The sequence below is a fragment of the Brevibacillus sp. HB1.2 genome (genome assembly GCF_013332495.1).
Lineage (GTDB): Bacteria > Bacillota > Bacilli > Brevibacillales > Brevibacillaceae > Brevibacillus > Brevibacillus porteri.
In genome coordinates this window covers 1-115,343 of sequence record NZ_JABMIU010000010.1, presented here as the reverse complement: position 1 = coordinate 115,343, position 115,343 = coordinate 1, and the positions used below count along the sequence as shown (strand labels likewise).

The 115,343-nt window shown below is 46.9% G+C and carries 112 protein-coding genes, 2 pseudogenes and 1 riboswitch (1 of these 115 running past the window's edge); of the genes and pseudogenes, 89 read left to right on the top strand and 25 right to left on the bottom strand.

Translation table 11 applies throughout. From position 1 onward, the window contains the following. A protein-coding gene (locus HPY28_RS21030; protein ID WP_017252011.1) for a hypothetical protein crosses the window boundary here: on the bottom strand, positions 1–210 show its 5' portion. 432 nt of this gene lie to the left of the window's left edge; the window shows 210 of its 642 coding nt (coding positions 1–210); it begins with the start codon at positions 208–210; its stop codon lies off the left edge, out of view. A gap of 217 nt (positions 211–427) precedes the next feature. Here HPY28_RS21030 and HPY28_RS21025 point away from each other — a divergent pair. From HPY28_RS21025 to HPY28_RS20990, 8 genes and pseudogenes are all read left to right on the top strand, one after another. After that, a pseudogene (locus HPY28_RS21025) lies at positions 428–547 on the top strand (SpoVR family protein); the annotation flags it as partial. Between the two features lie 394 nt (positions 548–941). Beyond that, a complete protein-coding gene (locus HPY28_RS21020; protein ID WP_017252025.1) occupies positions 942–1,136 on the top strand; it encodes a hypothetical protein in 195 nt (64 codons plus the stop codon). A gap of 102 nt (positions 1,137–1,238) precedes the next feature. Then, a complete protein-coding gene (locus HPY28_RS21015) occupies positions 1,239–3,479 on the top strand; it encodes a hypothetical protein (RefSeq protein WP_174231325.1) in 2,241 nt (746 codons plus the stop codon). Between the two features lie 253 nt (positions 3,480–3,732). Beyond that, positions 3,733–4,899, top strand: coding sequence for a DNA cytosine methyltransferase (locus HPY28_RS21010; protein ID WP_017252023.1), 1,167 nt, complete (start codon positions 3,733–3,735; stop codon positions 4,897–4,899). A 97-nt stretch (positions 4,900–4,996) separates the two neighbouring features. Continuing rightward, complete coding sequence (locus HPY28_RS21005) at positions 4,997–6,751, top strand: McrB family protein (RefSeq protein WP_017252022.1); 1,755 nt, start codon at positions 4,997–4,999, stop codon at positions 6,749–6,751. A gap of 12 nt (positions 6,752–6,763) precedes the next feature. Further along, positions 6,764–8,056, top strand: a complete 1,293-nt coding sequence (locus tag HPY28_RS21000; RefSeq protein WP_174231324.1) for an McrC family protein — start codon at positions 6,764–6,766, stop codon at positions 8,054–8,056. A gap of 220 nt (positions 8,057–8,276) precedes the next feature. Continuing rightward, positions 8,277–13,256: a DUF4011 domain-containing protein gene (locus HPY28_RS20995; RefSeq protein WP_174231323.1), complete on the top strand. Its 4,980-nt coding sequence runs from the start codon at positions 8,277–8,279 to the stop codon at positions 13,254–13,256. Between the two features lie 98 nt (positions 13,257–13,354). Further along, on the top strand, positions 13,355–14,776 hold the full coding sequence (locus HPY28_RS20990) for a SpoVR family protein (RefSeq protein ID WP_174231322.1): 1,422 nt from the start codon (positions 13,355–13,357) through the stop codon (positions 14,774–14,776). 65 nt (positions 14,777–14,841) lie between these two features. On the opposite strand, the gene HPY28_RS20985 is transcribed toward HPY28_RS20990, so the two are convergent. Together HPY28_RS20985 and HPY28_RS20980 are read right to left on the bottom strand one after the other, a co-directional pair. Further along, a complete protein-coding gene (locus HPY28_RS20985; protein ID WP_017247298.1) occupies positions 14,842–15,609 on the bottom strand; it encodes an SDR family NAD(P)-dependent oxidoreductase in 768 nt (255 codons plus the stop codon). Positions 15,610–15,637: 28 nt separating this feature from the next. Beyond that, positions 15,638–16,339, bottom strand: a complete 702-nt coding sequence (locus tag HPY28_RS20980) for an SDR family oxidoreductase (RefSeq protein ID WP_017247299.1) — start codon at positions 16,337–16,339, stop codon at positions 15,638–15,640. A gap of 200 nt (positions 16,340–16,539) precedes the next feature. Between HPY28_RS20980 and HPY28_RS20975 the strand changes: the two genes are divergently transcribed. From HPY28_RS20975 to HPY28_RS20955, 5 genes are all read left to right on the top strand, one after another. Further along, positions 16,540–17,472, top strand: a complete 933-nt coding sequence (locus HPY28_RS20975; RefSeq protein WP_017247300.1) for a 3-hydroxyacyl-CoA dehydrogenase family protein — start codon at positions 16,540–16,542, stop codon at positions 17,470–17,472. A gap of 131 nt (positions 17,473–17,603) precedes the next feature. Beyond that, positions 17,604–19,586, top strand: a complete 1,983-nt coding sequence (locus tag HPY28_RS20970) for a methyl-accepting chemotaxis protein (protein ID WP_174231321.1) — start codon at positions 17,604–17,606, stop codon at positions 19,584–19,586. A gap of 215 nt (positions 19,587–19,801) precedes the next feature. After that, positions 19,802–21,781, top strand: a complete 1,980-nt coding sequence (locus HPY28_RS20965) for a methyl-accepting chemotaxis protein (RefSeq protein WP_174231320.1) — start codon at positions 19,802–19,804, stop codon at positions 21,779–21,781. Positions 21,782–21,899: 118 nt separating this feature from the next. Continuing rightward, positions 21,900–22,436, top strand: coding sequence for a GNAT family N-acetyltransferase (locus tag HPY28_RS20960; protein ID WP_173623204.1), 537 nt, complete (start codon positions 21,900–21,902; stop codon positions 22,434–22,436). 139 nt (positions 22,437–22,575) lie between these two features. Further along, positions 22,576–22,917 carry a GRAM domain-containing protein gene (locus HPY28_RS20955; RefSeq protein ID WP_174231319.1) on the top strand — a complete coding sequence of 114 codons (342 nt, stop codon included), beginning with the start codon at positions 22,576–22,578 and terminating at the stop codon, positions 22,915–22,917. 59 nt (positions 22,918–22,976) lie between these two features. Here the strand turns inward: HPY28_RS20955 and HPY28_RS20950 are convergent, their stop codons facing one another. Further along, positions 22,977–23,246 (bottom strand): hypothetical protein, encoded by a 270-nt coding sequence (locus HPY28_RS20950; RefSeq protein WP_007722283.1) that lies wholly within the window; start codon positions 23,244–23,246, stop codon positions 22,977–22,979. A 168-nt stretch (positions 23,247–23,414) separates the two neighbouring features. Between HPY28_RS20950 and HPY28_RS20945 the strand changes: the two genes are divergently transcribed. The 11 genes from HPY28_RS20945 to HPY28_RS20895 all read left to right on the top strand — a co-directional run bounded on the left by HPY28_RS20945 (position 23,415) and on the right by HPY28_RS20895 (position 32,699). Beyond that, positions 23,415–23,636 carry a hypothetical protein gene (locus HPY28_RS20945; RefSeq protein ID WP_017247306.1) on the top strand — a complete coding sequence of 74 codons (222 nt, stop codon included), beginning with the start codon at positions 23,415–23,417 and terminating at the stop codon, positions 23,634–23,636. A gap of 37 nt (positions 23,637–23,673) precedes the next feature. After that, the gene (locus HPY28_RS20940) at positions 23,674–23,970 is read left to right on the top strand and encodes a hypothetical protein (RefSeq protein WP_254613168.1); all 297 of its coding nucleotides are present in this window, start codon (positions 23,674–23,676) and stop codon (positions 23,968–23,970) included. 103 nt (positions 23,971–24,073) lie between these two features. Continuing rightward, positions 24,074–24,775, top strand: coding sequence for a TerC family protein (locus tag HPY28_RS20935; protein WP_017247308.1), 702 nt, complete (start codon positions 24,074–24,076; stop codon positions 24,773–24,775). Between the two features lie 2 nt (positions 24,776–24,777). Next, positions 24,778–25,650, top strand: a complete 873-nt coding sequence (locus HPY28_RS20930) for a LysR family transcriptional regulator (RefSeq protein WP_174231317.1) — start codon at positions 24,778–24,780, stop codon at positions 25,648–25,650. Positions 25,651–25,832: 182 nt separating this feature from the next. Further along, on the top strand, positions 25,833–26,900 hold the full coding sequence (locus HPY28_RS20925; RefSeq protein ID WP_017247310.1) for an AbrB family transcriptional regulator: 1,068 nt from the start codon (positions 25,833–25,835) through the stop codon (positions 26,898–26,900). 203 nt (positions 26,901–27,103) lie between these two features. Continuing rightward, positions 27,104–28,138, top strand: coding sequence for a Bug family tripartite tricarboxylate transporter substrate binding protein (locus HPY28_RS20920; RefSeq protein ID WP_174231316.1), 1,035 nt, complete (start codon positions 27,104–27,106; stop codon positions 28,136–28,138). Positions 28,139–28,219: 81 nt separating this feature from the next. Beyond that, the gene (locus HPY28_RS20915; RefSeq protein WP_017247312.1) at positions 28,220–28,681 is read left to right on the top strand and encodes a tripartite tricarboxylate transporter TctB family protein; all 462 of its coding nucleotides are present in this window, start codon (positions 28,220–28,222) and stop codon (positions 28,679–28,681) included. 12 nt (positions 28,682–28,693) lie between these two features. Then, positions 28,694–30,217 (top strand): tripartite tricarboxylate transporter permease, encoded by a 1,524-nt coding sequence (locus HPY28_RS20910; protein ID WP_174231315.1) that lies wholly within the window; start codon positions 28,694–28,696, stop codon positions 30,215–30,217. Positions 30,218–30,240: 23 nt separating this feature from the next. Beyond that, positions 30,241–31,026 (top strand): class I SAM-dependent methyltransferase, encoded by a 786-nt coding sequence (locus tag HPY28_RS20905; protein ID WP_173623199.1) that lies wholly within the window; start codon positions 30,241–30,243, stop codon positions 31,024–31,026. 235 nt (positions 31,027–31,261) lie between these two features. Continuing rightward, complete coding sequence (locus tag HPY28_RS20900) at positions 31,262–31,714, top strand: Lrp/AsnC family transcriptional regulator (protein ID WP_017247315.1); 453 nt, start codon at positions 31,262–31,264, stop codon at positions 31,712–31,714. A gap of 19 nt (positions 31,715–31,733) precedes the next feature. Continuing rightward, on the top strand, positions 31,734–32,699 hold the full coding sequence (locus HPY28_RS20895) for an EamA family transporter (RefSeq protein WP_017247316.1): 966 nt from the start codon (positions 31,734–31,736) through the stop codon (positions 32,697–32,699). A gap of 28 nt (positions 32,700–32,727) precedes the next feature. On the opposite strand, the gene HPY28_RS20890 is transcribed toward HPY28_RS20895, so the two are convergent. After that, positions 32,728–33,447: a response regulator gene (locus HPY28_RS20890; RefSeq protein ID WP_174225361.1), complete on the bottom strand. Its 720-nt coding sequence runs from the start codon at positions 33,445–33,447 to the stop codon at positions 32,728–32,730. Beyond that, positions 33,440–35,068, bottom strand: a complete 1,629-nt coding sequence (locus HPY28_RS20885) for an ATP-binding protein (protein ID WP_254476173.1) — start codon at positions 35,066–35,068, stop codon at positions 33,440–33,442. The genes HPY28_RS20890 and HPY28_RS20885 overlap by 8 nt, the downstream gene beginning before the upstream one ends. A gap of 266 nt (positions 35,069–35,334) precedes the next feature. Between HPY28_RS20885 and HPY28_RS20880 the strand changes: the two genes are divergently transcribed. The 6 genes from HPY28_RS20880 to HPY28_RS20855 all read left to right on the top strand — a co-directional run bounded on the left by HPY28_RS20880 (position 35,335) and on the right by HPY28_RS20855 (position 40,940). Then, complete coding sequence (locus HPY28_RS20880) at positions 35,335–35,547, top strand: hypothetical protein (RefSeq protein ID WP_069846390.1); 213 nt, start codon at positions 35,335–35,337, stop codon at positions 35,545–35,547. 546 nt (positions 35,548–36,093) lie between these two features. Next, positions 36,094–37,080, top strand: a complete 987-nt coding sequence (gene qoxA, locus HPY28_RS20875; RefSeq protein ID WP_017247320.1) for a cytochrome aa3 quinol oxidase subunit II — start codon at positions 36,094–36,096, stop codon at positions 37,078–37,080. A gap of 23 nt (positions 37,081–37,103) precedes the next feature. Then, positions 37,104–39,074 (top strand): cbb3-type cytochrome c oxidase subunit I, encoded by a 1,971-nt coding sequence (locus HPY28_RS20870; protein WP_017247321.1) that lies wholly within the window; start codon positions 37,104–37,106, stop codon positions 39,072–39,074. Between the two features lie 2 nt (positions 39,075–39,076). Beyond that, positions 39,077–39,685: a cytochrome o ubiquinol oxidase subunit III gene (gene cyoC, locus HPY28_RS20865; RefSeq protein ID WP_069846385.1), complete on the top strand. Its 609-nt coding sequence runs from the start codon at positions 39,077–39,079 to the stop codon at positions 39,683–39,685. Position 39,686: 1 nt separating this feature from the next. Further along, complete coding sequence (gene cyoD, locus HPY28_RS20860; protein WP_100169655.1) at positions 39,687–40,004, top strand: cytochrome o ubiquinol oxidase subunit IV; 318 nt, start codon at positions 39,687–39,689, stop codon at positions 40,002–40,004. Between the two features lie 405 nt (positions 40,005–40,409). Then, a complete protein-coding gene (locus tag HPY28_RS20855; protein WP_174231314.1) occupies positions 40,410–40,940 on the top strand; it encodes a GNAT family N-acetyltransferase in 531 nt (176 codons plus the stop codon). 58 nt (positions 40,941–40,998) lie between these two features. On the opposite strand, the gene HPY28_RS20850 is transcribed toward HPY28_RS20855, so the two are convergent. The 3 genes from HPY28_RS20850 to HPY28_RS20840 form a co-directional block, all read right to left on the bottom strand. Next, positions 40,999–41,532 (bottom strand): hypothetical protein, encoded by a 534-nt coding sequence (locus HPY28_RS20850; protein ID WP_174231313.1) that lies wholly within the window; start codon positions 41,530–41,532, stop codon positions 40,999–41,001. Positions 41,533–41,716: 184 nt separating this feature from the next. Beyond that, positions 41,717–42,247, bottom strand: a complete 531-nt coding sequence (locus tag HPY28_RS20845) for a hypothetical protein (RefSeq protein WP_173623195.1) — start codon at positions 42,245–42,247, stop codon at positions 41,717–41,719. A 50-nt stretch (positions 42,248–42,297) separates the two neighbouring features. Then, a complete protein-coding gene (locus HPY28_RS20840) occupies positions 42,298–43,176 on the bottom strand; it encodes a YpjP family protein (protein ID WP_174231312.1) in 879 nt (292 codons plus the stop codon). A 190-nt stretch (positions 43,177–43,366) separates the two neighbouring features. On the opposite strand from HPY28_RS20840, the gene HPY28_RS20835 reads away from it, so the two are divergent. The 12 genes from HPY28_RS20835 (at position 43,367) to HPY28_RS20780 (ending at position 53,711) form a co-directional block, all read left to right on the top strand. Then, positions 43,367–43,936 (top strand): FAD-dependent oxidoreductase, encoded by a 570-nt coding sequence (locus HPY28_RS20835; protein WP_007722324.1) that lies wholly within the window; start codon positions 43,367–43,369, stop codon positions 43,934–43,936. Positions 43,937–44,164: 228 nt separating this feature from the next. After that, the gene (locus HPY28_RS20830; protein WP_174231311.1) at positions 44,165–45,934 is read left to right on the top strand and encodes a BlaR1 family beta-lactam sensor/signal transducer; all 1,770 of its coding nucleotides are present in this window, start codon (positions 44,165–44,167) and stop codon (positions 45,932–45,934) included. A gap of 42 nt (positions 45,935–45,976) precedes the next feature. Then, the gene (blaI, locus tag HPY28_RS20825; protein WP_017247434.1) at positions 45,977–46,375 is read left to right on the top strand and encodes a penicillinase repressor BlaI; all 399 of its coding nucleotides are present in this window, start codon (positions 45,977–45,979) and stop codon (positions 46,373–46,375) included. Between the two features lie 240 nt (positions 46,376–46,615). Next, a complete protein-coding gene (gene blaBBI, locus HPY28_RS20820; RefSeq protein ID WP_174231310.1) occupies positions 46,616–47,530 on the top strand; it encodes a BBI family class A beta-lactamase in 915 nt (304 codons plus the stop codon). A 27-nt stretch (positions 47,531–47,557) separates the two neighbouring features. Next, a complete protein-coding gene (locus HPY28_RS20815) occupies positions 47,558–48,241 on the top strand; it encodes an FHA domain-containing protein (protein WP_174231309.1) in 684 nt (227 codons plus the stop codon). 42 nt (positions 48,242–48,283) lie between these two features. Further along, positions 48,284–49,120: a subclass B1 metallo-beta-lactamase gene (bla, locus tag HPY28_RS20810; RefSeq protein ID WP_174231308.1), complete on the top strand. Its 837-nt coding sequence runs from the start codon at positions 48,284–48,286 to the stop codon at positions 49,118–49,120. A gap of 116 nt (positions 49,121–49,236) precedes the next feature. Then, positions 49,237–49,890, top strand: coding sequence for a hypothetical protein (locus HPY28_RS20805; protein WP_174231307.1), 654 nt, complete (start codon positions 49,237–49,239; stop codon positions 49,888–49,890). A gap of 111 nt (positions 49,891–50,001) precedes the next feature. Continuing rightward, positions 50,002–51,525 carry an MDR family MFS transporter gene (locus HPY28_RS20800; RefSeq protein ID WP_174231306.1) on the top strand — a complete coding sequence of 508 codons (1,524 nt, stop codon included), beginning with the start codon at positions 50,002–50,004 and terminating at the stop codon, positions 51,523–51,525. A 12-nt stretch (positions 51,526–51,537) separates the two neighbouring features. After that, positions 51,538–52,065 carry a PadR family transcriptional regulator gene (locus HPY28_RS20795; protein WP_017247428.1) on the top strand — a complete coding sequence of 176 codons (528 nt, stop codon included), beginning with the start codon at positions 51,538–51,540 and terminating at the stop codon, positions 52,063–52,065. A 96-nt stretch (positions 52,066–52,161) separates the two neighbouring features. Continuing rightward, positions 52,162–52,452: a DUF3817 domain-containing protein gene (locus HPY28_RS20790; RefSeq protein ID WP_017247427.1), complete on the top strand. Its 291-nt coding sequence runs from the start codon at positions 52,162–52,164 to the stop codon at positions 52,450–52,452. A gap of 96 nt (positions 52,453–52,548) precedes the next feature. Next, a complete protein-coding gene (locus HPY28_RS20785) occupies positions 52,549–52,746 on the top strand; it encodes a hypothetical protein (RefSeq protein WP_238144675.1) in 198 nt (65 codons plus the stop codon). Between the two features lie 38 nt (positions 52,747–52,784). Continuing rightward, positions 52,785–53,711 carry an ADP-ribosylglycohydrolase family protein gene (locus HPY28_RS20780; RefSeq protein ID WP_174231305.1) on the top strand — a complete coding sequence of 309 codons (927 nt, stop codon included), beginning with the start codon at positions 52,785–52,787 and terminating at the stop codon, positions 53,709–53,711. Positions 53,712–53,777: 66 nt separating this feature from the next. On the opposite strand, the gene HPY28_RS20775 is transcribed toward HPY28_RS20780, so the two are convergent. After that, positions 53,778–54,296: a DUF3231 family protein gene (locus tag HPY28_RS20775; protein WP_017247424.1), complete on the bottom strand. Its 519-nt coding sequence runs from the start codon at positions 54,294–54,296 to the stop codon at positions 53,778–53,780. A 122-nt stretch (positions 54,297–54,418) separates the two neighbouring features. Then, entirely contained in the window at positions 54,419–54,775 is a 357-nt protein-coding gene (locus HPY28_RS20770; RefSeq protein ID WP_173623187.1) for a DUF2512 family protein, read from the bottom strand. 285 nt (positions 54,776–55,060) lie between these two features. Here HPY28_RS20770 and HPY28_RS20765 point away from each other — a divergent pair, with 285 nt between their 5' ends. Further along, a complete protein-coding gene (locus HPY28_RS20765) occupies positions 55,061–55,579 on the top strand; it encodes a DUF2179 domain-containing protein (protein ID WP_017247422.1) in 519 nt (172 codons plus the stop codon). 78 nt (positions 55,580–55,657) lie between these two features. Here HPY28_RS20765 and HPY28_RS20760 read toward each other — a convergent pair whose 3' ends face one another. Beyond that, complete coding sequence (locus HPY28_RS20760) at positions 55,658–56,644, bottom strand: hypothetical protein (protein WP_174231304.1); 987 nt, start codon at positions 56,642–56,644, stop codon at positions 55,658–55,660. Beyond that, positions 56,634–57,212, bottom strand: coding sequence for a sigma-70 family RNA polymerase sigma factor (locus HPY28_RS20755; RefSeq protein WP_173623185.1), 579 nt, complete (start codon positions 57,210–57,212; stop codon positions 56,634–56,636). The genes HPY28_RS20760 and HPY28_RS20755 overlap by 11 nt, the downstream gene beginning before the upstream one ends. 187 nt (positions 57,213–57,399) lie before the next feature. Here HPY28_RS20755 and HPY28_RS20750 point away from each other — a divergent pair, with 187 nt between their 5' ends. The 6 genes from HPY28_RS20750 to HPY28_RS20725 all read left to right on the top strand — a co-directional run bounded on the left by HPY28_RS20750 (position 57,400) and on the right by HPY28_RS20725 (position 62,686). After that, positions 57,400–58,128 (top strand): amino acid ABC transporter ATP-binding protein, encoded by a 729-nt coding sequence (locus HPY28_RS20750; RefSeq protein WP_017247419.1) that lies wholly within the window; start codon positions 57,400–57,402, stop codon positions 58,126–58,128. Between the two features lie 33 nt (positions 58,129–58,161). Beyond that, positions 58,162–59,004: a transporter substrate-binding domain-containing protein gene (locus HPY28_RS20745; protein ID WP_174225370.1), complete on the top strand. Its 843-nt coding sequence runs from the start codon at positions 58,162–58,164 to the stop codon at positions 59,002–59,004. A 96-nt stretch (positions 59,005–59,100) separates the two neighbouring features. Then, the gene (locus tag HPY28_RS20740; protein WP_017247417.1) at positions 59,101–59,754 is read left to right on the top strand and encodes an amino acid ABC transporter permease; all 654 of its coding nucleotides are present in this window, start codon (positions 59,101–59,103) and stop codon (positions 59,752–59,754) included. 15 nt (positions 59,755–59,769) lie between these two features. Continuing rightward, positions 59,770–60,420 carry an amino acid ABC transporter permease gene (locus HPY28_RS20735; RefSeq protein ID WP_017247416.1) on the top strand — a complete coding sequence of 217 codons (651 nt, stop codon included), beginning with the start codon at positions 59,770–59,772 and terminating at the stop codon, positions 60,418–60,420. A gap of 76 nt (positions 60,421–60,496) precedes the next feature. Further along, on the top strand, positions 60,497–61,765 hold the full coding sequence (locus HPY28_RS20730; RefSeq protein WP_174231303.1) for a sensor histidine kinase: 1,269 nt from the start codon (positions 60,497–60,499) through the stop codon (positions 61,763–61,765). A 3-nt stretch (positions 61,766–61,768) separates the two neighbouring features. After that, positions 61,769–62,686, top strand: coding sequence for a response regulator (locus HPY28_RS20725; protein ID WP_174231302.1), 918 nt, complete (start codon positions 61,769–61,771; stop codon positions 62,684–62,686). 54 nt (positions 62,687–62,740) lie between these two features. Here the strand turns inward: HPY28_RS20725 and HPY28_RS20720 are convergent, their stop codons facing one another. The 4 genes from HPY28_RS20720 to HPY28_RS20705 are packed head-to-tail and all read right to left on the bottom strand — an operon-like array spanning position 62,741 to position 66,165. Next, on the bottom strand, positions 62,741–63,466 hold the full coding sequence (locus HPY28_RS20720) for an ABC transporter ATP-binding protein (protein ID WP_017247413.1): 726 nt from the start codon (positions 63,464–63,466) through the stop codon (positions 62,741–62,743). A gap of 4 nt (positions 63,467–63,470) precedes the next feature. Next, complete coding sequence (locus HPY28_RS20715; protein WP_017247412.1) at positions 63,471–64,277, bottom strand: ABC transporter permease; 807 nt, start codon at positions 64,275–64,277, stop codon at positions 63,471–63,473. Between the two features lie 17 nt (positions 64,278–64,294). Then, the gene (locus HPY28_RS20710; protein WP_017247411.1) at positions 64,295–64,876 is read right to left on the bottom strand and encodes a nitrous oxide reductase accessory protein NosL; all 582 of its coding nucleotides are present in this window, start codon (positions 64,874–64,876) and stop codon (positions 64,295–64,297) included. After that, the gene (locus HPY28_RS20705; protein ID WP_173623253.1) at positions 64,873–66,165 is read right to left on the bottom strand and encodes a right-handed parallel beta-helix repeat-containing protein; all 1,293 of its coding nucleotides are present in this window, start codon (positions 66,163–66,165) and stop codon (positions 64,873–64,875) included. The genes HPY28_RS20710 and HPY28_RS20705 overlap by 4 nt, the downstream gene beginning before the upstream one ends. 370 nt (positions 66,166–66,535) lie before the next feature. Here HPY28_RS20705 and HPY28_RS20700 point away from each other — a divergent pair, with 370 nt between their 5' ends. Both HPY28_RS20700 and HPY28_RS20695 read left to right on the top strand, forming a co-directional pair. Further along, entirely contained in the window at positions 66,536–66,847 is a 312-nt protein-coding gene (locus tag HPY28_RS20700) for a hypothetical protein (RefSeq protein WP_017247409.1), read from the top strand. A 73-nt stretch (positions 66,848–66,920) separates the two neighbouring features. Then, on the top strand, positions 66,921–68,495 hold the full coding sequence (locus tag HPY28_RS20695; protein WP_174231301.1) for a glutamate synthase-related protein: 1,575 nt from the start codon (positions 66,921–66,923) through the stop codon (positions 68,493–68,495). A gap of 180 nt (positions 68,496–68,675) precedes the next feature. On the opposite strand, the gene HPY28_RS20690 is transcribed toward HPY28_RS20695, so the two are convergent. Further along, positions 68,676–69,206: a peroxiredoxin gene (locus HPY28_RS20690; RefSeq protein ID WP_017247407.1), complete on the bottom strand. Its 531-nt coding sequence runs from the start codon at positions 69,204–69,206 to the stop codon at positions 68,676–68,678. 75 nt (positions 69,207–69,281) lie between these two features. Then, positions 69,282–70,166, bottom strand: coding sequence for a hypothetical protein (locus HPY28_RS20685; RefSeq protein WP_174231300.1), 885 nt, complete (start codon positions 70,164–70,166; stop codon positions 69,282–69,284). 280 nt (positions 70,167–70,446) lie between these two features. On the opposite strand from HPY28_RS20685, the gene HPY28_RS20680 reads away from it, so the two are divergent. From HPY28_RS20680 to HPY28_RS20655, 6 genes are all read left to right on the top strand, one after another. Next, positions 70,447–72,537: a TerD family protein gene (locus HPY28_RS20680; protein ID WP_174231299.1), complete on the top strand. Its 2,091-nt coding sequence runs from the start codon at positions 70,447–70,449 to the stop codon at positions 72,535–72,537. Positions 72,538–72,751: 214 nt separating this feature from the next. Continuing rightward, positions 72,752–73,600 carry a HesA/MoeB/ThiF family protein gene (locus HPY28_RS20675; RefSeq protein WP_174225374.1) on the top strand — a complete coding sequence of 283 codons (849 nt, stop codon included), beginning with the start codon at positions 72,752–72,754 and terminating at the stop codon, positions 73,598–73,600. A gap of 30 nt (positions 73,601–73,630) precedes the next feature. Further along, entirely contained in the window at positions 73,631–74,491 is an 861-nt protein-coding gene (locus tag HPY28_RS20670; protein WP_174231298.1) for a HesA/MoeB/ThiF family protein, read from the top strand. Positions 74,492–74,499: 8 nt separating this feature from the next. Further along, positions 74,500–74,949 carry a DUF441 domain-containing protein gene (locus HPY28_RS20665; protein ID WP_174231297.1) on the top strand — a complete coding sequence of 150 codons (450 nt, stop codon included), beginning with the start codon at positions 74,500–74,502 and terminating at the stop codon, positions 74,947–74,949. Positions 74,950–74,985: 36 nt separating this feature from the next. Continuing rightward, complete coding sequence (locus HPY28_RS20660) at positions 74,986–76,089, top strand: alpha/beta hydrolase (protein ID WP_174231296.1); 1,104 nt, start codon at positions 74,986–74,988, stop codon at positions 76,087–76,089. Positions 76,090–76,102: 13 nt separating this feature from the next. Continuing rightward, on the top strand, positions 76,103–77,521 hold the full coding sequence (locus HPY28_RS20655) for a LeuA family protein (RefSeq protein ID WP_174231295.1): 1,419 nt from the start codon (positions 76,103–76,105) through the stop codon (positions 77,519–77,521). Between the two features lie 94 nt (positions 77,522–77,615). Here HPY28_RS20655 and HPY28_RS20650 read toward each other — a convergent pair whose 3' ends face one another. After that, the gene (locus HPY28_RS20650; protein ID WP_173623178.1) at positions 77,616–78,308 is read right to left on the bottom strand and encodes a M15 family metallopeptidase; all 693 of its coding nucleotides are present in this window, start codon (positions 78,306–78,308) and stop codon (positions 77,616–77,618) included. A 183-nt stretch (positions 78,309–78,491) separates the two neighbouring features. After that, a riboswitch (cobalamin riboswitch) is annotated at positions 78,492–78,707 on the top strand. A gap of 163 nt (positions 78,708–78,870) precedes the next feature. Between HPY28_RS20650 and cobO the strand changes: the two genes are divergently transcribed. From cobO to HPY28_RS20550, 20 genes are read left to right on the top strand one after another with little or no spacing between them, the layout of a single operon-like run. Continuing rightward, positions 78,871–79,419, top strand: coding sequence for a cob(I)yrinic acid a,c-diamide adenosyltransferase (gene cobO, locus HPY28_RS20645; protein ID WP_017247397.1), 549 nt, complete (start codon positions 78,871–78,873; stop codon positions 79,417–79,419). Further along, entirely contained in the window at positions 79,416–80,531 is a 1,116-nt protein-coding gene (cobD, locus tag HPY28_RS20640; RefSeq protein ID WP_174231294.1) for a threonine-phosphate decarboxylase CobD, read from the top strand. The genes cobO and cobD overlap by 4 nt, the downstream gene beginning before the upstream one ends. Next, positions 80,528–81,067, top strand: coding sequence for a bifunctional adenosylcobinamide kinase/adenosylcobinamide-phosphate guanylyltransferase (gene cobU, locus HPY28_RS20635; protein WP_017247395.1), 540 nt, complete (start codon positions 80,528–80,530; stop codon positions 81,065–81,067). Before cobD ends, cobU begins: the two co-directional genes overlap by 4 nt. Next, on the top strand, positions 81,064–81,804 hold the full coding sequence (gene cobS, locus HPY28_RS20630; RefSeq protein WP_017247394.1) for an adenosylcobinamide-GDP ribazoletransferase: 741 nt from the start codon (positions 81,064–81,066) through the stop codon (positions 81,802–81,804). Before cobU ends, cobS begins: the two co-directional genes overlap by 4 nt. Further along, a complete protein-coding gene (locus HPY28_RS20625; RefSeq protein WP_174231293.1) occupies positions 81,801–82,433 on the top strand; it encodes a histidine phosphatase family protein in 633 nt (210 codons plus the stop codon). Before cobS ends, HPY28_RS20625 begins: the two co-directional genes overlap by 4 nt. Continuing rightward, the gene (gene cbiB, locus HPY28_RS20620; protein ID WP_174231292.1) at positions 82,430–83,380 is read left to right on the top strand and encodes an adenosylcobinamide-phosphate synthase CbiB; all 951 of its coding nucleotides are present in this window, start codon (positions 82,430–82,432) and stop codon (positions 83,378–83,380) included. Before HPY28_RS20625 ends, cbiB begins: the two co-directional genes overlap by 4 nt. A gap of 27 nt (positions 83,381–83,407) precedes the next feature. Continuing rightward, positions 83,408–85,168, top strand: coding sequence for a precorrin-3B C(17)-methyltransferase (gene cobJ, locus HPY28_RS20615; RefSeq protein WP_174225381.1), 1,761 nt, complete (start codon positions 83,408–83,410; stop codon positions 85,166–85,168). Between the two features lie 37 nt (positions 85,169–85,205). After that, complete coding sequence (locus HPY28_RS20610; RefSeq protein ID WP_174231291.1) at positions 85,206–86,150, top strand: sirohydrochlorin chelatase; 945 nt, start codon at positions 85,206–85,208, stop codon at positions 86,148–86,150. Between the two features lie 12 nt (positions 86,151–86,162). Next, entirely contained in the window at positions 86,163–86,936 is a 774-nt protein-coding gene (gene cobK, locus HPY28_RS20605; protein WP_173623172.1) for a precorrin-6A reductase, read from the top strand. 2 nt (positions 86,937–86,938) lie between these two features. Continuing rightward, positions 86,939–87,589: a precorrin-8X methylmutase gene (locus HPY28_RS20600; RefSeq protein WP_017247388.1), complete on the top strand. Its 651-nt coding sequence runs from the start codon at positions 86,939–86,941 to the stop codon at positions 87,587–87,589. A gap of 4 nt (positions 87,590–87,593) precedes the next feature. Then, positions 87,594–88,730 (top strand): cobalt-precorrin-5B (C(1))-methyltransferase, encoded by a 1,137-nt coding sequence (locus tag HPY28_RS20595; RefSeq protein WP_173623252.1) that lies wholly within the window; start codon positions 87,594–87,596, stop codon positions 88,728–88,730. Next, entirely contained in the window at positions 88,693–89,922 is a 1,230-nt protein-coding gene (cbiE, locus tag HPY28_RS20590) for a precorrin-6y C5,15-methyltransferase (decarboxylating) subunit CbiE (protein ID WP_017247386.1), read from the top strand. The genes HPY28_RS20595 and cbiE overlap by 38 nt, the downstream gene beginning before the upstream one ends. Beyond that, complete coding sequence (gene cobI, locus HPY28_RS20585; protein WP_017247385.1) at positions 89,919–90,629, top strand: precorrin-2 C(20)-methyltransferase; 711 nt, start codon at positions 89,919–89,921, stop codon at positions 90,627–90,629. The genes cbiE and cobI overlap by 4 nt, the downstream gene beginning before the upstream one ends. Further along, positions 90,629–91,408: a precorrin-4 C(11)-methyltransferase gene (gene cobM, locus HPY28_RS20580; protein ID WP_017247384.1), complete on the top strand. Its 780-nt coding sequence runs from the start codon at positions 90,629–90,631 to the stop codon at positions 91,406–91,408. Before cobI ends, cobM begins: the two co-directional genes overlap by 1 nt. Then, entirely contained in the window at positions 91,408–92,553 is a 1,146-nt protein-coding gene (locus HPY28_RS20575; RefSeq protein WP_174231290.1) for a cobalt-precorrin 5A hydrolase, read from the top strand. The genes cobM and HPY28_RS20575 overlap by 1 nt, the downstream gene beginning before the upstream one ends. Further along, complete coding sequence (locus HPY28_RS20570; protein WP_017247382.1) at positions 92,550–93,926, top strand: cobyrinic acid a,c-diamide synthase CobB; 1,377 nt, start codon at positions 92,550–92,552, stop codon at positions 93,924–93,926. Before HPY28_RS20575 ends, HPY28_RS20570 begins: the two co-directional genes overlap by 4 nt. Further along, on the top strand, positions 93,919–95,436 hold the full coding sequence (locus HPY28_RS20565; RefSeq protein WP_017247381.1) for a cobyric acid synthase: 1,518 nt from the start codon (positions 93,919–93,921) through the stop codon (positions 95,434–95,436). Before HPY28_RS20570 ends, HPY28_RS20565 begins: the two co-directional genes overlap by 8 nt. Next, positions 95,436–96,476, top strand: coding sequence for a nicotinate-nucleotide--dimethylbenzimidazole phosphoribosyltransferase (cobT, locus tag HPY28_RS20560; protein ID WP_174231289.1), 1,041 nt, complete (start codon positions 95,436–95,438; stop codon positions 96,474–96,476). Before HPY28_RS20565 ends, cobT begins: the two co-directional genes overlap by 1 nt. Further along, positions 96,473–97,258: a uroporphyrinogen-III C-methyltransferase gene (gene cobA / locus HPY28_RS20555; protein ID WP_017247379.1), complete on the top strand. Its 786-nt coding sequence runs from the start codon at positions 96,473–96,475 to the stop codon at positions 97,256–97,258. The genes cobT and cobA overlap by 4 nt, the downstream gene beginning before the upstream one ends. A 23-nt stretch (positions 97,259–97,281) precedes the next feature. Further along, a complete protein-coding gene (locus tag HPY28_RS20550; RefSeq protein ID WP_174231288.1) occupies positions 97,282–97,923 on the top strand; it encodes a precorrin-2 dehydrogenase/sirohydrochlorin ferrochelatase family protein in 642 nt (213 codons plus the stop codon). Between the two features lie 41 nt (positions 97,924–97,964). Here the strand turns inward: HPY28_RS20550 and HPY28_RS20545 are convergent, their stop codons facing one another. Further along, a complete protein-coding gene (locus HPY28_RS20545) occupies positions 97,965–98,744 on the bottom strand; it encodes a GNAT family N-acetyltransferase (protein WP_017247377.1) in 780 nt (259 codons plus the stop codon). 90 nt (positions 98,745–98,834) lie between these two features. Between HPY28_RS20545 and HPY28_RS20540 the strand changes: the two genes are divergently transcribed. Then, the gene (locus tag HPY28_RS20540) at positions 98,835–99,530 is read left to right on the top strand and encodes a hypothetical protein (protein WP_174231287.1); all 696 of its coding nucleotides are present in this window, start codon (positions 98,835–98,837) and stop codon (positions 99,528–99,530) included. Continuing rightward, entirely contained in the window at positions 99,514–100,074 is a 561-nt protein-coding gene (locus HPY28_RS20535; RefSeq protein ID WP_017247375.1) for a peroxiredoxin family protein, read from the top strand. The genes HPY28_RS20540 and HPY28_RS20535 overlap by 17 nt, the downstream gene beginning before the upstream one ends. A gap of 48 nt (positions 100,075–100,122) precedes the next feature. On the opposite strand, the gene HPY28_RS20530 is transcribed toward HPY28_RS20535, so the two are convergent. Both HPY28_RS20530 and HPY28_RS20525 read right to left on the bottom strand, forming a co-directional pair. Further along, the gene (locus HPY28_RS20530; protein WP_017247374.1) at positions 100,123–101,355 is read right to left on the bottom strand and encodes a cation:proton antiporter; all 1,233 of its coding nucleotides are present in this window, start codon (positions 101,353–101,355) and stop codon (positions 100,123–100,125) included. A gap of 2 nt (positions 101,356–101,357) precedes the next feature. Next, a complete protein-coding gene (locus HPY28_RS20525) occupies positions 101,358–101,855 on the bottom strand; it encodes a cation:proton antiporter regulatory subunit (protein WP_017247373.1) in 498 nt (165 codons plus the stop codon). A gap of 326 nt (positions 101,856–102,181) precedes the next feature. On the opposite strand from HPY28_RS20525, the gene HPY28_RS20520 reads away from it, so the two are divergent. Beyond that, a complete protein-coding gene (locus HPY28_RS20520) occupies positions 102,182–102,436 on the top strand; it encodes a hypothetical protein (RefSeq protein ID WP_017247372.1) in 255 nt (84 codons plus the stop codon). 49 nt (positions 102,437–102,485) lie between these two features. Here HPY28_RS20520 and HPY28_RS20515 read toward each other — a convergent pair whose 3' ends face one another. After that, the gene (locus tag HPY28_RS20515; protein WP_017247371.1) at positions 102,486–103,778 is read right to left on the bottom strand and encodes a dicarboxylate/amino acid:cation symporter; all 1,293 of its coding nucleotides are present in this window, start codon (positions 103,776–103,778) and stop codon (positions 102,486–102,488) included. Between the two features lie 248 nt (positions 103,779–104,026). On the opposite strand from HPY28_RS20515, the gene HPY28_RS20510 reads away from it, so the two are divergent. From HPY28_RS20510 to HPY28_RS20500, 3 genes are all read left to right on the top strand, one after another. Beyond that, positions 104,027–104,770, top strand: coding sequence for a stalk domain-containing protein (locus tag HPY28_RS20510; protein ID WP_017247370.1), 744 nt, complete (start codon positions 104,027–104,029; stop codon positions 104,768–104,770). A gap of 212 nt (positions 104,771–104,982) precedes the next feature. Continuing rightward, positions 104,983–105,669 carry a response regulator transcription factor gene (locus HPY28_RS20505; protein WP_017247369.1) on the top strand — a complete coding sequence of 229 codons (687 nt, stop codon included), beginning with the start codon at positions 104,983–104,985 and terminating at the stop codon, positions 105,667–105,669. After that, the gene (locus HPY28_RS20500) at positions 105,638–107,092 is read left to right on the top strand and encodes a HAMP domain-containing sensor histidine kinase (protein WP_017247368.1); all 1,455 of its coding nucleotides are present in this window, start codon (positions 105,638–105,640) and stop codon (positions 107,090–107,092) included. The genes HPY28_RS20505 and HPY28_RS20500 overlap by 32 nt, the downstream gene beginning before the upstream one ends. Before the next feature lie 5 nt (positions 107,093–107,097). Here the strand turns inward: HPY28_RS20500 and HPY28_RS20495 are convergent, their stop codons facing one another. Next, positions 107,098–108,147, bottom strand: a complete 1,050-nt coding sequence (locus HPY28_RS20495) for a DctP family TRAP transporter solute-binding subunit (RefSeq protein WP_174225386.1) — start codon at positions 108,145–108,147, stop codon at positions 107,098–107,100. Between the two features lie 97 nt (positions 108,148–108,244). On the opposite strand from HPY28_RS20495, the gene HPY28_RS20490 reads away from it, so the two are divergent. From HPY28_RS20490 to HPY28_RS20465, 6 genes and pseudogenes are all read left to right on the top strand, one after another. Further along, positions 108,245–109,816: an ATP-binding protein gene (locus HPY28_RS20490; protein ID WP_017247366.1), complete on the top strand. Its 1,572-nt coding sequence runs from the start codon at positions 108,245–108,247 to the stop codon at positions 109,814–109,816. Then, positions 109,803–110,564, top strand: coding sequence for a response regulator (locus HPY28_RS20485; RefSeq protein ID WP_174225387.1), 762 nt, complete (start codon positions 109,803–109,805; stop codon positions 110,562–110,564). Before HPY28_RS20490 ends, HPY28_RS20485 begins: the two co-directional genes overlap by 14 nt. Continuing rightward, positions 110,551–111,921, top strand: coding sequence for a sigma-54 interaction domain-containing protein (locus HPY28_RS20480; protein WP_017247364.1), 1,371 nt, complete (start codon positions 110,551–110,553; stop codon positions 111,919–111,921). Before HPY28_RS20485 ends, HPY28_RS20480 begins: the two co-directional genes overlap by 14 nt. 44 nt (positions 111,922–111,965) lie before the next feature. Next, on the top strand, positions 111,966–112,895 hold the full coding sequence (locus HPY28_RS20475; RefSeq protein ID WP_174231286.1) for a S66 peptidase family protein: 930 nt from the start codon (positions 111,966–111,968) through the stop codon (positions 112,893–112,895). Positions 112,896–113,105: 210 nt separating this feature from the next. Continuing rightward, positions 113,106–113,477 carry a DUF4280 domain-containing protein gene (locus tag HPY28_RS20470; protein WP_069846252.1) on the top strand — a complete coding sequence of 124 codons (372 nt, stop codon included), beginning with the start codon at positions 113,106–113,108 and terminating at the stop codon, positions 113,475–113,477. Positions 113,478–113,515: 38 nt separating this feature from the next. Continuing rightward, positions 113,516–115,343: pseudogene (locus HPY28_RS20465) on the top strand (phage late control D family protein); the annotation flags it as partial.

The following is a 115,343-nucleotide window of genomic DNA, read 5'->3' as shown; positions in this document are numbered from 1 at the left end:
GACTTTAGATATGGATTCAGGTGATGTTTCGACTAACTTTAAATTACCATCTACAATTTTAAAGTCAATATTGTTTTTCTGTAAGATACTGATAACTCTTTCATTGGCTATAGGTGATACTTTTTCATTGACTTCTGCCGCAGAAGCAAGAGGAACACTGAAAACTACCATTAAACAAATGGCAAGAAATAGAGTATACAACCGTTTCATTATAGGACCTCCACTCATAATGTGTTTACAATTTTGATTATATATGGAAAAATTAGTAAATGAAAGAGGTCTCTGAAAATATTTTTGGCAATGATAGGGGGATAGTTGATTATTTTGTTTGAATTAAAAGCAATATCTATTCTAAATGTTGGCGTCTTTTAACCCGGTGCCCATATGCATAAAGTAGACCGACCGCAAAAGGGGGAGGCGAAACAATTTGACCAACGACAAGCGAAAAGAACTGGAGCGATCCATTGACGAAATTACCGAGATCGCCAAAGGGTTCAATCTCGATTTTTACCCGATGCGATACGAGATATGCCCGTCTGACATCATCTAAACATAATGGGGCTGTCCCAAAAGCCGTGAAAACGGCTGAGGAAAGCCCTTTTTTCGTGGAGATTATAAAGACTTTTCTCGTGCCCTAGCTGCAGTATCATATGACTTTTTGGCAAGACAGTAATGGTAATGACCATCTCCAGACTTCGCTTGTGACCAATGTCTGTCCCCTTTTTTCAAACCTTTCAGCTAGTTTTGCATACGTTTCCTTGCTTTTACTCATGATTAGTACCTCCCTTACAGTTTCACAAGCTGATGTACTCATGGCACCATTATTACCAAGTTAATGTACAATAAACTGAGCTCTGATTTGTCGAAAAAGCACGCATTGTCTAATTTTTTGTGAAAGGGTAAAATTATATTGTGAGTTTCATATTAGGAGGGATCATCAAATGAGAGATCGTAATATAGACGGAAGGTACAGGCAAAAAAGAGGAGATACTCATGTCGGTACCATTGAAGAAAAATATGGTTTGGATTTTGGTGTACGAAGAGACATGCATCTTGAGACCCTCCGCAAACGAGAGGGAGGAAAATCCCTCACACAAATCATAAAAGAGTACAGCGACAATGATGATGAACAATAGGCTTGTTGAAAATAACTTACTTCATGAGAAGTGAAAGGGCATCTAGGAATAAGAAATCCGAGATGCCCTTTCATTATATTATTACCCGGACGGAGGGAATACATGGCGAGGAGAATTAAACAAACGGGAAAATTGTTACATGTACCTAATAAAGCGATTCGATCGTTGTTGTTTTCAAAAGTGGAGAGTACAGCATTAGTAAGACGTTATCTTCAGGTGACGAAAGGAACCGCTGTAAAGAGCATAGGGGACGCTCTGATGAGATCCACTAAAGAAACGCTAATCAAAATCGTAAACGCTTGTCCCGAAATCGATCAGAAAGCTATCGAGGATTGTTTTGAAGACAACCGCTATAGTGCTCGTCCTAGTTTTCAGCTATACATGTTAATCCCAATCGATCCGAAGCTTATGCATAAGGATTTTATGAAAAATTGGGGAAAGAACAAAGGCCTGGCCGCGTTAAATCAAATACTTATTGATGAAGTTCATTCGAAGGGAAAATGGAAGAACATCGAGATTATAGACCAAAGCGAAGTTGATCCTTCTACCCTTGAATTTTCGTTTTCATATCATGAACGATATGAGTACATCGAGCCTGAAACGGAAGATAGTAAACATGTTTATGAGTTGAAGTACGGGTTCTTTTGGATGAACATTGATGAGCGGTTTGTGAGCATTAGTGTGCCAACTGATAGTATCTCCACAGTGTTAGCACTTGCCATCCAACAGGTATTTAAAATTTATACAACATCGGTCAATATTTCAGATAACGTCATGAAACGTATGTTTAAGGTTGATGATTTGAAAAGCTCATCGCTTTATCATCCCAAACCACCCGAAGGTATGCCACAACGCTTTACCGTGGCAGATCCGCATATGGGTTCGATAATGGAGAAAATGAAGGGATACGAGGAATACGGCTCTGCACGTTCCACCTATCAGGAAGAAGTCGAGGAAGATACGTTTTCTTCGCTTGGAATCAACTTAAATAAAGGGAAAATTTATCTGACTCGACAACTAAAAGCTTCGACTCTTCGTCGCTGGGGACTTCAACGGATTAAACAGTTGACGGGTTATATGAAGGGTATCTATGAAAAGGGAACGTTAGATGAGCAATTTGAAGTCCTTGGATTGAACGACGACGAAACGTTAAAAGATTTTACTCATACAAATGAAGAGAGAGCTGTCATTCTGTCCATATTAAAAACAATCATGAGATGTAAGCAAAATGAGGAACGAAGCATGTCAGTGATTGAGTATAACGTGGAGAACCTGTATAAAGTCTTACGAAAACATACCACTGCCATATTTAAACCATTTTGTGGAGAATGCCAGCATTATAATGAAATCGTATGTCCATCCTGTGGGAAAGCGGAAGTGGTTACCATTCAAAAAAAGGGCGAATTAGAGGGAAGTTGCGGATACTGCCATGAATCTGTTGCTCTCTCCCTTTTGACTTGTACGGAAGGTCACAGAGTGAAAGTAACTTCCTATTACGATGGAATGCAGATGATTCCGCAGATGAACCTAAATGAATTGTTGAACCAATTAGCAGAAAAGTATTTTAGGATACGTCTCCAACTAGGAGAAAAAACTAACTTCTATCTGATTGGCAACACGGTGTATGTTACTAAAACAACTACTTCGAGCAAAGTAATGTACCATATTTCCGATATTCGGAGTCTCAAGCCTGTGTGGGATCGAACACTGACTGATGAGAAGAAAGCAGAAGTGACAGAAATCCTGCAACTTTTGAAAGAGAAATGTAGCAACCACAGTGTGGAAGGCTGTCGCAAATGCCAAAGCGAAAAGAGCTTACTTTGCATCATGAAGCCGTTTGCGACGTTTACGGACCATAAGCTTCATCCTCATCATGGACAAGAATTCGGTGACGTTAGTTTTACGATGGAACTCGAGAATTTGGGAATTTCCGATGCGGTTTTTGTGGGAATGGCAAAGAGCTACGAAGAAGGGACGATAACCCAAAGTCATCGTTTGGGAAGAGAAATGATTCAACAATTTATCGCGAAATGCATTGATGATCGGGTTCATGTTTTGGGGCTTATTATCGCTGCGGATGTTGATCAAGGATTGATTGCTATGTGCAGACACCTAGCAGAAAAACACAACAAGAAAGTGATGATGTGGTGCTTTGATGAGCTAGTTCTTGCTGTGGATTTTGCTCTAGAAAAACTAGGATTGAATCCTGTTGATGTAAAGAAAGCTATCGTATCAGATACCCATAAAAGAACTACGGGTAAGGGAACTGGGAAAGCAAAGGGCAATAAAACAGCCAGTACGAAGGCAAGAAGTAAACCTATAAGAAAGAAAGCTGCAAATTAATAAACCCCAGGCACACAAGAAATTCTTTTCGTGTGCTTGGGTTTTTCTATGAATAGTTTGATTTAGTGGAAAGAGCAAAGTTAGGCGTTATTGAAAAAAGAGAGCCATATTTCGCTCAAGAGAACGTTTTTTAAAGATGTGTATTGTGTAAATTGTGGATGACACGCTCTGTTCGCTATAAAAATGTCGCTTTAGAAGTTATAATAAGTGGTATGACACTTGAAGGCTTCATCGAAATAGGAGGTTAAGTAGTTTGGAACCTTTTGATAAAAAACCCACAGTATTAAGTATGTTTTGTGGCTGTGGAGGACTAGACTTGGGATTCCACGAGAGTGGGTATGACGTAGTGTGGGCAAACGATATTAATGAAGATGCTTGTCTTACGTATGAACACAATCTTGGACAAGTTGTTAGAGGAAATATTGAAGACTTAGAGATCCCTGTTATAAAGGATCTGGACATTCTTTTATCGGGTTTCCCTTGCCAATCATTTTCAAATGCTGGTAATCGTAAAGGAATCTACGAAAAAAGGGGAAACTTATATAAGTTTACTTTGAAATACATCGAAGTCCTTCGTCCAAAAGTAGTAATGATGGAAAATGTGCGAGGTTTACTATCCACGAAAACGGAAACTGGATATTTACTTCCAGAGATCTTCCAAAGCCTAACCAAAATGAACTATGAGGTGCATTTCAAACTGGTAAATGCTGCTCATTTTGGGGTACCACAAAATAGATTAAGGGTAATTATTGTTGCGTTAAAAAAAGACGCGGCATTAGGTAAGTTTTATTTTCCAGAACCTATTACTGGACTAGACTTGTCTATTCAAAATACCATCTTTGATATCCCGGCAGATACACCAAATCAAGATGAAATGCTGAAATTAAATCCCCAAGCACTATATTTAGGGGACTTTGTTCCAGAGGGAGGTTCATGGAAGGATATCCCGACAGAAGTGCTACCTGATCGATTGAAGAAAATTAGAGATAATATGGAAAAGTACAGATGGCCCAACTTCTATCGAAGATTCCACAGAGATGAGATTGCTGGAACGATTACAGCTGCATTTAAGCCCGAAAATGCTGGTGTATGGCACCCTGTTGAAAAAAGAGTGTTTACAACAAGAGAAATTGCCAGAATACAGTCTTTTCCCGATGACTTTGAATTTAAAGGACGCACCATTAAAGCAAATTATGAAATGATCGGGAATGCAGTGCCACCGAAACTTTCCTATGCTTTTGCTAGAGAACTTAGAAAAGTTTTAGTTGGTGAAGACATCCCAAAAAGAGGGGAAGTCAGACTGTTTTCTCAGATAGGCTTCGGGTCAGTTCCAATTCGTGTTAACGATCCTGAAGTTATTTATGATTACTATGAACCTATTCAAGAACAGTTGAGTTTTATTAAAGCACTCGGACAATAATTATTAAGTGGGGGTCTTTATAAGATCCCCTCTTGTTTTATGATCTACTGTCCAGACTTTGAAACGAATGCTGATAAATACTTTTGGAGTTGAGAAAATGTACTTTTCGTCAAGTGTGTTTATAGATAATTTCGAAAGATTGAGATTAACTGTTAACGATGGGAAGAAAGGGATAGAGCAAACTACAGGCTTAGCCACCTTTTTAGCTGTAGATATGGCACAGAAAGAAACTGGACAAGAAATTTTAAATTTACACCCAGAAAACAGACAGCATCGTGAACGGGTGACAAGCAATTTTGTAAACGTCCTTTGTGTAGGTAGAAGAGATGGGATTGAACTCCAAGTAAACAATTTGGGGATGATCGAATTTGAACAGAGGAAACTGGATAAAAAGTTTAGCTCGAACGTTTTAACTACACCAGTAAAAAGAGCATCCGAAACTGTTGGAACAAGGAATTACCCGAGTCGACCGGCACCTTTGCTTACATTGGGACTTGAACTTGTATCAGGTAATAAGTGGGGTGTGAAGAAGTTAGACAATTGGACAGAGACTTTTATGACTTTTTTCAACGATAGATTATGCGGCCAAGATACTTTTCCGTTAATTGTGTATCTTTTACGGGATCATTCTTTTGGTTCTATTCCTGATCCTTCCAAGGCTTTAATCGATGCTTTACAACTCAAGTTTACGAGTGAATTAAGTGACTATCTGGTGACCCACGCAAGGATACCTGATAATTGGGATACTGGAAGCTTTTTTTCAGAAATACCCATTTCAATAGAAGAACTTGAAGACATTGCAGCAGAGAGTGAGGAGCCTGAAATGGTTACAGGTAATCTTCAGGAGGGAGAAATAGATAACAGTTTACCTAAAAACTTAATTTTATTTGGACCTCCTGGAACAGGAAAGACATTTCGTACTGCAGAGTTAGCACTGCGGATGTGTGGGAATTGGTTAGCGGAATTTGGCTCAGCTGAAAAAAGATCCGAGGTCATGCAAACCTTTAAGCAGCTTCAAGACTTAGGGATGATCGAATTTGTTACCTTCCATCAATCAATCGCTTATGAGGAGTTTGTTGAGGGCATTAATGCCAAAGTTGAAGATGGAGCTGTACATTACATAATCAAAGACGGCATATTTAAAGAGATTTGTAGTAGGGCTGAACAGTCAGGAAAGAATCATATCCTAATTATTGATGAAATTAACAGGGCTAATATCTCAAAAGTATTTGGTGAGTTGATTACGCTAATCGAGGAAGATAAAAGGGCGGGCGAGTTAAATGAGATCAGAGTTCGCTTACCTTATTCTCAACAACTATTTTCTGTTCCCAGCAATTTATACATAATTGGAACGATGAATACAGTTGATCGCTCAATCGCACTTATGGACGTGGCACTAAGAAGAAGGTTTGAGTTTGAGGAAATCATGCCACAGACTGATTTACTTGGAGTAATAAAGGTAGACGATGAGGAAATCAACCTGTCGCAACTAGTAGAAACAATAAACAAAAGAATAACTATTTTGCTCGATAGAAATCATACATTGGGGCAAGCCATTTTTATGCGGGTATCTAGTTTAGAGGGGTTAATATCGGTTATGAAATACAAATTGTTGCCATTGTTACAGGAATATTTTTATGGTCAGTGGGATAAAATTGGTGTTGTTTTGGGTGATAACTTGAAAGAAGACAAGGATCTTAAGTTGATAGTGGAAGATAAAGAGTATGACACAGAAAAACTATTGGGAAAATCACATTACATGGATCAGTATGATCCGATTTATACAGTAAACCCTAAATTTGGTACAGATGAAAAACACGATATTAAAATAATCAAGAGTATTTACGAATAGTGGGATGGTTCCATGATACCAGTCATTAGTGTAAAGGAATATGAAGCGATACTAATAGGTAATCGGTTCTCGCTTGAAAAAAAGATGATAACTAGGTCACAAGCCTCTTTGCTAGAGAAATTGGAACGAGAACAGGGCAAGTCCATTTTTAAATGGGGTAATAATCAGATCATCCCCCAACAATGGATAGGAGTAGCAAGTGTCGCAAATCTACAAGTGGAAATTTTACCGAAGTTGTCCGTGGATGATTTTCAAAATATCAGAAGAAATCTCCTTTACATGTTGACAGTCGCAAGAGAAGTTCCTTTTAGGGTTCAAGACCTTGGAAGATATGATACTCAAAAACACACGTTTTTGGAATGCTTTATTAAAGTTTTTATAGACAAATTGACCTTTGCCATTAAAGCTGGTGTGATCCATCAATACAACCGGGTCGAAGAAAATGTTCCCTTTCTCAAGGGGAAACTAATAGTGCCCGAGCATTTACGAAAGAATTTTTATAACCGAAGTAAGTTTTATGTTGGCTATGACGAATATTCCATACAGAATATACCAAATAGGATATTGAAAGCAACTATAGGTAAGCTCACCAACATTTCGAAACTTTCAACTAATAAGAAAGAACTTCAGTTACTCAATGCCTTATTCTCGGAGGTAGATGAAAGGGAGTTTAGCATTAGTGATTTCAATTTGTTAAGCTTGCCAAGGACCGTACATCAGTCTTATAAGGAAATATTTGGAATGTGTAAGGTATTTTGGGAAGATGAATCACCAAATTTAAGTAGTGGTTCTTCACAAAGTTTTAGCCTGCTTTTTGATATGAATGTTATCTATGAGAAATTTATCCAAAACCTTTTAGTGCAGTATAAAGACAAAGTAATGGACGAAAAAAGCAATGTTTTGACAAAACGTGATGGGACATCAAGGTTTTTGCTTAAAAATCTACAAAATCGCGGGGCATTTAGGTTAATGCCAGATAATTGTATTTATAACCAAGATGAAGGAAAAATAGTAAAAATAATTGATACTAAATGGAAAGTCCTAGACAATAGAAAATTGAACTTTGGAGTTAGTCAGCAAGATATGTATCAAATGTATGCATATGCAAGAGAGTTTGAGTGTAGTAAGATTGTTTTACTATATCCAAACAGTCAAATACTACCTATGGAACTACCGAAATATTATAACGAAACTTTTCATGACAGGAAAATTGAGATATCAGTAAAGACTGTTAATCTTAATTACAGGCTTCCGGAAGAGATTGATCGTTTGATTATGGAATTAAAGGAAATTGTACAAATTTAGTGGGTTAATTATAATTCATTTCTTAGACAGTTAACTGTTGAAAATTAGTACTAAGCTGCTTTACTCCTTCACTTGATGAAGGAGTTTATTTTTTTGCGGGCAATTTACTTTTTTGCACTAAAATACTACCATCGAATTATTAGTATAAATTACTCATATTTTATATCGAGGGTGCAGTAAAAACATACAGGAAATCATGCATGAAAGGGATTGGGTAAAATTGGCGATCAAATACGAACAAATTCTTGAATCAAAATTGAATAAATGGAAATCAAACCTTATTGATCTTTCCAAACGAAATCGCTTACTTAACTTTGCTGAAAACAGTTCTTCAGTCCTGCGTTTTAAGATGGAAATGGAGGATTTGTTCAGTGGATTACTTGAAGATTACCAATATAAAGTAAACAGCATTGTTGATATGCAAGCGTATGTTTTGAAAGAGAAAAGACGGAAGAAACGTAGTAAAGACATTACGGTTAGTGAAGCAGACCAACAAGTTAAATTATGGGGAGAGATTGCAGATAAGGATGAAGATGAAATTGAAAATGCATATGGAAAATTAGAAAAACAGCTCAATAGTATTCGTTTGAAAGCTAAAACCTTCAGTGATGAAAAAGGGATCAACACGCTTTTCATTGGCTTTGGTTTTTTAAAGTGGAAAGAATCAGATGACAGCAATATTTATATTAAATCGCCAATTGTACTGCTCCCCGTAATCTTAAAAAGAGAGAATGTAAATGAACCGTATTGTATCGAAAAATATTCTGATGAGGTAACAATTAATCCTACCTTACTTCAAAAACTAAAAGTTGATTTTGGATTAAATTTTTCCTTTAACCAAGAAGAAGGCGACCTCACATTAGCGGATATCATTACTCAATTTGAATCCCAAATCAGAAATCAAAAGGATTGGGAAGTAGTAAAGGACTCTTATCTAGGATTGTTCTCATTTAGTAAACTCGTAATGTTCAAAGATTTTGAGCAGTATGCTGATTTGTTAAAGAAACACGAGCTAGTTCAAAAATTGGCAGGCGTTTCTGATCAAACGACTTATTCTGAAAGGGATTCCTATGAAGATATTCGAGAACACGACAGAAAAACTCGGTCAGCTGAATCCTTTCAAATTTTAGATGCAGATTCAAGTCAGCAAGAAGCTATATTGGCAGTTCAAAAAGGAAAAAGTTTTATAATCAGTGGTCCACCTGGAACCGGTAAGAGTCAAACTATCACGAATATTATTGCTGAATCTCTTGCGAAAGGAAAACAAGTGCTATTCGTCAGCGAGAAAAAGGCAGCCCTAAATGTGGTTAAAAAACGTTTGGATGATCAATTCCTCGGTGACTTTTGTCTTGAGTTACATAGCAATAATGTCAGCAAAAGGTATGTATTAGAGGAGTTAAATCGAACTTCTGGGTTACTTTATTCGCCGAATCGATCCCCAGTAAATTTTGATTCTTTTGATCGAATGAAGGCAAGATTGAATGAGTATGTGGATGCTTTACACACAAAAATTGAACCCTTGCAATTAACTCCACAGTATGTCCATGGCCTTTTAGCGAAGATGCATGATGTTGATGAATTAGCCTATACCATTGAAGACATACAATCCGTCAATCGTTCACGATTAGAGGATATTAATGAACTCTTGCAAAAAATGGAGACTTATTCTGATGTGATAAAAAACCATGAACAACATGTATGGAGAGGGGCTTTACCGACACGTTTCTCGCTTGAATTGCAAGGCAACATCTCCGCCAATTTTCGTAAGTTAGCTAATGGACTCGAAAGCGTGGAAGATAAAATTAGGAACATGCCTTCTTTTATCTGGGCGTATTGGGGCACGACTCCAGAAACAGTAGAGCGAATTCAAAATCTAAGTAACTCGTTGAATCAAATTCCCAAAATTCCTAGGTATTGGCTTAGTGATGATAAATCGTATGATACTAGCAAAGAAGTTTATGATCAAATGAAGGAAACGTTTCTACGATTTGCAGGGAAACAAAATCAGTTGTTCGAGTTTTATAACGAAAATGTGATTTCCTTAGATCTTGATCAAATTGAGTATACATTATCAAGAAAGTTCCAGCATGAATTGCATGGACTAATAAAGAATCCAGATACGTTTCTTGATGACATTGTAGCTTGTAAACAAGAACTTCTGAATGCCGTCCAAAAGACAGAGAAAGAACTAGCGATTTTGTTAAGTACGCAAGCTTTTTCAAATGAAATATTTGGAGTACAGTTTCCGAATGTATCTATAAACAATATTCAAGCATTTTTGACCATTGGGAAGTACATTTTAATAAATCCAACCCCAACCCCTGTATGGTTTGAACGAGCTAAACATCAGCAACTAATTGAGGAAGTCAGAGAGACGAAAAGCAAGTTTGAAGAGTACACAAGTGAGCGTATGGCATTTGAACAAAGGTATGATCTTGATTTACTGAACGAGATAGATGTGAAAGATGTTTTTCAAAGATTTATGAACGAATATGCGGGTTTCTTTCGTATCTTTAAGAGAAGATTTTGGGATGACAAGAAAAAGCTGAAATTATTTCAGAAAGAGAAAACAAACCTATCATACGAAGAGCTTAGTAAGGACCTCAGGCAGGCAGTAAAATTGGTGGAAAAGAAAGCCTGGATAACTGAAGCGGATCCTGAATTGAAGAGGCGTTTTGGTAAGACTTATCAAGGTGAACGAACCGATTGGGAACAACTGTGTCAGAATATGATCAATGTATATGAACTTTGTTCTTTCTTGGAAGCTGCCGAGCTTCCGAAATCAGGTATTGAAAAACTAATGCTTGACTTGAATAGTTATCAGTTGGAACGAGTGAAAACAAAGTTCCACGAAATAACGGAGGCACTCTCTCGGTTTAATAACCAGATGGGAATATTATTCGACCAGGTACACATCGCAAATGTATTGGAACAAAAAGACGAAGATCTTTTATTTGTTGAAGGTAATTTGCAAAGAATCCATGAAATATCTGAAGAATTACAGACAGGTGTAAACGAATTAACCCAGTTCTCAAATAAAAATAGGTGGAAAAACAGCAAAGAATTTATAGCAGATATCCATGAAATAAAAGAGTACATGGAAATGAAGCAAAACATTGAAAATGTGATGAATGATTATCAGTATCTCTATGGTCCACTGTTTCATAGATATGAAACCGATTGGAATGAAGTATTTTCGGCAATTCAATGGACTCAAAAGTTATTGGATATTTGGGATGGCAAGGTTCCTGAATCAATGATTGAGTTAATCTTTGATGAATCTCGCATCCAATATGCTCAATTCATGCAGCATGTTAGAGAAATAGCGATAGCTTGGAATAACACGGTAAGAGAGAGGGACTTCTTTTTTACGGTTTTCCCAAGGGATGCCAAATTATTTGGACAAAATACTTTCCAGCAAGCGGATTTACGTAACATCATTCAACATCTGGATGTTTGGGTTGAGGAATCCTACAAATTAGAAGAATGGAATGCTTTTCAAAATGTATTGCAGGAATCTTCCGAATATGGAATTGCGGAATTTGTTTATGAAATCATGAATCCAGATGACCATCAAGGGAATACCCGTGACTTATTCCTTAAACGGTTTTATAAACTATGGTTAGATTATGCGTATTCTCTGCTCCCAAGTCTATCCCTGTTTTATTTTGATCAGCATCAACGACTTCTGGATGAATTTAAGAATACGGATCAAGCTCAAATAAAGCAAAATGGAGCACGGCTTCATCATATTTTGATGAATAATAAAGAAATGTTTCTTAATTCATTTACAGGTATACAACATACTGAAGCTTCTATTCTAAGTAGAGAAGTTCAAAAGCAAAAACGACATAAAGCTATTCGTCGATTATTTTCTGAGATACCTAATCTGCTTACAGCATTAAAGCCTTGTATGATGATGAGTCCCATGTCTGTTAGCCAATTCATCGATCCGAATATCATCAAGTTTGATGTAGTTATTTTTGATGAAGCATCCCAAATATGTTCAGAGGATGCCATCGGTTCTATCATGAGAGGCAAACAAATCATTATTGCCGGTGACAATAAACAGTTACCACCAACACGCTTTTTTGGGACTACAGCGGAAGAAGACGAGGAGTTTATTGATGAAGAGGATTCAACAAATGAAATTTATGAGAGTGTCCTTGACGAAGCAGCTGTATTTATGCCAACCGTACCACTAAAATGGCACTACAGGAGTAAACATGAGTCACTCATCGCTTTTTCGAACCGTGAAATCTATAACAATGATCTTTACACGTTCCCAAGTTCAAGTTCAGCCGATAACGATGGGGTGTCACTTGTTTACGTTTCAGAGGGAGTTTATGATCGTGGAGGAAGTAAGAAAAACCGGATTGAAGCAATGGCAGTAGCGAAGCTGATCTTTGAGCATTTCCTTAATTCACGCCGAAGCTTGGGAGTAATTGCATTCAGTGAAGCACAGCAAGAAGCGATACGTGATTATGTAGATGAGATACGAAAGAAACGACCAGAGTTCGAGAAATTTTTTACTGAGGATACTGCTGAACCATTTTTCATTAAAAATCTCGAGAATGTACAAGGAGACGAACGGGATACGATTATTTTTAGCGTAGGATACGGAAAAGATGGGAACGGGAAATTGCATTATAACTTTGGGCCACTTAACAAACCCGGTGGTGAACGTCGTTTAAATGTAGCTATTACTCGTGCAAAATACGAAGTCAAAATCGTTTCTAGCATACTCCATACGGATTTAGATGATGAAAAGCTGAACAAACTAGGCCCTCAACTTCTAAAAAGTTATTTGTATTATGCCAGCACCAGAGGAAAATTTAATCCGAATAGTAGTACCAATTCAGATGTTGGGTTTGATTCCCCATTAGAAGAAGATGTTTATGATGCATTAACGGCTCGAGGACTCATCTTACACAAACAGGTGGGATGTTCCTCATATCGAATTGATCTTGCGGTTGTAGACCCTAATCATCCAGGGAGGTATTTACTCGGTATTGAGTGCGATGGAGCTACTTATCATTCTTCCAAAACGGCACGAGATCGGGATAGGCTGAGACAACAAGTTCTTGAGTCGCTCGGATGGAAAATACACCGCATTTGGTCACAAGATTGGTTTAAACGGAAGAGACATGAAATTGAAAAAATCGTAAGTTTGGTAAACGAAATCAATTGTAAAAATTAGTACAGAACGTAATTGATTTTAATAAGTAGGATGTTTCTTTTAGCTGTTTCCCCCATATACATAAAGTAGACCGACTGCAAAAGGGGGAGGCGAAACGATTGACCAACGACGAGCGAAAAGAACTGGAGCGATCCATTGACGAAATTACCGAGATCGCCAAAGGGTTCAATCTCGATTTTTACCCGATGCGATACGAGATATGCCCGTCTGACATCATCTATACATTTGGCGCGTATGGAATGCCGACACGATTTTCGCATTGGAGTTTTGGAAAGTCCTTCTACCGGATGAAATTGCAATATGACCTGAATCTGAGCAAAATCTACGAGCTCGTCATCAACTCCAATCCTTGTTACGCGTTTCTTTTGGACGGCAATTCCTTGATCCAAAACAAGCTCATTGTGGCTCACGTGCTTGCTCACTGCGACTTTTTCAAAAACAATGTGCGCTTCTCCAATACCAATCGGGATATGGTCGAAAGCATGGCGGCCAGTGGAGAGCGGATTCGTCAGTATGAGATCGAGTACGGTAAGGATGCTGTCGAGAATTTGCTCGATGCGAGCTTGGCGATTCAGGAGCATATCGATCCGAGCTTGCTGCGCCCGAAGCTGCGTTGGAAACGAGATCCAGAGGAGTCGAACAAAAAGACGAGGAACGAACGGCAATCTCCTTATGACGATCTCTGGGGATTGGACCGCAAAGCAAAAGAGGAAGCCGAGCCAGTAAAAGCACCACGCAAATTCCCGCCAGAACCGGAAAAAGACCTATTGCTATTCATTATGGAATACAGCAATATCCTAGACGATTGGCAACGGGATGTGCTTACGATCATTCGAGATGAGATGCTGTATTTCTGGCCGCAGATGGAAACGAAGATCATGAACGAAGGCTGGGCCACCTACTGGCATATGCGCATCCTGCGGGAAATGGAGCTGACGGAAGCGGAGACGATCGAGTTTGCCAAGCTGCATTCCTCCGTCATTCAGCCTTCGACGACGAGTATTAATCCGTATCATTTGGGTCTGAAAATTTTGGAGGACATTGAAAAACGCTGGGATAATCCGACGAAGGAAGAGCAGGAGCGCTTCGGACGCAAGCCAGGAGAGGGACGCGCGAAAATTTTCGAGGTGCGTGAGCTGGAGTCCGACATCAGCTTCATTCGCAACTTCCTGACCAAGGACCTCGTCAGTGATCTGGATTTGTATATGTTCGGCAAGCAGGGCAACGATTGGGTTGTCGCGGAAAAACAGTGGGAGCAGGTACGCGATGGTCTTGCGGGCACACGGGTTAATGGGGGATTCCCTTATGTACTCGTGCACGATGGGGATTACTTACGCTCCGGCGAGCTGTACTTGAAGCATCATTTCGAGGGGCTGGAGCTGGATGTCAAATACGTAGAAAAAACATTGCCTTACATCTATACCATGTGGGGAAAATCCGTCCACCTGGAATCGATGGTGGAGGATCGACAAGTGTTGTTTACGTACGACGGCAAGAAAGTGCACCGTCGCTTTTTATAGGGGGAAAAAAGGCCGCATGCCCGGTGGAAGCTGACCGAGCGTGCGGCTTTTTCTACGTGTCCGAACTAGGACAACTGATCCGTAATTCCGATATGACTGCTGATCCCGCCGTCCATGGTGATGCTCGCTCCGTTGATGTACCCGCTATGCGGTCCGACGAGATGATAAATCATCTGGGCGATTTCCAACGGCTGAGCTACGCGTTTCACCGGGCTTTTGACGATGACTCGATTCATGTAATCCGAAATATCCTCCGGACGTACGCCCATCGCGGTATCCACATATCCCGGACAGATGGCATTGCAAGTAATCCCATGCTCTCCCCATTCCGCCGCAATTGTTTTTGTATAGCCGATCATGCCGTGTTTGGAAGCGACGTAGGTGGATGAATGTGCAGAGCCTAGCAAGCCCTGAATAGAAGCGATGTTTACGATCCGCCCGAAGTTCCTTTCTTTCATCTTGGGCAACAGGTTTCTGCAAAACAGGAATACACTCTTCAGGTTGGTATTCATGATCCAATCCCATTCTTCATCGGAGACTTCGTCCACCCGGTGGAATGGACCGCCCACTCCTGCATTGTTGACCAAGATGGTGATATCTCCGAAATGCGATTCCACAAGCTGGATGGCTTCTTCAACCTGCGCTCGTTGACCGACATCACAGCGAATGGGCAAGGCTTGACCGCCTGCCTGATTGATTTCTTCGGCGACTAACTGTGCCTTTTCTTCTTGCACATCAAGAACAGCGACATGGACCCCATGCTGAGCCAAAAGCTTTGCTGCTGCGGCCCCAATCCCATTGCCTGCTCCTGTGATTATTGCTACTTGTTGCATTTGTAAACTCTCCTTATTAATCTGTCATCTAGAGAATGCCTTTAGGAGGAAGGATTTTGACTTCATCGATTCGAACGTGTAGGGGACGGGAGGCGATATCTAACACGGTATCTGCCACATCTTTTGGTACGAGCATCGCACTCGGATCAAAAAAATGCCGGTCCTCCGTCATGTTTGTATGAACGGCGCCGGGAAAAATGGTAGAGACCCTCACATTGTCGTTTTTCCATTCTTCATTGCAAATTTGAGAAAAGCCTTGGACGGCAAATTTCGAAGCACCATAAACGCCGTTTTCCGCAATGGGAATATATCCGGAGACACTCGCGATATTGATGATTCGTCCTCCGTGAGCTTTCATTACCTTGTATCCTTCACGGCTGCAAAGAAAGAGTCCGGTTACATTGGTGCGGAAAACATTCTCCCATTCTTCTAAGCTTGTTTGTTCAACAGGCTTAAACACGCCGACTCCTGCATTGTTGACGAGGACATCTAGACGTCCGTATAACCTTTGTACTTGCGCAAATAGGGCAAGGACACTTTGCTCGTCAGTCACGTCCAGCTGTATATTCGTCACACTTCCAGGTTCAGCGTGTGCGATCTCGTTCGGATGAGGCGCGGATCGAGAGGTTGCCCAAACAATCGCTCCTTCTTTTGCCAGAACATTTGCCATTTCAAGACCCAATCCTCGACTGGCTCCTGTGATGACCACAATTTTATTCAGTAGTTTCATGTGTACCTCCATATACGAAACATCCATCCAATAATTGGATGCTTATATGTTGTTTAATGGTACAGAAATTTGACTTCCCCAGCAAGCGCCATAGGGATGAATTTCGGTAAAAGTAGTAGTAATTTGCTGAGCAGGAACTAGGTATTTGATCGTGGAAAGCTTTGTTAGTAAACCTATTTCACCCCTGGGAGGCTCGTTCTATGGAAAAGCATGCGGCTGTTATCGGATCAGGTGTTATGGGACATGGAATCGCGCAGCTATACGCATTGGCTGGATTTCGTGTTTCTCTTTACGATTTGCAGGAAGCGTTTTTGATGAAAGCAAGATCTAGCATTGAGCACAGCCTTTCTCTTCTGGTTGCAGAGGGAGTGATTGCAGACCAGTCTAGAGTAACGGCGCTCGAGCATATCGTCCTGACCACGGATTTGCGAGCGGCAGTATCTGATGCAGAAATCATCACAGAAGCGGTACCAGAAGTCATCGAGCTAAAGTGGGAGCTGTTTGAAAAGCTGGAGCAATACGCGAGGCCAGACGCGATTATTGCTTCCAATACGTCTACGTTTTCCATTGCACGATTGATCGAAAAAGCAACGACGCCACAACGCTTTATCATTACACATTTTTTCAATCCAGCTCAATTGGTTCCGTTGGTCGAGGTAGTCAGGCACGAGAGCACGGCGCAGGAAGTGGTTCACAAGACGATGCAGCTGATGGAAGAGATCGGGAAGTCCCCAGTTTTGCTGAAAAAGGATGTACCGGGCTTTATCGCCAATCGGCTGCAAACAGCTTTGATGAGAGAAGCTTTTCACTTGCTTGCAGAGGGTGTGGCAGATGCAGCCCAGATCGATACGGTGATGAAGGATGGAATTGGCTATCGTTGGGCTTTTGTCGGGCCTATTGAGACGGCGGATTTTGGTGGACTCGATACGTGGAAGCGTGTGATGGATAACCTAGCGCCAGAGCTGGATGCTTCGACAAAAGCACCCGCCATTATTGAAGAAAGAGTAGCAGAAGGCAATCTCGGTACCAAGACCGGAGCAGGTATATACTCATATATGGATACGTCTGTCTCACAAAAGCTTCGTGTACGTGACGAACAGTTCATCCGCTTGGGGAAAATGAAGCGCGGTTGAAGTGACTTACAGAAAAATACTTTATTCGTAAAAAATTCACTACATACTCATTCATTCCTAGCCGATATTAGATTGGGGTTATATCATGGAAAAAATTTCCCCAATACAACCTAGAAAGTAGTTGAGAATGAGTGAGAGTTCGCTTAATAAATTGGAGTAGAAGCTTTAAAACGAGGTTAATCGCATCCTTCCTGTTAATTCTGCTTGTTCCTACTATTGTCGTTGGAACACTGGCTTCCAATCAGGCGAAGCAGGAGATGGAAAAGGAGATCTTGAACAGCGCCAAAGAAAATGTCGGGCTGGTCAATTCGATTGTGACGAGTACGTTTAAACCCAAGCTGGATACTATTGAGTTTTTAGCAAAAACCATTAACAAAAGCATGTATCCAACCAAAGACAGTGCAGCGCTCGTTATGCCGCATCTGGATATTTACAGTGGAATGCTTCCGGACACGAATGGCGTAGGTTTGGGCACAGTGGACGGACAGTATTATCAATCCCCGAAGGTAACAGTTAAGGCTGGCTTTGATCCGCGAACGAGAGAATGGTACAAAAAAGCGATGGAAAATAAGGGGAAGGCTGTCATTACCGAGCCGTATGTTTCAGCAGCATCAGGCAAAGTCATCGTGACCATTTCTAAAACGACGGATGATGGATCAGGTGTAGTCGGCATTGTGATGGGCGTCGAGCAGATCAAAGGTCTGGCGGACATGGTCAGTATCGGAAGTGACGGGTACGTCATGATTTTGGACAGCAACAAGAAGTTCGTTGTTCATCCTGAAAAAGAGTCTGGTACTGTGGCTGAAGAGAGCTATTTTGAAAAAATGTATGAAGGTGCATCAGGTGACTTCCGTTACGACGAGCAAGGTAACGAACAAGAAGTGCACTACACGACGAATGAGTTGACTGGCTGGAAAATCGCTGGAAAGCTGGATCGTTCGGAGATACAAAACTCTGTACAGCCTATCTTTACCTTTACGTACGCGACAATCGCGATTTGCTTGATTGTAGGAGGGCTGATCGTAACCGTTGTTCTGCGTTCGCTTATCCGATCGATTCAAGCGGTCAAGGTACATGCAGTCAAAGTGAGTGAGGGCATACTGACGGAGCCTATCCAGGTTCGATCCAATGACGAGATTGGGGAGCTGGGCCGCGCGTTCAATACGATGCAAGACAACCTGCGCACGCTTATTTCAAATGTAGAGACAAGAGCAGAACAAGTGGCCGCTTCGTCTGAGCAATTAACCGCGAGTGCGCAGCAGACGAGCATCGCCACTGAGCATGTTGCCACAGCCGTGCAAGAAGTTGCTGGCAGCGTAGAGAAGCAAACGAATGGAATTGACCAAAACGTCCACTCTCTCCAAAATATATCAGACGGCGTAGCGCAAATTGTAGAGAGTGTGCATGGATTGACGGATATCGCTGAGCAAACAACTATTCACGCTGGTGAAGGCGGCGAATCGGTTCAGAAGGTGATGGGCCAGATGAACTCGATTCACGCATCTGTGGAACAGCTCAATCACATGGTCCATTCCCTTTCTGAACGCTCCAGAGACATTGTTGCCTTCTCCGAAGTGATCAGTGGAATTTCGCAGCAAACAAACCTGCTTGCACTGAATGCAGCGATCGAAGCGGCGCGGGCTGGCGAGTATGGCAAGGGGTTTGCGGTTGTAGCAACAGAGGTAAGATTGTTGGCAGAGCAATCGCAGGAATCGGCCAAGCAAATTTCCGACCTTATCGTAGAAATTCAACGCGATACGCAAGAATCCGTTGAGACTATGGAGAAAGTCAGACGCGATGTTTCGGAAGGCTTGCGGATTTCCAAAGGTACGATTGATAAATTCGAGGAAATTTTGACAAGCACGAAACAAACAAATCCTCGTATCGAGGAGGTCTCGTCGATCGCTCAACAAATCGTGGCAACTGTTGCGGAAGTGAAGGTAACAGCGAACGAGTTGGCGATGATTGCAAAAGGCAATGCTGAGACCGCAGAGGAAGTAGCCGCTTCTACAGAAGAGCAGCTCGCATCGATGCAAGAGGTATCAGCCTCTGCCCAATCTCTGTCATCGTTGGCAGAAGAGCTAAATGCGATGATTAATAAATTTCGCTACTAAATAGTCAATCAATATCGACCGTCCTGTCTATCATACATAAGCAGGGCGGTTTTTCTATGGCCTCGGGGCGGTATACTCCCCGCTTTTTTTATATCTATTACAGTTCTATATATTTTTTACTTCATTAAGTTTCCTTCGTTACCGATATAAAAAATTAGGACTTCACCAACATGAATCGTTTATCCAAATACAACTTAGAAAGAAGATGAAATGAAGTGAAAGTTAACCTTAGGAATTGGTTCAGAAGCTATCGAACCAAACTTATCATCACATTTCTCTTGATTCTGCTAGTCCCTTCCCTTGTCGTGGGAAGCTTGGCTTACCATCAAGCGAAACAAGAAATTGAAAGACAGATCATGGACAGCGCCAACGAAAACGTCGATTTGGTCAACTTCATCGTCAGCAATACGTTTGAGGGCAAGAAGAAGGATGCTGACTATTTGGCAAAAGATATCACACCTAGCGTGAAATCAGCGGATGTTCAAGAAGAAATCATGCATCATTTGGAGATGTATATGGGTATGCATGCGGAAGCGTCGAGTATCAGTCTGGGAACGGTTGACGGACAGTACTTCCGCGCTCCCAAGCAAGAAGTACAGGCAGGGTTTGATCCGCGGACGAGAGACTGGTACAAAAGAGCGATGGAAAACAAAGGGACTGTCGTCGTGACAGAGCCCTATATTTCGGCGGTATCAGGTGAGGTTTTAGTAGCGGTAGCAAGAACGACGGAGGATGGTGCAGGGGTTATCTGCATTACAGTTGGGATTGAACAGATCAAACAACTGGCAAACTCAGTCAGCATCGGTTCTGATGGAGATGTCATCGTAGTGGACAGCAATAAAAAGTATGTCGTCCATCCGGAAAATCAGGCAGGAACGCTGGCACAAGAAAGTTATTACGATAACATGTATCAAGCAGAAACAGGTAAATTCAACTACGAGGAGCAAAGCATCCCGAAACAGATTTACTATGTGACGAATCCGGCTACTGGTTGGAAAATTGCCGGGTCGATGTACCTGTCTGAGGTTGAGGATGCTGCACAGCCGATTTTCGCGCAAACGTTTTGGACGATTACGATCTGTTTGGTGCTGGGAGGACTCATTGTAGCAGCTGTACTGCGTTCCCTTCTCCAGTCCATCCAGGAAGTGAAGATACATGCGGTCAGAGTGAGCCAAGGTATTTTAACTGACCCGATTAAAGTGCGGTCAAACGACGAAATTGGTGAGCTGGGCCATGCTTTTAACACGATGCAGGATAACCTGCGCGCGCTCATTTCCGATGTCGAGGCCAGAGCGGAGCAAGTAGCAGCGTCTTCGGAGCAATTGACTGCGAGTGCGCAGCAGACGAGCATTGCAACCGAGCTTGTAACGACTGCTGTTCAGGAAGTAGCTGGCAGCGCGGAACAACAAACGAGCGGAATCGACCAAAATGTTCGCTCATTGCATGACATTTCGGAAGGGGTCACACGGATTGTTGACAGTGTCAATGTGTTGTCGGATACTGCTCAGCAAACAACGGTTCAGGCAGAAGAAGGTGGCAACTTTGTCGCTCAAGTCATGAGTCAGATGAAGTCGATTCATGAATCGGTAGAGCAGTCGGATCGCATGACCAAATCGCTCTATGATCGTTCGAAAGAAATCGGCACGATCTCGGATGTCATCAGCGGAATTGCCCAGCAGACGAATTTGCTGGCATTGAATGCTGCGATTGAAGCGGCACGGGCTGGTGAGCATGGCAAAGGCTTTGCGGTTGTTGCTACAGAAGTGCGCCTGTTGGCTGAGCAATCACAACTGTCGGCCAAGCAAATTTCTGAATTGATCACAGAGATTCAGCGGGAGACTAAGCAATCCGTCGACAACATGGAAAAAGTCAGACTGGATGTTGCAGAAGGCTTGAACGTTTCGGAGGAGACGATTCACAAGTTTGAAGGCATCATGGAAAGCACCAGACTGACCAATCCACATATCGCAGAGGTCTCCTTGATCGCGCAGCAAATCTTGGCTGCTGTTCAGGAAGTAACCGCGACAGCCAATGTGCTCGTCACCATTGCGAAAAGCAATGCCGAAACGGCCGAGGAAGTAGCAGCCTCTACCGAGGAGCAGCTCGCCTCCATGCAAGAGATCTCATCCTCCGCTCAATCCTTGTCGTCATTGGCGGAAGAGCTGAAAGTATTGATCAATAAGTTTACCTATTAATCTGTGTCCCTAAACAAACAAAGCGCCCTGTCTCTAGGCATACGAGCAGGGCGCTTCGCTGTATAGATGTGATAACATATGGGCAACACAAGCGATATGGATTTAGGAGATGGGAACGATGAACATGAGGATCAGAATAGAACAGGTAGATGATTATTCCGTTACGGAACAGGTCGTAAAAAGTGCATTCGCGAATGCGGAGTTCAGCGATCACAAAGAACATGAATTGGTGTCTCGCATCAGAAAATCTGATGCATTCATCCCTGCCTTATCTCTAGTTGCGATTGATGAAGAAAATCAAGAAATCGTTGGACATATACTTTTGTCGAAAATCTCCATTCGCAATGACAATCAGAGCATAGAGTCACTTGCACTTGCCCCAGTGTCAGTCCTGCCTGTTTATCAAAGCAAAGGAATTGGAAAGAAATTAATTCTCGAAGCCCTTCAAAAAGCAAAAGAACGGGGATACCAATCTGTTGTTGTTCTCGGGCATTCCGAATATTACCCAAAGTTTGGCTTCCAAAAAGCTTCGCACTGGGGAATAAAAGCACCTTTCGACGTACCGGATGAGGTATTTATGGCTTTGGAACTGCAAGAAAATGCATTGGCTCAAGTCTCGGGCGTTGTTGAATACTCCAGTGCTTTTTTTGAATAGGTAGGGATAGTTAATGAAAAGAAACGCAGTAGATTGGTGAAGCCATCTATTGTGTTTCTTTATTCCTAATTATGGTAATATGAAGTGCCTACCAATTCGAGAAAAAACGGAATCGTATGTCGGAGGGGAAAAGGAAGAAATGGAACTCAGGCGAAACGAATCGATCGTGCTAGAGAATATAGCAGCATACCTATTCAGAGGAATGGAAGGAGTAGGTGGGAGGTTAACGATTACGAGTGAAAGACTTTATTTTCAACCACACAGTCTCAATATTCAAGCACAACCTCTCGAAATAAACTTGAAGGATATGGCGGCAGTTGAAAAGCGGAATACGCTGTTCGTGATCCCAAACGGAATGAAAATCAAGTTGCATAACGGACAAGAGCATAAATTTGTTGTATGGAAACGAGCGGAGATCATCGGCATGATTCAGGATACAAAAATGAAGCAAAAAATGACGGTGATCATTAAGACGAGGTAAGCTATCTTCAATGAAAATCGCCTGCCACAAGCAATGCTGCGCAAGGCGATTCCCACATCTTACAAGTCCTTTGCAATGTGCGGTTTGCTATAATGACTGGTACCCCCACCGCCAACCAATACTCTTCCACCTTGTCTGAAGATGAGCAATTTCCTAGATCCATTTGAAAGCAGTACAGTGATTTTTGCCCGATTCGCTGTTGCAATATATATAACGTAACCACTTCTGGAGATTACTGTACGCCAGTTGCGATCGAATTCAGAGCGCAGAACCCGATTGGAGTACACTTGGTTTTCCACGCGTCTCGCAGTGATTCTTTTCTTTTTCATCGAGTCTCAACACCTCCTGTCAATCTATCCTATTCAGGGGGGAGAAAAAGGAATGGACAAGAGTTGTAGGCGATTTTACTATTTTCGTTGCAACAACACAGGAAGCGTTCTATGATAACACCAAGGACGGTATCCATTATAAGAGCCGTAAAAAAGGAGTGAAAGACAATGGCAAAAAGCGCAGCACGCAAGCAACGGGAAAAGCTGGCCCGTGAAGGCAAAAGAAATCCGGATCTCAACAGAAGCATTTTCGCTTTTGCTGACATGAGACAGCGGACGACGAAGACCAGAGCAGAAAAACTGAATCAACAGAAGCACAAAAGGTCGTTATCCTACCAAAGTGATGATGGCCTTTTTTATTTGCGTGCGAAGCTTGCTGCAATCGTTTAACATAAAGTCATCCCGTACCAAAGTGAGGCATGACATCATGAATAATACCATTCATCCCGAATGCGCGAGAGCCATTCAACAACTCCTCCAGCTGAAGGACCCAAAACGCGAAGACTTTTTGGCTCTGAAAACATACGGAAATGACCGCTATTCGTCAATGGGCTGGGAGGAGCTACAGACGTATATCAATGAAAAGACCGTCATCATTGTCGAGCAGTTTGAAAATGAACAAAATATTATGTCTGCCTTGCGCTGGGTAGCGAGAGGATTGCCAGTTTGGCTAGCGATTCGAAAAGTGCGAGCGGATTATTCTGTGTATGGATACAAGAAGTAGCCTGTCTTTTTAAAAAAATATATGCAAATAATAGAAATAATACTGCGCTAACGAAAAGGTAGGTCTATTATTGTCAGTATCAGCAACATTGGAGGGAGACATCATGACAGAATACTTACTTAGCTTACTACAAATCATTATGATCAACCTGGTCCTGAGCGGAGACAATGCAGTCGTTATTGCTCTTGCCTGTCGGAACCTGAATCCAGAGCTACAGAAAAAAGCTACCTTTTGGGGGAGCTTCGGTGCAATCGGATTGCGGATCATTCTTACCTTCATTGCCATCTGGCTGTTGAAAATCCCGTTTGTCCAAGTTGTCGGAGGGCTTTTGCTCATCTGGATTGCGGTCAAGCTGTTAAAGGGTGAAGATGAGGACAGTCACATTGGTGGCGGAGCTAGTTTTGTTGAGGCACTTAAAACCATTATTTTTGCCGATCTGATTATGAGTCTGGACAATGTCATTGCCGTAGCGGGAGCAGCGAACGGGAACCTGGTTTTGGTCATCATCGGTCTTACCATCAGCATTCCACTCATCATTTGGGGAAGCCAGTTGCTGATGAAGCTGATGAACCGTTATCCGATCATCGTATTATTAGGGGCGGCTTTGCTTGGATATACAGCAGGAGAAATGATTGTAGGAGACAAAGCAGTTGGCAGCTTCCTAGAAGGGGTAATGCCTTCGTTGCATATGATTTTGCCGGTAGCATTGGCACTTCTGGTGATCGTGATTGGAAACTATTTGAAACGGAAGGAGAAAAATGTGATAAATAAAGAAGTGACAAATAATCATGCGGAGACACTATAGCCATGGAATATCGCGATTGGTACATTCTCCAAACCTTGTACCAGGAACAAAACATCACAAAAACAGCAGAAAGCTTGTATTTGTCCCAGCCTACGCTGACCAAACGACTGCGGCAGATTGAAAAAGAATTTGGCGTACAGATCGTGCAACGGGGGAGTAGAGGCGTCCATTTCACTCCGCAAGGCGAGTACTTGGCCAAATGCGCGGATGAAATGCTGCTCAGACTGCGCAATATCAAAGAGCATGTCTTGAACATGGGAGACGAGGTCAATGGTACGCTCCGATTGGGGGTTTCCAACTATTTTGCACGGTACAAGCTCCCGATGATCTTGAAAAAGTTCAAGGAAGCCTATCCAAACGTCGAGTACAAGGTAATGACCGGATGGAGCAAAGACGTCTACAAGTCCGTGTATAATCAGGACGTGCACGTAGGCTTCGTCCGAGGAAGCTACAACTGGTCCGACCAAAAGTACTTGCTGTTCGAGGAATCGGTCTATGTCGTTTCCACGGAACCCCTTCATATCGACAACCTGCCCAGCCTGCCGCGAATCGACTATGAGACCGATCCGATGCTGCGGGCGTTAGTGGACGACTGGTGGACCGAACGATTTTCCCAACCACCGCTGATCGGCATGGAGGTCGACAAGGCGGATACATGCAGTGAAATGGTAGCAAACGGTTTGGGGTACGCCATCCTTCCACGAGCCGTGCTGAATGGCAAAGACGATCTGCACATGATTGAGCTGACCAGCGCAGAGGGGGAGCCGATCAAGCGAAGTACCTGGATGTTTTATCATGCCGACTCAATGGACTTGCAAATGGTCAAGGCATTTGTACGCTTCATGGAGCAGGGTGAGATATCATTCATCGATTAATCTGGGAAAAAGGAACTGCTGGGAACTCTCGACTCGGGAGCCAGCAGTTTTTTATTATTCATACAAGGAATCGCCAACGATAACCATTTTGTATTTTTGCTGCGAGCACAATTGTTTTACACTAGGTGTACCCCCACCCTAGAAGCTTCATACAACGTCGGAGAGTAGGAGAGGGAACGCTTATGCTGCTACGTATTCTGTTTACATTGCTGCTCGGATCACTGGGAGGCTGGCTGTTTGCTACCATCCACAGCCCACTTCCTTGGCTGCTCGGAGCGCTAGTCACCACCGTTATCTGTAATATGCTTGGGGTCAAAAATCTTTGGATTCCCCGTTGGTTTCGTCAAGCAGGATTGACAGTGATTGGGATCACCCTTGGTTTGCGAATGACACCTGAAATCGTCGAGACGATGACAGGGCACATCGGTTTGATGCTCATCACCACGATTTTGACCATCTTGATCAGTTTGGTGAACGCTTGGATATTTTATAAGGTCTGCCGAGTAGACGGAATAACGGCGATCTTCAGCAATATTCCCGGCGGATTATCGGAAATGGTGTCGGTGGGGCAAACGGCGGGAGGAAATCAACAAGTCATCACGATTTTCCACTCGATCCGTGCGATCAGCGTCGTGCTTTGTACCCCTTATCTTGTGACATTTCTACCTACCCATGCTGCCATACAGACGGCTACTACAGAACACACGCTGGGGATTGGGCAGACAGTCATGCTTCTTGTGGTTGGTGTCATTGGAGCATTGATTGCGTCACGCTGTTATATACCCGCTCCGTTCTTGCTAGGTGCCTTGCTCGTGACCGCTTTGATTTCGATGAATACATCGCTTGTGGGAGAGAGTCCTGCGTTGCCAAGCATCCTGGTCCAAGGGGCGCAAATATTCATCGGGGTCAGCATCGGTCTTGGCTTCAAACGAGAGGACATCGCCAAAAACCGCCGATTCTTTCTGTTCGGTCTCATGCATTCCCTGTTCTTGTTCGTTATGGTGATCGTGATTGCTATCGGCATTTCTTACGTGACTGCTACCGATATCGTGACGGCCATTTTGGCTACGGTGCCAGGTGGACTCGCCGAAATGAGCTTGACTGCCTTGGCGACAGGAGCCGATCCGCTCTTAGTAACGGCGTTTCATCTGTTTCGTGTGGTTCTTGTACTCACGTTGTTTTCCTTTGGTGCTCGTGCATGGACGAACCGCCACAGCAGGATAAAACAGCCAAAGGAGACCAGCGCCTGACGCAGTTTTTACAGTCGAATCAATGGCAAGGCCTGTACGTTCCCTAATCGGAAACGGCAGGTCTTTTTGGCGTGAAAAAAATGAAAATAATCATAAATATGGTGTTTATCCAAATTATCTGAACAAACTAGGAAGCGTTTTCATCGAATGCTATGATCTCCTTAACTTATTTGAAAACGCTATCAATCGAGGGGGTTATAAAGATGAAAAAATCAAACAAATGGACAAAATGGACCGGAGTACTCCTCACTACGGCAATGGCACTTAGCCTCGCAGCCTGTGGAGGCGGCAGTGGGCAGACGGCATCCACTGGAGGAGCTTCTACCTACCCAGAAAAACCAATCTCGGTTATCGCTCCGTCGGGGGCAGGCGGCGGCTTGGATAAAACAGCGCGTTCCCTTGCAAAGGTGATGTCAGCAACGAAGCTGGTAGACAAGACGATCTCCGTCGAAAACAAGCCAGGTGGCGGACAGGCAGTTGGCTTGGCTGATTTCGTGACGCAGGACAAGAAGAACAACTATAAGCTCCTGCTTCCCTCTACACCAATCGTCATCAACAATGTGAAAAAAGAAGGAAACAGCCCGCATTCCTACAATGATATGACTCCGTTGGCACAATTGACGAAAGATTACGGCGCGATCGTAGTAGCAGCCGATTCTCCATACAAGGATCTGAAATCGTTAATGGATGCGATCAAAGCGGATCCAACCAAAGTAACGGTTGCAGGCGGTTCTGCTCCTGGCTCGCTTGATCACTTGACCTTTTTGATGCCAGCTGTAAAAGCGGGAATTGATCCGAAATCTGTGAAATACATTTCTTACGATGGTGGCGGAGAAGCGATCGCATCTCTCTTGGGTGGCAATGCTGACGTACTGGCTACAGATGTATCGGGTTCGGGTGAATACTTGAAATCCGGCAAAGTAAGAATCTTGGGTGTTTCATCCCCTGAGCGTTTGAAAGGTATGTTCAAGGACATCCCGACGTACAAAGAATCCGGTTATGACACGGAGCTGATCAACTGGCGCGGTGTATTTGGACCAAAAGACATGACGCCAGATGCTGTTGCTTACTGGGAGCAAAAATTGAAAGCGATGACAGAGACTCCTGAGTGGAAAGCAGAGCTGGAAGCAAACGGCTGGGACGATGGCTACAAAAACGGCACAGACTTCAAGAGCTACCTGGGTGAGCAAGAAAAAATGTTCAAGGAAATCTTGGGCTTGCTCGGAATGGCGAAATAAAAAGGTTTGATGGGGGATGGAGAAGGAGCGATTCTTCTCCTCCTTCATTCTGGATTCTTGTACGAACAGGAGGGAACATACGTGAGCAAAACATTTGACCGCTTCGCCAGTCTGGCTTTTCTCGTGTTAGGCGTAGCATTTGTGGTCGGGAGTCAAAACATCTCGGCGAGCGCTTACGGCAGCAATGTCGGACCAAACATTTTTCCGATGGGACTCGGAAGTCTTCTGATCCTGCTCAGCCTGCGATTATTTTATGAAACGTTCAAATACAAGCAAGAGGGCGAGAAAGAGAAGCAAAAGCTCGATTACAAACGGTTCCTCATCATTCTTGTCGCGGCATTATTCTACGTATTGCTTTTAGAGGAAATCGGCTACGTGATCAGTACCTTCCTTTTCCTTTTGGTTGGATTCCAGACGATGCAAAAAGGAAAATGGCTCAATAGCGTGATCATTTCCGGTGCGTTTTCATTCGGTGTCTACTTGTTGTACGTGGAAGTTCTCGATGGCACGTTGCCCGGTTTACCAACATGGTTAGGCTTGTAGGAGGTGGATGAAATGGGTGCGATTGATTATTTGCTGGACGGATTTGCCACTGCCCTGCAATGGCAAAATATTATCTTTGCGTTTGTCGGCGTCTTGATCGGGACAGTAGTCGGGGTATTACCAGGGATTGGGCCAATCAGTGGCGTGGCCTTGTTGATTCCAGTGACAGCTTCGTTGACGAGTGGACTGCCGCCAGAAGCAGCGGCGACCAGCGCCATTATTTTGCTGGCAGGGGTTTACTACGGAGCGATGTACGGCGGCTCTACCACTTCGATTTTGTTGAATACACCTGGTGAGTCATCTTCTGTTGTTACTGTACTGGACGGATACCCGATGGCCAAGCAGGGAAGAGCGGGAGTTGCTCTCTCCATCGCTGCGATTGGTTCGTTTTTTGCCGGGCTTGTCTCGCTTGTCGGTCTGGTATTTTTGGCAGAGCCACTCTCTGAAGTAGCGCTCAAGCTCAGTCCAGCAGATGAGTTTTCGCTGATGATCTTGGGGTTGTGTGCACTGAGCGGGTTGGCAGGCAAGTCCGTCACGAAAGCATTGATGATGACGGTTTTCGGCTTATTGATCGCGACGATCGGGCTGGACAATGTATCTGGCGTGGCGCGTTTTACCTTTGATATGCCAGAGCTTTATTCCGGTTTGGAATTCTTGACGATTGCCGTTGGGGTATTTGCACTCGGGGAAGTGTTCAAGACGATCCTCGAACGTGATATCAATGAGGGGGAGATCGCCAAAATCTCCCGAATTTTACCGACTAAGCAAGACCTGAAGGAAAGTGCCGGACCGATTCTCCGTGGATCGCTGGTTGGATTCTTTAAAGGTATTGTTCCTGGTTCTGGTGCAACACTGGCATCCTTCCTTGCCTATTTGTTGGAAAAGAAAATCAGTAAAACGCCTGAAAAATTTGGCAAAGGGGCAATCGCTGGGGTAGCGGCTCCAGAGTCGGCGAATAATGCAGCATCTGGCGGGGCGATGATTCCACTGCTGACCTTGGGGATTCCGGGTACAGGGACGACAGCGGTATTGATGGGTGCATTGATTATGTACAACGTGCAGCCAGGTCCGCTCTTGTTTGAAGATCATCCGAGCATCGCTTGGGGCTTAATTGCCAGCATGTTCATCGGAAACGTGATGCTCTTGATCCTCAATATGCCGCTCGTAAAGGTGTTTGCGAAGCTGATTGAGACACCGCCTAAATATTTGATCCCGATGATCGTTGCCATTTCCGTGTTTGGTGTATACGCAGTCCGTGTCTCCGTATTTGATCTAGTCTTGCTGCTCCTCTGTGGACTAGTGGGTTACTTTTTGGCGAAAAACGATTTCCCAATGGCTCCACTCGTTCTTGGCTTGGTCTTGGGTCCGATGATTGAAAACAATTTGCGACGCGCGTTGACGACGTCCAATGGTGATTTTTCTATCTTTGTTCAAAAGCCAGTATCGCTGGTGTTTCTGATCATTGCGGTTCTCTGGATCACCGTTCCCTTGATCATGAAAATGAGAGGGAAGAAAGTAATCGTGAACGAAGAATAGAAGAATAGGGGAGGGCGATTCTCATGCGCGATGACAAAAAGATCAAAGAGGAAGTCAGACAGCAGTTCGGTGCGAATGCCGAAAAGTATGTGAATAGCCAGACGCATGCTACGGGAGAGGATCTCGCTCTCCTGAAGCCTTGGCTGAAACCTTCGCCTGATTGGGTATTTCTCGATGTGGCAACGGGTGGCGGTCATCTTACCAAGGCAATCGCTCCACATGTCGGTCAAGTCTTTGCGACCGATTTGACGCAGCCGATGCTCGCAGCGGCGCGAAACCATCTGAAATCTCACGCAAGCAATGTCTTTTATGTAGTTGCGGATGCGGAAGCACTTCCGTTTTTGAGTGAAACCTTTGATGCAGTCGGGTGCAGAATCGCGGCTCATCACTTCCCGAACCCAGAGGCGTTTGTAAAAGAAGTGGCCCGTGTCCTAAAGCCGGGTGGAAAATTTGTGCTGATCGACAATATCGCAGCAGAGGATGAAAAGCTCGATCAATTTGTGAATACGCTGGAAAAACTTCGAGATCACAGTCATGTACGAAGCTACTCACGGTCCGAATGGTTAGCATGGATAGAGCAAGAGGGACTGGTGGAGAGTCATTCGCGCATCCGTAAAAAGACGTTCCCGTATGCGACTTGGGTCAGACGTACGACTGAGACTGAGGAGCAGGTTGAGCAAGTAACCGCGCATATCACAAGCGCCGATGAAGAAATCCAAGCCTACTTCGCAGTTGAAAAAGAAGGAGAGCAAGTCGTTTCCATCCAAGTGGATGAGTGGATGGCGTTGTTTGAGAAGAAACCAGAATGATCAGGACGATGCTTCTAAGCTGGTCCCCGCTTACAATCAAGCGGGGGCTTGTTCTTTTTTGTATGGGTACCTAAGTAACGATTCGTAATGATAAGGGGGCTTTCAAGACGGTTTTATTGCATTATATTTTTGATATCTTGCTTCTGTATTTACTATTCGTTTGAATTCGGTCAATATAGAGTACGAATGGTCTATATGAAGGAAAATATGCTACTATAACCACAGGAGGTATGTGATGGATGAGGTTGACCTGAGAATTGTTCAATTGCTCGAGGAAAACGGAAGGATATCTCACGAGGAAATCAGCAAGCTGCTGCACATCTCGCGACCAGCTGTCCACCAACGGGTTGCCAAGCTTGAAAAGAATGGCGTTATCAAGGGATACCGTGGCATCATTGACTGGAGGAAATTAGAGCAAAGACTGAAGGTATTGATCTTCGTCAAAGCAAGATGTCAGGATTTCAAAGAAATCACAGCAAAGATTGTGAATGTTCAGGTACCAAACGTGACCATCATCGAATGCCAGCGGCTCGCGGGAGAGTGGTGTATGATGCTAAAAGTACGTGCGACGGCACCGGAAGACATCACCAATCTGATTGATGAAATGGTCCAGTATGACGAAATACTGGAAACCTCCACGACCTTCATCTTGTCGACGATCTACGAGGATGGCAGGAAAGAAATTTGAAAGCCAAGGTGGAAACACAATGACAGAAAAAAAAGATTCGAAATTATTTGTCGTTACGATTGCATTGCTAGCGGTCTACCTGTTTTGGGGAGGCACTTATCTCGGAATGAAGATCGCTATTGAATCGATGCCACCCTTTATTATGGCGGGGGCGCGATTTTTTCTGGCGGGATTGGTCCTATTCCTGATTGGGCGTTGGAAAGGAGCAGAGCTGCCAAGTGCAGCAGAATGGAGAGGGGCTGGAATAGTTGGGGCGCTGCTGCTTCTCGGTGGGAACGGTGTAGTTGCATGGGCACAACTCAAGGTACCGTCAGCAATCGCGTCCTTGTTAATCGCTACGGTTCCATTATGGATTCTCGTTTTCAACTGGATCGGTGGCAGCAAGCAAAAGCCAACTGTTGGAGTCATGGGAGGAATCCTGTTTGGCTTGGCGGGGATCGCTGTGTTGGTTGTCCATCCCGAGGGAACAGGCAATCAAGGGATCGACACGATCGGAATCGTGGCGCTTCTGTTTGCCTCGATCTGCTGGTCAGTGGGATCGCTGTATTCGCGCAATGCAAAGCTCCCAGCATCGCCTGTGATGGCGACGGCCTTGCAAATGATCGTCGGAGGAAGCTTGCTGGGGATCGCGTCGCTGTTTCTCGACGATTGGACGAAGCTGCATATAACGGAGATTTCCCTGCGTTCCTGGATTGCTTTTGGTTATTTAGTTGGATTTGGTTCTATTGTCGCCTACACGGCGTACATTTGGCTTTTGAAAAATGCAGAGCCTTCTCTGGTTTCCACGTACGCCTATGTGAACCCGATTGTCGCTGTATTTCTAGGCTGGCTGATCGCTGATGAACAATTGACAAGCCAAACCTTGATTGCTGCTGTCATGATCATCGCAGCCGTTGCCATCATCACGATGTTTCGGGAAAAGAGTCCAGGTGCGACAAAACCAGTAGCAAGAAAAGAAAAAGGGAAGCTTCAGGTTCATAAATGAAGCTTCCCCTTCTTTTTGCCATCAGGCATCATTTGGCCGTTTTTTGCGGTACCCAGCGGTATTTTCGTTCCGGACGCCCGACGGTTCCATAGAACGTCTCGACAGTCACCTCATTAATAGAGACGAGAAATTCGAGGTATCTGCGCACCGTCGAATGGCTCATGCCAGCAAGTGCAGCCAAATCATCGGCATTCATGCTTTGAGTGGTCTCCTGCATCTTGTCCCGGATCAGCTTTAACGTCAGCTTGTCGATGCCTTTCGGGAGTGTAGTGACAGTCTCAACGGTTTTGGTAGCAGGAGTGTGTGCGGCTTTTGTAAACAGCTTGTCCACTGCTGTTTGATCAATGGTTGTATGCTGCTGCAGCTGACGTCGCGTATTGGCATATTGCTCCAAGGTAGACATGAATTTATCGATCATAATCGGCTTGATGATGTAGCTGTATGCCCCGCCACGTATCGCTTCTCTCACGGTTTCCACATCGTTTGCGGCTGTGATCATGACGACATCGATCCCGCGAAAATGATTCCGTACTTCACGCAACAGGTCAATCCCGTTCATATCTGGCAAATAAATATCCAAGAGCAGAACATCCGGCGTAACGACGTGAAGCATCTCCAATGCCTGTTTTCCAGTCGTGGCCGTGGCAATAATCTGGAATCCTTCCAGTTTACTTGTGAATTGTTCATAGATTCTAGCTGCAATTTCGTCATCTTCCACGATCATGACGGTAATGGGTTTCTCAGACATGGTGGATTGCCTCCTCTCTACTTACTTCGTCCCATTTCTTGGGGACGACGACGGTGAAACGCGCTCCGCCAAGATCACTTTTTCCGAGTGAAATTTGCCCCTCTAACACCTCGATGGCGTTTTTCACAATAGCCAAACCGAGTCCTCGATTTTCACCTGATTTCGTAGTGACACCGCTTTCAAAGATGCGGGGCTCCAATTCTTTTGATACCCCATGTCCATTGTCTTCGATATCAAAAATGATATCGCCACCTAAATCAGTAAAGGATACGTGGACCATTGCGTCAGAGCCTTTGTATTCGAGGGCAGCTTCCATCGCGTTGTCGATCAAATTGCCGAGAATAGTGACCAATACCTTTGTATCCAAGCTGTCAGGTACATTTCCCAAATAGCTGTCCTGATCAATTTCGAGTAATACCTTCAGCTCTTTGGAGCGATTGATTTTCCCTAGCAAACAAGCTGCGATGAAGGGCTCTTTGACTGAACTCATAATAAAGGCGAGAATATCCTGCCGTTCCTTTACTTCATCGGTGATGAGTTCGATTGCTTTGTCGTACTCCTTTAGCTTGAGGAGACCGTAAATGGTGTTCAAACGATTTAAATATTCGTGATTTTGTGCACGCATATTGTCCGAAAAGGAACTGATTTTCGTAATTTCTTCGGTGAGTTGCTCGATTTCAGACTCTGGACGAAATGTGAAGACCACGCCTCTGATTTCATTATTGCTCAAAATAGGAGAGTAGTCGGTTATAAAAATTTCATGCCCCAGCAAAATTTTGTAGTTCATTTCTTGTGTATTTCGATTGACAGAATGAATGATGTCGCGCAATTGCGGGCTAGCGATCGATTTGCCTACGGTCAAATCTTCTTGGAGGAGGGAACGTGCGCGTTTGTTCATCGAGACGACACGCCCTTGCATATCGACTGCTACCGTAGCATCGCGAATCGATTCAAGAATAGCTGCTTTTTCCGTAAACAAAAATGAGATTTCTTCTGGCTCCAGACCAAAGATCAATCGCTTGACTCGTCGGGCAATGATAATCGCGCCAATAATTCCGATAACCAGCAGCACCAGGGATAAGGAAACGACCCTTTCCTTGTATTCTGCGACCTTTTTCTCTACATCACTCATCACATAGCCGACAGAGGAGACGCCGATTGTTTCGCCTTTCTTATTGACGATCGGTGTTTTTGCTTTGATGGCTGGACCTGAAATGCCTGTCCCCCGATAAATGACCGAGCGATTTTCTAAGAATACGGGATCATTGCTGGTTCCCATCGGTAATCCAATCTGCTTTGGGTCATAGTGAGAGTACCGAATTCCGTCCTTGTTTCCAATCACGACATAGCTGGCGCCCGTTTCCATCCGAATGGTTTCGGCTATCGGTTGAATTGTCTTGGAAGGGTCATCCGTTTCAAAAGCTGCAATAATGCGTTCGTCCATGGCAGATAGCTTGGCGACCGTCATGGCTTGCTGTCCAATATAACGATCCAAAATGTCATCTAATATGAAGGAAAATAAGGCATTTCCTATCCCCATACTGATCAGGACAACGATGGAAATGAGCAGAACCATTTGGGTTAAGAGGCTGATGCGGGCTTTTTTGGGTGTATGAACCATGGGCAAACCACCTTCGATGACAGTTCAAGATGTTAGGAATGTATGAAACCGTTTACTCCATTCATTATAACAATAACGCTTTCACATTTGTGACACAAAGTAAATTTGTAACAACACGATAGCCAATAGGTTTATGAAAAAAGTTTTGACAATTTTTTTATAAAAAAATGAACAAAATATGAACAACAAGTGAATATTGTGTTACAATAAGAGCATCAAACAAAAACGGTCACGCAAAAAATCTATGATGATAGGGGTTTTGTGTTATGAATAACGATCGAAAAGCAGCAGATGTATTAAGATGGATGGCTTGGACAGTACTATTTGTTGGTGCTGCTATTATGGCTTTCACTGCAAGCGATTTCAGATCGCAGAACTTGCCGTTGATGGTGTCGATCGGATTTTTGATCGCTGGCATGAATATCTTCATTATGAGCACGGTGTTTCGCTTAATGACACTAAAAAGAACGGACGCCTAACAAGATAAAAATAGTCCCGTTGAGAACCTCTCATTTTCTTCATTTATAAATGAGAGGTTTTTTTATTTATATGGAATTTTGCCGTCAGCCAAATGAGCTGGCGTTTTTTTGATTTTTTTATTAAAAGTGAAAAGAAAACTTGACATTCATAATTGGGCGAGATGACCAAAAATGGGTGCTGGACTTCATTAGAGGAGAATCCTAACAAGAATATGATCAACTCGTGACTGCAATGTGAACACTTTGTAACAGAAAAGCTACGAAATATTGAACGTCGTTAAAAACGAGTACAAAAGCTCGCTGACTCTGATAGTATGTATATGCGGCAAATAGTGAAGTTCACTTGTGTTAAAAAACCTCTATTGTGAGGAACTCTCGAAAAGTGTGAATGCACGTTAAAAAAGAAGGTTTTCCAAAGCCTCGTTCGAGACCTCTCCATAGAGAGTGACTGCACTATCGACATATGTGAGGCGAAGTTCACCTGAAAAGAACTGCGCTCTCAAAGTATTACATGCTTGTTGTTTGTGACTAGGAGGGATTAGGAGAATGAGCGGAGGAAAAATGCTGAGGCATATCCAGTTTTGGATCTTGGCAGTGTTGGGCACCGTTCTGCTGACAGGCTGTGGTAGCGAATACCTCGTCTTGAATCCAAAAGGACCTGTAGCAGAAACGCAGTACAATCTCATTATTATTTCCACGATATTGGTCGCTGTCATTATCGTTCCGGTTATTGTGCTTACCGCTTTCATTGTATACCGCTATCGGGATACACCGGGCAATAAAGCAAGTTATAAGCCGGAGTGGGCACACAGTACAACCCTAGAGGTAATTTGGTGGATTATTCCTATCGTTATCGTTGCATTGCTGGGTTACTTTACTGTCCGTGATATTTATTTGTTAAAAGAGAACCCGAATAAAGAAGTTGCCCCTATGACCATTCAGGTTACGGCTTTGGACTGGAAATGGATGTTTACGTATCCAGAACAAAATATCGCAACTGTTAACCATCTGGAGATTCCAGCAGGCGTACCGATTCGCTTCCAGGTATCTGCTGATGCACCGATGAACTCTTTCTGGGTTCCAGAATTGGGTGGACAGATTTATGCGATGGCGGGAATGGCTACCGAGCTGTATCTGCAAGCAGATGAACCTGGTACATTCGCTGGATTTAGCTCCAACTTCTCTGGTGAAGGCTTCGCCAAAATGCAGTTTAATGTAGTGGCAAAACCGAAAGAAGAGTTCGATAAGTGGGTTAAAGAAGTAAAAGGTACGACTCCAGCTATGACGAAGGCAGATTATGAAGAACTTCGCAAGCCTGGCGTGACAGATAAGTTTACGTATTCTGCATTCCCAGAAGGTATGTTTGAAGAGATCGTTGCGAAATATGGCCATGGTCACGATATGGACTATGTGATGGAGAAACTTCCTGCGCCTGCAGGTGACAAGTCTTCTAATGAGACTTCGCAAAATACGCAGCAAAAGACTGAATCGCACAACATGCCTGGAATGAATCATTCCAGTATGAACCACTAGGCGAGAGGGAGGAGGAATACCACGTGTGGGAGAACATTAAGGATTTTGCATCCACGTTCTTTGTAACAGGTGACCCGCTGATTTACGGTGCGGACGTATCGATTGTACTATCCATGGTTGCGATCGTATTCGTTCTGACTAAGTATAAAAAATGGGGTTGGCTATGGCGTGAATGGTTGACTACAGTTGACCATAAGCGTATTGGTATTATGTATTTGATCGCATCGCTTCTGATGCTGTTCCGCGGTGGGGTTGACGCCCTGCTGATGCGTTTGCAACTGGCATTCCCGAACGTAGAGTTCCTGAACTCGGATCACTATAATGCCATCTTTACGACTCACGGTACGATCATGATTTTGTTCATGGCGATGCCGATGATGTTTGCCTTGTTCAACATGGTAGTACCGCTTCAGCTCGGTGCTCGAGATGTAGCGTATCCGTTCTTGAACGCACTCAGCTTCTGGCTGTTTATGCTCGGTGCGATGCTGTTCAACATTTCGTTCGTAATCGGGGGCTCCCCGGACGCTGGTTGGTTGTCTTACCCGCCATTGTCACAAAATGAATTCAGCCCTGGGCCAGGTCAGAACTTCTATATATGGGGGATTCAAATCTCCGGTATCGGTAGTTTGGCGACAGGGATTAACTTTATCGTAACGATTCTCAAAATGCGTGCACCTGGCATGAAGCTTTCCAAAATGCCATTGTTTAGCTGGTCCGTATTGTCCAGCTGCATTATGATTATCTTCGCTTTCCCAATCTTGACTGTAACACTTGCACTGTTGTTCCTTGACCGTTTTGCAGGTGCTCACTTCTTCACGATGGACGGCGGCGGTAATCCGATGATGTACCTCAACCTCATCTGGATGTGGGGTCACCCTGAGGTATATATCGTAGTAGTACCAGCTTTCGGTATCTTCTCTGAAATCGTGGCTACGTTCTCACGCAAAAAGATTTTCGGCTACAAATCAATGGTTTGGGCGATGATGATCATTGCCGTTGTATCGTTCTTTACATGGGCTCACCACTTCTTCACAATGGGTACGAGCGCAAGTGTTATCGCCTTCTTTGCGATATCAACGATGGTTGTTGGTATCCCGACCGGGGTTAAGGTCTTTAACTGGCTGTTTACAATGTACCGTGGTCGGATATCCTTTAAACAACCTATGCTGTGGACCATTGCCTTTATCCCGTGCTTCGTAATTGGTGGAGCGACAGGGGTAATGCTGGCAGTAGCTCCAGCAGACTATCAGTATCACAACAGTTACTTCTTGGTTGCCCACTTCCACCAAGTATTGATCGGTGGGGTAGTATTCGGTTACTTGGCTGGTATTTACTACTGGTGGCCAAAACTGTTCGGCTTCAAGCTCGACGAGAAGCTGGGCAAATGGGGCTTCTGGTTCTGGAATATTGGTTTCTACGTGTGCTTTATGCCGCAATACGCGCTCGGTTTCATGGGTATGACTCGCCGTTACTACACGTACGGTTGGGACCGCGGCTGGGCAGATATGAACCTCGTATCCACTGTTGGGGCATTCATGATGGGTATCGGTTTCATCTTCCAAGTATGGCAAATCGCTTACAGCATCAAGAATGGTGAGCGCGACACGACAGGCGATCCATGGAATGGTCGTACGCTGGAGTGGTCGATTCCGTCACCTGCACCGTTCTACAACTTTGCTGTTGTACCACAAGTGAAAGAAATGGATGACTGGTGGGCAACAAAAGAAGCAAAAGCAAATGGCACCTATAAAGAACAACCGGCGAAACTTGAGCCGATTCATATGCCGAAGAACTCTGGAATTCCATTTATCATGGCGAACTTCTGGTTCTTGGTAGGTTTTGGTTTCACGTTTGGTTGGGTTTGGATGGCCGTCATTGGATTCATTGGAGTATTCGCATGCATGTGGGCACGCTCCTTCCAATACGACACGGATTATTACGTACCGGTGGAGGAAGTGCGTCGCACTGAGGCTTCACTGGGGAGGGTGGTGTAACGATGGCGCAGCATCATGACCATGGTCACGGCCACGACCACGACCATCATGAAGAGCATGAACAATTAAAGGTTCTTGGTTTTTGGATTTTCGTTGTAACAGACTGCGTGCTGTTCGGTACATTGTTTGCAACATATGCGGTAATGATGAATAGCTTTGCTGGCGGACCAACTGGACAGGAATTGTTCCAGCTGCCAGGTGTTATTGCTTCAACCTTTATCTTGTTGACAAGTAGCTTTACCAGCGGTCTCGCTGTTCTGGCGATGAACAAAGGCAATGTTAAGCAGCTGATTGCTTGGCTGGCTGTAACTGGTCTTTTGGGACTGTCTTTCGTAGTGTTGGAAGTCACTGAGTTTATGCACTTGATGAGCGAAGGTGCAACCATGGCGACTAGCGGCTACTGGTCCGCTTTCTACACACTGGTTGGTACGCACGGATTGCACGTAACGCTTGGTCTGTTCTGGATGACTGCGTTGATTATGCAGCTGAAGCGTCGTGGAATCTCTGCGGTTACTCGCCGCAAAATTACCAACTTTAGCTTGTACTGGCACTTCCTTGACGTTGTGTGGATCTTCCTCTTCACAGTCGTCTACTTGATGGGGGTGATGTAAGGTGGCACAACATCAAAACCATGGCGGACATCATAGTCACGGATCGATGAAAGAGTACGTAATCGGTTTTATCCTGTCGATCGTGCTCACCATTATCCCACTCGTGCTGGTCATGAACTCGATTTTGAGTAAAACGGCGACCATAATCGCGATCTTGGTAATGGCGGTCTTGCAGTTCGTAATTCAGTTGGTCTTCTTCATGCACATCCGCGAAGGAGAAAAACCGCGCTACAACGTGCAGACATTGATTCTTGGACTTGTGATTGTATTTACAATCGTTGCAGGTTCCCTCTGGATCATGTTGTTTAACAAATATTAATCAGTTAAGAGCGTGGCACAAGCGATTCGATGCTTGTGCCGCGTTTTTTTTGTTTTTTTGATAGTAGCGGTAGTGAAGGGAAGAAGCGCATTTCCAGTCTACGCTTCGGCCTACGCCCCGCAAGGGGGATTGACTGTCCGCTTCGGAAAAAATAGCGGGAGCGCTTCAAACGTTGTAGTTTCGATGAAGGATTCCATAAATGAAGCTGAAATTCCCCGCCATTTTTACCGAAGCTGAGTTGGGATCCAGAGGCGCTTGGACTGGAAATGCGCTTCTTCCTACGCGGCATTTAGTCAACCAGTGGAAGTGATTCAAGAAGTAAAAGATTGTTTGGCTAGTAAACCTCTCTTCTTGGAGATATAATAGAAAGAATTTTACGCCAAAATGTGCAAGGGGAGTGAGACGATGGCTGGGCAACTGTATGTAACGAAGCCTTGTGCAGAACTTCAAGCAGAGTATATTTCCTTCTACGAAGAGTGGAAAGAAAGTGGAGAGCCTATCGTACCGTGGGTAGTGGATCGGGAGCCCTATGATTTTCCTGCGTATCTGGAATTTCTGGAGAGTGAAAGCAACGACGAAAATCTTCAGGATGGCTATGTTCCTCATTCGACGTATTGGCTCGTGAATGAGGAGCGACGCATAGTGGGGGCGGTGAATATTCGACATCGTCTCAACGAGCGTTTACGAAAATACAGCGGGCATATCGGATACGGAATCCGGCCTTCCGAGAGACGCAAAGGATATGCGACGGAAATTTTAGCGCAAGCCCTAAACATCACGAACGAGCTGGGGATAAACGAAGTATTGGTGATTTGTGATTATGATAATGTTGGATCGGAAAAAACGATTCGGAAGAACGGGGGCGTCTTTGAGTCGGAATGTACAGACGAGGATGGATTGGTCATTCGCCGCTTCTGGATTACACGACCTTCGTAAAAGGAGAGGGCTATCTCATTGTCCGTTTACAAGACGTTTGAGATAGCCCTTTCCCTATTTATTCATCTATCTTGTATGCAATCAACTTGCGAACCCATTGCTCCATCTCGTCAAGAATATAGTCTGGGGGCGGGGTTTTTCCGTCTTTTTTAGGTAGAGTGAGCCATTGTAATGGTTTTGGGACATGGCAGATTTTCTCAAGAAGTTGTATTCCTTGATCGTCACTGATGATGTCTCGTAAAAAGATGAACATTCTCTTGTCTAACGTATGGATTAGTTTCCCTTCATATTCTGTTTCAGAGATAGTAACACTAGGATGGCCGTGCCTCTCAATGCCCCCTAATACTTCAACCCACACAAAATCGTACAACTGGGAAAGCTCAGCTTCAAGGAGGTCGGGATCTTTAATAGGGACTGGATAAGTGGAAGAGAAGGAACGATCTAAGAAAATCTCTGGGTCCATTTCCATAAAGTCTAATACTACCTTACAAGATGCATCTTGTTTGTTTTCATGGGTGTATAAAATATCCCGGACTTTGTTGCAATCAATTTTTTTGCCAATCACAAAGCCGATTCGCAGTTCGATTATCATTCACTCCTTATTGAAGAAGAGAAAATCGAAGTACCTCAATTATCTATCCATTAATCTTCTCCCCAATGTTCTAGAAATTGATTTTTTCTTGTAATTTTAATCTGGATTTACGCGAGATTGTGAAAGAAGAGGGCTATCTCAACGTTAGTTTGCATGACGTTTGAGATAGCCCTTTCCCTATTTATTAATCTACCTCATATGCAATCAACTTGCGCACCCATTTCTCCATCTCGTCAAGAATATAGTCTGGGGGTGGGGTTTTGCCGTCCTTTTTTGGTAGGACGAGCCATTGTAATGGTTTGGGGACATGGCAGATCTTCCTAAGTAGTTCTCTTCCGTGATTGTCAATAATGATATCACGTAAAAAGATTAGCACTCTATTGTCTATCGCATGGATGAGCTTACCTTCATATTCTATATCAGAGATAGTAACGGAAGGATGCCCATGTCTCTCAATACCGCCTAGTACTTCAACCCATACAAAATCATATGACTGGGAGAGTTCAGCTTCCAGGAGATCGGGATCTTTAACGAGTACCTGTTCTGTGGAAGAAAAGGGACGACTTAAAAAAATATCTGGGTCCATCTCCATATAGTCTAATACGACCTTACAAGATGCAGCTTGTTTGTTTTCATAGGTGTATAAAATCTCTTCAATTTTTTCGATATTTAATTTTTTTCCAATCACGAAGCCTATTTGCAGATCGATTGTCACTCACTCCTTCATGAAGAAGAGAAAATCGTGTTAACACGATTTCCTGTCCATTAATCCTCTCCCCAATGTTCTGGGAATTGATTACTTTTCGTAATTTTAGTTTGGCCATGATGCCACTCGAAATTATCATCCTTTTTATGCCAATGGAAGTCAATGCTTCTACCTTTGTCCACTCTTTTCATATGAAATCTCAATAAGTGTTTATTTGTCCTCTTGTGAATAATATTGAAAACCTTTTCTCCTTGGTTAATGCCATTTAACTCATTTTTATCTTCTGGGCCGTCATAATCAATATCTCCATTATATTGTTCGTGCAACGCATCAACTTCTGCCCATATCTCAGGCTCTATTCTTTCTTCAAATTCGTCATAGGCCATTCTTTTTATTTTCTTCCCCATTTTTTTCTTAACGGCTTCTTTAAGAGCCAGTCTTAGGAGAATAGGTAATATAGTAGCTTGAACTTTATCTTCGCTTTTAATGCTTGAGTTACTTTGCAACAGCAGGACTTCTGTTATTTCGGGCAATACCGAATGATTTTCAGCTATTTGGTCTTTTACATCACGTATTAAACTGTTCAGCTCTTTTTCATCATCGTGATTAGCGGAAAAATACTCCTCCAAATCTCTTTTCACATCATCTTCAAGTGTAGTCTTTTCTAAAAATGCTTCTTGAAGATCCCTATCGGATTTCATACCTTTTAGAACAAGGTCCAGGTTGTCGAAAGTATCGGTAAGTGATTTTTCAAGATCATCTTTGTTTTCAGACATGACTTCACTTGAAAATTCGTATTGAAGCATTTCATTCACGGATGCTTTGGATAATACATCAGTCTCTGCAGCAAAACTAGATGTTAGAACAGTGCTGAATAGCATCATGGAGGCAAGAGAGGTTAAAAACAACTTTTTTCCTTTTTTGATAAAATCGATCATTTTAATCCTCGCATTTCAAATATTTACCAATTAATAAGACAATATAAGCTTATGGTTATATCAATTGTTTTTTTAATAATTTGTTCGAAGCTAAAAATCACTGGATAAACTAGTTAAAAGATCTTGCTACCTTTATAATACTTAGTATATAATTATGTTGTGAAAGTTATTTTGGAAGGGAGAGATTTCTTTGTTTGATATCGTAATTATTGGAGCAGGCCCGGCAGGAGGAAGTGCAGCGTTGTTTGCTGCAAAAGCAGGTAAGAAGACGTTACTGATTGATAATGACAAAAGCATGACCAAGCGCGCGTGGATGGAAAATCACTACGGCATCATGGAAATCTCAGGCCCAGACCTCATTGAGATCGGTAAAAAGCAAGCAGCGAAATTCGGTGCGGAGCTGGTAGCCGACCAAGTAAGCAACATTACCAAAACAGAGCAAGGCTTACTCGTAGAGACAGCGGAAAAAGGCAGCTTCGAGGCTAAGCATGTGATTCTTGCAACGGGAGCGCTCGTGACTTTGGCAGAAGCGATTGGGGTAAAAACCAAAGAAGGTACAGAGCCACGGATTAAAACCGTTGTTGATGTCGATGCACAAGGAAAGACGAACATCGAAGGAATATGGGCAGCAGGTACGTGCGCGGGAGTAAGCGTACATACGATTATTACATCTGGTGATGGCGCCAAGGTTGCAATCAATGTCATCAGCGAACTGAATGGCGAGCGTTACGTCGATCACGATGTTTTGAAAACAAACTAAAGCAGGTTCGAAACACCTTTTTACCATTTGGAAGAAGGTGTTTTCTTTTTTCTTCCAATCGACGATAGCTTGTATCGTGATCTCGTTTTTGACATAATGAAGCTAATTGTGCTAATCGACGTGAAGAATCCTGTCAGGTTGAAGAGCGTTCCTGTTGCTCTGGAAAATTGATACGGATTCTATTTTTATCTAGATTGCCCTATGTAAGAAGGGAGGGAGACAGGTAGCATGTTCGTCAATCATGTGGTGATTAGCTTGTTCGTTTCTTCCTGTACGATCGCACTTATTTTCTTGATTCGAAAAGTATTTCGCTCACAGATGTCGGCTAGATGGCAGTACAATTTGTGGTTTCTCTTGCTGGTCGCTTTGACGCCAGTTTTTATCCCGAATTACTTTTTTGATTTTGGAAATGTTTTTGTTTCAGGGATGAATCAGCGCAATGAAGCTGGCAGCTCGATGCTCGCTGCGAAAGCTCCTGTGTTTGAAAATGCGAATTGGGTACAGGATTTAACGTTGTCCGTAAATCGCTATACACCCGACTCCTTTCCTACGATTCTCGTCGGCATATGGGTAGTCGGCATGATCATTTGTGCTGCTATCACGTTATCAGCCTGGTTAAAAATCCAGCAGATCAAGCGGACAGCATCTGTGATCACCAATCAAGAAATCATCGAGTTGTTTGAACAATGCAAGAAGGATGTAAAAATAACGCGGAATATCGTGTTAGCAGAATCCAAGCACGTCAAATCTCCGATGACGTTTGGCGTTTTTACGACGTATGTTGTTCTTCCCAGTCATTTTGATGAATGGCTGTCGATCAATGAAATGAAGTATATCTTTTTGCATGAGCTCATGCACAAAAAAAACAATGATATCGTCATGAACTACGTGACTGTCGTGTATCAGCTTTTGTATTGGTTCCATCCATTGGTCTGGCTGGCTTTTCGGGAAATGAGAGTAGACCGTGAAATTGCTTGTGATGTAGCTGTATTGAACTTTTTAGACAAGCGAAATTATCCGGAATATGGTCATACCATCATTAAGTTTTTGGATAAAGAAAGTCGAGCCGGAAATGTCGTTTTGGCCAATCAGTTAAACGGTTCCAAGAAAGCAGTGAAAAAGCGCATCGAGAAAATCGCATCCCACAAGGCCGAATCAATGCTGTTACAGTTGAAAAGTACAGTCATTTTTTCCATGATGGTCATCTTGGTTGCCAGTCAGGTTCTTGTTGGTTCCGCTTTAGCTGACGATCGCAGTCGCTATCATTTTCAAGATGATCGAACGATTTACGAGGATTTAGACAACTATTTCCGTGGTTATGAAGGTAGTTTTGTCTTATATGATTGGAAAGCCGACCAGTATCGGATTTACAACAAGGCAGGAAGTACACAACGAATTTCACCGAACTCCACCTACAAGATTTTTCTCACCTTGTTTGGATTGGAGACCGATGTGATTTCGAGGGAAAGCTCCCTGTTAAAATGGGATGGAATCCGTTATCCGTATGAGCAGTGGAATCACGATCAAGATCTATTTACCGCGATGCGATACTCCACGAACTGGTACTTTAAAGAGTTGGATAAGAGCATTTCTCCGGATACATTGCAAGCTTTTCTGGAACAATTGAACTACGGAAATTACAATACATCTGGTGGAATCGGCGAATATTGGATAGAATCTTCCTTGAAGATTTCTCCGGTGGAGCAGGTACAAATATTAAAAGCGTTCTATACGAACCAGTTTGGTTTTCAAGAAAACAATATCCAGACGGTGAAAGATTCCATCCGGTTATCGGAAAAGGCGGGTTCGATTCTTTCCGGGAAAACAGGTACAGGCAGCGTCAATCAAAAAAATGTGAACGGTTGGTTTGTTGGATATGTAGAGAACGAGGAAGGCACCTACTTCTTTGCTACAAATATACAAAGCGAAGATGACGCGAATGGATCTGCAGCAGCAGAAATCACCTTGTCTATTTTGAAAGCGAAAGGTCTTTTCTAGCCTTTGTTGTTTCAGTCATGAATATCGAAAGGGGGAGACTTCATGTCTACATCCATGCCAAGTATTTCAGAAGCGGAATGGCGAGTGATGAATGTGCTATGGGAAAGGTCACCGCTGACGGCCAACGAAATTATTTCCTCCTTGGAAGGTCAAACGGATTGGAACCCAAAAACAGTACGTACTCTTTTGAATCGTTTGGTTCAAAAAAATGCCGTTGGAGTCAATCAAAACCAAAGAGTCTATACGTTTTATCCGTTGTACTCACAAAATGAATGCCAGCACGCCGAGGCACAGTCCTTTCTGGAGCGGATTTACAGCGGAGCTCTAAAATCGATGTTAGTTCAGTTCATCCAGAAGGAATCCTTATCGGACGAGGAGATTCAGGAGCTGCGTTCCATATTGGATGCGAAACAAACATCGACTGATCCTCCTAAAAAATAAAGCACGCCCTTTCAAGCTGACTTGGAGAAACCATTTACGGTTATCCAGTTTTCTTGAAAGGGCGTCTTTTTTATTTTTTAGAAAGAATGGATGTAGCTCTGTTCCTTAGCAAGAAAAAGGAGATTGACACTAGTGGATTACGCGTGTAATATAATCGTGAAATCAGTTGATTACAAACGTAATACGGTATTACGAGAGTAATCTATCGTTGTTATCTTCCTAGAAAGAGGTACGTCATCCATGAAAATTCACCAATCTAAACGGATCGGATTCACAGTGAAAACGATTATTCTCACACTTCTTACGCTCACTGGTTGCTCTTCTCCAGAAGCACCTGTCGTTAAAACGGAAACGCCAGCATCTGCCATGGATCAAAAGTTCGCTGCGCTGGAAAACAAGTTTGATGTGAGACTCGGCGTATATGCGATCGACACCGAAACCGATGTGGTAGTTGCTTATCGCGAAGATGAACGATTCGCTTTTGCCTCTACGTACAAGGCTTTAGCCGCAGCTGCAGTCTTGCATCAGAAACCGTTGGAAGAGCTCGACAAAGTCATCACCTACACGAAGGACGATCTCGTTACTTATTCACCCATCACAGAAAAACACGTAGCGACCGGGATGACTCTTCGTGAAGTTGCAGACGCCGCGGTTCGCTATAGTGACAACACGGCGGGAAATCTGTTGTTCAAAGAATTGGGTGGACCGAAAGGCTTTGAATCAGCCCTTAGACAGATTGGCGATAGTGTAACGACGTCTGAGCGCTATGAGACAGAATTGAATGAGGCTAAACCAGAAGATATTCGCGATACAAGCACACCGAAAGCACTTGCAACGAGCCTGAGAGCCTATACGGTAGGGGATGTGCTGTCGTCGGACAAGCAGACGATTCTTATCGAGTGGCTGAAAGGCAACACAACGGGAGACAAGCTGATTCGGGCGGGCGTCCCTAAAGACTGGAAGGTTGGAGATAAGACGGGAGCCGCAAGCTATGGAACACGAAACGATATCGGTATCATATGGCCACCGAATAAAAAGCCCATTGTCATTGCAGTGCTGTCTAGCAGGGATAAGCAGGACGCCACTTATGATGATGCGCTCATTGCTGAAGCTACCAAGGTTGCTGTTGAAGCACTGACGGCTGTAAAACCGTAATAGATCAACAAGTGAGGTGATCACCAGATGATAGACAACGGTGCATACTTACTCGTAAAAAAAGGGGACCCCAACCTATTTACCGCACGCAAATATCTCACCAAGGATCGCTGTACAATCGGGCGGAGGGGAACTGGTTTTCAACTGGACATTACATTTTCCAGTCCGTACATTTCGAGAATGCATGCAGCCTTTCAAAGGATCGGGAATGATTACAAGATTATCGATCTGGAAAGCAAGCATGGCACAGAGGTAAACGGGACGCCCCTTCATTATTCCTCTCACATTCTGCGCCACGGGGATCAAATAAGCTTGTCAAAAGGGGTAGCAGAGCTCGTCTTTTTACGAGAGGCCAATAGACTGGATGATACAGTGGAGCTCCCTTTCACGCAGTCAAAGAACACGTCGCTTTTGCCAGGATTGGAGTTTCATTTGGAGAGAAGAGAAGTTCGTCTCGATGGGGCTAGACTGCATTTGACAGGAAAAGATATGGATTTGCTGAAGCTTCTCTACCAAAAGGCGAACAGCGCCGTTAGTTTTGAAGAAATCATGCTGACAGTATGGCCAGAGCGAATGCTGCATGAGGGCAATGTCCCGGATGTCGGACGAGTGGAAGTCAATGCGCTCGTCTATCGATTAAGGAAAAAGCTTCGGCGCTACGGGCAGCAAATCACGACGATTCCGCGATATGGATATCGCTTAGATGTTTGAAACAAGGAAAAGCAAAATCCATGCTTGAAAGGTGAGATTCATTTGAAGATTCATAAAGGATGGATAGGGAAAGCTGTATGTAGTATGTTCCTGACAGTCGCCGTTGCTCTGACATCTTTTTCTCATCAAACGATTGCCCAATCTGTAACAGCATCTCCCACTCAGATTACCAATCCAGGGAAAAGCATTGTGTTATCAAAATTAAATGACAAAGTATGGTTACATACAACCTATAATGAATGGAATGGCACAACCTATGACCACAATGGCTTAATCGTTTCTACGTCCAAAGGGATCGTCCTGATTGATACAGCATGGGGGGACACCCAAAAAACGGAAGAGCTATTACAGCTGATTAAGAAGCATTGGAAGAAAGACGTTGTGTTGGCACTGATTACACATGCACATGATGACAGCATTTCAGGTATCCGTGCGTTACTCCATCAAAAAATAGATGTACGCAGTACACGTTTGACGGCAAAATTAGCGAAAGAATATGGATATCCTTCGCCCAATCCGACACTCGATGAAAAGCCCGTAATAAAGGTAGGCGACACGATCTTAGAAGCCTATTATCCTGGGGAAGGGCATTCGAGTGATAACATTACCGTTTGGCTTCCCCAATCCAAAATATTATTTGGTGGATGCTTCGTCAAAGCATTAGATGCCAAGGATCTCGGAAATCTTTCAGATGCCAATGTAGAACAATGGGATGACTCCGTTCAGAAGGTAATCGAAAAATATCCACAGGTCGAAACCGTTGTACCTGGACATGGAAACACGGGAGGCAAAAATTTGCTTGATCACACCATTGAGCTAATCAAACAATATTCCCAGAAGCAAGCAGCTAAAACAAACTCCTTCTCAAGACCAACATGAGAAGGAGTTTATTTATGTAAGGTGTTTTCTTTTTTCTTCCAATCGTCTAAACTTTTGATATAGGCCAGAAGTCATTGCTCTATTACCACAATGATTCAGTCATAGGAGTCCTCATTATGAAAAAAATCGTAGGTATTGCCTTGATGGTCGCTTTACTAGGCTTCAACGCCTATTTGTGGCCGACCCTGATTCACGCGGTAAAAACAGATGGACGAACGGATGCGAAAACAGCATCTGTCTCGCAAAAAGCAGGTACGGCAAAGCCCGCTATGGATTTGGCGAATCAAGGTCCGCGCGCCGCAAACGTTTCTGCCTATCCGGTTGAAAAGCCTGTGGCTGTGTCAGCACCTGTACCAGCGTCAGCGCAGAAACAAAGCGAAGGAAAGCCAAAAACAAAAGCGGTAGCAGCTGCTAAAACGAACACACCGAAGAAGAAAACACAAAAGACGAAAACCGCAACAAAACCAGTCAAAAAACAGACGGCACGTCCTCCGGTACATAAGGTGCCAACGTATCCGGCCTGGGATGATAACGGCCTCTATGTCGTAGACGATGGAGGACCAGGAAGCAATTGGGTGAGGCTGTCGGATGGTTCTTTGCTGCGTAAGAGCGACGGGACACGGACATTTAACCTGCCCTATGATAAGAATCCATTCACTGGAGAGATTAAGCCGACAGTGGAGCCCATGTCAGAAGCGGCGTATAAAATGTGGAAGGGCAATCAAGCCCAGCAGCCATCGCCATTTAGCCCGTCACCGTTCGGGCGATAATGAGTCGCGAAAAATTGCTCCGAGAAAAGGAGCAGTTTTTTTCGATAAGTAGTCAAATTTGAATATAATAATGTATAGTACTTTGATTTGACCACTCAGGAGGGTGAAGCAATGATTGCAAGAGAAAGTAAAGTGAATAGGGTGTTGGCGGGGCTTCTGCTTGGTCTCCTGATGGCTTCCATGGACAATACGATTGTCGCGACGGCGATGGCTACGATTGTCGGTGAGATGGGCGGCATGGATAAGTTTGTTTGGGTGACATCAGCGTACATGGTCGCTACGATGGCGGGGATGCCGATTTTCGGTAAACTCTCCGATATGTATGGGCGAAAACGTTTTTACGTATTTGGTCTCATTGTATTTTTGTTAGGGTCCATTTTATGCGGGACGGCAAACAGCATCGTTGAGTTGAGCATTTATCGGGCGATTCAAGGGATTGGCGGCGGAGCGCTGATGCCTATTGCCTTCACGATTATTTTTGACGTATTCCCGCCGGAGAAGCGTGGAAAGATGACGGGACTTTTCGGAGCTGTATTCGGTACGTCCAGCGTATTTGGACCTTTGCTGGGGGCGTATATTACCGAATATGTCAGCTGGCATTGGATCTTTTACATCAATGTACCGATTGGTGCTGTGTCCCTCTGGTTGATCTCCATGTATTACAAGGAGTCACTGGAATATCGCAAGCAGAGCATTGACTGGTGGGGAGCGATTACGCTGGTCGGAGCTGTAGTGAGTCTGATGTTTGCACTGGAGCTGGGCGGCAATCAATACGCGTGGGATTCGATGCAGATTATTGGATTGTTCTCTTCCTTTTTCTTGTTGTTTGTGATTTTTCTATTTGTCGAGAAGCGGGCGTCTGATCCGATTATTTCGTTCTCCATGTTCAAGAAGCGGTTATTTGCCACGACAAATGCGATTGCACTGTTGTATGGAGCTGCTTTCATTATCGCTACGGTGTACCTGCCGATTTTTATCCAAGGGGTATATGGCGGGTCAGCGACGAATGCCGGATTGCTATTGACACCGATGATGCTCGGTTCGGTTGCTGGAAGCCAGCTAGGCGGATTTTTGACGACGAAGACCAGCTTCCGCAATATTATGCTTCTGTCCGCAGTCTTTTTCATACCAGGTATTTTCCTTTTGAGTACACTGACGCCTGATATTCCTCGTTCAATCGTTACACTTTATATGGTGATTGCAGGGGTTGGTGTGGGCTTTTCTTTCTCCACCTTGGGAATTTCAGCGATTCATGGCTTTGATATGCGTCAAAGAGGATCGGCCAGTTCGACGAACTCTTTTTCCCGTTCATTGGGGATGACATTGGGGATCACGGTGTTTGGTATCTTGCAACGCAACTCGTTTGAAAACGGCATGTTCTCTGCCTTCGGGGGACAAGAGATGACGAATGCCATTACGGATCCGCGAGCGATTTTGACACCAGAAGCGCGCGAATCCATTCCGGGTCCTGTTTTGGATCAAATGATCGATATTCTCGCGTCATCGATTGCGAACACGTTTACGTGGGCGCTCGTTCCTGCTGTTCTTGCTCTCGTGTGCATTTTGCTAATGGGAAATGATCGGGCGCTGGCGAAATCGCCTTCCGAACCGAAACCGAAACTGGAACGCGGGTAGAGGAGAATCGTCATGAGTCTAAAATTGCTTGTTCTGGGATTGCTGATGGAAGGGGAGAAGCATCCCTACGAGGTTCAGCAGCAGGTGAAGGCCAGGGGAATGGATTGTTACATGAAATACGCCAAAGGCTCCCTCTACTATGCCTTCGACCAACTGGAAAAGAGCGGGATGATTGAGATCAAAGAAGTCATTCGTGAGACTAACCGCCCAGATAAGACGATGTATGGGATCACGGAAAAAGGCGAAGAGCAATTTCAACAGCTTCTCTTGGAAGAACTGCAAAAACCGATGCAGCTGACCCATCCGATCTACGCCGCTCTTACTTTTGCTTCGTACGGTGATCCACAGAAAATGGATGAGGCCTTGGAAGTGAACATCCAGGAGGTAAGACGGTTAGCTGGATTATTGGAATCGATCCAGGAGGAAAAAAGAGAGAGGCTTAGCTGGGGAGCACGAACGATTCTGATCGGTGCCATTGAGCATTTGCACGCAGAGATGCGCTGGATGGAACGTATCCGGGAAGAAGCTTGGGGCCGTTGATTTTGAATATATTATGAACATTGGACTATTTTCATCATTATGATAGTTTTTCGTTTATAATAGTGTTAATTTCAATGGCAAGGATGGTACCCGCACATGATGAAATCTGCCCTCGGACGTTTCCGTCTCATCGGCCTGATCGAAGGTATCTCGTATTTGGTACTTCTCGGAATTGCTATGCCGCTTAAGTATTTTTGGGATTATCCAGCCGCAGTAAAAATTGCCGGCTCGCTTCATGGATTGTTTTTTGTCCTGTATATTTTGGCGTTGGCACATGTTACAATGACCAATAAGTGGTCCTTTTTGAAAGTGATCGGGGCATTTATTGCTTCATTACTGCCATTCGGCAACTTTGTTCTGGATGCACGCCTGAAAAAAGAGCAGTAAGTATACAAATTACACATTATGTAAGGCATTAGAAGGCGGGTCATTGTACCCGTCTTTCGTACATATTCAAAAGAGAAAAAAATGGAGGGGATCTGTGTGGAGACCAGAATTTTAGCAGGAATTCTTTTGTGGGACGAAGAGGAACAGTACGTTCTTGAAACCGTGATGGAGGACCGTTTCAAGCTGGTTCTGCCGCAGATTATCACGCTTGCAAGCACAGAAGAAAAGGTAGCGACGGATGAATTGAACGAACAATACTTCGGTCAAAATGTCATTGCCAGATGCTTTGTTTGATATGAACAGATAATTCAGAAAAAAGGGTGTGGATAGGTGTGGAACTGCGTGACCGCTATGCTGGAAGTTTGCTAGGGTTGGCCGTTGGAGATGCACTCGGCACAACTTTAGAATTTCGCAAACCGGGTACCTTCGAGCCGCTTACAGAAATGATCGGGGGAGGACCATTCGATTTAAAGGCGGGGGAATGGACGGATGATACGTCGATGGCCCTGTGCCTGGCTGAGAGCTTGATTACGAAAAATGGCTTCGATCCGGTTGATCAGATGAACCGATACGTAGCTTGGTTTCGAGAGGGTTATATGAGCTGCAAGGATCATTGCTTCGATATCGGGAATATCACCAAAGAAGCACTGTGGCGTTTTGAGCAGACGAAAAATCCATACAGCGGATCGGATCACCCGATGTCGGCAGGGAATGGCTCCATTATGAGGCTAGCACCAGTCGCACTCTATTATGCCAATCAGCCGGAGCTCGCCATCGATTACTGCGCGCAAAGTTCTCGAACTACACACGCAACGGCAAAGGCAGTAGACGGCTGTCGTTTTTTCGGGGCATTGCTCCTGGGGGCTCTACAGGGTATTTCCAAAGAGGAGTTGCTTGCTGATTCGTTCTCTCCTGTAGGCGATCTATGGGAAAAGCAACCGCTTGATCCTGATATCGCCCGTGTCGCGAATGGCTCCTACAAAGAGAAAACTAGAAAAGAGATCAAAGGATCTGGATATGTCGTCGATTCGCTTGAAGCGGCGCTTTGGGCATTTCATTCCAGTCGTTCTTTTGAAGAAGGCCTTTTCCTAGCGGTAAACCTCGGTGATGATGCAGATACGACAGGAGCTGTCTACGGTCAATTGGCAGGTGCTTATTACGGAGTAGAAGGCTTGCCTCAACGGATGCTTGCGCTGTTGGCCAAGCGGGAGTTGATGGAGGAGTTCGCGCGGAAATTGTACGAGCACGCTAACCACTAACCGACAAAATGGAAAATAGGTGAAAAACGATAAGCACTACCAATCAGGCAGTGCTTATCCTCAAGTTTAGGCATGGACAAGTTCTGGCGCTTGCATATGAAGTGGAGGCGGAACCAACCAGCCTTTTTCTTTTAAAATCCGTAGCAATCTGAGACCAAATTGAGCTTTTGCAACATGGTACTGACCAAAGAGCATTCCGATATCTTCTCGAATGGATTGAGCCATTATTTGACTGCAAGTAAGCATGCCGGCTGCAATATCTCTTGAAACACCGGTAGCGATCTCAGGGTCATTAAGACGGGCACCGGCCGGAATGCTTTCCAGATTCGCTACCGGGCGATCGGGTGGTGTAGGAGGCAGTCCAATCCCATTTACTTTGAGCAATTCCTCCAGTTGTTCCACCTCTTGTTTCATGCCTCGCGTAATGTCTTCGAGGAAGCTTTTCAGATCATGATCACCAGTTTGGTTGAGTGCTGTTTGATAAGCAGCAATCAATCCCTTTGTTGTTGCAAGATACATCCATACTCCAAAAACCTCGCCATAATGCATAGGTTCATTTTGCGGATTGCCTGATAAAATCCCCATTAACGTCCTCCCAGTACTCAGTAGAGTTTTGATATCCATTCGGGTTCTCCTAACTTTGTGATGTAACCCAAAGATAAGATTTACAAGGGGGACAGGATATATTCCCAAAGGGAAGAGGAGAATTATTTTCCGGGTTCTTTCTTGATACGATTATGATCGTATATCCCCAGAAAGCGATGGTACACAAGTTCTGCTACACCTAAAAGGGTTACCGTAATGATTAACTCGCCAAAACTGAGTGGCCAATCCAGCCATCTGGCAACTGCCCATAAGTAAATAGCAGCGATCACTGCATCTGCAATCGTAGCCGTAACATTATTGGTAGCTCGTAATATCAATTGATCGCCAATCAGATATGCTATGACGGTCAAACCGAGTGCCGTTAAAATAGCGGATGTCCAGGATGCATTTGCAAACCACCATAAACAAGCGACAACAATAATGCCGTTAACAGCAGTCTTGATTAAAAATCGATTCATTTTTTTACTCTCCTCTACTACAGTCGGAAACAAAGTGATTTTCAGCCAGCTTTCCTATAGGAAAATAAGTGTTCTCCATGCTTACTGTTTTACAAAACAACAAGGTTTATGCGGATGCTGTTTGGCCTAATCAAACACCCTTATCATAGAAAGGATGTTTGAATTTATAGGAAAAAATTCTTTGAAAGCCGAATTTTACCGCTGTTATAAAAATACCTTCAATTATATGATTATCACGATTAAAAAATCATCATAATACCCGGTCTGGGTGGGGGTAGGAGAGCAATGGGCTTGGCGTTTGTTTTGATCATCATCGGGATCAACATTTTGTACGTTTCGTTTTTTACGCTGCGACTACTGATGGTGATCAAGGGCTATCGGGTGTTGGCATCCCTGTTAGCGATGGTGGAAGTATTCGTGTATTTGAAAGGGTTGGAGATTGTTCTGGACAACCTGGACAATCCGATCAATCTCGCAGCCTACTGTATCGGTTGGGGAATGGGTGTATTCATCGGCAGCAAGATCGAGGAGTATTTGGCCTTGGGCTATGTCACGCTGCAAGTCGTTGTGGATTCCGTTGACTTGGAGGTTCCTGTGAAGCTGCGTGAACACGGCTTTGGCGTTACTTCCTGGATAGCAGAGGGACGCGACGGACATCGTCTCATGATGCAAGTGTTGACGAAGCGCAGCAACGAGAAAAAACTGTGGAATCTCATTCATGAGATTGCGCCAAAAGCATTCGTGATCTCTTTTGAGCCGAAACATTTGAAGGGCGGCTTCTGGGTGAACCGCCTACGGGGATAATCCCCTGTGACGAAAACAAAAAATCAGCCAGCCCTCTTTTGCAGATACAAAGCAAGAGAGGGCTGGCTTTTCGTATGGTTACTGCTGGCTTGCTTTAGCAGCCTGGAGCAGCATTTCTTTGGAAACTGTTGGCGAATCGGTAGCTACACGATACATAATCGGTTGCTCTCCATCTTGATCCAACCAAGACAGCTCTTGATACTGACCGGATTCACTAAACAAGAACTGATCGTTTTTTGTGTAATGCGCTTTTTTTCCGCTAACAGTTACTGCGTCGTATTTCGTTGTTTCTGGCGTGCTCAATTGTACATCTAGCTGTTCCTTCGGGAATTTCTCAACCGTGACAAAGATGCGTTCTTTTTGCTTGTTCTCATACAGGCTCGTATACGCTTCGATAGGTGAAGTCGCTTGTGGAACGACTTTCCATACGACACTTTTACCTGTTTCCTTGCTTTCTTCTTGAAGTTCATGCAGCCACTGCTGTCCTTCTTGACCCATCATGACACCGTAGGGGGTGCCTTGTTTGCCCTCAAGGAATGAAAAGCTGTCAGGAAGCTGGTATGGCAAGGCATGTGAGAGAGAGGCTTCTTCACTGAGGACGGCAGTCCATGCTTTCCAATCTTTCACGATATCTGGCTTTTCTATGCCGATCGTGGGGTTTTGTTGAAAGAGAGGGTGCTTCTCTTTTTCCAGCGCTGCGAAATAGACGAGGGCGGTTTCGCCTGTTGCCAGTTTGTTCTCTACGTTTGCCAATCCCAGCCGTATTTCTTTAGGGGTTATTTGCGTCAATGTAAAATCCTTGTGAGCTTGAACTTCCATACGGACAGAGCCTTCATCAACTTTGTACAACAAGCTGTGTGTCGCATAACCAAAACCAGTGAGCAGGGCGAACGCTGCTGCAACATGTACCAGCTTTGGACGAAAGCGCATCCCTTTGTGCAAACGCCACTTGCCAGCCAACTCCATTTTGGCTACTCGTTCGATTTTGCTGTCCAATGCAGGATCAATGTGTAGCTTCCCTGCTGCGTATTCATACTCATTTCTCACCTTTTTTTCAATGAACATGAAAAGATGCCTCCTCACGATTGATTCGATGCTCAAAATGCTCTCTCAATTTTTTCATCGCCAAGTGGTGTCTCGATTTTACCGTTCCGAGCGGGATTTGTAGAATCGCTGCAATTTCCTCCAAGGAACAGTTTTGATAGTAACGCAGTACGACGATTTCCTTGAGCTTGAAGGATAATTTCTCTACGGCGGGAATGACCTCCAGCTCATCACTGATTGCCCCCAGCTTATCCTCCATACCTGCGACAGGTGCTTCGTAGCCTTTTTCCTTAACCCGCTCCAACAGGCGGAATCTTCGCCAAATGCTTCGATTCCAGTTGCGAACCTGCCGCACAATCAATCCGTTGAACCATGGGATAAAGGGTTGCTCCACATCGTACCTGTCGATGCTTCGAATCAACTCCACGTACACTTCACTCATCATGTCGTCTACATCTTGTTTGTGCGGCGCCAGAAAATAGATCAGGTTGTAGGCGTACGTGCGAGTTGCTCGATAGACTTCTTGAAAAGCTTCTTCCTCTCCTCGGCGCATCCGGATGAGCCAAGGCTTTACGTTTTCCTCTTTCATAGGCCGGCCTCCATTCAGGTGTTACATGATATATTGGCTCCCATTCAACTGGTAGGTTCACTTAATTTTTTTATTGCTCGTTATTAGAAAATTTTAAACAAAAAAACTTTTCTTTGTCTTTTTCAGTAGTTTTGAGTAGTTCGACATTAGTATACAAAATAAGACATAGAGCAAGGGGGATTTAAGGTTGATTAGTTTTCATCAAGTAAATAAACATTACGGAAGCTTTCACGTCCTCAAGAACATCAACCTGCACATCAACCAGGGAGAAGTCGTCGTGGTCATTGGCCCGTCAGGATCGGGTAAAAGCACGATGGTTCGTTGCATCAACAGATTGGAAACGGTTACAAGCGGAGAACTGGTGGTAGACGGGGTGAAAGTGAACGATAAAAACACCGATATCAACAAGCTGCGTCGGGACATCGGTATGGTGTTCCAGCACTTCAATCTATACCCGCACAAGACCGTACTGCAAAACATTACGCTGGCACCAACCAAGGTTCTGGGCGTATCGCAGAAAGAAGCCGAAGAAACGGCTCTCTACTATTTGGAAAAGGTAGGGATTCCGGAAAAGGCGGAAATGTTCCCAACGCAACTATCTGGCGGTCAACAGCAACGCGTGGCGATCGCACGCGGACTGGCTTTGCGACCAAAAATCATGTTGTTTGACGAACCGACCTCTGCGCTTGATCCCGAGACGATCGGCGAAGTGCTCGACGTCATGAAGAAGCTGGCAAAGGAAGGCATGACGATGGTGGTCGTGACGCATGAAATGGGCTTTGCCCGCGAGGTGGCAGATCGCATCGTGTTTATGGATCAGGGCACGATTCTCGAAGATTCTACACCAGAAGAGTTTTTCGCAAGTCCGCGTGAAGAGCGTGCGCGTTTGTTCTTGAGTCGGATTTTGAATCACTAAATATATAAAACGATAGAGAAAAGGGGTATTCAGATGAAAGCAAACAAGCTGTGGAAAAAAGTAGCAGGTATGGGTCTCGTTCTGATGTTGAGCGCAACTGCGTTGGCAGGCTGTGGTGGAGGTAGTAAAACAGAAGGCGGCGCACAAGGCACACCAGCCGCAGGAACATTGGCAAAAATCAAAGAAAGAGACAAATTAGTAGTCGGAGTTAAGTACGACCTGAACCTGTTTGGCTTGAAAGACCCGGCAACCGGAAATGTAGAAGGCTTCGATATCGATATTGCAAAAGCAATTGCGAAGAAAGTACTCGGGGACGAAAACAAAATCGAGTTGAAGGAAGTAACCTCCAAAACGCGTATCCCGATGCTGAAAAACGGAGAAATTGACGCGATCATCGCAACGATGACCATTACAGAAGACCGTAAAAAAGAAGTAGACTTCTCTGACGTGTACTTCCTGGCAGGTCAATCTTTCTTGGTGAAAAAGGACAGCTCCATCAACGGTCTGAAAGACATGCAAAAAGGCATGAAAATCGTGACCGCGAAAGGCTCTACTTCTGCGAAAAACATCAGAGCGAGTGCTCCTGATGTAGAAGTACTTGAATTTGAAAACTACGCGGAAGCCTTCACAGCACTCAAAGCTGGTCAAGGTGACGCGCTGACAACTGATAACGCTCTCCTGTACGGCATGGCGAAGCAAGATCCAAACTACCGTGTAACAGAAGAGACCTTCACGGAAGAGCCATACGGTATTGCAATCAGCAAAGGTGACGCTGAATTCGTGAAAACCGTGAACGATTTGCTAAAAGAAATGAAAGAAAACGGCGAATACGACAAGATTTATGAAAAATGGATCGGAACAAAACCTAAAAAATAATGCGGTTCGACTCCATAAAGAATGAGCGGTTTACTCTGCCGCTCATTCCCTTATATTCCTAACAGAATTTTGCACACAAGGGGGATCGCATAAGAGATGATCGATTTTTCTATCTTGTTTGATCACATGGATATGTATCTCGAAGGCTTTTGGAACACCTTGCAGGCGAGCCTGCTTGCTCTCGTCGGGAGCTTTGCACTGGGGACGCTCTTTGCGATCTTTCGGATTTCTCCGATTCGACCACTCAAGTGGATCGCTACCGTTTACGTCGAGTTTGTACGTAATATCCCGCTGATTCTCGTCGTTTTCCTCTTTTTTGTGGGCTTGCCGGCAATTGGTATCGTACTGGAGCCCTTTATTGCAGGTACGCTTGGCTTGACCGTGTATACGGCAGCATTTATCGCGGAGACGATCCGCGCAGGCATTTTGGCGATTCCAAAAGGACAGACAGAAGCCGCTCGCTCCTCGGGATTGACGTACGGACAAACGATGCGCTATATCATTTTGCCGCAAGCGATCAAGGTCGTGATCCCGCCTATGGGCAACCAGTTTATCAATCTCGTTAAAAACTCCTCGGTATTAGGTGTGATTGCAGGTCTTGACCTGATGTATTTTGGAGACCTGATCGCGGCTGATACGTTTGTTACCTTTGATGTGTACATTTTTGTAGCTGTTTTCTATTTGATTCTGACCCTTCCGTTGAGCGCGTTCGTCAGTTATTTGGAGCGACGCTTGGCTGGAAGCCGCTAAGAAGGAGGGGACATCATGGACTTTATCGGAGCCTATACGCCCAGTCATTTGACCTTCCTGCTCGAAGGCTTTTGGGTCACCTTGCAGGTCGCTTTCTTGTCTATTGTCTTCAGCTTTTCCATTGCGATTGTCGTAGGGGTTTTGCGTTACGCAAAAATTCCTGGAGTTTCACAAGTTCTCGGGACAATCGTAGAGCTGATTCGCAATTTACCGCTCTTGTTGATTATTTTCTTTACGTATTTTGCTCTCCCGGAAGTGGGAATCAAGATGGACAAGTTTTGGGCCGCTGTGCTGGCGTTGGTTATTTTCGAAGCAGCAATGCTGTCGGAAATCGTGCGAAGCGGTTTAAATTCGGTCGAAAAAGGACAAATTGAAGCTGCACGTTCTTCTGGACTGAATTATGTCCAGACACTGTGGCATGTTGTCCTGCCACAGGCTCTCAGAAGAATGGTCCCGCCGATTGTGAGCCAATTTATTTCGCTCTTGAAGGATACGTCGCTGGCCGTCGTAATCGCTTTGCCAGAGCTGATGAACCATGCGCAAATCATCAACGGACGCAATGTCAATTACGTCATCCCGACCTTCCTGATGGTGGCAGTGATGTACTTTGTCGTCAACTACGCGTTGTCAGTCGTCTCCAAGCGACTGGAAAACAAGCACGCTTAATCGTTCTATCTTTGCAGATCTCCGATTCTTAGTAAAATAAGAATAGGAGATCTTTTTCCGTAGGAAAGGAGCAGCTATGCGAGAACGCCTTTTGATCCTGTTTATTATCATGCTGGCAACTGCTTTTTTTGGAGAGATGAAGGTAAACCCCGTAGGCGGGTCATTTCGTTTTTCCTTGGGCATCGCTGCTTTCTTTTTCGGGTTGCTGTGGTTTTCGTCTGTACCTGTATTGTTGACGGGATTTTTTACAGGGACGTTTATCTTCGGATTTCGCGTCGGAATGGATGTCTTTTTTGCATACCGTCCGTACATGGAGAGTGTGGCTGCCCATCTTCCCTCAGCCTTTTACTATTTCACTTTTACCGTCCTGTTTTATTTGCTCCGAGCACGTAGCTATCGTGAGTTCCCCCTGTGGCTGGGGTTGATAGGTGCATCCATTGATTTCGTCTCCAATGTGGTAGAGATCCAGGTGCGACAGTATTTCACTGATTTTCCGCCGATCACTTGGCAGAGCTTTTTGATGCTTCTCTTCTTTGGAGTCTTGCGCAGCTTTTTTGCTGTTGGCTTGTACAACAGTTTTTCGATCAGGCAGTTGCGGGCAGTGGGAGAGGTGCGTCAGCAAGAGTTGGAGCGTCTGCGGATGATTAATACGGAGCTGTATGAAGAAGCCTTTTACTTGCGCAAATCGATGACGCATTTGGAAGAAATCACGCGCGAGAGCTACCAGCTCTACAGACGTCTGCTCACCTCGGATCATGCGGAATCCCCGACAGCTTTGGCGATTGCCGAGAATGTGCATGAGGTGAAAAAAGATTCGCAGCGGATGCTGGCGGGCATTTCCAAGCTGATTAATCAGGAGGGGCTAGCACCACAGCTGCCGATCAAAGAGCTGTGTGAGTTGGTTGCCCGCGCGAATCAGAAATACGCAGAGATGTTGGGAAAAGATATACGAATTGAGTGGAGCTGTAACATCAACCTGTCGACCAGCCAAATCTATGCACTGCTCTCCGTGCTAAACAACCTGGTAGCCAATGCGGTAGAAGCGATTCCCACGTCGGGACGGATTGAGCTGAATGCGAAGCTGATTCATCGTCATCTGGTGTTCAGTGTACTTGACAGTGGTCCGGGAATTCCGCTAGAAGAGCAGGAATGGGTGTTTCAGCCCGGGTATACGACCAAATACGATGAACAGGGAAATGCATCTACCGGAATTGGTCTGACGCATGCCCGTGGAATTGTCCAAAGCCTGCAAGGAAGCTTGCGTATTTTACCGGATCAGAAGCAAATGACGCACTTACAAGTACAAATTCCGACCGACCAATTACTCGGAAAGGAGGGAGTGTAAGCCATGATACGTTTCTTTTTAATTGAAGATGATGCTGTAGTGCGCCGCATGCTTGAACGGATTATTCAAGACAGCGGGTTGGGCGAAATTGTAGGGCAAGCCAGCGATGGTAGTCACGTATCGATTGATCAACTGTATGGGGTCGATGTCATTTTGATCGACTTGCTAATGCCGGGGCTCGATGGCATCCAAACGATCAAAAAGTTGCAGGCAGATGGCTTCGCGGGCCGCTTCATCATGGTGTCACAGGTGGAAAACAAAGAAATGATCGGGGAGGCTTATTTGCAGGGGATTGATACCTTTATTCAAAAACCGATCAACCGCTTGGAAGTCATGGCTGTGCTGAAGCGGGTATCGGATTACTTGTCGCTGGAAGCATCTCTGCAAACCATCCGCAAATCATTGCAAATCCTGGATGTCAAAGCAAAAGACCCGCATACCAGCGGCTTGAAAGGTCAGTCTTCCGATCAGGACAACCTGGCACAAAAAGCGAGAAAACTGCTGTTGCAGCTAGGGATCGCGAGTGAAGCCGGGGCTCCCGATCTACTATTGATCATGGAATGGCTCGTACAGGATGAGCGACAGGGAGACAAGCTGCACGAATTGCAGCTCAAGGAACTGTATACACAAATTCTGCTGAAGGTGCATGCCAGTCTGGATGAGCAGGGGATTACAAAAGAGGTGCGTGCTATGGAGCAACGGATTCGCCGGATGGTCCTGCAAGCCTTTACGCATCTTTCCTCATTAGGGTTGACCGACTATGCCAACCCGACCTTTGAACACTTTGCACCACGACTGTTTGACTTTCAAGAAATTCGCCAGCGGATGCAAGAGCTGGAGGCGGGCGAAAAAACGACGAAGTGCCGGATTAGCGTGAAAAAGTTTTTATCTGTTTTTTATATGGAAGCAAAGACGCTATAAATAAAAAAACGCGGGAGCCGATCATAAGGATCAAATCTCTCGCGTTTTTCTTATTTATGCCTTTGCCTGATGAACAAGCTCGGAAAAGGCACCATACAAACCAATTGCTCCATACTGCTGTTGGTACTCCTCTATCGACCCATCACGCACGATTTTTCCGTTCATCAGAAAAATCGCCCGATCGGCTACCGCATCTGCCACCTGCAACTGGTGAGTCGTAAAGAGAACGGATTGACCCGCGAGCTTTACTTCCCGCACGAGATCGACGAAGGCATCCATCCAATACGGATCGAGTCCATTGGTCGGTTCATCGAGGACGACGAGTGCAGGCTTTGCCAATATCGCTTGGGCAAACAAGAGGCGCTGCTGCATACCTTTGGAGAACTGAGACACCCGTTTGTTTCTCACATCATGCAGTCCCACCATTTTCAGCAGTCGATCCGCTTCTTCTGGGGTGCGATTGCGCAGGGAAGCGTAAAATTCGAGCGTTTCTTTCGCGGAAAGTCCGGCAGAAAACGTAAAATGATCCGGCATATAACCGATTTCTTGAAGATACTCCACACGATTATCGTTCCAGTTCAACCCGTTTAGCTGAATGGTTCCCGAAGAAGGCGGGAGAATACCGACCAGCATCCGCAGGATCGTACTTTTCCCTGCACCGTTACCGCCGCATAAGGCGACGACCTGACCGGGTGCAATGTTCATACTGAATGGGTGGACGATTGTTTTTCCATTGATTTCCTTGGTGACCTGATCGATGGTAAGTCCTGACATATTCATCTCATTACCTTCTTTCCCATACCCGGATGGCTATGAACAAGGTCGCACTGATCCAGAGTAGACTTAGTGCGACAAAGATGAGATCACCAAGCGGAGAATCAGCCCAGTACACCCATTTGTAGTATTCAGGTCCAAAGATCGAGCCACCGCCTAATCTGGCAACGGAAAAGATTCGTACAAACTCCGCTGGGTTGAGAAATGTTGCGAGCTGAAGCAGAGGCTTGATCCATGTATAAGGGACGAAGCTGAGCACAGAGATGAGTAGAGTAGGCCATGCCAGAATATAGAAGAACCAGATGCTGACCCCCATTGTCAAAGCCTGCCAACGGTTTTTACTGATGGCGCCAATCAGCATGGCAATTCCCAAAAATAACAGAATGAGACAGATGGAAAAGGCAAGCAAAAACAAAAGAGTCGAAAATGCAAAGCTTTTTCCTAACAGCATGCCAGCTACACCAGACAACCCATACCCGAAGCTGACGATCGCGACTAATACGAGTGCTTGTCCCAAGTATTTCCCCACCAAGAAGGAGAAGGTTGTCATGGCGTAGGTAGAGAGGAGCTGCCAGCTACCCTCTTCTTTTTCCGCCGTCAAGGAAAAAGAGGAGAGAAGCATCGTCATTAGTGGCAGCAAATACAAAATCAGATTCAGCATGGTACCTGTCGTATACGTATAACCCTTCATGTAGGACTGCGATTGGATGATCAAGAGTCCCAAACTAAACAGGGAGAACAGAGCCATAAACGAGTAGGACCATGGATTGCGAAAGCCTACCTTCACTTCTCGTTTGGCAATCAGATTGATGTGCAAAGACTCCACTCCCTCTGTTAGTTGTGTGTGGTTGGGGTAGTACTGTTGCTTCCGTGATCAGCTGGTTTGCTTTCGTGACCACCATTGTGTTGACCTTCGGAAGACTGACCGTCTTTGTTCATGTGCTTGCTCATGCCGTTTTCCCAGCTATGATTTTTCAATTCCGCTGCACTCATGACAATGCCTTTCTTTTGCTCTTGAACAAAGCTGTCTGCAGCAGACTTTTCTTTGAAGGAATAGATGCCATACGTCATTGGCGTTTTGAAGTCTTTGTCGTAAGCGTAGGTAGCTTGCTCTGCTTTTGTCCATTCTGCTGTGTAGTAATCGCGGACAAATTGTACAGCCACGTTATCGGTTCCATTTTCTTTCGTCCAGTTGTGCAGGCAGCCGAGATCATCGAACTTCAGGGCTTTTCCGTCTTTTAAGACGATTTCAGTAGCATTGTGATCGTTAGGGACATGCATTTTGCAAAGGTCGCATTTGTCTACGCCTTCCGCGATATCTACTGGTTTTGGCTCTTCGCTTCCGCAGCCGACCATTAGCAGGCTGATACCGATAATTGCTCCGACTGTTGTGCACCATTTTTTCATTTTGTTCATGATTTTTTCACTCCTATATAAATGATAGAACAGCTTCCTATTAACAAGATAAGTCCAAGAATGCCAGCACCCCAACCGCTCGTTTCCCCGGATTCAATGAGCATGGTGTCCGAGGGTTGCATTAAAGGAGATGCGTCCTTGATTGCTGAGCCGGCTCCACTTGTAAACAAGCCTTCCAGAAACACGAATCCCGGGGCTTGGAAAAACAGCTGATAGGCAGGAACCGCATCGGTCAAACCCAGATAAAAAGGATTCATCTCGTACGGCAAATCACTGCGGGAATCTCCGTTCACATCAAGTCCTTGCAAATTGTCCCAGTAGTTTTTATTTAAGTTGTTGTTCTGACTATCCTGAGCTTGTGCTTGGATGACGTTGGAGACAAATTGGTTATCGGTTAATACGTTGTCAGAAGAGGACAAAAACTGCATGCCGATAAAGTTGAGACTGAGTAAATTGTTTTTAACCGTAATTCCGGATGATTGCTCTAAATACAGTCCAACGCGGTTCCCCTCAATCGTGTTGTTTGCAACCAGCGTATCCTGTACGGTAATGAGAAGAATTCCTTGCGAACCGGGATTTTTTTGCTGCTTCAAAAATTGATTCCCAGTAACCGTCAATTTGCGCGACTCCATAAGCTGGGAGCCCGTCACATTTTCCATTCCAATGTTGTTGATGACCGTCGTATCAGAGGTGCCCATGAAGTGATAGCCGTACCGCGAATTCGTCACCAGATTTTGTTCCAGATGGTTTCGATCGCTATTTTCGACGTAAAAGCCATCCTCGACATTCGTTACCTGATTTTTAATGAAACGGTTATGATGCGATTCACGCACGTCAATTCCGTTTCCTCGTTTCGCTTTTTCCGTTTGCTTTGGCTTTACTTCAGGCTGTGCTCCGTGATTATGTCCAGTACTGGTCGTTGGACTGCCATCGCCTTTGATTTTTCCGATGACTTGAACGTTGTGCAGCGTGTTGTAGTCTGCTTGCCGTAATTGAATACCGATCCCTTTCGTTTCAACGATGACATTCTCGAGAAAGTTTTGATCACCACGGATGACAAGAGCGGCTACGTCACTGTTGATTCGCTTGTCCACGATATGGATTCCTTGCAAGCTCACATTGTCGCTTTCAATCGTGAGCGTTGCCTCCTCCTCGGTCGGATTGATGATCTTCACTGGATCATTGGCCACCAATTGAATCGGCTTGGTAATGCGGATAGGACCTTTGTACAATCCATAAGGGATGGTAACAGTATCGTTAGGGCGTGCTTGATCAATCATCGCCTGCAAGGAGTCAGAATCTGCAGGCGTCGCCTTGGCTGTGATAGGCAGCTGTAGGGCAACGATACAAATGACGGAGACGAAAAGTAGCGGGAGAGATAATTTTCGATTGTTCCATCGCAATGACAGGGTGCATCCTCCCCTATTCCACTAGAGAGCTCTCTCGTTTATTGCCGGATAGTCGGCTGCTAGCTACATTTAGGATAACAGCCTCTTTTCATTTTCGTATGACTCAACCGGGCTATAAAACGTGTCAAAAAACGCAACGATTTTTAAAAAATAGAAGGTTGCGAGCGGCTTGCACCTGAGGTGGCATTGTGAAATCAAAGCGGTCATACTAAAGGGAAGAGAAGGAAGAGGCGAAAAGGAGAGACGATAAATGGATACAAACATAGAGAAAGCACTGCGCACGACACTGGAATATTGGGATCGGATGAAAAAGAGCCACGAGGACGACGCGGAGGATGATGCGAATCAGTTTGAGGCTTCGTTTTACCGCATGATGGAGCAAATCCGCGAGTGGTACGATCAACTGGAGACGAAGCCTGATACGATAGAGGATGCACTGCTTCTGCCGGACATGGCAGAGGTTGCGGAGCAGTTACCTGTAGAGATCATGCTGAATTTTGAAACGGAGCTGGAATTAATCGTAGATGGGCAAATACGGGAGGATGATGAGAAATACGATTAAAAACAGAGAACTTGTTGCATCCTATCCTTGACATGATTTACTAGAATATGGTGTTTGGGGAGGGTAAGCACAAGTGGTACCTACTCTGTTGTGCGTCATTATCTTCATCATTCTTTTACCACCCATTGTATTTTTCGGTTACATGTATGCCTTGTCTAAACAGCCAAAGCACTCCATTATTCGGTCCCATCCATTTTTGGGGTGGATGCGTTATTTGCTGGAAAAGCTCGGGCCAGAGCTTCGCCAGTATTGGTTTGACGATGATACAGACGGTAGACCGTTTTCCAGAGCCGACTTCGTGGGCCTCATGTATGCGTCAAAATACCGGACGGATCTGATCTCGTTCGGAAGTAAACGTGATTATGAGAAGCCCGGCTTCTATTTGTCAAATGCGATGTTCCCGAAGCTGACGAGTGAACTGCGTATTGATAATGAAAAAGTCGTCCCCGGCAGAAAATACGAGATTACCCACGAAGGGCTGTTCACGAGAAGGGAAAAATTTATCGAGGAACAAGAGGTAAAGCCGTGGTTGCTACATGATGAGGACGTCATTGTCGTGGGAGAAAACAGAAGGCAGCCTTGGCGGCTGAAAGGGATGTTTGGTGCTTCGGCTACCTCCTTTGGAGCAGTGGGAGAGAACTATATCATGTCCACAGGGTATGGGGCACGTATGGCAGGCGGCTCTTGGATCAATACAGGAGAGGGTGGCGTCGCAGAAGTTCACCTCTCGACAGGCGCGGATATCATTTCGCAAATCGGGCCGGGGATGTTCGGCTTCCGTGATGACAAGGGCAAGTTTTCGATCGAAGAATTCAAGAACAAGGCTAACATTTCTAACATCAAGGCGTTTGAGCTGAAGTTCCATCAAGGGGCCAAAATACGCGGAGGTCACCTCGAGGGCTCCAAGGTCACGGAAAAAGTCGCGGCAGCAAGGCTGGTACCAGTGGGACAAACGGTCAATTCACCGAACCGCTTCGAGTTTCTCACCAATCCTGAGGAAGCCTTGCGATTCATCGGCAGTTTGCAGGAGGCGGGGGGCAAGCCTGTCGGTGTGAAAATCGTCGTCGGCGATCCGAAGCGATTGGAGCCGTTTTTTGAGAAGATGGTGGAGCTGTCGATTTATCCGGATTTCATCACGGTAGATGGCTCTGAGGGCGGGTCGGGTGCGATGTATAAGGCAATGGCAGATGGCATGGGCTTGCCGCTTTTCGCCGCGCTTATCATTCTCGATGATACGATGAGGAAGTTCGGCGTACGGGACCGCATCAGAATTTTTGCTTCCGGCAAGCTCGTTACTCCTGACAAAGTAGCGATCGCCATGGCATTGGGAGCGGATTGCGTCAACTCCGCGCGCGGCTTCATGATTGCAACTGGCTGCATCATGGCGATGCAATGTCATACGGGTAAATGTCCCACAGGGGTCACTACGACGGATTCCAAGTACCAGGAGGCGTTGGTTCCGGCAGAAAAGCAGTGGCGTGTCATGAACTATATTTTGCAGTTGAGGGAAGGCTTGTTCTCCCTGGCGGCAGCATGTGGCTTGGAGAGTCCGACTGAGCTGAGAAGAGAGCATGTCGTGTTTACCAATGAAAGCGGGGAGACCATGCGTGTCGTTGACTTGTTTCCGTACCCGGTCGTGTCCAGATAAGTATTTACAAAGAAGATAAATAATGGTATGGTGAATCAATCAGGCTATAGTACACCTTCCTTCTAACCCAATCCGATATTAGGGGTACTGCTTTCCTGATTTTTTTATGCCTATTATTAAAATGAAAAGGCCGTATGATCCTGTGTAAGCGATCATGCGGCCTTTATTTATGTCTATCGATTAGGATATCGTGTTTTGCCCAGGCTTCCAGTCCATTGGGCACAATCCGCCTGATTGCAGAGCTTCGATCACACGGAGCGTCTCATCTACGCTTCTGCCAACCTTGGAGTTGGAGATGACTGCGTATTGCAGGATACCTTCTGGATCGATGATGAAACTGCCGCGCAGCGGAGCTTTGGTTGCTTCGTCCAGCACACCGTATGCAATGGTCGCTTCTTTGCTGTAATCAGAAGCGAGCGGGAAGGAGAGCGGCCCGATGCCTTCACTCGATCTCATCCATGCTTTGTGTGTATGTATGCTGTCGCCGCTAATGCCAAGCACCTCGACATTTAAATCCGCGAACTCCTTGATCCGGCGGTTGAGGCTGAGGATTTCCGTCGGGCATACTTTCGAAAAGTCAAAAGGGTAAAAGAACAAAAGAAGCCATTTTCCACGATAATCTACCAAGCTCTTTGGCAGGGGAAATCCGTTGTCAAACGTTACGGTGTCCATCGTAAAATCAGGTGCAGGAAGTCCAATACGCGCTGTCATAGATCGATCTCCTCGTTTCTGATACCGTATGTCGGGTACTGGTATCAAAGTATCACGAAAGATCGAGACAATCAATTAGTTCTGAATATCAGAAGTATGGTGGAGGTTTTTTGCATTGTTCTTTTGTTGAAGGAAGAAAACGATTGGAAAGAAGGCAACCAAGAAACAACAGGCGGCGAGAATCGGAAATACGGATATTTCCAAAACAGCACGACCGAGATAGGTTTGCCAGCCGATTGCACCTAAACCGAGCAAGTAGGCGATACCTGCGAGATGGATGAAGCCAGTACGAGCAGTGGACACATGTTTTTTACGTTCAGCTAACCAAGCGACAAAAGGTACTGCTTGCAGAGCATGAAAGCCAATACCATGGAGCCAAATGATATTCCCTTGTTGCCCGACCACTCGACCATCATTGAATGAAATCCAGAGGCCTGCCGCAAACGATAGCATAACCGCAATCATTGCATAGCGGATGCCAACTGCCAACTCTGGGTGTAGGGAATAAGCTTTTCTGTGGAAAAACTGAATGGCAATGAATACATAAAAGAGGACCAAGAGAAGAGCCACAAAAGTAAAAATGGAACCGACAGCGACGTCAAAGGATGTGCCATTTTTGACGAACCTCGGGTCTACGCCGCGGAAGTTTTGTACGGTTTCCGCTCCATACGAATAGAAAGCAAGCAGGATATAAGACCAGCGAAAGAAAGCTCTACTACGCGTGCCCAGGGCAGATAACGGAATGATGGCAGCTGTCGATAATAAAAATATTCCGAGTGCGGCATTAAAGGAAAACGCTTTCGAGACATCGCCATTAGGAGCGACGGGTCCTCCGTAAAGCATGACCCAGAGTGCGCATATGGCAGCTAGTAAGAAGCCAAGCAAGCCGGTATACACTAACCATTTCTCTCCTTGAAAGAACGGGGGGGCTGTATGATTTTTCATAACAGATTGATTCATGAATCGAGTTCTCCCTCCTGTAAAGTTTTGGTACTCTGGTATTCACTTTACAGGGATGAAGAATAGGGAATAACGGGCAGCGGATTGAAATCGAATTAGGTCCGGGGACGGATTTATTTCTCGTTCCTCCCGGAAAGCTTTACCATCTGGCAAAATTGAAGTAAGATGGTGAAAAATTACAAAAAGGAATAAAAAATCAGGCTATTGTACACCTTCCTTCTGAGCTAAAGGTTTGGTTCACCATAAGGGGTACTGCTTTCCTGATTTTTTCGTGATGCCAATGAAAAATCAAATCTACCTTCGCCGGAAAAATAAAATCATCGTACATCAGGGGCAGCAGCATGAACTGCCTACCTCTTATTTAGCTGCGGCTTTACGTAATATTGAGAGCTTGGGCTATACCTTTTCACTGGAATTGCTAGAAAGAATCCGGACGCTGTCGGAAGGAGAGTTTTTTGCGCTCTATTCGGACGTGGTAGCTGTGCTCAAGGTAAAGATCGGGGCATCCCGACAGTACAAGCCGATGTATCCGAATTTTCCTAAGCAAGTCATGGAGGCCGGCGAGGGTGAGCTGTTTGTAAATGCGATCATTCACTATTTGACGTTGGACCTTCCTGTGCACGAAGTGAAAAAACGTTTGCCTTTGCTGCGAGAGTCTCGCCTGAAGTTGATACATCTGGGCACAGACGAAGAGCTGCTACAGATAGGAATGAACTTGCTCCGCTCCAATAGCTCGCTCTCTGCTACTGACAGGGAAGACTTGGAGGGCTTGATTCAGGCCTATGAAGGAATCGCAGAAGCTCTCCCAGCCGAGATTCCCCAAAAGGAAAACGTGGCGATTGCTGCTAGCCTGTTGCTCAAATATGACAAGCTTCCTGCTACTTTTTTTGCCCACTATTGCAAGACAGCGACAGATGTACTACGTCTGGCAGTGGCGCTGTCTGACGGGGATGTGAGCTTGGCGGAGCCTGCGAAATTTCGCAAGTTTAAGCGCGGCGAAAGAAGACTGCTCCTCGGCCTGCTGGAAGCCAGCTCGAATATCGTAGAAGACATGAATCGTTACAAAAACAGATGGATTCGTCTCGGGGAAATCTTGCATCCGTTTGAATATAAGGATCGCTATCCAAAAGCGGCAGAAGCATTCGATATTTTGCGCAACAATCACAAGGTCGAGACGTTCAATAGCCAAGTAGAGCAGGCGTTGGTACGTGCGGATGTGAATATGGCGATAAAGCTGCTCGAACAGCGTCCAGGGGAATTTGCCCGTCGTCTGGATCATTTGTTGCGTTTGACGGAGCAGGGGAGTTCAGTCCTTTCTGCCTTCGAGAAAATTGCGCACGGTGTATCGACTCCAGTTCTTTTGCAAGTCATGAATCACTTCGACAAACGGGATAGTTACGGGGAATGGCGGACCTTTTTTCCGAAAGGGCAAGTGGCGAAAGTACAGGCAATTGAAAACCGAGTGCCAGGGCTGCAAGAGGACATTAGACAGAAGGCAGCGGATATTTGCCGGACATCGTTGTTGAACCGTTTTGCCCAATTGCCGTCGCTGGGTAACATCTATATCGACCCGCGGCTACAGGAGCATCTCGTTCCGTTTTCGATGCGATCCGCCAGCAAAGCACTACGCACGATTGCACGCGGCTCCCGGTTATCGATCCCGGATGGAGGGACCATTCGCTTTTTCCTGTGGTGGAGGGAAGGTATCGTCAACGATGTCCCTACAGGCAGAGTCGATATCGATTTGTCTGCCGTGCTTTATAACGATAACTGGAAATACATGGAGCATATTTCCTATACCAATCTGCGTTCCGACAAGTATCAAGCGTGCCATAGCGGGGATATTGTGGAGGCTCCCAATGGCGCGTGCGAATTCATCGACATCGACATTGATTCTGTCATCCGCTATGGCGGTCGATATGTCGTCATGAACCTGTATTCGTTTACGAGTCAGCCTTATTGCGATTTGCCCGAATGCTTCGCAGGCTGGATGATTCGTTCGGCGCCACAGACAGGGGAGATTTTCGAGCCGCAGACGGTACAGGACAAGGTTGATCTCGCCGCAAACACGCGGATTTGTATCCCGGTTATTCTGGATCTCGTGGAGAGAAAAGTGATTTGGACGGATATCGCCCTGAATTCCGATCCACGGTTTGCCAACAATGTGGAGTCCAATGCGGGAGGGGTGGAGCTGATGGGAAGAGCGCTCACCTCGTTGGTGAAGCCTACCCTGCATGAGTTGTTCATGCTTCATGCGCAGGCGAGGGGGAAGCTGACTGATCAAGCGGAAGAGGCAGATACAGTATTTTCCTTGGAGGAGGGAATTACGCCCTTTGATACGGAGATCATTATGGCGGATTTCTTACAGTAAGATTAGGGGAGTGTAAGGCTTGGGTTCGGTATTGTACCGGACTCAAGCCTTTTCATTTTGTCTATTCTAGCTAAAAATATTTCTCTTTTGTTCATGAAAATTTCAAATAAAACCCAATTAATAGTCAGAACGAGCTATTTTTTTGCTAGTAACTGGAACTCTATAATGGCAAATGTAATTGGTCAATTGAAATTGGAAAGAGGAGGAAGAAGAATTGGAAATGGATTCGTTTTATTGGGAAATGGTCAAGAAAAATATTGGCGTGTATACCACTGAGGAACAAAACCGCTTAAAGGAAGGAAGAGTCATCATATTTGGACTCGGCGGGGTTGGGGGGATGGAAGCGATTCTTTGCGCCCGCATGGGGATCGGGCAGGTCACCGGAGTAGATCCTGATGAATTCGAAGTTTCTAACATCAATCGTCAAATGCTGGCAACGGTACATTCATTGGGTAAATCAAAAGCGGCGACGGCTGAAGAAGCTCTTCAGTCCATCAACCCATACATATCTGTTCGATGCGTCCAAGCAAATGTTGATGAAGACAATGTGCTTGAACTGATGAAAGGGCATGATCTGGTGATTGAAGCAGTGGACGATATACCCTCCCGCGTCATCATCCACCGGACCGCTCGTGAGCTGGGCATACCAAGCGTGGGCATGTCAGGGAGCCCCCCAACCCGTGGGTTTGTCTCTTCCTTTTTTCCAGACGGCATCTCGTACGAAACAGCATTGAACATTCCAGGAGCAGGGGAAAAGTTGACCAATGAAGCGTTACGCCAAGAGATTGCTGACATAAAAAAAGCCAGGGCCTGGCACTCTGTCAAAGAAGGAGCTCCAAAGGAATGGGCAGAGGATTTTTGTGAGGGAAAGGCTGGCTGGATTATTACACCAGTTCGTGCCCATCTCATAGCGCTTTTCAGCTTTCATGAAGCTGTGCAAATCTTGACGGGCAGAGAACCGTTGGCACGTGCACCCAAAGGAGTTCTCATTAATCTAGATACGGACACACCGGTAAAAGTGACAACTCCCCCTGATGGAACGTGGAACTATGCAACACTATAACGATTTTGAAAGAACGAAGGAGATGATTGTATGCCATTGATAGAAAATAACGAATTATATAACAACAGTTTTACCCGCAATTTCGGAATCATTACGAGTGAGGAGCAAGCCAAACTGCGAAATGCTAGAGTAACGGTGGTAGGTGCAGGCGGCGTGGGAGGAATCACATTGATTCAACTCGCCCGGATGGGTGTAGGGAAGCTACATGTCATCGATCAAGACTCGTTTGAGGAAAGTAATCTCAACCGCCAAATGCTCAGCTTTGTCAGCAAAATCAACTCTCCCAAGGCGGAAGTAGCGAAGGAAATACTTCACGATATCAATCCAGAGCTGGAAGTAAAGGTAACAAGGGAGTTTGTTACCGAAGAAAATGCACATGATCTGCTGGGTGATACAGATGTGATTGTAGATGCTACGGATAATCTGGTTGCACGGGTAATCATCCATAGAACAGCAGCCGATATGGGTATTCCCTCCATCTGGATTGCGGTAACACCACCTTTCCGCGGAGGAGTCATGTGCATGACACCCGACTCCTTGCCCTATGAGGTCGCCATGAGACACCCTTCCTATCAACAGCCTCTCACGCCAGAGATGCGTGAAAAAATTAATCAGATCAAAGACGAGCGTGCAAAGTATTCCGTATCGCAAGGCGCTTTACCTGAATGGGCAGATGCCTATGTAAAGAGAGAGGCTCCATGGGCAGTGCTTGCTCCGGTAGCGAATATCGTCGGCGTATTGGCTAGCTTTGAGGCATTCAAACTAATCATTCAGAGACCAGACCTATTGCCAGCCGTTGCTCCCAATCTAGTCAAAGTCAATTTAGCTTCCGTCCAAATGGTACAGGTGGAAGCCCCGGCAGAGGGAAGCTGGGATAACACGCTACTATAAGGACTCCTATGTTGCATACCACCATTATCTTACTGGTAATCGCCCTCTTGTCATTAGTGGCAAAGGATCTGGTTCTCGTCTACGCTTCCCTCTTGCTGCTCGGATTATCTTTGCTAAAAGCAGTGCCTGTCATGGATGCAATCCAAAAACCAATTTTCCATGTGGGTCTGTTTTGTCTAATGGTATTCTTGTTGATTCCGATTGCCAAAGAAAAATATGATTTCATCTCCCTTGGCAAGGAAATGGTCAGTTGGAAAGCAACGATAGCCATTTTAGCAGGTTTTATCATCTCTTATGTCGGGGGAAAAGGCTTAAGTATTTTGCCAGATCAACCGGTTGTTTTCATAGGCGTAACACTTGGAACACTTTTGGCAGTGCTACTGACAAATGGGTTGCCTGCAGGCTTAATCATTGCAGCAGGATGCATTGCGTTGCTGTCAAGAATCTTCAATTTCTAGCACCCTCTAAATCTACTTTGAAAGAAGTGCCAAACTATGAATCTCAATCATCAAATGAAAAATCATTTTCTTATGCTAGTCATATCTTTAGGGCTGCTTGTTCAAGGGTGTTCAACTCCTGATTCCCCCAATCAAAATAGTACAACACAAGCTCAATCTGTAGTGGAATCAACCAGTGAAATCGTAACGGAAGAGCTGAAAGTGCCAAGCATCGATCAGGACGTCTCCTTATATGTGAGGCATTTGAGTGCCAAAAACAAGGAAAAGTTCACCAATAATGAGGTTGTATTGTTTCTTGAACCGTTTAGCGTACCTACCGCCCAAGCATTTGATGTTCCGGGATACTCCTGGATGGAAGAATACGCAAAGCAAGGTTACGACACATGGGCGATGGACTTCCGAGGGTTTGGGCATTCTACCCGACCAGTTGAGATGGATCAACCACCTGTAAAGAATGCTCCTGTCGTCCGTGCCACTGAGGCGGTTAAAGATCTGGAGGCTGTCGTCCAGCACATAAAGAAAACGCGACAAGTAGATAAAATCAGTATCGTAGGATGGTCTTGGGGTGGAGTTGTTGCGGGGATGTACGCGACTGAACATTCCGATGATATTGAAAAACTCGTGCTTTATGGTGTTATGCATGGTTTTTCTTTGCCTTTGATGGCAACTCCATTTGAAGCAAAAGGGAAGCCAGGTGAAATCAATCCTCAATTACCAGCGTACCAGGTTGTCCAGTTTGACAAGGCCATGCACCATTGGCACATGATGCTAGATAAACGTGATCTGGTTTCCGGTGAGGCAATGAATGCTGTATCCAAGGTCTTCGTAAACTCTGATCCTAACAGCAGCAAGCAACCTGAACAATCCATCCGCCGTCCAATGGGACCTTTGGTAGATCTGTATTACATCTGGACGGACAAACCCATTTTTGATGCAGCGAAAATTACGACGCCAGTGTTGATCATTCGAGGAGATCTGGACTTTTTTGCCGATAAGTCCCTCTTCCATAAGCTGACCCATGCATCTGCAAAACAAGAAGTGGTTATCAAAGATGCAACACATTGGGTGTTGTATGAAAAAAATCGTGATCAACTCTTGCGTGAAACAGACGAATTCCTGAAAAAGGAAGTAAACCCGTAAGGATGTGCTGGAAATGAAGCCGTTTCAAATTTTGGATGCAACACTGCGAGAAGGAGAGCAGCAATCTGGCGTGCGCTTCACATGCGAAGACAAGATTCGCATCCTGCATCTCTTGGAAAGCTATCAGATAGACCTCATAGAAGTGGGCCATCCTGGAATTTCTGCCGTGGATGAAGAAATCTGCCGAAAAGTGGCTCAATCGGCAAGACGAGCGCAAATATTAATGCATGCGAGAGCTACTGTTGAAGAAGTACATGCAGTAAAGCGCGCCAAAGCAGACTGGGTGGGGATTTGGGCTTCCATTAATGATGTGTCTATCCAAACCAAATTCAGTCATCACCAGGAAAGCTATATACAAGAGAAAGTCCAACAAGCTGTTATCGAAGCAAAAAAGCTTGGCTTACAGGTTAGATTCACGATTGAAGACGCTTCACGGACAGAGTGGGAAAAGATATCCAGCTTAGGTCATGTTGCTTTGCAGGCAGGCGCAGATCGCATTAGTTTGGCAGATACTGTCGGGATATGGGAGCCTGATACATGCAAAAGAATTGTAACTCGTGCCATTGAGGAATTTGGATGCGAAATTGAAGTTCATCTGCATAATGATCTTGGTCTTGCTCAAGCGAATGCGCTGGCGGCTATTGATGCAGGCGCTTCTGTCATTGATGCGACAATTTTAGGAATCGGCGAAAGAGCTGGTATTACTGACTTGATCCAGCTTACTGTTGCGTTGCAAAAGCTTCGAAATGATCATCGTTATTCTTTGGATAGAATTCCCGAGCTTGTACAAGCGATCCGTATGACGACAGGGTATAGACCGGACGAACTGCGCCCTATCGCTGGGCAAAATGCTTTTACGCATACATCGGCTTACCATGTCCAAGCCGTAAAGAGGAATTCCAAAGCGTATGAGCCATTTCCTCCCGAAACAATTGGAAGAACACGGCTTCTCGAAGAAAAGCGTCCTCCACTAGGAAGCCCAAAGCTGCCTGTTTCCTTACAGGTAGGAAAGCCGTTTCCAAAAGGTGCTTCAGAGCTACAGTATCATCGTGACGGTCCAGGGATACGCTGGGTTATGATGGATTCGCGTGTTGATGAGCGAGCCTCATTTTATGTGATCCAAAGGATATTTGGATTATGCGATTTGTCCGGTATTCCTGAAAAACATGTAGACAGACATGCGCATCATTGTGACAGTGCCTTCCTCTTTTGGGGAGATGCACCTGATGGCACTGGTCTGGTGTGTCATGTTCAACTTGGTGAAGAAGAGAAGACTGTTGAGAGTCCAGCAGCTATTTTTATCCCAGCAGGCGTCGAGCATTCCTATCACTATGTGTCAGGGCACGGAACTTATACAAATATTGTATTGTCACCTGAATACAACAAAAGCCTTTTGGTTTCAGCAGCATCTTCTGAAATACCAGTGACCTAAGAGGTACAGGAATTTGTTGAGTTTGAAGAGTGGGCGGCCATCTGGGCATGAGTACGGTATCGACCGGGCTCATGCCTTGCTCGATTATTTGTGGTTACATCGACAAAACCCCGCCATAAATCGGCTCTTTCTGCGTTTTTTGTCCCCAAGTGCGCGTTCCGTATTCGAAATGCCACCATTCTTTCGGATAGTTGACGAATCCGGCAGCCGTCATCAAATGATAAAGCAGTCGGCGATTGTCTCGAATTTCGATGTCTTTTTGCTTAGACTGTGCCAGCTCTTCATAATAGCGAGTGGAAGCCAGTTCACTGAAATCATCGAAGACGGTCCCCATCTCCAGCCAGCCATCAGGCCCTGCGATAGTTAGATCCACTGCACCGCCGGATAGGTGAGGGGACGGTTTGGAGAGGTCTGTTGTTGGATAAGCGACGAATTTGCTCAATTCTTCCGTGAGGGCGGGTCCTTCCTGCCAGCCTTGTAATAGCAAGGCTTCACGGAAACGATCATACAAGGATGCCTGTACCTCAAATGAGCGCCAGCCGTCCAACACGACGAGCTTGTAGCCAACAGGCAGTTGCGCGGCTGCCGTGGCGAGCTTGTGTGCTGCCCCTTCTCGCAAAAAGGCTTCTGGCTGTGTTCCGGCATAGCCCTTGTGGTAGTAGGCTGGATAGACTGTGATTTGAGCTGAAAGGGAAGAGAGGGGAATCATCGGTTCGCCGCATTCCTTGATCGGCAGTGGGCTGGGCAGGACCATGTCTGGTATTTTTGGAATCGGAGGAAATAGCATGACTGCACACCACTTTCGATTGTTTTGCCAATAGGGTAACGAAAAACATCAGGCATGTAAACGGTCATTATCTTAAATTTTCTGCTAATAGTCACCAGCGACGAATCAGCAGCTTTTGCTTGAATCCTCGGTAGCTTTTGCTATTATTAAAGCAAGTGCTTGTCAACGGAACGAACGACATTTACATATGGAAGAGAAACAGGTCCTTGTTTTTGCGAAACCGATTCGCAGGAGCAAGGTTAAAAGGGAAGTTTGGTGAAAAGCCAACGCGGTCCCGCCACTGTAAGAGAGTAGCTGTTCTTCAAGGCATCATGCCATCCACTGCCCATCCGGGAGCGGGAAGGAGAAGAAGAGCGATGATCCTCGAGCCAGGAGACCTGCCTGTTTTATGATTACACTGATTTCCTTCGGGTCAAAGGAAGAGGTGAGGATTGTTGCTTTTCGGCTATCCGCGCTTTGTTTTTCCTTAGGTACTGGGGGAAACAGAGCGCTTTTTTTATGCTTCGGAAAGTATTTGGAGGAAACAGCGGAGTAAAATACGTCACTTTTTGAGGTGGTCACGATGGAGAAAAACGATAAGAAGCGAGGATTGACCCTCGTTTACACAGGAGACGGCAAAGGAAAAACGACAGCGGCAGTCGGGTTGGCTGTGCGGGCGACAGGGCGCGGGAAAAAGGTGCTGATGGTTCAATTCATCAAGTCGCCAGAGCGTACATACGGAGAAAAGATTATTTTCGATAAATTGGGCATTGAAATTGTGCAAATGGGCGTCGGCTTCACATGGACGAAAACACCGGAGGAGCATCGTCAGGCATTGAAAGAAGCTTGGGCGTTTGCGAGCGAAAAGCTTTCTTCCGGAGCGTACGATGTCGTCATTTTGGATGAGCTAAATAATGCATTGGCGATTGACCGCTTCCCGATTGATGATGTGTTGCCATTGTCCGATGTGTTGGAAGCGATTCAAAATAGGCCAAGTCATATTCACCTCGTGATTACGGGACGGGCCGCAAAGCAGGAGATTTTGGACATCGCAGATTTGGTGACAGAGATGAAGCCAATCAAGCATTACTACGATGAAGGGATTCCAGCTGTGCTGGGGGTAGAGTTTTGACAAGCGCAGGTGTAATAGAGAAGTACGGTCATGGCGGAGACTTGCTGACCGCAGCGCAGCGCTTTGGTCGAGAGCCCGGGCAGTTTCTGGATTACAGTGCCAATATTAATCCGCTGGGGATGCCAGCAAGCGTTCGTGAGATGCTGCTGGATTCGCTGGCTGCTGTAGCGCATTACCCAGACCCTGGACATCGTGTGTTTCGGCGTGCGCTGGCGAAGCGGCTGCAAGTGCCGGAGGAATGGTTGCTGCCTGCCAATGGTGCAGCGGAGGCGATGGCACTGGCCATTCTCGGTCTTTCGCCGCAAACGGTTGGTGTGGTATATCCTTGCTTTTCGGAATACGCGCAACTTTCCGAGCAGTATGGTGCCCGTGTCATTGGCTGCTACGGGAAGGAAGCGAACGGGTACAAGCCCGATCCTATAGAGCTGCACACTCTTTTTACGCAGTCTGATCTCGTATTTGTCGGGTCGCCAAACAATCCGACGGGAATCCTGTATCAACCGGATGAGCTTCGCCAAATGGCGGAATGGACGAGTAAGACCAACACGTGGCTCATCGTGGATGAGGCTTTCCTCGATTTTGTGGAGGAAGATCGGCAATATACATTGGCGACGCAGCTCGAGCGCTTTCCCCGTGTGATCTTGATGCGCTCGATGACGAAAATGTACGCGATCCCGGGATTGCGCCTGGGTTATGCGATTGCGCATCCGGATGTCATTGCGAGGATGCGCCAGAAGCAAGTGAGCTGGAGCGTGAATGCACTGGCCCTTTTAGCTGGAGAACTGTGCTTGCAGGAGCAGGCATATGAGGAACAGACGCGAAGGCTCATAAAAGCAGAACGTGCGTATTTGATCGATTGCATCAGCGGTGAGTTGGGCTGGCAGGTATGGCCGGGGGAGGCAAACTTTTTGCTGCTGCGCTCACCAGAAGGATTGCCAGCGGAACAATTGCAGGCACGGCTCGGCAAAAAAGGCGTTCTGATCCGCAACTGTGCGATGTATCCCGGTCTGACGGCACATGATGTGAGAATCGCAGTGCGTGGACGAGAGGAAAATGAAAGACTTCTGGCAGCGCTCCGCGAGGTCCATGCGGAAGGAAGTGAACAGCGATGAGCTTGGTGCTGGTAACAGGCGGTGTCCGTTCAGGAAAAAGCCGCTACGCGGAAGAGCTTGCGATGAAGTTGGGCAGTCGAGTCCTGTACGTGGCGACAGGCAAGGCCTGGGATGATGAAATGAAGCAGAGAATCGAGCTGCATCAGGCACGTCGTCCGCTGGAATGGGGCTGTGTGGAGGTAGGAGAGCGATTAACCGATTACCACGCATTCAGTGAGCAGTATGATGTGGTTTTAATCGATTGTCTGTCCACCTGGGTGAGTAATCGATTGATGAGTATGGACGAGTCTGAATGGAGAAGTCCTTCACACACGCAATCCCTGCTGCAGGAGGCAGAGGCATGGCTGTCCCTCGTTCACAATTCCCCGCAAAAAGTCATTGCCGTCACAAGCGAGGTCGGATTGGGCGGTGTAGCCTTGAGTCGTTTGGGCAGATGGTTCGCGGATGTGCTGGGCGATGTCAATCAGAGAAGTGCGCGACAAGCGGACGCCGTCTACGCGGTTTTGTCGGGGATACCGTGGAGGATCAAAGGATGAATGCATTTTTACACGCGATCTCGTTTTTTACGCGTATACCGGTTCCGTGGCTTCGTCCTTCAGAGGAGGCGTGGAGAAAAAGCGTCAACTGGTATCCCGCAGTTGGTTTGGTCATCGGTTTATTGCTATGGGGTGTATATCAGGCAGGACTGGTGCTGTTTAGTCCATGGATCGCCGCTATTTTGACGCTGGTCGCATGGGTCTACGTGACCGGTGGTCTTCATATGGATGGGTGGATGGATCTCGCGGACGGTCTTGGCAGCAGCAGACCGAGAGAGCAAATCCTTTCGATTATGAAGGACAGCCGCGTAGGAGCGATGGGCGTTCTTGCTGCGATTATGCTGTTGCTGATCAAGGCGGGTGCAGTCGCAGAGCTCGCACATCCGGGATGGGGCAGCTTTTTGATCGTAGCACCAGTAGCAGCGCGGACACATGTGCTTTTGTCGATTAAGCTCTGGCCGTATCTTTCGGCAGATAAAGGGATCGGAAAAGGCATCAGTGCTGGGCTTTCCGTTTCCTCTATCATCGTGAGCTACATCATCGTGTTTGCCGCAGGTTGGTATCTTGGGGGCTTGCAGGTCATCACAGCCATTTTCCTGTCACTGTTGTTCGCTCTATTGTTTTCACGCTCGGTTTCAAAAAAATTGGGTGGACTAAATGGAGACTGCTACGGGGCTGTTATCGAAAGCAGTGAAGCAGTCGTTCTCTTGGTGTTAGTCGGGAGCTGGTGGTTATGAAGCTAGTTTGGATACGTCACGGGGAGACAGACAGCAATCGTGAGCATCGATATTTGGGGCATAGTGACGTTCCTTTGAATGAACGCGGGTATCTGCACGCGAGTGAGTTGGCAAAGGAATTACCTGTGCTCATCGGGCAACCTGCTGTGATCTATTCCAGTGATCTGCTCAGATGCATCCAGACTGCCGAACCGCTCGCAGCTGCTTGGGGATTATCAGTTATTCCGGAACCAGCACTGCGAGAGCTGTCTTTTGGTGAGTGGGAGCTGATGACCTACGATGAGCTGATGCAGTCGGACCCTGTGCGAGCCACGAGGTGGTACGACGATCCTTTTCGAAATCGACCTCCACAAGGGGAGAGTCTGGAAGAGCTGGGGATGCGCGTGGATGGTTGGCTACGGTCCTTGTTGGAGAGAGTGGGCAAGGAGGAGGCATCCGATACAGTCGTCATCGTCACACATGGCGGCGTGATCCGCTGGTTTCAGGCCGCGTGGCTCGAAAACAATCCTGACCGATATTGGCAGGTCGATGGCATTAAGCATGGGGAGGCTCTAGTAGCGGAATGCTTGGATGCGGAAGGACAGAGCTGGATGCGACAACCCCTGAAGAGTAAGAGAGGGACAACATGACAGAAGTATGGATTTTATGCGCGGCCTATTTGATTGATCGAGTTGTAGGAGACCCCCGGAGCCTGCCACATCCAGTGATCATCATGGGCTGGTGGATTACACGATTGGAGCGGGTTATTCGTTCTCTCGTCAAAGAGGAGTCGCATTTGAAGCTGGCAGGAGTCCTGTTCCCGCTCGTGATCGTAGGCGGCAGCTACGCTGTTGTTTGGCTGCTTTTGTGGGGAGTCACGTTCATCCATCCGGTGCTTGCCTGGATCTTGGGTGCCTGGTTGATATCCACGACGATTGCAACAAAAGGCTTGGCTGATGCCGGGATGGAGATTGCTCGTCATCTCGTGGCTGGGGATATGGAAGCGGCGAGACGGTCCTTGTCCATGGTAGTGGGACGTGATACAGAGCGGTTAGATGAACCGGAAGTATGTCGGGGAGCGGTAGAAACCGTGGCGGAAAACATCGTCGATGCGATCGTCTCTCCGCTGATTTTCGCAGCGATTGGGGGAGCGCCGTTGGCAATGGCGTATCGTGCCGCCAACACTCTCGACTCCATGGTTGGCTATAAAAACGAGAAGTATAGGAATCTCGGCTGGGCATCCGCCCGCTTTGACGATGTACTGAACTACATACCCGCCCGTTTGACAGCTTTGTTGCTCGTTGCCGCAAGCTGGCTGCAGCGATTGGATTGGAAGCGGTGCTGGGCAATGATCAGAAGAGATGCACACTTGCATCCGAGTCCTAACAGTGGTTTGCCAGAAGCTGGAGTCGCTGGTGCATTAGGCGTGCAACTCGGGGGACTGAATTATTACCAAGGTGTTGCATCGAATCGGGCAAAAATGGGAGATGCGAAACGACCATTGCAGGCAAGTGATATTGTCACGACGATTCGTTTGATGTATCTCGTTTCGCTCTTATGTCTGCTCGTTAGCGTGATGATATCAATTTTATTATAAATAGGAAGCGAAAAGGGGAGGGGCCTTATGAGCGGCAAGTTGTTTGTGATCGGATTTGGTCCAGGAAGTTTTGAGCATATCACCAAGCGGGCGCGGGAAGCCCTGCAGGAGTCCGATATCATTATCGGCTATTCCACTTACGTAGATTTGATCCGCGGACTTTTGACGAATCAGCAAATCGTCAGCACAGGGATGACGGAAGAAGTGACGCGTGCACGGGAAGCCGTGCGTCAGGCGGAAGAGGAAGGCAAAAAGGTAGCGGTCATTTCCAGTGGAGACTCAGGTGTTTACGGGATGGCAGGTCTCGTATATGAGGTGTTGGTGGAAAAAGGCTGGACAGAAGCAACCGGTGTACCAATCGAAATCGTGCCGGGCATCTCGGCGATCAATTCCTGTGGGGCAATTCTCGGTGCGCCTATCATGCACGACGCATGCACGATCAGTCTGAGTGATCACTTGACGCCTTGGGAACTGATTGCCAAACGGATTGACGCAGCAGGGATGGCTGACTTTGTAATCGCGTTGTACAACCCGCGCAGCGGACGACGTACCCGCCAGATTGTGGAAGCGCAACGCATTCTTTTGCAGTACCGCTCACCAGATACGCCAGTCGGCATTGTAAAAAGTGCTTATCGCGACCGGGAAACGGTTGTCGTGACGACCCTGGCGCAAATGCTGGAGCATGATATCGGCATGTTGACCACCGTGATTATTGGAAATACATCGACGTTTGTATACGACGGCAAAATGATTACGCCGCGCGGCTACCAGCGCAAATACACGCTGTCTGCCGATGAGCAGCCACTGAAGCCGCATCAGCGTCTGCGTGTAGAAAATGAGCCGTGGTCGCTCGAGGCCTCCGAGGAGAGCAGCCTTGCGTCAGCTCCGGAAGCACCAGCGACACCGAAGGCAGAAAGACCAGTAGCCGTTACCGAGGACAGAGTAACGGCTACAGAACCAGCAAATTATGCTGCAACAAGCACGGCCGTACTGGAAGCGCTGCCTGCAACAGAGGTAGAGGCACCAAAAGCTCCTTTCGCATGGGCGATGGAGGCGTTGACTGCTATCAATGCGGCGAAAGGCATTGAAACCAAGTCCGCTTCCGGCCAAGTCCATCGTCCGGTATCTACCTTTACGCCAGAGATGATTTTCGAATGCGCGATAAGTCCGGGTGTTGCTAACAAAAAAATCACGCCGCTGCAAATGATGGCGATTGCCGAAGTGGCTGGAGAAAAAGGCGAGATCGAATACACCCCACACCACCAGATGATTTTGCGCGTGCCGACGGCCAATCCTGCCAGCATCACTAGCCGCTTGCGAGAGCTTGGACTGATTCTCAGCCCGATCGGAGACGTTTTGCAGGTAAAAGCTTGCGATTTCTGCGACGGTGAGAAAAAAGACAGCATTCCTTATGCCGACGAGCTGCACCAAAAGTTGGGCGGAAAAGAAATGCCGAAGGAACTGAAGATCGGCTTCAACGGCTGCGGGATGGCGTGCTACGGCGCGGTTCAAGAGGATATCGGGATCGTATTTCGCAAAGGAAAGTTCGATTTATTCCTGGGAGCAAAAACGGTGGGGCGCAATGCACACTCCGGTATTCCGGTAGCAGAAGGCATCGAAAAAGAAGAGATTGTTCCACTCGTGGAGCGAATCGTGAACCGATTCAAAAAAGAAGCATTTCCGAACGAGCGGTTCCACAAGTTTTTCCAACGTGTAGGTGAGCTGGAGGGCTACGCATGGTACGAGCCAGCAAAAGCTGAAATCGAGAATGCTGCCTGCGGAGATTAATGCAAGAACACTGAATAAAAAACGAGGGGGACATAAAATGGACGCAGTATTATTTGTAGGTCATGGAAGCAAGGACCCGGAAGGTAATGAAGAGATTCGCCAGTTTGTGGCGACACTAACGCCTGACTTGGATGTTCCGATTATCGAGACGTGCTTTCTGGAGTTTGCCCGTCCTGACATGCTGCAAGGATTGAATACATGCGTGGCACGGGGGGCAACCCGCGTGGCGGTGATTCCAATCATTCTGTTCTCTGCCGGACATGCAAAAATTCATATTCCAGCTGCCATCGACGAGGCAAAGGAGCTGCACCCACACGTTCAGTTCATCTACGGACGCCCGATCGGCATTCACGACGAAGTGATCAATATTTTGACCGCGCGTATGGAAGGGGCAGGCTTTGCCTCCGGGGAAGACCATGATGACCTGGCTGTACTCGTAATCGGACGCGGCAGCAGCGATGCAGATGCCAACAGCGATATTTACAAAATGTCCCGACTGTTCTGGGAGCGCTACAAAGCCAAGTGGGTAGAGACTGCCTTTATGGGCGTGACGTATCCGCTGTACGACGAGGGCGTTGAGCGTTGCCTGAAGTTGGGTGCGAAGCGCATTGTTCTCTTGCCGTACTTCTTGTTCACGGGTGTGTTGATCAAACGGATGAGCGATCAACTGGAGAAGTTCCGTGAGCAATATCCAGAAGCCCAGTTCGAAATGGCCGAGTATTTTGGCTTCCATCCGTTGTTGAAAGAAGTGCTCAAGGATCGTGTGGTGGAAGCGTTGCACGGGGAAGTGAAGCTGAACTGTGATACCTGTCAGTACAGGCTGGCAGCGATGGAACACATCGACCATCACCATCACCACCACGATGACGAGCATGGACATCATCACCACCATGGTCACCACCACCACCATCATCACGACCATGACCATGATCACGATCATGACCACAAGCATGATCACAAGCACGACCACGTTACCAAGTAGGAGGGAGACAGCATGATTCTGGTACTGGCTGGAACGAGCGACGCGCGCGAGTTGGCTTTGCAAATCAAGGATAAGGGCTACGAGCTGTTGACGACGGTCGTCACTGACAATGCTGCGAAAAGCATGGAGGAGGCAGGCGTGCCTGTTCAGGTCGGACGCCTGACCGCCGAAGATATTCAGCAGCTGATTCAAGAGAGAGCCGTGCAATGCGTGGTCGACGCGAGTCATCCCTTCGCAGAGGAAGCCTCCAAAAACGCCATGGCAGGAGCACAGGGCGCAGGAGTCCCCTACATTCGCTACGAGCGTGAAAGCCTCTCCTCACCTGGCAGCGAGAAGCTGATTGTAGTAGAAGACTACGTACAAGCGGCTGAGCTGGCGGCAGAAAAGCGTGGCATCATCATGCTGACGACAGGAAGCAAGACGCTGAAAACGTTCACGGATCGTCTGTTGGGCCTACCGGATACTACGGTGGTCGCCCGAATGCTGCCGCGTCTTGACAATATGCAGAAATGCGAAGAGCTCGGTGTTGAGCAAAAAAACATCGTCGCGATGCAAGGTCCTTTTTCCAAGGAGCTGAACAAAGCGCTCTACGATCATTATGGTGTTACGCTGATGATCACCAAGGAGAGTGGCAAGGTAGGCGCTTTTGACGAAAAGGTGGAAGCGGCACTGGAAATGGGCATCGAAACAATCGTCATCGGTCGTCCGAAGATCGATTATGGAACGAAGTTTTCCGATTACGCAAGCGTGCTGAGCGAACTTAAACAAGCGACTGGAGGAAACTAACTATGGATTTCAAAACGGAATTTAAACCAATGACCGTACAACCGCAAGAGATTGAGGAATTGAGCTTTCAAATCATTACAGATGAGCTGGGCGAGCATTCTTTTACGGAAGAACAATATCCGGTAGTACAACGCGTCATCCACGCATCCGCAGACTTTGACCTTGGACGCAGCCTTGTTTTCCACCCGAACGCAGTAAAATCGGGAATCGAAGCAATCCGCAGCGGCAAAATCGTCGTAGCAGACGTACAAATGGTGCAAGTCGGCATCAGCAAAAACCGCATTGAAAAATTCGGCGGAGAAGTAAAGGTGTACATCTCTGACCGCGATGTGATGGAAGAGGCGAAGCGTCTGAATACGACCCGCGCGATCATTTCCATGCGCAAAGCGATCAAGGAAGCAGATGGCGGAATCTTTTGCATCGGAAACGCACCTACAGCACTCCTGGAGCTGATCCGTATGGTGAAGGAAGGCGAAGCAAAGCCAGGTCTGGTGATCGGGATGCCAGTCGGCTTCGTATCTGCGGCAGAATCCAAGGAAGAGCTGGCGAAGCTCGATATCCCATTCATCACGAACATGGGACGTAAAGGCGGAAGCCCAGTAACCGTAGCAGCATTGAATGCCATTTCGATTATGGCGGAACGGTTGGGCTAAGCAGATGGCAGCCAAAGCAGCAACGGACGAAAAAGAGGCAAAACCCCTCCGCCACGGATATACGACTGGATCATGTGCAACGGCGACGACCAAGGCTGCTTTGATCGCGCTGATTACTCAGGAAGAGCAAAGCCAAGCGACGATTCGCCTGCCAATCGGCGAGGACGTCACCTTTCAGATGGAGAGCTGTGAATTTTCATGGGAGAGGGCGACAGTAGGTACGATCAAGGATGGAGGAGACGACCCTGACGCGACACACGGTGCCCTTATCCTTTCTACCGTAGAATGGTCGGATGAGCCCGGCATTATTTTGGATGGCGGACTCGGTGTGGGACGGGTGACCAAGCCAGGTTTGCCCGTTCCGATTGGCGAGGCAGCGATCAATCCCGTCCCGCGCAAAATGATCAGGGAAACCGCGCAGGCTGTTCTGGATGAGTACGGGACGAAACGCGGGATCAAAATCGTCATCTCCGTGCCTGCGGGCGAGGAAATCGCCAAAAAAACATTGAATGGACGACTCGGCATACTCGGCGGCATCTCCATTTTGGGGACGCGTGGAATCGTGGTGCCGTTTTCCACTTCTGCCTACAAGGCAAGCGTGGCGCAAGCGGTCAACGTCGCCAAGGAAGCCGGCTGCGATCATATTGTGCTGTCGACGGGTGGAAAGAGTGAATCCTACGGGGTCGCTACTTATCCAGAGCTGTCGGAAGAAGCATTCGTGGAAATGGGCGATTTCGTCGGCTTTTCCCTCAAGCAGTGCAAAAACAAAAAGATGCGCAAAGTGACCTTGGTCGGGATGATGGGCAAGTTTTCCAAGGTAGCGCAGGGCGTCATGATGGTTCATTCCAAAAGCGCACCCGTCGATTTCGGCTTCCTCGCCCAAATGGCAGCAGATGCGGGAGCTTCGCAGGAGCGTATTGACGAAATTTTGGGAGCCAACACCGCTTCACAGGTAGGCGATATGATGGTGGACACGCCCGCCTTTTTCGAGATCATGTGCGAAAACTGCTGTCGTGCTGCACTAAAGGAAGTGGGCGGCGGCATCGAGGTTGAAACCATCATCATCACAATGAAAGGGTCCCTGTTGGGAAGGGTGACGATCAATGACACAGGCGATGAAAGTAATTGGAATCGGGGATGATGGACAGCAGAGCCTGCTGCCGTTGTACCGGACATGGATAGAAGAAAGTGAACTGTTGGTTGGAGGAGAGCGACACCTCAGCTTTTTCCCGGAGTATACAGGGGAAAAGCGTGTGCTGAAGGGCGGTCTGACTGCCATGGTGGAGGAGCTGCGCACAGAAACGCGCAAGACGGTCATTCTGGCGTCAGGTGACCCGCTCTTTTACGGCATCGGCAGCTTGCTTGCCAAAAAACTGAACGTGGAGATTTACCCGCACCTCAGCTCCATTCAGCTCGCTTTTGCCAAAATGGGTGAAGCATGGCAGGATGCGACACTTGCCAGTGTACACGGGCGCAGTATCAAAGGTCTGGCACAGCGGATCGACGGAAAGGAAAAGGTCGCGCTGTTGACGGATCGGGAGAACTCGCCAGCAGCGATTGCCAAGTACCTCCTTTCGTTTCAGATGACTGAGTACGATGCGTTTGTGGCGGAGAATCTGGGCAGTGCCGAAGAGCGGACGGGCTGGTATTCCCTTGAGGAAATGGCGGACGGTGTCTTCTCTGATCTGAATGTCGTGATTTTGAAAAAACGCCGTCCAAGCCCAGTATGGCCGTTCGGAATCGCAGACGAGGAGTTCTCTCAGCGCAAGCCGGACAAGGGACTCATTACGAAAAAAGAAGTGCGTATATTAAGCATTGCCCAGCTGCAATTGCATGCCAAAAGCATCGTCTGGGACATCGGCACCTGCACAGGCTCTGTCGCCATTGAAGCGGCACGAATTGCGCGTGAGGGTGAAGTGTACGGCGTAGAGAAGAACGCGGACGATCTGGAAAACTGCCGCCAGAACATGGCGAAGTTTCGCACGGATTTGACAGTGGTCAATGCACGCGCCCCACATGGCCTCGATCAATTCCCAGACCCGGACGCTGTATTCATCGGAGGTAGCGGTGGAGAATTGCGTGAGCTGTTGAATATCTGTTGCACACGACTGCGCCCGAATGGCCGGATTGTGGTGAACGCAGCGACCATTGAGACATTGTACGAAGCGACACAAGCATTCGCGCAGGAAGGATTCGAGACATCGGTGACACTGGCGCAGCTATCGCGCAGCAAGCCGATTTTGTCCCTGACACGCTTTGAAGCATTGAATCCGATCTACATCATTACGGCTTGGGCCAAGCAGGCAGAAGAACAAGGAGGAGACATCAAGTGACTAAGATCGGAACATTGTACGGACTGGGCGTAGGTCCCGGCGACCCTGAATTGATTACCGTCAAGGCATTTCGTCTATTACAGCAATCGCCAGTGATTGCGTACCCGAAAAAACGGATGGGCAGCAAAAGCTACGCGCATCAAATCGCGGAGCTGTATGTGCAGTCCCCAGACAAGGAAATGCTCGGACTCGTATTCCCGATGACGCGGGACAAAGAAATTTTGGAGCGCGAGTGGAACAACACGGTGGAGATCGTCTGGGAGCGTTTGTCTGAAGGCAAGGACGTCGCTTTTGTAACGGAAGGCGATCCGATGTTTTACAGCACGTTTATCCACATGATGCGCGTCATGCATGAGGAGCATCCGGAAGTGCCAGTCGTGTCGGTGCCAGGTGTGTCTTCGTTTTTGGGAGCAGCTTCCCGCTTCAATCTGCCACTGGCGGATGGCGACGAGCAGATCGGAATCATCCCGGCAACAGAAGACAAGGAAGCCATGCGCAAAGCGCTTGAGAACCACGATACCGTCGTGTTCCTGAAGGTAGCAAAAGTACTGCCAATGATCATTGGCTTGCTGAAAGAAATGGGGCTGGCTGAAAAGGCAGCGGTAGCAACCAAGGTTACTTCCTCCGAGGAAATGGTTTGGACCGATATGCGTGAACTGGAGCGGGCAGAGCTTAGCTATCTTACACTGATGGTGGTGAAAAAGTAATGAAACTGTACATAGTAGGAGCGGGTCCCGGCGACCCTGATTTGATTACGGTAAAAGGCTTGAAGCTGCTGCAAAAGGCAGACGTCATTATGTATACAGACTCTCTCGTGAATGAGGAATTGGTAGCAATGGGCAACCCCGAAGCAGAAGTACTGCAAAGCTCGGGTATGGCATTGGAAGAAATGGTAGAGCAGTTGGTAGACCGGATTAGCAGTGGAAAAACAGTCGTACGCTTGCATACGGGCGATCCATCGATTTATGGCGCCATCATGGAACAAATCGCACTGTTAAAGGAAAAAGGCATCGAGGTAGAAATCGTACCGGGTGTGAGCTCCGTATTTGCGGCAGCGGCAGCAGTAGGAGCCGAGCTGACGATTCCTGATCTGACGCAGACGATCATCCTCACCCGCGCGGAAGGTCGCACACCAGTGCCTGAAAGAGAAAAACTGCGTGCACTCGGCGAGCATCATTGCACGTTGGCACTATACCTTAGCGCGACTTTGACGAAAAAAGTAGTCCGCGAGCTGGTCGAAGCTGGTTGGAGCGAGGACACACCTGTCGCAGTCGTACAACGTGCGAGCTGGCCGGATCAATTGATCGTTCGCACGACGTTGAAAAACTTGGACGAAGACATGGGTAAAAACGGCATTCGCAAGCACGCAATGATTTTGGCTGGCTGGGCATTGGATCCGAACATTCACGACAAGAGCGAGCAGTACCGTTCCAAGCTGTACGACAAAACCTTTACACACGGGTTCAGAAAAGGTGTGAAAGAATAATGAAGATCATCGAACTGATCGAGGGAGAAATCCCTCCTATCGAGCAGCGCGGAGACTATGCCATTGTCGCGATCACAAAGCACGGAGTAGAGATGGCGCGTGATTTGGCGCAAAAATTTCCTGGAACAGACTTGTACTACATGAGCAAGTTTGAGCGGGGAGACGAGGAAGCGCGCGGCATCCAGCTTTTTTCAAACAGCGTACGGATGCTGTTTCCAGCTCTCTGGCCTGCGTATAAAGGTTTAATTATCATTATTTCTCTGGGTGCGGTTATTCGGATGATCGCACCTTTGCTTGAAGATAAAAAGAAAGATCCGGGTGTCGTCGTTGTCGATGACCGTGGGGAGAATGTCATCAGTGTGCTGTCCGGTCATTTGGGCGGTGCCAATGAGCTGGCTCGCGAGGTAGCGGCAGTCATGGGTGCTCGTCCGATTATCACGACAGCATCTGACGTACAAAAGACGATTCCGGTCGATCTATTCGGTAGACGTTTTGGCTGGGAGTGGGATTCCGCTGAAAAGCTGACCCCTGTCAGTGCTTCTGTCGTAAATGAGGAGCGCGTAGCTGTCATCAATGAATCCGGTGAACGCGACTGGTGGATGCATGATACACCGATGCCACCATCCATCAAGGAATACGCGACAATCGCTGAGGCAAAAGCCGATCAGCCGCAAGCTGCTCTAGTCGTTTCTCATCGCTGTCTCACACCGGAGGAACAATCGATTTTGGACAACGGTGTCCTTTATCGTCCGAAGGTCATCGTGCTCGGGATGGGCTGCAACCGTGGAACCTCCGCAGAGGAGATCGAGGCAGTCATCAAGGAAACGCTGGATGAACTGCAATTTTCAATCAAAAGTGTCAAAGCATTGGCGACCATCGAGCTGAAAAAGGATGAAGCGGGTCTGATCGCCGTTTGCGAAAAATACGGCTGGCCATTCGTCTGGTATTCGCCTGAAGAGTTGAATCAGGTAGAAATCAGCGATCCGTCTGATACCGTCTTCAAATTCACCGGAGCGTACGGAGTGAGCGAGCCCGCCGTGAAGCTGTATACTGGCGCAGACGAACTCGTTTTGACCAAGAAGAAGTCGGGCAACACCACCATTTCGGTCGGATTGATGCCCTATCATGAGGAGGAGCGCGCATGACGGACAGCCGCCGTATTGTGATTGCCGGAACAGGCAGCGGAGCGGGTAAGACAACCGTTACCATCGGACTGATGGCTGCTCTGAAAAGAAAAGGGCATACCGTACAGGGCTTCAAGTGCGGACCTGACTACATCGATCCCACGTATCATACGGCTGTAACGGGGAGAGCTTCGCGCAATCTGGACAGCTTTATGTTGGAGCACGAGATCGTGAAAGAGATTTTTGTCCGTGGCAGCGAGGGTGCAGACATCTCGATTATCGAGGGCGTTATGGGCATGTACGATGGCAAGGAAGCGACCAGCGATAAAGGCAGCACGGCCGAAATCAGCATCCTGACTGGCACCCCGGTTCTGTTGGTGGTCAATTGTCAGAGCATGGCTCGCAGTGCGGCTGCGATTGTCAAAGGCTTTCAACTGCTCAATCCACAGGCGAGAATCGTCGGTGTCATCGCGAACAAGGTCGGCAGTGAAGGCCATCACAAAATCGTGAAGGCAGCGATCGAGCAGGAGTGCGGGATTCCGGTCGTGGGCTACCTGAAACGGGAGAACGAGCTGGAAATACCGGAACGTCATCTCGGATTGGTGCCATCTGTTGAGCGTGGAGAGCTGACACCGCTGTTTGAAAAGCTGGCTGATCTGATTGCGGAGACAGTCGATTTGGAGCAAATCTGGGAGCTGGCAAAGGCAGAGCCGCTGCAAGCAGAACCTACGTTGTTTGCTCCGCGAAAAGCATCTGCCGATGTCACCATTGCTGTTGCGAAGGACCCTGCTTTTCATTTTTACTATCCGGAAAATTTGGAGCTGCTCGAAGCATATGGCGCGAAGCTCGCGTTCTTTTCTCCGCTGGCCGGAGAGGGAGTGCCTGAGGACGCGGATGGCTTGTACATTGGGGGAGGCTTCCCGGAGGAATTTGCAGCAGAGCTATCGCAAAATGAAGCGGTGAAACTATCGATCCGATCTGCGATCACAAAAGGCTTGCCTACCTTGGCTGAGTGCGGCGGCTACATGTTTTTGACAGAGGCAATCGTGACGACCGAGGGCGACAGTTATCCGATGGTGGGGCTCATCCCAGGCAAGGTGACCATGCAAAAAAAGCTCGCAGCGCTTGGCTATCGGGAAGTGCGCGGCATGGAAGGCAATTTCTTGCTCGGCACCGAAGAACAGGCAAAAGGGCATGAATTCCATTACTCGACGTATGCTTCGGATCAACAATTACCAACAGCCTACGAAACAAAAGGACTTCGCGGTACGAAGCCGGAGGGCTATGCCCAGGGGAATCTGGTCGCAGGCTATACTCACTTGCATTTTGGCTCCAATCCCGAACTGGTTGAGCGTTGGTTGAACCGTTGCGCGGAGGTGGCCGCTCGTGCCTAAAACCCTCCCGTTGATGGTGCAAGGTACTAGCTCGGATGCAGGAAAAAGTGCGATTGCTACAGCGCTGTGCCGGATTTTTGCCCAAGATGGCTACAAGACAGCTCCGTTCAAATCGCAAAATATGGCGTTGAATTCCTACGTGACGTTGGATGGAAAAGAAATCGGCCGGGCACAGGGCGTTCAGGCAGAAGCAGCAGGAATTCTGGCGACGACCGACATGAACCCCATTTTGATCAAGCCGACGCGAGATTCCGAATCGCAAATTGTCGTCAACGGCGAGCCATATGGCAACATGAAAGCTTTTGCCTATCGCACGGAATTTTATCACGAGGGCTTGCGGATCATTGAGGAAGCGTATCAACGACTCGCCAGCTCCTATGAGCGGGTCGTCATTGAAGGGGCTGGCAGTCCGGCAGAGGTTAATCTGAATGACCGCGAGCTCGTCAATATGCGGGTCGCTCGTCTCACGAACGCGCCCGTCATTTTGGTGGCAGACATCGAGCGTGGGGGTGTGTTTGCTAGCTTGGTCGGTACCCTCCAGCTGCTCGAACCCGAAGATCGGGACCGCGTGATCGGAGTCATCATCAATCGTTTTCGCGGTGATTTGACACTTTTGCAGCCGGGGCTGGACTGGTTCGAGGAATACACAGGCAAGCCTGTCCTTGGTGTCGTGCCATTTATTCCAGACTTGTGGATCGATGCGGAGGATTCGCTGATTTTGCACCGTTATCAAGGCCAGCGTGAGACACCGCGAGAGATTGACATTGCGGTTTTACGCTACCCGCGAATTTCCAACTTTACAGACGTGGACCCGTTTTTTGTAGAGCCGGATTGCCGGATGCGCTTTGTGACACGTTTGGAAGAGCTGGGTGAGCCCGACCTGATTGTCTTGCCGGGCAGCAAGAATACACTTGAGGATTTGCAATTTCTGCGAGAGACAGGTCTTGCTGCGGCGGTCAAAGACCTTCATCATAAAGGGAAGACGTATATCGTCGGTTTGTGCGGCGGCTATCAAATGCTGGGAGATTCTATTCACGATCCTGCTGGGGTCGAGTCTCCGTTGCAGCAGCTTGATGGGCTGGGTCTCATCCCGATGATCACGACGATGGAGCAGAAGAAAACGACAGTTTTGTCCCGCGGTGAAGCAGTATTTGCGAAGGAAAAACTGACGGTGGAAGGCTACGAGATTCACATGGGGCAATCTGCTTATTCGAGCAATGAGTTTCCTTTTATCCAGATGGAGGGGCGTACGGAGGGCTATTGTCAGGAGGAGCGTCAGATGATCGGCACGTATTTTCATGGGCTGTTTCACAATGACCACTTCCGCACGCTGTTGCTGAATACCATCCGTGAGAAAAAAGGTCTCCCACCTATCACTGAGCGCCCATCCTTTGTCGCTCTGAGAGAGCAGGGATACGATCTGTTGGCGGATACCGTTCGTCGCCATGTGAAGTTGGATACGATCGAAGAGTACATGAAGGCTTTTCAAGAAAAAGAGGTGCAGGTGTAATGTCAGTCATTTATCCGGCGATTGAGCCACGAAATCAGGAAGCAAGTGAGCAAACGAGACAGCATGTGGATCAGTTGACCAAGCCGCTTGGCAGCCTTGGTCGCTTGGAGCAATTGGCTATTGAGCTGGCTGGGATGACAGGTGAGACGATGCCTGTTGTGACACCGCCGGGCGTGCTTGTTTTTGCGGCCGATCACGGTGTGGCACGGGAAGGTGTCTCTGCCTATCCGCAGGAAGTGACAGCGCAAATGGTGCTGAATATGGTTCATGGCGGAGCTGGAGTCAACGTCTTCGCCAGACAAATCGGAGCCATCCAAAAAATCGTAGATGTCGGTGTATCGGTCGAGGTCGAAGCACCGGGTGTTTACAACAAACGAATCAGAGCAGGCTCGGGCAATATGCTGAAAGAAGCAGCGATGACAGCAGACGAAGCGCAGCGCTCCATCGCAGTTGGCCTTGAAATGGCAGAAGCGATTATCGGGGAAGGCGCCAAAGTCCTGATCGTCGGTGAAGTGGGGATTGGCAACACGACAGCTAGCAGTGCGATTCTGTCAGCCTTAACCGGAGCTGATCCTGAGCAAATCGTCGGACGAGGAACAGGACTGGATGACGCAGGCTGGCAGCGTAAAAAGGCAGTTGTTCGTGATGTGCTTGCGCTGCATCGCCCGGATGCAACCAATCCATTGGACGTTTTGGCAAAAGTCGGAGGACTGGAAATCGGAGCAATGGCAGGGGCGATCATGGGAGCAGCTTCTCGCCGTGTCCCTGTGCTGCTGGACGGCTTTATCGCTACGGTAGCGGCTTTGCTGGCTGTTCGCATGGAGCCACTCGTTGCTGATTACTTGATCGCGGGTCACCGTTCTGAGGAGCCGGGGCATGACTTTGTCCTACAAGCATTAGGCAAGGAGCCATTACTCAGCCTGAATTTGCGACTGGGCGAAGGAAGCGGAGCAACATTGGCGTTTCCAATCGTGGAAGCAGCGACACGGATGGTTCGTGAGATGGCGACATTTTCATCAGCAGGAGTAAGTGACCGATGAGCGGCGCGGGCAAAGTCTATCTCGTAGGAGCTGGCCCTGGTGATCCAAAGCTGATTACTGTAAAAGGAATGGAATGCCTACAAAAGGCAGAGGTGGTTGTGTATGATCGTCTCGCAAATCCAGCTCTGCTGGAGTACGCGTCACAGACGGCAGAACGCATCTACTGCGGCAAGCTGCCGGATCATCACACGATGAGACAGGAATCCATTAACGAGCTGTTAGCGGAAAAGGCGCTGGAAGGAAAAGTTGTCGTTCGGTTAAAAGGTGGCGATCCTTGTGTGTTTGGTCGTGCGGGAGAAGAAGCGCAGCATTTGGCTGAGCGAGGAATTGCCTTTGAAATCGTCCCGGGAGTAACAGCTGGAATTGCAGCCTCGGCGTACGCGGGTATTCCCGTGACACACCGCGATCACGGCTCGTCATTCGCTGTCGTGACGGGACATTTGCGAGAAGACAAGCCGGAGTTGGCTGTAGAAAAATGGCGTGCTCTCGCGAATGGCATCGACACCGTTGCCTTTTACATGGGGGTAGCCAATCTGCCGTTGATCCGCACCCAGTTAATCAAGCATGGACGCGATCCGCATACGCCAGTAGCTGTCATCTCTTGGGGAACACTCCCGCAGCAAGCGGTGGTCACGGGTACCTTGGCTGATATTGAGGAACGTTTGGCCCAAAACAGTCACATCACGAATCCAGCTATCATTTTGGTCGGTGATGTCGTGAAGATGCGTGAGAAAATCAACTGGTTTGAAGCTACGCTTGGAATGGAGCGAGTGCAACAATAGGAAGCCGAGGGGAGGGAACGCTGGTGACGAACTATGCCATGATGGTCAATCTACAAAACAAGCGTTGCTTGGTGGTCGGTGGCGGGCAGGTAGCCGAGCGGAAAATCGGCAGTCTGCTTGCTGCTGGTGCGGATGTCACCGTTGTGAGTCCCTCCTGTACGGCAACCATCCTTGAATGGGCACACGCTAAGAAGCTGATGGTAGCACTGCGACCCTTTACCCCACAGGACGTAGAGGAGGCAGTGCTCATTATCGCGGCGACGAGTGATCCCGCCGTCAATCTGGCTGTATACGAATCGTGCCGTCCGCAGCAGTGGATCAATATCGTTGATCGCCCAGACCTCTGTTCTTTTACCGTTCCATCCGTCGTTGCACGTGGAGACTTGCAGATTGCCATCTCTACGGGTGGGAACAACCCGGGTCTGGCGAAGAAAATGCGCCGCCAGCTCGAAGAGTGGGTGGGACCAGAATACGAGGACTACACGCTTTTTCTCGGCAGCATGAGAAGACAAGTACTCTCGCTGGCGGTGAGCGAAGCGGACAAACGGGCAATCTTGGCAGAGCTTTTGGACGACCGATTTTTACAATGGACCAAAAACGGCGAAACCGACCGAAGGGATCGGGAGGCAGAAGCGCTGCTAAACAAAAGACTAGATCAACGCTGAAAATAGGATGGCTCTCACTAAGCTACTTGGTGGGAGCTTTTTTAGTTCTTTAGCCAGATCATTTCCAAATGCCTCACGACCTCTTGAAAGCCGAGCTTGCTGTACATTTCTTGCGGCGTATCATCTGCATAGGTCGTCAAGTACATATGGGTGGCGCCGAGTTTTTTGGCGTCCTGCATCATGACCCGAATGATTTCCGTGCCGAATCCTCTACGCTGCCAGTCATCCAGTATAAAAAATTCCTCCATTCGAACAAGCTCCTTGTAAAGATGCCATTCACATGCACCGACTGGCTCCTGATCGACAAAGCATACATACGGTATGATCTCGCCGCTTTCATAAATCTCTCTTTTCCGGTTCGCTTTTCGGACAGCAAAATCAGGATTGATCGTGACGGAATCACTAGCAGTAAGGCAGCGAATGCCTGCTTCCATGACTTCGAGTGAATCCCCACGTAAAACGGAGCATTGTGGATTCGGCGCCAGTTTATCGGCAACATCCAACGGTGCAAGCATGTACAGCATCGTATTTACTTCAAACCCAAGCTGAGTGGCAAAAGACACGAACTCTTCTGAAAAAGGTAGCGACGGGTGTAGTTCCAGCTTCAAGTGGCCGAGCTGCTGGTCTTTGGCATGTCGTAGCTCTTGCTCAATGTAAGCTCGTAACCAGTCTTGCGTGGGGATCGACATAATTTCTGTATAATTATGGCTATACATGTCTGGAACCGATTCATCGCAATATACGCGCACTTGTGGATGCTCCGTTCGCGTAGAAAAAGCAAGGGCATAGCGCTCCTGCAAAGTAAAAATATTCGTGAGCATTCCTTTATTCCCCATTTCCTGATATGGTGATAATTGTTTAGATACTTGTCTTCCTTAATGTAAGACATTTTCTTGAAGGAGGAAACGAAAATGTCCGATGCTTTTCAAATGGGTCCCTTTTTGTTGAAAATGAGCATGCTGGCGGTCATTGTTTCGCTTTCGCTCGGCTTTGTGGCCATTTCCGCTCAGCTTACACATAACCGAAAAATGAAATCAGCCATTATTGAGCTGTTGAGTAATGCGCTGGTGCTGGCATTTCTCGTTTGGAAGTTCAGCTACGTCCTGTTTCATTTTTCAAAAGTGGTGGAAAATCCCTCGTCCATTCTTTATTTTTCAGGGGGAGAAAACGGAGCCATGCTGGCAGTCGTGGCAGTTGTCATCTACCTCACCAAGACGGTACGCAAAAAAGCGATTCCTGTTCATTTCGTCGCCTTGGGGATGGCGACAGGTTTTCTTACTGCAACTGGTGTTTACCAGCTGCTCACGGTCGTGTTAGAACAGAGCAGCATGTGGTATCACGTACAACAGGTCGCGATATGCGCCTTCTTTCTTTGGTGGCTGCATCGGGCAAAGGAAGGACTCATTCATCTTGCGGCTTGGCTTGCACCCGTGATGTGGTTTGCCATTAGCCAAGTCTATGTGCACTTTTTTGTTCCGAATCGAGAATCTATGTTTGCAGGACTTTCCGGCTATCAGCTCATGTACTATGCATTCGCTCTCTTGCTGCTCTTTTTGTCCAGACGAGTGAAGCCGTTAGGGGGAACGACCGATGAAGAAATATCATAATGCATGGGCGATCGTCGTACTCTTGGGGCTTTTGGGATGGGGCATTTTTGATGCGGAATTCTTGAACAGGCAAGAGCCCATCGCTTCATCTGGCGAGCAAGGCAACGGGCAGATTGGGATTGAAAAAGGAAATACCGCTCCGGATTTTGAACTGCAGCAGATAGGTGGCGGTACGGTCAAGCTGTCCGATTTACGGGGGAAAAAAGTCATTCTCAATCTGTGGGCAACGTGGTGTCCTCCTTGCCGTGCAGAAATGCCGGACATGCAGCGTTACTACGAAGAGAATAAGGAAAAAGGCGTAGTTATTCTCGGAGTCAATTTGACTGATACGGAGACGAGCCCGGAAGCGGTGGCGGATTTTGTGAAGCTGTATGGCATTACCTTCCCCATCTTGCTCGATCCCGAGAAAGAAGTGGCGAATGTGTACAAAGCCATTTCGATTCCGACCAGCTACATCATTGATTCGAACGGCGTGGTCCAGAATAAATACATCGGCCCGATGAGTGAAGAAATAATGGAGAACATGTTGTCTGCGATCAAATAGAAAAACCGACAGCAGGCATATCTGCTGTCGGTAGTCATGTCTCTCCTATTATCCAGCGTCTGCTTTGTTATCTGGTTCTTTGAGTGGTGCCTTTCGATCCAGACGAAACACAGCATTGAGCAACTTGTAAATGTGCTTAGATTCCTTGGTCAACAATGGACCTAAAATGGCGAGAATCAAAACGTAAAGAGCCGCAAATGGTTGCAAAATTTCCATGAGTGCGCCCGCTTTTCCGAGATTAGCCATGATAATGGAGAACTCACCGCGAGAGACGATGGTTAGTCCAATATTGGTAGAAGCCTTGGGAGACAATCCGGCACTGCGTCCAGCCAAAAGTCCGGCTACGACGTTACCGAAAAGGGTGATGGCGACTGCCGCAATGGACAACCATACGGCTCCACCCAGCTCCAATGGATCAATTGTCAAACCGAAGCTGAAGAAGAACATGGCTCCGAAGAAGTCACGAAACGGCAGGATGAGATGCTCGATGCGCTTCATGTGTTGTGTTTCTGCCAAGACGAGACCTACGAGTAAAGCTCCGATGGCTTCGGCAACATGGATCGTTTCGGAAAAACCCGCAATCAGAAACAGAGCGGCAAACACCGTAATCATAAACACTTCGTTTGATTTGATGTTCAATGCCCGATTCAGGAAAGGTACGAGTTTGCGGCCTACGATAATGAGGAGGAGCATGTAGCCGAGTGCAATCAATGCGGATGAGAGTACGCCAGCAAGAGAGGTTGCACCGCTTAGCACCAAGCCGGACACGATCGAGATATAGACGGCCAAGAATATGTCTTCGAACATGATGATCCCCAAGATCATCTCTGTTTCGCGATTTGCTGTACGTTTGAGATCCACCAGTACTTTTGCCACAATGGCACTGGAGGAAATAGTGGTAATACCGGCGATAATCAATACCTCTTTGAGAGGGAAGCCAGCGGCCCAACCAAATACGAGGCCGAGGGTAAAGTTAATCACGATGTAGATCGTACCGCCTACGGCAATGGATCGACCAGCCTTGATCAGACGGCCTACCGAAAATTCCAGTCCGAGGTAAAACAACAGGAAGAGTACGCCAAGTCTGCCCATAAATTCGATGAGCGGGGCGCTTTCAATAAAGCGGAGATCAAACAAGCCGATGTCGGGAGCGTGTGGACCCACGATCATCCCGACGAGAATGTAGAAGGGTACGATGGAGAATTTTAACTTCATGGAGAGGAACCCCGCAATTGCTATGAGTGCGAGGGCAAGACCGACTTCAAAAACGATGTGCTCCAATATCACTCACCTCCGTTGCTGAGAATAGTCTTGAGAGCCTTCACCTGCTTCCGTTCACCTGCAACGACCAACGTAGATCCTGTACTAAGGACATACTCGGGGCCGGGATTAATCGTTTGTTTATGGTCTTTTTCGATAACAGCGATGATGGTAGCGCCTGTTTCTTGACGAATGTTGAGTTCCCCAATCGTCTTGCCAATGGCAGGAGCGTTCGATTCAATTTTGTACCATTCGATCATGAGTTTGTCTAACGCAACCTCGACTGTTTCCAGTGCAGATGGTTTGTACGTCAAGCCGCCTACGATGGCAGAAATTTGTCTCGCCTCATCATCGTCAAGGGTAACCATGGAGATTGTTTCGTCCATATCATCACGGTCAAAGTGATACATTTCCCGACGGCCGTCATCGTGAATGACGATAACCAGCTTGTCGCCACTTCTGGTTTCGACCTGGTACTTCCTACCGATTCCTGGTAAATCGGATTCTCTAATAGAGAACATATAAGATCCTCCTTTGCGCAAAACACTGTATTGGCATAGATAGCTGCTCTTTTTTTCAGTGAGCAACAAGTCGTCAATAATTATTTGGAATTATATCCATTCCGGTGATATTTTAGTAATAATCCCCCCTGTTATGCGGATTATTGTCGACATTCATACCTACATCCACTATTATACACGAAATGACGTCATTTTTCTTCAAAATGAAACAATTTCATTGAAAAATGACACACTTATAAACGGACAGGAATATTAACTTTCCTCTAAAACAAGGTCACTCCTCATGAGTGGGCTTCGTATAGAGGTTATTTTAAGGATGATGAAACATGGCGAACAAACAGTATCGATTAACAGAAGCTGAATGGGTCTTTATTCAAGACATGCGGTCCATGGATATGGATGAGCTATTAGACATCGTGATCGCATTGCGCAATGAGGTAAAGGAACTGGAGAAAAAGGCGGAGCTGATTAGAGAGCGCGAGAAAGAGGGCTGGCAGGAGGAGTATCAGGCAGCACAGAAGCGAATTAATCACCTGCGCCAATTCGAGGTTGAGCTTCGTAAGACATGGCCAAATGACTAAAGCAAAAAGAGGTTCTCTCTGAAGTAGGAGTACCTCTTTTTTATATGGACTAGGCCGTGATCGGTTTTGCTTCTGAATCGTTGTCCGACTCGATGGCGGTTTCGTCTGTTTGTTGGACGCGTCCCGGATGGAACTCATTTTCATGCTTGGCTATGACCACAGTGGCTACGCCATTTCCGATCAGATTCGTAATGGCACGAGCCTCTGACATGAAGCGATCAACGCCGAGCAAGAGCGCAATGCCTTCGACCGGAATGACAGGGAAGGCTGCCAAGGTAGCGGCGAGTGTAATGAAACCAGAACCTGTTACACCGGCAGCCCCTTTTGACGTAATCATCAGGATTCCTAAAAGGGTGACCTGTTCCCAGAAGCTGAGCTCGATGCCATAGGCCTGGGCGATAAAAATGGCAGCCATAGATAAATAGATGGAGGTACCATCCAGGTTAAACGAGTAGCCCGTCGGTACGACCAGACCGACAACGGATTTGGAGCAGCCGTACTTCTCCAGCCGATCCATCATTCTCGGAAGAGCGGATTCTGAGGAGGAGGTGCCAAGCACGAGCAGGATCTCCTCTCGAATGTATTTGATAAACGCGAAGATGCTGAATTTGTAGTAGCGCGCGATCCCGCCCAGTATGAGAATAATGAACAAAAACATCGTGATGTAGACAGCCGTCATCAAAAGGCCCAGTCTGGTCAGCGAACCGATGCCGAATTTGCCAATCGTGTACGCCATTGCGCCAAATGCAGCTAGCGGAGAAACCTTCATGATCATGTTGACGACACCGAAAAATCCGTGCGCCAGCTTATCAAACAGCTTGATGACAGGCTGGGACGCTTGCCCCATGGCAGCGAGTGAAAGACCAAACAGGACAGCGAAGAACAGAATAGGCAACAGCTCGCCATTAGCCATAGCCCCGACGACATTTTCCGGGATGATCCCCGTAATAAAATCAATAAAACCGTTGTTACTCTGAGCAGCAGCCTCCGTGTACTTGGAGACGTCCCCGCTGGTCAGGCCCGTTTTGTCAAAGCCTACCCCAGGCTTGATCAGGTTGACAACCAACAGTCCGATCGCCAATGCGATTGTGGTAACGATTTCAAAATAGAGCAGTGCTTTGCCGCCGATCTTTCCGACCTTTTTCATGTCTCCCATACTGGCGATTCCATTTACGACAGTGAAGAAGACAATCGGTGGGATGATCATTTTGATCAGTTTGACAAAAATATCGGCTAACACCTTCAGCTCTGCGCCAAATTTGGGTGCAAAATGACCAACTAGGATACCGAGAATGATGGCAATTACAACCTGTACGGTCAGATTTTTAAAGTTAATCCGCATGAAATTCGTTCCTCCTCCAGGTTTTGAAAACGCTTTATTCCTCTTTTTCGCATTGTATAAATTGGCTGGAAAATTGAAAATAATGCGGTCATATTGGTTGTTTTGGTCCTTTTGGTCACAGAAATCCCCTCAAATTGGAAAGGAAAAAATCAATTGTTGACATACTCTCGACACGAACGATAGGTAAAGTAGGAAATGTACATAGTGACACGAAAGAAATAGACAACCGGGAGAATGGAGGATTTTCTATGTTCAAGAAGCAATATCTGGCGATTGCCTCAGCGTTGATTCTGACTACCACGCTTATTCCGACGAGCTCTCAAGCAGCGACTGGAACGAAGAATCTGCAAGCTAAGTACAACAATATTAAAGTTATTTATAACGGCGCAGCTGTTCCAACTACAATCGAACCATTCATCGTAAACGGAACCACGTACATTCCACTTCGCATGATGGCTGGCGTATTCAACAAGGATGTAGCATGGGATGGCACGAAGTACACCGTTACGGTAAAAGACATGCCTAACTCCCAACACGCAAACGAGTTGGCTGCACGTGATGCTCAAATCAGAAGCCTGCAAGGCACAATTGATAGCCTGAACAAACAGATTACTGATTTGAAAAACAGCAAGAGCAAGAGCAACAGAGATGATGACGATGATGTCCAAGATGACCTGGACGACCTGGAAGATCAACTCGACAAGGACTACGATGACTTCAAAGATATCGAGTGGAAGTTCACGCTGAAGGGCGATGAAGATGATATCGATGTAGAAATTGAGGTTGACCTGGATGAGTTCCAAGACGAGTACGATGATCTGGATGATTCCGATTTCGAAGACCTCGTTGAAAGTGTAGTAAAAGACATTTGGGATGAGTTCGAAGATGCTGACATTGATGGCGAAATCGTTGACGAGGATGGCGACAACCTGCACGATTTCTCCGCTGATGCCAGCGATGAAGAAATCTTTTTCGAAGATGACGAAATCTAATTAATTTCTTCATAGTGGGGACGTTTCTCACAAAAAAAGCCTTGCTCCTTTACATGGGATGCAAGGCTTTTTTCCTATTTTCCAAAAACATCAAAGGCAAATTTTAATACAAGGTTGTAAACTGATAGAATAGAAGTACGTAGAGTATAGAGGACCATGCGAGAATTCGCGAATAGGAATGATTATATGTCTGTAAATCAGGTAGGGAAGATATGAAAAGTATTTTATTGGTAGAAGATGAACTAGTGATATCGCGCGTGCTGAAGGCTTACTTGCAAAAGGCAGGGCATGAGGTCTGGCAAGCGAATGACGGGATCGAGGCCGTGCAGCTTTTTGATGAAAAAAAGCCGGATTTGGTTCTATTGGATGTCATGCTCCCTGAACGCAATGGTTGGGAAATCCTCCAGTATATTCGTGAAAAGAGCTCCTGTCCGGTCATTATCATGACAGCGCTCGGCCAGACAGACCAAAAGCTCAAGGGCCTGAATCAAGGAGCAGATGACTACATAACGAAGCCTTTTGTCGCGGACGAAGTAGTGGCGCGAGTAAATGCGGTGCTGCGGCGCTCTGTTATTTTGGTGAAAGATCAAGAGACCCGACTATTTGGAAGCTTGAAAATAAACTTTCAGTCCCATCACGTGACGTTGCATGGTCTCGAACTGACGTTTCACCCGCGAGATCTGTCCTTGCTGCTTTTTCTGGCACAAAATCCGAATCAGACCTTTACCCGTGAGCAATTGATTGAACAAGTATGGGGAATAGACTACGGGGGAAGTGACCGTGCCGTAGACCTGGCGATCAAGCGAGTCAGAAAGACTCTGGAGAATTGGCCGGTTCATGAGGGCGAGATCAAGACGCAAAGAGGGGTTGGGTATCAATTCTGTGTTTATAAAAAATAATGAGCCTGTATCGCTACTGCGTTATTGGACCACACGCTATCTGCTCACCCTCGTGATCGGATTGCTCATCATTGGGGCTGTCTCTGCTTATTGGATCAAGTACGCTGCGATTGAAAAGCAGATCGAGGTCACGCGATTGTTTGCAGAGGAAGTAGCTGATCGAGTCGTCGATGATGTTGGAAATATTCTGGTGGGGGAAAAACTTCATCAGGTATTAGATAATCGGCGTAAGTTTATGGGTGTTGATCGCAACCTGATTTTGTTCATTGAAGATGTAAAAGGAGAGGTCGTTTACAGTCGACCAACCAAGCTTCCCCCTCCCTTGCAGCAGGCAGCACCTGAGTTGTTGGAGCAGGCAGATAGGTGGGATAAAGTGAGGCATCCGTCAGGTGAGACACTGTACGTAGTGAGGAAAAATTTGGAATACAATGATCGAGTCATTGGCAAGGTGATCTTGCTTTTCCCAGAAACAGATATCAAAGTAGGTAAAGAAGAAATCCAATATTTGGTTATCATGCTGGGCAGTTTGGGTGTGCTTGGCTGGGCGGTTATTTATTTTCATGCGCGGAAGCTGTCTGAGCCGATTCAAAATGTGGTGATGTCCGCTCGCCAGATCGTAGAAGGAAACTACGACGTCTTGATCAATAAAACGATCAAGGAAAAGGAAATTCACGAGCTGGTGCATACGTTTGCGGAAATGGCCGACCGTCTTCGGCAGCTGGAAAGTATGCGAACAGAGCTTTTGGCTGGAGTAACACATGAGCTGAAAACCCCCGTTACGTCGATTAGTGGATTAATCCAGGCAATTAACGACGAGGTGGTTTCCGGTGAGGAGCAGAAGGAGTTTTTGGAAATCTGCTTGAAGGAAACAAAGCGCCTGCAAAAAATGGTAGAGGATTTGCTAGACTTCAATTCATTTGCCGTAGGAGCGATCACCGTTTGTCAGGAAGAGCAAAACGTGAACAAGCTGATCCGCGAGATCGCCTCACAATGGCGGATTGTCCACGACCTCGGTCACGTCACGTTTACCGTTGAGGTTCTGGAAAAGCAGACGATGATCTATGTCGATCCGGGCCGTGTACAGCAAATCTTGATTAACCTTTTGAACAACGCAAAACAGGCTGTTGGTGAGAATGGGAGCATAGCGCTCACTCTCTACGAGACGGAGACGGATTTACGAATCGACGTCAAAGATGATGGGCCGGGAATACCCGCAAAGGAACAGCCACTTGTGTTCGAGCGTTTCTTTCGGGGAAGCAATAAAAAAGACAAAGTACGTGGGCTCGGTTTGGGGCTGTCCTATTCTCGCATGATGGCGAAGGCTCTTGGCGGAGATCTCCTCCTCGCAAAAAGCACGTCAGAGGGATCAGTTTTTACGCTGATTGTGCCCATGCGCAAGGAGCAGAGCGAGGAGATTGATTGAGAGCTTCACCGGCGTTGGTGGAGCTCTCTGATTTTCTGCACCAATGGTTCTCCGATACTCGGAGCGAACTGATCGTAGACTGGCTGCAACGCTGTGATCCAGGCCGCACGTTCTTTTGCTGTCTGTAAGTGGATGTGCATTCCCCCATTTTCTTGGAGCAAGCGCAGCTGTTTGTCATTCATCGAAACAGTCAATTGATTATTGTAAGCTGTCGCTTCTTGCATCGCTTCCGATATGGCCTGCTGAATATCGGCGGGGAGATTGTTCCAAAACGTTTTATTAATCACGACGGCATAGCCCAGATAGCTGTGATTGCTGATCGTCATGTGATTTTGTACTTGGTAAAGCCGCTTGGTGTACACATTAGAGATTGTATTTTCTTCGCCGTCTACTTTTCCGGCAGCTAGCATGCTGTATAATTCATTGAAGGAAGAGCCTACAGGGATTGCCTGAAGCGTGCGAAACTGAGCTTCGATCACGTTGCCTGGAATGATGCGCAAACGTTGGCCGACAAAATCGGAAGGCATGATCAACGGGCGATTGGCTGTCACTTGCTTAAAGCCGCTTCCCCAGAAGGCCAGTCCTTTCATATCAGAATCTTCAAGCTTGTCGAATAGTATTTGGCCGATTTCCCCATTGAATACCGTTTCGACATCCTCTTGCGATCGAAACAGATAAGGCAGATCAAGGACAGCCCACTCGGGAATCGTGTTTGACAGATAGGAGAATGCAGGGGCGATCATCTGGATTTCGCCGTTTTGCAGGGCAGCCATCTCAGTTTTCTCCGTGTGGAGGATACTGTTGGGAAAGACCTGTACCTCAACACGTCCGTTTGTCTTTTCCTTCACTAGCTGGGAAAAGCGTTCGATAGTCAGACCCTTTGGCGTGTTTTCCGCAATCACATGGCTAAACTTGATGATAATTTGATTGGACAGCCCCACCTGTTCTTCGTCGTATCCTCTGTTTTCCATCAGGAAATCTGATCTGAAGCCTATAATGACAGCGCTCACAAGTCCGAGCAGGACAATGAATGTACTGGTTACCAACGATTTCATTTTCATACACCTGCTTACGTTTAATGAATTTGAGTATAAACCCAATGGAAAGGAAAGAACGAACCTGTTTGAACGATTAACAATCAAATGGAAGATTATGCTACTCTCCGTCGGAATCGTTCTTTTTTCCTTGATCATTGGAAACTTGATCATGGCCGGAGGGATTATTCGGATTACGGAAACCCAACTGGGACAGCGGCTGATGACCACAGCGCGCACGGTTGCGACGATTCCCAATGTACAAAAAAGCATTCAGGAACCAGACGGGTGGAAGGTCATCCAACCGACAGCAAACAGCCTGCGCGTCGTCAATGATGTGACGTATATCGTCGTACTGAATAGGGAGCGTGTCCGTTACTCAGACCCAATAGATGAGCGGATTGGTACCGTGTTTATGGACCCTGCGGTTGATGAGGCCTATGCCGAGCACTCCTATTTTCAAAAAGTCAAAGGAGAGATGGGAACGGCTCTGCGGGCCTACGTGCCGATCATGGATGACCAGCATCAGCAGGTGGGTGTTGTCTTGGTCGGACGTGTGATGCCGGATGTTTGGGGGATCTTGTACAGTGAGCGAAACAATATCGTGCTGACCTTTTTCTTCTCCTTATTGTTCGGGGTGTGGGGCTCTTATCAGTTGGCCCGTCACATGAAAAAGCAGATGCTCGACCTAGAGCCGGACGAAATCGCACGAATCCTGGTAGAGCGAACCGCGACCTTCCATGCCATGCACGAGGGAGTCATCGCCATCGACAATCGGGAGCGAATCACGATCTTTAACGACAGAGCGAAGCAAATTTTTGGCATAGAAGGAGAGGTGCTGGGCAAGCACATACGGTCTGTCCTGCACGACACCAGATTACCAGAAGTGCTGGAGCTACGCCAGAATTTTACCAATACAGAAATTCACGTCGGCAATACACTGCTCTGGTCCAACCGTTTTCTGATCAAGGTCGAGGAAAAGATCGTCGGCGCGATTGCGATTTTTCAGGACAGAACAGAGGTGGCGAGAATGGCGGAGGAGCTGACAGGCGTAAAAGAATTCGTCGGTGCACTGCGGGTACAAAATCACGAGCACATGAACCATTTGCATACCATCGCAGGCTTGCTCCAGCTCCATCAGCATGAAAAGGCACTCGCGTATTTGTTCGAGGTCAACGAGCAGCAGGAGGAGCTCACCTCCTTTTTAACGACGCGGATCATGGATGAGAATTTATCTGGGCTCTTGATTGGCAAAGTCAGTCGCGGAAGAGAGCTGGGTATCCGTGTCGTCATTGATCGCAGGAGTCACTTGGAATGCTTTCCACCGTACATGGATCATCATAATTTCGTGCTCATTTTGGGGAATCTGATCGAGAATGCCTTTGATTCACTGGAGCGAATCGAACGCGAGGATAAGGAGATCATGATCAGTATCGAGCAAGACGAAGAGATTTGCTCTATTCTGGTGGAGGACAATGGAATCGGCATGGACGAAGAGACGCGCCGACGCATGCTGGAACGGGGATTTTCTACGAAAGAACGTGCGCACCGTGGACTTGGTCTGCATCTGGTGCATCAATTGGTCAATAAAGGGGGAGGCGAGCTGGTATGCCATTCAGCACGAGGAGAAGGGGCCAGCTTTCTCATTACGTTTCCGATGGGGGAGGTGGAGAGCCATGGAGAAGGATAACGACAACATTCGTGTACTGATAATGGAAGACGATCCGATGGTACAGGAAATCAACAAGCAGTTCATAGAGCGCGTCCCGGGCTTTGTCGTGGTCGGAATTGCAGCCAACGGGGCAGATGGACTCAAGCTAGTGAATGAGCTCACACCTGACTTGGTGATCATTGATATTTTCATGCCGATCCAGGACGGGGTGAAAACGCTGATGGAGTTGCGCGCCGCCAAACATGCTGTGGACGTCATCGTTGTGACAGCTGCAAAGGACAAGACCACGATTCAGTCCATGCTGCGCAATGGGGCGATGGACTATATTATCAAGCCGTTTCAGTTTGAACGGATCAAGCAGTCGCTGGAAAACTATCGAGAGTTTCGCCGACGGATTGATTGGGAGGGAACCGCATCCCAGGATGAGGTCGACCAGCTGTTATTCCGCAAAAGTCCAGAAAAAGAACAAGCCGATGCCACTACAGGCAGGGCAGTGCTACCGAAGGGACTGCACGCTGTCACCATGGAGCAAATCATGCGCCAGATCGAGAAAGAGAGTCAGCCGCTCTCGGCAGATGACGTGGCCGAACGCGTAGGGATCGCGAGAGTGACGGCCAGACGGTATTTGGACTATCTGGAGAAGAGCGGGAGTGTCAGAATGGATGTCAGCTATGGTGGGGTAGGCAGACCGACGAATCGCTATGTACGTGTCACTCCACAAGCTGCGGGGGGCACGGGAGGTAGAGAGCGACATGATCGATTATGAAGCCCTGATAGGCTCGCTGTTTGATATCGTGCACGTAACAGACGCAGAAGGCAGGACTTTGTATGGCTCGGAACGATATGAAGAATTTTTCGGAATCGATCCCAGGGAGATGATGGGCAAGCGTATCGAGGAGTTTCATCACCTCGGCTATTTTGCTCCAACGATTACGATGCGGGTCATTCGCGACAAGAAAAAGGTACATACGATTCAAACCACCCGCAAAAATCGCAAGCTTTTTGTGGAAGGCACACCGATTTGGGATCAGGACGGGAATTTTAGCGGAGTGATCCATACGTTCATTGATATCACGAGCCAGGAGCAACTCCAGCAGGAATTACATGAAGTCAAGTACGTCAGCACGGTCTTGCAGAGTGAAATGACGAAGGAGAACAACAGACAAAAAGGAGAGACGAGCTTGATCTACCGCAGTCAGTCCATGGAGCAGGTCGCGATGATGGCCAAAAAACTGTCGCAGGTAGAATCATCCATGATCCTTCTGGGAGAATCAGGTGTCGGAAAAGGCGTGCTGGCAAAATACATCCACGAGTGCAGTCCGCGGGTGGACAAGCCATTCGTGCATATCAACTGCGGAGCCATTCCTGAGACATTGCTGGAGTCAGAGCTGTTTGGCTATGAAAAGGGTGCTTTTACAGGAGCGTTCAAAGATGGTAAGGCAGGTTTAATTGAGAAGGCAAACGGAGGCACGCTGTTTTTGGACGAGATCGGGGAAATGTCACTCTCCTTGCAAGTGAAGCTGTTGAATGTGTTGCAAGAAAAAACCATTACGCCCGTAGGCAGCTCTGTTTCGCGAAAAGTAGATGTAAAGCTGATCACAGCCACGAATAAAAACCTGCGGCAAATGGTCAAGGAAGGCAAGTTTCGCGAGGATTTGTACTATCGCATTCACGTGGTACCATTGGAAATTCCGCCGCTGCGCGAACGGCAGGAAGAGATCCCCGTGCTCGTTCATTACTTTCTCAATGTTTTTTCGCAAAAGTACTGTTTGGAAAGACAGCTCGCAGATACCTGCTATCGCATCCTCAGTGAATACGATTGGCCTGGCAATGTGAGGGAGTTGGAAAATGTGGTGGAACGGCTCGTCGTCACGTCTCACGATGTCCTCATTACGCCCGCGCAAATTCCGCGTTATATTCATAACCAAGAGACTAGTGTGAACAAAGGGATCAAGGTCGATCGTGTAATGCAGATGCAGGATGCCATGGATGAGGTGGAACGCCAGCTCGTGCACCGGGCGTATGAGCAGCATAAGACGACGACAAAGGTAGCGGAAGCGCTCGGAATCAGTCAGCCGTCTGCAAGTCGCAAGCTGCGAAAATGGCTACACCATGTGACATAGATGTACGATAATGGGGAGAGAACCCGGAGGAGGAGACTGGACAGATGAACAAAGGGAAAGCATTACGAGCGGGAGATACAATCGGAGTAGTGGCAACCTCTAGTCCTGCTACAGAAGAAGTGCTGAACAAAGCAATGGCAGAGCTGCAAGGTTTGGGATACAAGGTGAAAATATCGGATACGTGCCGAGAAGCGTACGGTGGGTATTTGGCGGGAACTCCTGAGCACCGGGCGGCTGAGCTGAATGCCATGTTCGTCGACGAGGAAGTAGACGGGATCATGTGCATGCGTGGCGGTTACGGTTCCCCGCAAATACTGTCCTTGCTCGATTATGACCTCATCGCCCAAAACCCGAAGCTGTTTATCGGCTACAGCGACATTACCGCGCTGCATACCGTTTTCGGACAGCGTGCGAATCTGGCTACCCTTCACGGACCGATGGCAACCTCAGACATCGCACATGGACTGGATGACTGGTCCAAGCAATATTTGCTGCGTGCCATGACTCGCCCCGAGCCATTGGGAGCGATCATTAATCCGCCGGGGGAAGAAATCGTCTGTCTCGTCGAAGGTCAGGCAGCTGGACCCGTAGTCGGCGGGAATCTCGCCCTCGTCTCTGCTTTGATGGGGACGCCATACCAGCTCGATACGAGAGGCAAGCTGTTGTTCCTCGAAGATATCGACGAAGAGCCGTACCGGATTGACCGCATGTTGACACAGCTTGCTCAAGGCGGCTTGTTTGATGATTGTGCGGGCGTCGTCATCGGGACATGGACCGATTGTGAGCCGAAAAAGCGAGAAGGCTTCTCTGTCTGGGATGTGTTTCACAATATCGTCGTGCCGTACGGAAAACCGACCATCTGGAACATTCAGATCGGACATGGCGCATGCAACATTGCTCTCCCTCTGGGTGTAGAGGCTAGTCTCGATGCGACAAACGGTGAACTGGTGATTGAAGAGAGTGTAACCATATAACGAGAATGCTTTTTCTTTCAGGAAGGCTTCCCCAACCATTGCAGAGTTGGTGGAGGCCTTTTTGGGTTATTTAGAAAAATAAGGAAACGGGACGTTTGACCCATAAATTACTTTCCAGTTTATCCCGATTATTAGATGGAATGTAAAAATAAGACGAAATATGGAAGTTGCTTGTAGAGGATTTTTTTGGAAAGGGGGATAGGTCTAAAGATGCTAGCGTTACTTCAAGCACTTGCAATGGGGTTGTTCAGCCCCGAGTACTCATATGTCGTGCGGGGAGCGACCCTCAAGTGTAGCAAGGGAACCGACCCCGGCATATTGAATTTGCCCTTGTGCCATGGCGTTTATAGCCTAGATAAGCCTGTCATGAATGTTGCCGATCATGTCCCTGGTGTGAACATCGGATGCTTTGGGTTTTGCACAGCGGCAGGAGGAGGACTGTGTGTGCCACAGACGACCTCGAAATGGACAGATGGAAAGCACGATGTGCTCATCGACAACGAGCATGCCTTGCTGAGCAAGTCGCAGCTAGTCTGCAATCTGTCAGGTATCATCACGATTGAAACAGATGGTCAGGATTGACGCTTCCCGTTGCTTGCTAGAGAAGGAGGGGAGAGAACATGCAGCGTACAAGCGGAGTCATGACCTATCAGGATATAAAATTCGTTTGGCCATATGGACCGATCCGGCTAGATCAGCTGGAGTTCGTCCATCAGACAGGCACGCATGCCAGGCTCACAATCACAGGAATTGTCCCGGAAGAAAAAGAGGACGAGATCATCAATCGTGCAGGCACCCACGATCCCATCGAGCTATACAAAGTGGAAGGCGGGCAGAAGCAGCCGATTTTCATGGGGCGCTTGAATTATGTGGAGATCAAGGTCGTACGCGACATTCACTACGTCACGCTACAGGCCGTGTCGCATACATATGCTTTGGACATGAGCGTGAAAATACGTTCGTTTCAAGAAGTGAATCGGTTGTACCGGGATGTCGTAGATGAGATCATGTCCGTCTATCACGGTGGAGATGTCATCGATCAAGCCTTCGACGACCATAAGCAGGGCAAATACATCATGCAGTACGAGGAGACAGACTGGACCTTTTTAAAGCGAATCGCGTCCCATGTCGGAGCCGTCCTCGTACCGGATTTGAGTGCGCATAAGGTACGATTGTGGATCGGCATGCCCGAGGGACGCAAGCAAATCAAGCTGGAAGAAGAATCTCCATACGAGGTCAACCGGGCCATCGCGCCGTACATGAAAAAAGCCGCAAACGGCTCCTCGTCCGTCAGCGAGTATCAGTACACGACGTACGCATTCGAGTACGAAGACCTGCTACAAATCGGGGATGAGGTGCAGCGGGAAGGCCGAACGTTTGTCATTACGAAAGTGACTGGGAAGCTGGAGCAGGGACTCCTGAGATGGAGCTACGTATGCGCCGTGCCTGAAGCCGTCAAGCAATCGAAGCTGTACAACAAGGCCATCATCGGTGCAGCGATCGACGGAAAAGTGATTCAAATCGGACGCAATCAGGTCAAGCTCCACCTGAACATGGACAAAAAGCAAGAGCCAAGCAAAGCTCAGTGGTTCCCGTACGCGGCGGAAGGCAACCAGATTTTGTACCTCATGCCAGAGCTCGGTTCGAAAGTAAAGCTGTACTTCCCAAGCGCCGATGAAGACGACGGCATGGTCATGAACTCCGTACGTCATGCGACAAAAGGAGCGGCCGCCGAGAAGCAGGATCGGCAAATGCAGGACCCCGGTGTGAAGTCGTTCGGGAATCCGCAAGGGAAGGAGTTTACGCTCGGGGATAAAGAGCTGACGATGACTGCTCAGGAAGGGATGCTCTACATCTCGATGAACAAGGATGTAGGCGTCAGTCTGAACAGTACCTCGGATGTGAATATCAGTGCGAGTGGTGCGCTGAGCTTGAGTGGTGCGGCTGTGTATTTGTCCGGGACTGAGAGCTTGAACATGAAAACGACGTCGAATACGATAGAATTATTGGAGGAAAACAAATCCAGTAGTGAGGAAATTAAGCTGGAGGCGACCGTTCGTCAGGCTTTTCCGATGATATTAAGTGCGTTTGAACAGGATTTGAAGGAAAACGGTCAGGCTGCCATCATAGCCCGTAGAGCCTTCAACAACCAGGTTGCTGAGGTAAAAGGGAAGTTAGATGCCTTTGGAGATACTTTGGCGGGGTTGTGGAATACCGCAGTAGATGCCGGGGACATGCTGCTGACAGGACTTGCGGGAGAAGAGAACACGCAAGATTTATATGAATTTGTAAGCGGCGAAGAAGTAGGCACACTGAGAGAACGCAATGGCATTGTGAAAGGCATCGAGCAAGGCGTAAACAACACGCTCAATTATGTGGGAGATACGTTTTCGGGCAAGAAGTCGGGCGATGAAATCCTTTCAGATATAGGGAAGCTGGGAGAAGGTT

Bases quoted from the DNA above. Each gene is read 5' to 3' on its own strand.
- HPY28_RS20655 (WP_174231295.1), top strand. From the start codon at position 76,103: ATGAAGCCGTTTCAAATTTTGGATGCAACACTGCGAGAAGGAGAGCAG.
- HPY28_RS20625 (WP_174231293.1), top strand. From the start codon at position 81,801: ATGAAGCTAGTTTGGATACGTCACGGGGAGACAGACAGCAATCGTGAG.
- cyoC (WP_069846385.1), top strand. From the start codon at position 39,077: ATGGCGCAGCATCATGACCATGGTCACGGCCACGACCACGACCATCAT.
- HPY28_RS20725 (WP_174231302.1), top strand. From the start codon at position 61,769: ATGATACGTTTCTTTTTAATTGAAGATGATGCTGTAGTGCGCCGCATG.
- HPY28_RS21020 (WP_017252025.1), top strand. From the start codon at position 942: ATGAGAGATCGTAATATAGACGGAAGGTACAGGCAAAAAAGAGGAGAT.
- HPY28_RS20700 (WP_017247409.1), top strand. From the start codon at position 66,536: ATGGATACAAACATAGAGAAAGCACTGCGCACGACACTGGAATATTGG.
- cbiE (WP_017247386.1), top strand. From the start codon at position 88,693: ATGACACAGGCGATGAAAGTAATTGGAATCGGGGATGATGGACAGCAG.
- cobK (WP_173623172.1), top strand. From the start codon at position 86,163: ATGATTCTGGTACTGGCTGGAACGAGCGACGCGCGCGAGTTGGCTTTG.
- HPY28_RS20910 (WP_174231315.1), top strand. From the start codon at position 28,694: ATGGGTGCGATTGATTATTTGCTGGACGGATTTGCCACTGCCCTGCAA.
- cobO (WP_017247397.1), top strand. From the start codon at position 78,871: ATGGAGAAAAACGATAAGAAGCGAGGATTGACCCTCGTTTACACAGGA.
- cobU (WP_017247395.1), top strand. From the start codon at position 80,528: ATGAGCTTGGTGCTGGTAACAGGCGGTGTCCGTTCAGGAAAAAGCCGC.
- HPY28_RS20755 (WP_173623185.1), bottom strand. From the start codon at position 57,212: ATGAAAGAGGAAAACGTAAAGCCTTGGCTCATCCGGATGCGCCGAGGA.
- HPY28_RS20985 (WP_017247298.1), bottom strand. From the start codon at position 15,609: ATGCAACAAGTAGCAATAATCACAGGAGCAGGCAATGGGATTGGGGCC.
- HPY28_RS20535 (WP_017247375.1), top strand. From the start codon at position 99,514: ATGAAGAAATATCATAATGCATGGGCGATCGTCGTACTCTTGGGGCTT.
- HPY28_RS20920 (WP_174231316.1), top strand. From the start codon at position 27,104: ATGAAAAAATCAAACAAATGGACAAAATGGACCGGAGTACTCCTCACT.
- HPY28_RS20470 (WP_069846252.1), top strand. From the start codon at position 113,106: ATGCTAGCGTTACTTCAAGCACTTGCAATGGGGTTGTTCAGCCCCGAG.
- HPY28_RS20765 (WP_017247422.1), top strand. From the start codon at position 55,061: ATGGGCTTGGCGTTTGTTTTGATCATCATCGGGATCAACATTTTGTAC.
- HPY28_RS20980 (WP_017247299.1), bottom strand. From the start codon at position 16,339: ATGAAACTACTGAATAAAATTGTGGTCATCACAGGAGCCAGTCGAGGA.
- HPY28_RS20730 (WP_174231303.1), top strand. From the start codon at position 60,497: ATGCGAGAACGCCTTTTGATCCTGTTTATTATCATGCTGGCAACTGCT.
- HPY28_RS20660 (WP_174231296.1), top strand. From the start codon at position 74,986: ATGAATCTCAATCATCAAATGAAAAATCATTTTCTTATGCTAGTCATA.
- HPY28_RS20930 (WP_174231317.1), top strand. From the start codon at position 24,778: ATGGAATATCGCGATTGGTACATTCTCCAAACCTTGTACCAGGAACAA.
- HPY28_RS20790 (WP_017247427.1), top strand. From the start codon at position 52,162: ATGATGAAATCTGCCCTCGGACGTTTCCGTCTCATCGGCCTGATCGAA.
- HPY28_RS20840 (WP_174231312.1), bottom strand. From the start codon at position 43,176: ATGATCGATTTTATCAAAAAAGGAAAAAAGTTGTTTTTAACCTCTCTT.
- HPY28_RS20490 (WP_017247366.1), top strand. From the start codon at position 108,245: ATGCTACTCTCCGTCGGAATCGTTCTTTTTTCCTTGATCATTGGAAAC.
- HPY28_RS20685 (WP_174231300.1), bottom strand. From the start codon at position 70,166: ATGAATCAATCTGTTATGAAAAATCATACAGCCCCCCCGTTCTTTCAA.
- HPY28_RS20880 (WP_069846390.1), top strand. From the start codon at position 35,335: ATGAATAACGATCGAAAAGCAGCAGATGTATTAAGATGGATGGCTTGG.
- HPY28_RS20545 (WP_017247377.1), bottom strand. From the start codon at position 98,744: ATGCTCACGAATATTTTTACTTTGCAGGAGCGCTATGCCCTTGCTTTT.
- HPY28_RS20850 (WP_174231313.1), bottom strand. From the start codon at position 41,532: ATGATAATCGAACTGCGAATCGGCTTTGTGATTGGCAAAAAAATTGAT.
- HPY28_RS20775 (WP_017247424.1), bottom strand. From the start codon at position 54,296: ATGGGGATTTTATCAGGCAATCCGCAAAATGAACCTATGCATTATGGC.
- HPY28_RS20480 (WP_017247364.1), top strand. From the start codon at position 110,551: ATGATCGATTATGAAGCCCTGATAGGCTCGCTGTTTGATATCGTGCAC.
- HPY28_RS20960 (WP_173623204.1), top strand. From the start codon at position 21,900: ATGAACATGAGGATCAGAATAGAACAGGTAGATGATTATTCCGTTACG.
- HPY28_RS20800 (WP_174231306.1), top strand. From the start codon at position 50,002: ATGATTGCAAGAGAAAGTAAAGTGAATAGGGTGTTGGCGGGGCTTCTG.
- HPY28_RS21000 (WP_174231324.1), top strand. From the start codon at position 6,764: ATGATACCAGTCATTAGTGTAAAGGAATATGAAGCGATACTAATAGGT.
- cobS (WP_017247394.1), top strand. From the start codon at position 81,064: ATGAATGCATTTTTACACGCGATCTCGTTTTTTACGCGTATACCGGTT.
- HPY28_RS20955 (WP_174231319.1), top strand. From the start codon at position 22,576: ATGGAACTCAGGCGAAACGAATCGATCGTGCTAGAGAATATAGCAGCA.
- HPY28_RS20505 (WP_017247369.1), top strand. From the start codon at position 104,983: ATGAAAAGTATTTTATTGGTAGAAGATGAACTAGTGATATCGCGCGTG.
- HPY28_RS20855 (WP_174231314.1), top strand. From the start codon at position 40,410: ATGGCTGGGCAACTGTATGTAACGAAGCCTTGTGCAGAACTTCAAGCA.
- HPY28_RS20710 (WP_017247411.1), bottom strand. From the start codon at position 64,876: ATGAACAAAATGAAAAAATGGTGCACAACAGTCGGAGCAATTATCGGT.
- HPY28_RS21005 (WP_017252022.1), top strand. From the start codon at position 4,997: ATGTACTTTTCGTCAAGTGTGTTTATAGATAATTTCGAAAGATTGAGA.
- HPY28_RS20650 (WP_173623178.1), bottom strand. From the start codon at position 78,308: ATGCTATTTCCTCCGATTCCAAAAATACCAGACATGGTCCTGCCCAGC.
- HPY28_RS20520 (WP_017247372.1), top strand. From the start codon at position 102,182: ATGGCGAACAAACAGTATCGATTAACAGAAGCTGAATGGGTCTTTATT.
- HPY28_RS20895 (WP_017247316.1), top strand. From the start codon at position 31,734: ATGACAGAAAAAAAAGATTCGAAATTATTTGTCGTTACGATTGCATTG.
- cobM (WP_017247384.1), top strand. From the start codon at position 90,629: ATGAAACTGTACATAGTAGGAGCGGGTCCCGGCGACCCTGATTTGATT.
- HPY28_RS20950 (WP_007722283.1), bottom strand. From the start codon at position 23,246: ATGAAAAAGAAAAGAATCACTGCGAGACGCGTGGAAAACCAAGTGTAC.
- HPY28_RS20925 (WP_017247310.1), top strand. From the start codon at position 25,833: ATGCTGCTACGTATTCTGTTTACATTGCTGCTCGGATCACTGGGAGGC.
- HPY28_RS20610 (WP_174231291.1), top strand. From the start codon at position 85,206: ATGGACGCAGTATTATTTGTAGGTCATGGAAGCAAGGACCCGGAAGGT.
- HPY28_RS20575 (WP_174231290.1), top strand. From the start codon at position 91,408: ATGAAGATCATCGAACTGATCGAGGGAGAAATCCCTCCTATCGAGCAG.
- HPY28_RS20805 (WP_174231307.1), top strand. From the start codon at position 49,237: ATGAAAAAAATCGTAGGTATTGCCTTGATGGTCGCTTTACTAGGCTTC.
- HPY28_RS20515 (WP_017247371.1), bottom strand. From the start codon at position 103,778: ATGCGGATTAACTTTAAAAATCTGACCGTACAGGTTGTAATTGCCATC.
- HPY28_RS20935 (WP_017247308.1), top strand. From the start codon at position 24,074: ATGACAGAATACTTACTTAGCTTACTACAAATCATTATGATCAACCTG.
- HPY28_RS20795 (WP_017247428.1), top strand. From the start codon at position 51,538: ATGAGTCTAAAATTGCTTGTTCTGGGATTGCTGATGGAAGGGGAGAAG.
- HPY28_RS20905 (WP_173623199.1), top strand. From the start codon at position 30,241: ATGCGCGATGACAAAAAGATCAAAGAGGAAGTCAGACAGCAGTTCGGT.
- HPY28_RS20890 (WP_174225361.1), bottom strand. From the start codon at position 33,447: ATGTCTGAGAAACCCATTACCGTCATGATCGTGGAAGATGACGAAATT.
- HPY28_RS20690 (WP_017247407.1), bottom strand. From the start codon at position 69,206: ATGACAGCGCGTATTGGACTTCCTGCACCTGATTTTACGATGGACACC.
- HPY28_RS20495 (WP_174225386.1), bottom strand. From the start codon at position 108,147: ATGAAATCGTTGGTAACCAGTACATTCATTGTCCTGCTCGGACTTGTG.
- HPY28_RS20540 (WP_174231287.1), top strand. From the start codon at position 98,835: ATGTCCGATGCTTTTCAAATGGGTCCCTTTTTGTTGAAAATGAGCATG.
- HPY28_RS20745 (WP_174225370.1), top strand. From the start codon at position 58,162: ATGAAAGCAAACAAGCTGTGGAAAAAAGTAGCAGGTATGGGTCTCGTT.
- HPY28_RS20735 (WP_017247416.1), top strand. From the start codon at position 59,770: ATGGACTTTATCGGAGCCTATACGCCCAGTCATTTGACCTTCCTGCTC.
- HPY28_RS20680 (WP_174231299.1), top strand. From the start codon at position 70,447: ATGAAAAATCAAATCTACCTTCGCCGGAAAAATAAAATCATCGTACAT.
- cobT (WP_174231289.1), top strand. From the start codon at position 95,436: ATGTCAGTCATTTATCCGGCGATTGAGCCACGAAATCAGGAAGCAAGT.
- HPY28_RS20740 (WP_017247417.1), top strand. From the start codon at position 59,101: ATGATCGATTTTTCTATCTTGTTTGATCACATGGATATGTATCTCGAA.
- cobA (WP_017247379.1), top strand. From the start codon at position 96,473: ATGAGCGGCGCGGGCAAAGTCTATCTCGTAGGAGCTGGCCCTGGTGAT.
- HPY28_RS20475 (WP_174231286.1), top strand. From the start codon at position 111,966: ATGAACAAAGGGAAAGCATTACGAGCGGGAGATACAATCGGAGTAGTG.
- HPY28_RS20770 (WP_173623187.1), bottom strand. From the start codon at position 54,775: ATGAATCGATTTTTAATCAAGACTGCTGTTAACGGCATTATTGTTGTC.
- HPY28_RS20525 (WP_017247373.1), bottom strand. From the start codon at position 101,855: ATGTTCTCTATTAGAGAATCCGATTTACCAGGAATCGGTAGGAAGTAC.
- HPY28_RS20830 (WP_174231311.1), top strand. From the start codon at position 44,165: ATGTTCGTCAATCATGTGGTGATTAGCTTGTTCGTTTCTTCCTGTACG.
- HPY28_RS20720 (WP_017247413.1), bottom strand. From the start codon at position 63,466: ATGAATATGTCAGGACTTACCATCGATCAGGTCACCAAGGAAATCAAT.
- HPY28_RS20570 (WP_017247382.1), top strand. From the start codon at position 92,550: ATGACGGACAGCCGCCGTATTGTGATTGCCGGAACAGGCAGCGGAGCG.
- qoxA (WP_017247320.1), top strand. From the start codon at position 36,094: ATGAGCGGAGGAAAAATGCTGAGGCATATCCAGTTTTGGATCTTGGCA.
- HPY28_RS20815 (WP_174231309.1), top strand. From the start codon at position 47,558: ATGATAGACAACGGTGCATACTTACTCGTAAAAAAAGGGGACCCCAAC.
- HPY28_RS20595 (WP_173623252.1), top strand. From the start codon at position 87,594: ATGGCAGCCAAAGCAGCAACGGACGAAAAAGAGGCAAAACCCCTCCGC.
- HPY28_RS20665 (WP_174231297.1), top strand. From the start codon at position 74,500: ATGTTGCATACCACCATTATCTTACTGGTAATCGCCCTCTTGTCATTA.
- HPY28_RS20760 (WP_174231304.1), bottom strand. From the start codon at position 56,644: ATGTTCATTGAAAAAAAGGTGAGAAATGAGTATGAATACGCAGCAGGG.
- cbiB (WP_174231292.1), top strand. From the start codon at position 82,430: ATGACAGAAGTATGGATTTTATGCGCGGCCTATTTGATTGATCGAGTT.
- HPY28_RS20885 (WP_254476173.1), bottom strand. From the start codon at position 35,068: ATGGTTCATACACCCAAAAAAGCCCGCATCAGCCTCTTAACCCAAATG.
- HPY28_RS20485 (WP_174225387.1), top strand. From the start codon at position 109,803: ATGGAGAAGGATAACGACAACATTCGTGTACTGATAATGGAAGACGAT.
- HPY28_RS20670 (WP_174231298.1), top strand. From the start codon at position 73,631: ATGCCATTGATAGAAAATAACGAATTATATAACAACAGTTTTACCCGC.
- HPY28_RS20975 (WP_017247300.1), top strand. From the start codon at position 16,540: ATGGAAAAGCATGCGGCTGTTATCGGATCAGGTGTTATGGGACATGGA.
- HPY28_RS21015 (WP_174231325.1), top strand. From the start codon at position 1,239: ATGGCGAGGAGAATTAAACAAACGGGAAAATTGTTACATGTACCTAAT.
- blaBBI (WP_174231310.1), top strand. From the start codon at position 46,616: ATGAAAATTCACCAATCTAAACGGATCGGATTCACAGTGAAAACGATT.
- cobJ (WP_174225381.1), top strand. From the start codon at position 83,408: ATGAGCGGCAAGTTGTTTGTGATCGGATTTGGTCCAGGAAGTTTTGAG.
- blaI (WP_017247434.1), top strand. From the start codon at position 45,977: ATGTCTACATCCATGCCAAGTATTTCAGAAGCGGAATGGCGAGTGATG.
- HPY28_RS20940 (WP_254613168.1), top strand. From the start codon at position 23,674: ATGAATAATACCATTCATCCCGAATGCGCGAGAGCCATTCAACAACTC.
- HPY28_RS20900 (WP_017247315.1), top strand. From the start codon at position 31,262: ATGGATGAGGTTGACCTGAGAATTGTTCAATTGCTCGAGGAAAACGGA.
- HPY28_RS20945 (WP_017247306.1), top strand. From the start codon at position 23,415: ATGGCAAAAAGCGCAGCACGCAAGCAACGGGAAAAGCTGGCCCGTGAA.
- HPY28_RS20510 (WP_017247370.1), top strand. From the start codon at position 104,027: ATGTTCAAGAAGCAATATCTGGCGATTGCCTCAGCGTTGATTCTGACT.
- HPY28_RS20600 (WP_017247388.1), top strand. From the start codon at position 86,939: ATGGATTTCAAAACGGAATTTAAACCAATGACCGTACAACCGCAAGAG.